The following is a 115,343-nucleotide window of genomic DNA, read 5'->3' as shown; positions in this document are numbered from 1 at the left end:
TTGTATCTTTAGAATCTTCTTTTACTTCATCAGATATTACTATATAACCCATGTAAATTTTATCGAGTGCAACATGAATTACAGTTCCAATAACTTCTGATATATCATAATTTATTTTTTCTTTTTCCATAAGTCTGGAATTTCCTGCAATAATTTCTCTTCCATCTACTTTTGCTTTAATACCCTCACCTGAAATCTCAGCATAATCCTTTATTAAATCTCTATCTATATCTTGATTATACTGTTTCACTATAGACAGAGCTATAGGATGATTAGAATAAGATTCTACAAAAGCTGCATACTTTAAAACATCTTCATCTGTAAAACCATTAAAAGCTTTTACTTCCGTAACTTTAAATATTCCTTTAGTAAGTGTTCCTGTCTTATCAAAGACTACTGTATCTATGCTATTTAAGGCTTCCAGGTAATTCCCGCCTTTTACAAGAATTCCATTTTTAGAAGCTGCTCCTATTCCTCCAAAAAATCCAAGAGGTACTGAAATAACCAGTGCACAAGGACAGGAAACTACTAAAAATACAAGAGCTCTATAAATCCATTTAGAAAAACTTTCCCCTCCTATTAAAAATGGAGGTAATAAAGCTAGTCCTACAGCAAATGCTACAACTACAGGTGTATAATATCTAGCAAACTTTGTAATAAAATTTTCTGTAGGGGCTTTTTTACTGCTGGCATTTTCAACCAAATCCAATATTTTAGCTACAGTAGATTCTTTAAACCTTTTAGTTACCTTTAAAGTTAAAACTCCATTTTTATTTATATATCCACCAAGCACTATATCCTTGCATCCTACTTCTTTTGGAAGAGATTCTCCAGTTAACGCAGAGGTATCTACCATAGATTTACCTTCTACAATTTCTCCATCCAAAGGTATTTTTTCACCTGGTTTTACTAAAATAAGCTCACCTATATTTACCTCTTCAGGATTCATCTTTTTTAATCCTGATTCAGTCTTTACATTTGCAAATTCAGGTTTTATATCCATAAGGCCCGCTATAGACTTTCTTGAATTATTTACTGCCTTATCTTGAAAATATTCACCTATTTTATAAAAAAGCATAACAGCAACTGCTTCAGGAAATTGTCCAATTGTAAAAGCTCCTATACTTGCAATACACATTAAAAAATTTTCATCAAATACCTGTCCCCGGAAAATATTTTTAACCGCTTTCAAAAGTATATCCTTTCCAATAGCAATATAACTTATAAGAAAAAGTATAAATTCAACTTCAAATGAAAATTTAAGCATTATTCCAGTAATATAAATCAAAACCCCAGCTACTGAGATTACATCTTCAATTTTTTTATTTTTTCCTTTAGGTAAATTCTCAATTTCCCTTGATTTTTTATTAACTTCATATATAACTTTTACATCTGGTTCTAATCTTTTAATTATGGACTTCATATTTTTCACAGCGTCATTAAATTTTTCTTCATCGTACAACTCGAATTTAAGCTTTTTAGACAAAAAATCCACAGAAGCATTCTTTATTTCAGGCATTTCATTAATTTTGTTTTCTATTTTTGCAGCACAGTGTGCGCAATCAAGTCCTTCGAGAATAAATTCTTTTTTAGTATAATTATTTTTTAATTTTCCATTATCTTGTAATTCTACTTCCATAGTATTGTTCATGATAATCCACCTCCCAGTTTTTAATAACATGTGTTCATATGTTTTAAGTATAATTTAATTCCCTCTTCTTGTCAACAAAATTTATTCGATGGCTACCCAACGTAATCTGCTGATTCATTTAATAATCAATGCAAATAAGGCATATGAAAAAATAAACTAGTTATTTTTTCATATGCCTAAGATTTTTAAACGCAAGTTTAATTATATATTTTTGTAGGTTTATCATCCAAATCTACTTTTTCAATATTTTCTGTATTGGGATTTACAAGAGCCACAGCTTTTTCCCTGCTTAAAGTTACCATAATATTTCCATTAGCTTTATCTATAGTAACATCAGTAGGATATCTACCTACTCTTATTTTTTTTACACTTTTAAAACTTCTCATATCCACTACACTTAAAGTATCCTCTCCTGTATTTGCCACATAACAGTATCTTCCATCATAAGATATACAAAAGTTCTTAGGTTTCCTCCCCACAGCTATAGATTGAAGTACGGTGTAATTTTCAAAATCTATTAAAGATATATCATTGCTCTCTTTATTTGCTACAAGTGCATATTTTTTGTCTGGAGTAAATGAAATTTTTGAAGGATGTTTACCTACCTCTAATTTTTTTAAAAGCTTATCATCCTTAATCTGATAAAATAACAAAAATCCTGTACCATCCTCATCTTTAGAATCTGAGGCAACTACTACTAGGACTTTACCATCCGGTGAAATTTGAATATCCTCTGGTTTACCCTCCACATTAATTTTACTTATAATTTGATTTGTAACCGTGTCAATCTTACATATGGTTTTATCTCCTGTAATTACAAAATAATAGGATCTGTATTCTTCCAAATCTTTAGCCATAGAATTTGATTTATACTGCATTATTATAAATCCGCTGCTTAAAAAAAGTACTACTAAAAATAAAATAAAAAAAACTTTAAACCATCTCTGATGAGTCATAGGCACCACCTCATATATATTTTCTCTATTTTATTTTGCACCTTTTTTACCATATATATTCTTATTTATAACAAATTCTCAATTTTTAATATATTTATTTATATATTTCTACCGTAGTTTTAAGTCCAACATATTCTTTTAGTATATCCATATCTTTATTAGATAGAGCAATGCATCCATAAGTCCAATCGTATTTAGAGCCACCACCATGTATTCCTATTTCTCCTCCAAGTGGAGTGTGCCAAGGCGGCTGTTCTTTATTATTTATAGCCCATTCTATTCTGTCATAATTAATTTGACCTATGATCTTCTTATTTAACGCTTCTTTAGCATCATCTATATTTGGATAACTTATTCCAAAAAAATAATCATATTTACTTTTAGGATTTATATAGCATATGTAATAGCTTCCTTCTGGAGTTTTTAAATCTCCTTCTTTTTCTTTTTTACCTGAGGGAATTTTTCCAAGCCCAATTTTAAACCTTCCAATCAATTCATTGTCTCCATAGAGTTCCATTGCTCTTTTTCCCTTATAAATTTTTATTGAAGTTTTTTCTGGTTTTTGCTTCGGAGCTTGAAAAAACAATTTTCCTTTCTCCGCCTGTACATCTTTTTCGGTTATGTTATTTTTAGCTGAAATATTTTTAAATTCATTTTGCTTAATATATTTTTTTATAGATAACCCAGAAATAGTTGCTATTATAACTGTGCCAAAAACCAGAAATACCAATGGGAAAATTATGTACTTTTTTTTCATAATCATCACTTACCTTTTGTAGTATTTTTATTATATTTTACATTAATTTATCAATCTATGCCAATTATACTCTTAATCCATTCTATTATATTTTTATTTTTCTTGTCCACTTTTTTATATTGCTCCACTCTTTGATTATATACTTTAGACTTATCGTTATAATTTTTCACGTCTGTATTATATTGCTCAAGTTGAGTATTATATGCTATAACTGCATTATTCCACTTACTGGTTTCTCCTTGAGACTTTGTAGAATCTACCTGACTCTTCAATTTCTCTAAACTATTTTGCTCTTTTTGGAGGTTATTTTTTAAATCTTGAATTTCATTTTGGCTTTTCTGAATACTTAAATACATTTCTTTAGTTGTACTATTACTCGCAGAATACTCCCTGCTAGACCTTATGTCTACAAATGCTGCTACACAAACAATTAAAAGTATTATAATTATGATAGAAATTTCAAGCAAAATAGATTTCAACTTTGATTTTAGTTTTTCCACAGCCATCCTCTCCTACCTTAAAATAGAAAAATACCATTAAGTATATAATACACCGTACATATTATAATATTATTGGCAAGACAGAGAATATGCTAAAAAGCTGACGACAAAATCTATTTGCCTTCAGCTTTTTACTACAAAATCATATATAAACACCAAATATTTGTTTTAATGTTATTAAATGTACTCAATGAAAGATTTAACTATATCCTCTACTATTGCTTCAAGATTCAGTATATTGTAAACTGAAAAATCACAATATGATTTATAGATATCATATCTTTCATTATAAATTTTTTCTATTTCATTAATTCCTTTTTTTAAAAGAGGTCTCCCTGATATATCAACATCAGAAATTATATTTTCTAAAGGTCTATCTATAAAAACTACAATTCCGTTCTTTTTCAAATTTTCTATATTACACTTCTTTTTTATTACCCCACCTCCTGTAGCTATTATAATATTTTTTTCTGCACTTACTTTCTCTACTGCCTTTGATTCTAATTTTCTAAAACATTCTTCGCCGTTTTTAAAGATGTCTGGAATACTACATCCGTTTTCCAATTCTATATAATCATCTAAATCTATACATTTTCTATTTAATCTAGAGGCTAAAAGATTACCTAAAGTAGTTTTTCCTGATCCAGGCATACCTATAAGAACTATGTTTTTAGTCTCTGTCTCCATAATTATATCCCTCCCTATTTGTTGTACTCTATTTTAATTAATTCATCATATATTTCATTTATAGTTTGTAAAGATATATTCTTTTTGTGCCAAATTTCTTCTGCTGCCACAGCCTGTGCTACAAGCATATATAACCCATTTGCAATTTTAAGCCCCATTTCTTTCCCCATCTTTAAAAAAAGTGTATATTCAGGATTATATATTAAATCCACAGCTGTATTAAACTTGGCCAATATCTTTTTATTTACAGGACAATTATTTAAATTAGGGTACATACCACAGGGAGTACAGTTCACTATTATATCTCCACTTTCTATTTTTCTGAGTTTTTCATAAGAAATAACTTTAAAATCACCTTTCTTAATTTTTTCAGGATATCTGCTCACATAGGTAATATTTGAGGCACCTTCATCTAAAACATATCTAACTACAGCTTTAGATGCTCCTCCTGTACCAAGTATCACTACATTTTTATTTAATACATCTATATAATTCCTTTTTAAAGTAAGACCAAAGCCATAGTAATCTGTATTATATCCTTTTAAGCTATGTTCCTTAAATTCTATAGTATTTATGGCACCTATATTCTTTGCTTCTTCTGATATATCATCCATATAGTTCATAACGGCAATTTTATAAGGTATGGTTACATTTATTCCCTTGCATCCTAAAACTTTAAAAGCTTCCATACTTTTACCTAAGTTTTGAGGTTCTATTTCAAATAAATTATATTCTCCATTTACACCCAGCTTTTCTAAAATCAATTTGTGTATTACAGCCGAAAAACTGTGTGATAACTTTTCCCCTATAAGTCCCTGCAAGTTGCTCATATGAATCGCCTCCTATTTATTTAATATCTAAAAACAATCTCCTTTGTAATTCCCCAAAAGTTTAAAATATACGCTTTCTTCTTCTATACCCTTTAAAGCATATCTAGTATCTTTATTCATAATATTTCCATCAAAATCAATGTAAAAGAAATACTGCCAGGATTTATTTATTATAGGCCTTGACTCTATTTTAGTCATATTCAAATTATTTTCATGAAAATACTTCAAAATATTACAAAGAGTTCCTGGTTTATGAGGCAGAGTAATCAATATACTTATCTTGTCACATTGTTTATCACTTTTTATGTCTTTTCCCATTATTATAAATCTAGTGTAATTATTGCTGTTATAATTTATATTTTCTTCTATTATGTCAAGTCCATAAAGCTTTGCTGCATTTTTACTTGCTATAGCAGCTTTACTTTTAACATTTTGCTCACTTACATATTGGGCACTTCTAGCTGTATTAAAATAAGGAATTAGTCTCCAATTTTTATGTTTTTCGAAAAATTTACTGCTCTGCATAAATGCTTGGCTGTGAGAATAAACTTCTTCTATATCGCAAACAGACGCTCCCTTTACTCCCAATAAATTATGATTTACTTCAATGCATTTTTCTCCAACTATATAAAAATCATATTCTCCTATAAGATCATAAACTTGTGGAATGCCTCCTGTAGAGGAATTCTCAATAGGAAGGACACCATACTTTATAGTCCCATTTTTTAGAGCTTCAAACACATCTTTAAAGCTTTCAAAGTTTAACGCTTCTGATTTATTTCCAAAATACTCTATCAGTGCTTCATGACTGAAAGATGCAGGTACTCCTTGAAATCCAACTTTAAATGCATCACTATTCTGCCCTTTAGCTTTAATTTCACTATTTTTAGAAGATTGTTTGAATTCTCTTTTTTGTATGTTTCTACTTATTTCCATAACATTCTTCAAAAAGGTTTTAGCTTCATCTTTTATAGATTTATCTTTAAGATTTTTCAAGTTAGCCTTTATTACCTCTTCTTCTCTTGACTTATCAAGTATATTCATTGAATTTTCCATTTTATATTCTGCTACTTTGCGAGATATCTTTGCCCTCTTTTCAAAAAGTTCAATCATTTCTTTATCTATCTTATTTATTTCATCTCTTAAATACTCCAAATCTTCCAAAACATCACCTCCATAAGTAATTTAATCTTCCATCAAATTGAGCAGTGAAAGCGCTGCAACTGCTTCTATTACTGGAACTGCCCTAGGTACAATGCAGGGATCATGTCTTCCTTTTATCTCTAAAAGTGCATCTTCTCTTTTCTCAATATCTACAGTTTTTTGAGTTTTTGATATAGATGGAGTAGGTTTTATACAAGTTCTAAATATAAGCGGCATTCCATCTGTAATTCCTCCTAAAATTCCTCCATTATTATTAGTGTAGGTTTTTATAGCATTATTGTCTGATATAAAATATTCATCATTTGCTTCAGAGCCCTTCATTTTTGATATATCAAAACCTTCTCCAAATTCTACCCCTTTTACTGCTGGTATAGAAAATAAAAGCCCCGAAATAGTACTTTCTACGGAATCAAAGAAAGGATCTCCTATGCCCGGTGGCAAATTTATAACTCCAGTTTCTACAATTCCTCCTAATGAGTCTCCTTCTTCTTTTACCTTTAAAATATACTGCTGCATTTTTTCACCACAGTTTTCATCTAAAACTGGAAATTTACTTTCAGAAAGTTTTTCTAAACTACTTTTTTCTATAGAAGTGAACTTAAAGGATTTTGGGTCTTCAATCGTACCTATACTCTTTATATGGCTTCCTATAAATACACCTTTTTCCTCTAATATTTTTCTACATAAAGCTCCTGCAAAAACTATAGGTGCTGTAAGTCTGCCTGAAAAGTGTCCACCACCTCTATAATCATTAAATCCCCTATATTTTATTCTCCCCGTAAAATCAGCATGACCAGGTCTTAAAAGAGATGCTGTTTTTTCATAATCTTTAGAATGAGTATTGCTGTTTTGTATCACTGCACAGAGAGGAGTTCCCGTTGCTCTTCCATTAAAATATCCACTTAAAATTTCAAATTCATCCTGCTCTTTTCTAGGAGTAGAAAGTTTACTAAAGCCTGGTGCTCTCCTTTTCATCTGCTTTCTTATGTATTCTAAATCAATTTCAGTTCCAGCCTTTAGTCCATCTATTACAATGCCTATGGCTTTTCCATGAGACTCTCCAAAAATTGATAACTTTATCTTATTCCCCCACATTCCACTCATCTATATTCCCTCCCAATTGTCTAAAATCTTGCCAGAAAGCAGGATATGATTTTTTAACATACTCAGCTTCTTCCATTATTATAGGATTTACACATTTTGAAGATATAACAGCTAGTGCCATTGCTATTCTGTGATCTCTCCAGCTTGTAACTTTTCCTCCCTTGAGTCTATCCTTACCATTTATAATAAGCCCATCATCTCTTTCTTTTACATCTGCTCCAAGTTTATTTAATTCCGTAGATATAGCCTTGAGTCTATCCGACTCTTTAATCCTAAGTCTAGCTGCATTTGTAATTTCAGTGGTACCACTGCTTACAGATGCCAGTGCTGCAAGTACTGGTACTAAATCAGGACACTGGGAGGCATCTATGTACGTTCCATGAGTTTTAGAAGGATTAACTTTTAAAGTATCACCTTTTTCTTCAATTTCAACTCCCATATCTTTTAATATCCTTATTACAGCCTTATCTCCCTGGAGAGAATTCATATTGAGCTCAGAGCACATAATTCCATCTCCAAGGGCTCCTGCAGTCATCCAGAAAGCGGCCTGAGAAAAGTCTCCTTCTATACTACAGTTATTTTTTTTATAGGTCTGATTTCCCTTAATTGAAAATTCTTTATAATCTTTTTTATCCACATAAACTCCAAACCTTTCTAGCATATTCAGTGTGATATCTACATAAGATTTAGATTCAAGTTCTGTGGTAACTACTATTTTTGAATCCCCATCTAAAATGGGTAGAGCAAACAAAAGGCCACTTATAAATTGAGAACTTATATTTCCCTTTACTCTGTATTCCCCAGGCTTTAACTTTCCATTTATAGTTAAAGGTAATTTACCTTTAAAATTTCTATAAAAAATTTTTTGCTTGTCAAATATATCATAGTAAACATCTAGAGGCCTTTCTATTAATTTATCTTCTCCCGTAAAAGTTACCTTTTCTCCTAAAGTGGCAGCTATAGGTATTAAAAATCTAATAGTAGAACCAGATTTAAAGCAGTGTATATTTGAATTTTTCATTCTAATAACAGAGCTACCTGTTACATTTAAAGTATGTTCATTTCTTTTAATATCTACTCCCAAAGCTTCCAAAGCACTACAAGTAGCTTCTATATCTTCTGAAAAATCTACATTTTTTATATTGCTTTCCCCTTGGGCTAAAGCGGAACATATGAGTGCCCTATGACATACACTTTTAGAAGGAGGAACTTGTATTTGCCCTTTAAGTTTAGTAGGCTTTATAGATACATATTTCATAAACTGCTTCCTTTCCATTTATTTGATTAGATTTTCAGGAAATAAAAAATTAGCTGCTTCAGATAATTTAGTATTTCTTATCTTGCTCTTTCCTGCTTCTTCGATCATTATTAAATTAATTTCATTTTTATCTGAAGATTTTTTATCCAGTGCTATGGTGTCTACTAAAACATTTTTATCCACACCCTGTATATAAACTGGAAGCCCATACTTTTTTAAAATATTTACCATATAAGAATAAGTACCCTCTTTAGTAATAGAAAGCTCTTCCGTTCTTCCTGTTATATATGCCATACCAATAGAAACTGCTTCTCCATGACTATATTTACTGTAATTATAATATCTTTCAACTGCATGCCCCAAGGTGTGTCCAAAATTCAACAGCATCCTATTTCCTAAATCTTTTTCATCTTCTTCTACCAATTTCTTTTTTATACTGCAGCATTTATATATTACATTTTCTATATTGTTCAAAGCTTCCTCTTTACTTTTATAGGAATTTAGATCTTCTAAAATAGTTTTATCTTTTATAAAACCATACTTTATAACTTCAGCCATTCCATCGCTAAAAAATCTATCACTTAAAGTTTTAAGTACCTCCGGATCTATAAATACAGCATCTGGATGATAAAAATTCCCCACTAGATTTTTTCCCCAAGGAAGATCCACAGCTACCTTCCCACCTATACTGCTGTCTACTTGTGCCAAAAGTGATGTTGGTATTTGAACATAACTTATCCCTCTCAAATAAGTAGCTGCTGCAAAACCTGATAAATCTCCAACTACCCCTCCTCCAAAAGAAACTATTACATCCTTTCTCTTTATCTTCAATTCACACAAATTTTCATATATTTTCTTTAACATATCTAAACTTTTGCTTTTTTCTCCAGGTTCTATAGATATGACATTTACTTTAAACCCGTTATCCAAAAAAGATTGCTTCAATTCTTTCATATATAATCTTTCAATATTTTTATCCGTAATTACAACTAAAGTTCTCCCCTCATAAACTTCCCGCAGCTTTTTTCCTATAGAAGTTAAAATTCCTCTTTCCATATAAATTTTATATTGTTTCTTTTTAAGATTTATATTTATAGAAATTGTATTCACCAAAATCACTGTCCTTATCTTTTAACTAATTTTCTTCTACTTGAGGATGCCTTTTCAAAAATATTTCTTATGGAATCTACATCTTTAGATATTATAGCTTTTTTTAATAAATTAATACTTTCTTCAAACTTCTCTATTTCTTCCACTAATATATCTGAATTTATAGTAAATAGTTCAGTCCACAGTGAAGTGTTAATTTGGGCTACTCTAGTTGCGTCCTTAAAACTTCCACCTATAAACATTTTTATGTCTTCTTCATTTTCTTCCTGTGAATTCATAAGAGATACTGCTATTACATGGGGAAGCTGACTTGTAAAAGTAATTATTCTGTCATGTTCTTCTGGACTTATACAAGTTACATTGCTGCATCCTATTTTTCTAGCCATTTTATCTATTAAATCAATACCCCTAGAGGTATTTTTAGCTGTAGGGGTTATTATGTAATTTGCACTTTTAAAAATATCTTTAGAAGCTCCACCTATGCCTTTAAATTCATTACCTGCCATAGGGTGTCCCGGCACAAACTCTAAACACTCTGGTAAAAATGAATTTATTTCACCTACTACACATTGTTTTATACCTGATGTATCCGTTATAATAGCACCGCTTTTTAAATACTTAAAATTATCTTCTACAAATTTAACTGTATCCTTAGGATAAAGAGCAATTATTATAAGATCAATTTTCTCTAAAAAGCTTCCACCATTTTCATAGGCTCTATCTATAATCCCCATATTTAATGCACTTTCAAGTGCATTTTTATCATTATCTATTCCAATAATTTGCTTAGTAGTCAAAGGCCTTAGGGCCATGGCATAAGACCCGCCAATAAGCCCCATTCCCACAATTGCTATATTAAGTTTAAAATCAGAATCGTCCAATCCATATTCCCCCTGCCTTAAAATTTTTACGCATTTACAGTATCATATGCTTTATGAATTGTTTTTCCTGGGATTTTGCTTATATCCTTCATAAGCTGTTCAAATACTTTTGGTTTTATGGATTGCTGTCCATCACATTTTGCATTAGCAGGATCATTGTGTACTTCTATCATAAGTCCATCAGCCCCTACTGCCACTGCTGCCTTAGCTAATGGCTCCACCATCCACCAAAGTCCTGCAGCATGACTTGGATCCACTATTACAGGAAGATGACTCAATCTTTTTATGGCAGGAATAGCACTTAAGTCTAAAGTATTTCTTGTATAAGTTTCAAAAGTCCTTATTCCTCTTTCACAAAGTATTACATTTTCATTTCCTTCAGACATTATATATTCTGCGGACATCAAAAGCTCCTGAATAGTAGCACAAAGTCCTCTCTTTAAAAGAATTGGCTTATTTGTTTTGCCCAGCTGTTTTAAAAGTTCGAAATTTTGCATATTTCTTGCTCCTACCTGTATCACATCCACATCCTCTACAAATTTGTCTATCATATCCGCAGACATAATTTCAGTTACTATAGGCAGCCCTGTTTCCTGCCTTGCTATTTTTAAAAGATCTAATCCTCTAGCTCTGAGACCTTGGAAGCTGTAAGGTGATGTTCTTGGTTTAAATGCCCCACCTCTTAAAAATTTAGCACCGCTTTTTTTTACATCTTGTGCAATTTTTACAATTTGATCTTCACTTTCAACAGAACACGGTCCTGCTATAACAGCCAGCTCATCCCCACCTATAGAAGCATTTTTTACTTTTATTACAGTGTCATCCGGATGAAATAACCTATTGGACAATTTGTAAGGCTGCTGTACTTTCTCAACATTTTCCACAAATTCATTAGCTCTTATTTTATCTGCATCCACTTTTGTGGTATCTCCAACAAGTCCTAATATAGAACATTCTTTTCCGTTTATTACATTCACTGTTACCTCGTTCTCCCTTTCAATTTTTTGTTTAAGCATATTTATCTCTTCCTGTGTGGTTTGTGGTCTCATAATAACTATCAATTTTTAGTACCTCCTAAAATTTTATATTTTAAAAAATTTATATTATTAACTTCTATGCTAGCTCTAGAAGTTATTTACCTTGAAATTTTAATTAATGATATAAAAAAGGCAGGGCTCCTAATGAGCTCTGCCTAAATTAATCAAATACATTTTGTGTACGTAAAATTATTCAATCATGTATCTACAATTATATTACTCATTAGAAAAGGATTCAATTTTTTTGGGAAGCAAAAGTAACTAGCGCTAAAATAAAAATAGCCCCAGCTAAAAGTAAAGTTAAAATAATATTTTTCACTTATTGCTCCTATTTCCTTTCTAATGATGTTTTTTATTGAATTTACCCTCCATTGCAAATAATGCCACTAATTTTATAAATTAATTCTTAATCTATTTGTTCTCAATTATAACATGTTTATTCTTTATGTCAACAGTAAGTTTCCAATTTTATTTATTTTTTATAGTATAAAATATGAAAACTTTTCTAAAACTAATGGAAAATTTTTTTAAACCATAGTATAATTAAATTAAACATTTTTTTAATATTATTAAAAATAAGTATATTATATAAAATTTATGTGAATGTAAAATGTTATTTTTAAATATACTATAATTTCAGGAGGAAAGAGCATGAACACGTCCAAAAAACTGATCTTTGCTTTTTTTATGTCAGCATCTCTTATGAATAGTAAGGGCTTGGTAAGTACTGTATATGCTGCTGATGTGCCAAATATGAGCAGTAGCGCTTATACTGCTGTTGGAAATATATTTGCAAAATCAGGATACACCGGGCAATGTACCTGGTTTACTTATGGAAGAGTACTTGAAAAATTAGGAATTGCACTGCCATCACAATTTTACGGTAATGCAGTGGACTGGTGGTATGCAAATGCCAGTTCAAACGTATACACTTACGGCTCGGAACCTAAAGCAAATTCTATAATTGTATGGGGTGGCGGTCCACATGGATACGGTCACGTTGGTTTTGTAGAAGAAGTAAGTGGAGATATTGTATACTTTAACGAAGGCAACTTCAATGTAAGAGGTAATTATGACGGAAGTGAAAAAACGCTTTCAAAAGAAGCTATAAAAAATAGAGGAAATTTATATCTTAAAGGATACATATATGTAGGAGATGGCAGGAAATCCATTCCAGCTAGTAATCCTTCGCCTAGCAGTAACAGTAATTCAGATTCAACTCCTGTTACTAGTATTTCTAAAACAGGAATTGTTAACATTTCAAATAGCAGTTCAACATTGAATGTAAGAAATGGGGCAGCTACGTCCTTTGGCGTTATAGGAGGATTAAAAAAAGGCCAATCCGTTTCTATAGTAGGATCAGTTGGAAGTTGGTACAAAATTAAATATAATTCTTCTTACGGATATGTGAGCTCTTCTTTTATAAATACGAGTTCGCAAGCTAGTCCTAGTAGTCAGCCTTCTTCTAACTCGGAAGCGCAATATTTATCTCAAGCTTCTGCGAAATCAGGTTATGTTAAACTTAGTGACAGTTCATCATCTTTAAACTTAAGAACATCTCCAGGAGGTTCTGTGATAGGCTCTCTTGCTAATGGTACCGCTGTAAATATATTAGGAACTAGTGGCAGTTGGTATAAGGTAACTGCAAACGGGAAGTCAGGATATGTTTCTTCTAGCTACATAAGTAATTCACAGTCCATAGTAGCAACTGCTGCAAGCGTTCAGTCTACAGCTTTGAAAACTGGTACTGTAACATTAAGTAGTAAATCTTCAGTATTAAACTTACGAAGTAATCCTTGGACTGGCCGTATTGTATCCACTCTATCTTCTGGAACCAAAGTAACCATAACAGGCACGGATGGACGTTGGTATAAAGTAACCGTTGGTTCCTTAACAGGGTATGTTCATTCAGATTACATCAAGTGATTCTTAGGTTCAGGTGGAGTTTGCTTATAAGGAATACCTTTTCTCCATCTGAACCTTATTAACAGTATTCTTAGTGTCTTCAGCACTTAGAATACGTTATCCTTTAGGGGAAGAACTTATCCAGGCGCGTAGCAGTGCTTATCCCCACTTTGAAGAAGATGGGGGGTATTAGCAATGGTAGTGATCGGATAAAATAAAAAAATAATATTGTGTAGAACTATCTACACAATATTATTTTTTTATTGCCAGAAAAACATTACTTTTCTTTATTTATCTTCACTTTCATTTTAATATTTAATTTATTCATTAAATAATTTTTATCTGTTCCATCATCAGGAAAAATAACGTAACTGCATTTAAGATCATACTCACTATACTTTTCATTCATGATTTTTATTCCACTGTAAACATATTCCATCTGATGAACAACTGAAACAACTTTTCTGTAATTACAATCTGGGACTACACTTATAAAAGTAGATAATCCGTATTTTTCAAATAAATCCGGTACCTTAAAAAGACTTCTCAACTTTTCATAAACCAAATCAAGTAAAATAAGATAACTGTCTTTTACTTCTATTTTCTCATCTTGTTCTGTATAGTATTTTTTTACCAAGCTTACCATGATAATTGAAAGCTTTTTATTTTGTGCCCCACATTTCACTATTTGTCTGGCAATGTACTCTTGAAAATTCAAATATACTATTTCTTCTGGCTTATCTGAATTTCTAGTAGATTTTATGAGTTTCGTTATTCTTTTAACTAAATTTTTACTATTGAAAGGTTTTAATATATACTCTGAAGTACCTTCTTTTATACCTTTTATAAATGCTTCTCTAGAATTTAATTTTGTAAGTATCATTACAGGAATGTTTAATTTTTTAGCCTTTATCTTTTTAAGTACTTCAAATCCATCTTCAGTGCTTAATCCCACCTCAAGTATTATCAAATTTATTTCTTCTTTTTTATCATATAACCTATTAAAGAACTCAAAGGAATTTCCACATTCATATACCCCAATTCCAGCATCTTCTAATACGCGTCTCACCCTATATCTTACATATATCATATCATCTAATATTATAACTTTGTTCATAATTATTCATCCTATAACATCAATATTTTAACCATCCCTTTTATTAAAATTAATTTTTTTCATATTCTATTTATCGTCCACTACTACTATTATTTTATATGTATATTACACTAAAGGTTCATTTCTCATATCATTCCACCGTCTACAGTTATTATCTGTCCTGTTATATATGCGGATGAATCACCTGCCAAAAAGCATACAGCTTTTGCTATATCCTCACATTGTCCAAATTTGCCCATAGGTATATCTTCCATTAAGTTTTTCTTCTCATCCTCTTTTAACCAGGAGTTCATTTCCGTATCAATTACCCCTGGTGCAACTGCGTTTACCCTTATATTCGAAGGTGCCATTTCCTTCGCAATAGATTTTGTAAAGAGATTTATTCCTCCTTTAGATGCAGAATAAATGGATTCACAGGCAGCACCTACGTTTCCCCACATAGAAGAAATATTTATTATAGATCCTGATTTTTTAGAAATCATATGTTTCAATACAGAGTGAGTACAATTAAGTACCCCCTTTAAATTCACATCTATAATAGAGTTCCACTCATCTTCTCTCATATCTATAAAAAGTCCTATTTTAGAAATTCCTGCATTATTAACAAGTATATCTATTTTTCCCATTTTACTTAAGGTATCCTGTACCATTTTTTCAGCATTACTATATAAACTAACATCTCCTTGTACTACCATTCCTACGGAACCAGCTTGTTTTATCATATCAAGAGTTTTATAAGCTTCTTTCTCATCTTTTTTATAATTTATTACTACATTCGCACCGCATTTTGCTAAATTTATAGCAATACTTCTTCCTATTCCTCTGGAAGCTCCCGTTACTATTGCTACTTTTCCACCTAAATTTTCCATATAAATTTCACACTTCCTACATTAACATAAAATTTACTTTTCAATTAATATTATACATTAAATTTACTTAAAATGTGAAGAAGTTCCTCAGACCCACTGGCATTTCTCATAGTATACAAGGATATGGTCCTATTTTCACTTGCTATTTCATCTATATTATCTGATATATCTATGGATGCTTTAGTTCCGTCATTTGACGAATCCACTATAATACACATTATTTTAGTTATTACTAAAAAAGACTCATCTATATTTTCCATAAGCCCACAAAACTTTTTTAATACAGATTCAAATCTCATTCCGTCCTTTTCATAATCTTTACTTATGTCCACCATTTTTCTGTAATCCGATAGAATATTTTCTTCTAAAATTTTCAATATACTTTCAGCTGATTTGGAGAGTTTATCTACCGATTTTAAAGCATTTTTTACATTTAATTGTATGTTACTTACCATATCAGAAGATTGCATAGCTAATTTTCTTACCTCTTCTGCCACCACCATAAATCCCCTGCCATATTCGCCGGCTCTTGCGGCTTCTATATTGGCATTTAACGCTAATATATTTGTTCTATCTGATATAGTTTTTATTTCTTCAGCCATTATAGAAATATTTTTTACTACTTTCACATTTTCCAGTGCATGTCTTAATCCATCACTGTACTGTGTATAATAATTTTCAAAGTCATGTTTTGAGCTTTCCGTATCTCTTTTAATATTTAAAGTCCTTTCCCTTATGCTTTTTGCAAGAGCCAAGCCTTGGTTTGCCTCTTTTACTGAATTTTGTATTCCATGCTTTACATTTGATATCTTTTGGTTCACTTCTTCTATAGAAGATAAGTTCTCCTGCATATCAGAACATATTTGTGAAGATTTATCTGAAACCAACTTTATTTCCGAATGCGATTTTTCAAACATTTTATTTACATTATCCGCATGTTCCAAAGTTTCTCCACTTTTTAGTTTTACTTGTTCTATAATATACTCTATTTCATTCATTGCATAGTTTAATGCTGAAGCCGTATCTCCAAATTCATCTCTTTTATCAATTTGTATTCTATAATTTAAATTAAACTTTGATAATTCCAGGGCATACTTTCTTATTTTATGCAGTGGTTTTTTTATAGCTCCGGCTATAAATAACCCTATAAAGAATCCTATTAAAATAAATAGAACAGTTATCATAATTATTTTGTATTTTAACATATTTACTTCACTAAATATTTCACTTTTATCTATAGTAAGTCCCAGCGACCAATTTAAGTCAGCTATTGGAGCATAGGCCATAAACATATCTTCATTATCTTTTTTATAGTATCCCGAGCCACTTTTACCCATTATCATATTTTTTTCTAAACTTGCCAGTTCATTTAAAGAATGATCTTTATTTTCGTCTTCTATAGTATTATCTTTATTTAACACCAGTTTCAAATCCTTATGTGCTACCTTAACCCCTTCCTTATTTATTATAAAGCAGTATCCGCTTTTACCCAGCTTTTCACTTTGAACTAATTTATTTAAGCTTTCCATACTTATATTTGAAAATAATACTCCTACAATTTTTTCATCAGAATCTTTTATTGGAACTGCCACCGCCATTATCTGCTGCCCGTCCGTATTCATCACTGGATCTGAAATAGATATTTTTCCATTTAATGCACTTTTGAGATAATAATTCTTGGTGTCATCTAAATTAGCTTTTGTCTTTTCACCAGTTTGCATATAAATCATACCACTTGAATCCATAACATTTAAGTTCACATATTCTAATTGTTTTGCTCTCATCTTAAGAAGAGGTATCTGCATTGAAGTATTCATGGATTTTATAATATCATTTGATGCTAACTCTTCAATTGCTTTAACATCCTGTTTTAAAGTTGCATCTATGAGTTTAGAAGATTCTACTGCCCTACTTTCAAGTGAAGATTTTATACTATCTTCCATGGCTCTATAAGCACTGTAATAAGCTGTCACTCCTAATATACTGCATATAAATATTATAAGTATTCCAATCTCACAAACTATTTTCACTCCCACACTGTTTAAAAAAGATAGATTAAACTTTTTCTCCTTACCAAAAGATAACTTTAAGACGCTTAAAAATAATTTTTTTAACATAAAATTCCTCCAGTATATAAATTTACATTAATCATATCTTTTATTTTAATGTGGTATTTTTAAGCTGCTGTTAAATAGAACTTTTTTTAACGTAAATTTAACCTGTGATAACCAACATGTATATTCCAATGAAATTTGCAATAATATATTTGAATTGGTTTTTTTAATATGATATAATTGTGATAATTTAAAAGGGTCGGATGAAAATAATGGAATTGAATTTTTAAACCGTTATTAGACGAACCTCTGGAGAGACTCTTATGAGCACCGAAGGGGAAAGCCAAAGTTGGGTGAAACTCTCAGGTACAAGGGACAGAGGATTTTATACAAAATGATAATTATTGAGTTAATTAATAGTTATTGTTTAAAATCTTATTTTCCAGAGACTAATTTAATTTGGTCTTTTTTTTTATCTGATGGCTACCTACTGTAACACTCCACTTCTATCAAAGTGGGAGATAACAGTAGCTACGCCTCTAGATAATTCATCTAAACTTAGTGGTAGAACAAAACTCTAAAGAGAAAGCGATTCACTTTAAATCAAAGATTTAAGTTCTCTGCTTTTCCCACTAAGTAAGATTCATCGATAATTGCTAATAATATAATTAATCAATACAAAATATTTTAAAGGAGATGGATTATAAAATGAAATCATTTATAACCGTACTTGGAGAAGACAAAACTGGTATTATTTACAAGGTAACTTCCGTACTATTTGAAAATAACATAAATATTTTAGACATAAACCAAACTCTCATAGAAGGCTATTTTACAATGGTAATGCTAGTGGATTTATCAAAAATGAAAACAGATTTTGTAGGACTAAAGAATGACCTTGAAAATAAAGCTAAAGAAATAGGAGTTGTCATTAAGCTTCAACGAGAAGACATATTCACTTCTATGCACCAAATTTAAACTAAGGAGTTGAGTTAAATGATAAATACTAAAGACATTATAGAAACCATAAACATGATTGACAAAGAAAACCTAGACATAAGAACCATAACTATGGGTATCTCTCTTTTAGATTGTATAGATAGTGATGGCAAAAAAGCAAGAACTAAAATTTACGATAAAATAACTAAACAAGCTGAAAACCTAGTAAAAACTGCCAAGGAGATTGAAACGGAATATGGTATACCCATAATACATAAAAGAGTATCCGTTACACCTATTTCACTCATAGCCCAGTCAAGTTCTGATAAAAGCTATGTAGAATATGCCAAAATTTTAGATAAAGCTACCCAAACTTTAGGTATTGACTTTATTGGAGGTTTTTCAGCACTTGTACATAAAGGTTATACTAAAGGTGATAAGATACTTATAGAATCCATTCCAGAATCTCTAGCTGTCACTGAAAAAGTCTGTTCTTCTGTAAATGTAGGAACTACAAAAGCAGGAATAAACATGGATGCAGTAAAAGATATGGGAAGAATAGTAAAGGAAACTGCCTATCTCACTAGAGAAAATGAGAGTATAGGTTGTGCAAAGTTAGTAATATTTTCAAACGCGGTAGAAGATAATCCTTTCATGGCAGGAGCCTTTCATGGAGTTGGAGAAGCTGATTCCATAATAAATGTAGGTGTTAGTGGTCCTGGCGTTGTAAAATGTGCTCTAGAAGAAGTCAAGGGGCAAAATTTCAATGTAGTTGCAGAAACAATAAAAAAGACAGCTTTTAAAATAACAAGAATGGGTCAATTAGTTGCTGGAGAGGCTTCAAAAAGATTAAACGTTCCTTTTGGTATAGTAGATTTATCACTTGCACCTACACCTGCTGTAGGAGACAGTGTTGCAAGAGTTCTTGAAGAAATGGGCCTTGAAAGCTGTGGATGCCCAGGTACTACTGCTGCTTTAGCATTATTAAATGATGCAGTCAAAAAAGGAGGCATAATGGCAGCATCTCAAGTTGGAGGATTAAGTGGTGCTTTCATACCTGTAAGTGAAGATGAAGGTATGATAAGTGCAGTAAATTCAGGGTCCCTTAACCTTGAAAAATTAGAAGCAATGACTTGTGTATGTTCTGTAGGTCTTGATATGATAGGTATACCTGGTGATACTCCTGAATCCACTATATCTGCCATAATAGCAGATGAATCTGCTATTGGAATGATTAATAATAAAACAACTGCCGTAAGGGTAATCCCTGTTTATGGAAAAAGTGTCGGAGATGAAGCAAATTTTGGAGGACTTCTCGGAAAAGCACCTATAATGCCTGTAAGTAAATTTTCAAGTGAAACTTTTATAGCTAGAGGTGGAAGAATTCCTGCTCCAATTCACAGCTTTAAGAATTAATTTTTCCACTATGGGATTTACAAACAAAATCAACTTATACTCCGGATATTTTTTACAACCTTCAGTTCGTTAAATATTTTGATAAGACTAAGCAAAAATATTTAAAAGAACTTCATCATTATAAAAATATACTCGCGTATAAGTTGATTTTTTGCTTGAGGAAATTCCATAATTAGAAAATTCAAAATAGAAACACAATATCTTAAAAGTTTTCCCTTATAAAAACGAATATAAAGTTTTTCCACTTAAAAACTCCATATATTCTTAATGTTGAATATAAACTTGAATATAAGTATAAATAAAATTTAATTTTACTGTAAACATGTTTAGAAATAAAATAATATTACGATAACATATACATAGTTACTATATATTGCTATTCTAATGATTTATATGAGGTGAAATAGTATGTTGTCAAAAAAGAAATTAGTTCGAATAAACGAATTAGAACCAGGAATGATATCAGCAAGTGATATAACCTTTGAAAATAAAATGCTGTTAGCTAAAGATATTGCCATTACGGAATCGGCTATAGAAAAGCTAAAACAAAATATTATTGTGGACGAAGTAGAAATCTACGTAGAAGATACTTCCGAAGATCCTTTAACTGCTAAGATCGAAACGGTAGAAGAACTTGAGAATACTTTTAATGAATTTTCTTACAACTTGGAAAATATATTTGATACCATATCTAATTTAAAAGCTCCTGAAATAAAGGAAGTAAGAACTTTTTCGGAAAAAATACAGGAAGAGTTTAATTCTACAGGACTAGTTATTAAAAATATAGTATTCCATGGAAGTGGCAATGACACCATTTACAGACACAGTGTAAACGTAGCAGCTGTAAGTTTTATACTTGGAAAATGGTTGGGGTTTAGCAAAAGGGATATAAACTTATTAACTTACTCAGCTGTATTACATGATTTTGGGAAAATCAAGATAAGTACAGATATTATAAATAAAGAGGGAAATCTCACCCCAGAAGAATACAAAATTTTCAAAACTCACCCTGCCATAGGTTACAATTTTGTAAAAGAAATCCCTTATTTAGATTCTTCCGTAAGTTATGGTGTATTGATGCATCATGAGAAAATGGATGGCTCTGGATATCCACTAGGTATTAAAGAAGATAAAATTCATAAATTTGCTAGAGTAATAGCTATTGCAGATTTATTTGATGATTTGAGTTCCAACAGATATTGTAAAGAACTAAGCGGACCTTTTGAAGCTTTAGAAATTATTCAACAGCAAAGCCTTGGAAAACTGGATTGCCAATATTGCACTATGTTTTTAAATCACATAGTAAACTACTACATGGGTGAAAATGTACTTTTAAATAATGAGCAATGTTGTAAAGTTATCCAAGTTGACATGAATGATCTGAGAAATCCCCTTTTACTTGATGACAACGGGTTTCTTGACTTAAAAAAGGAAAAAGATTTATATGTTAAAAAGCTGGTTATTTAATAACCAGCTTTTTGTTCACTTTTTATAACATTTTGTTTTACAGTTGTATACATTTACTAATAATTAGCGTCAGTTCCATATAATAATTACTAAATCCTTGCTTTTTATATACGATATAGTATTATAGACTATGGTTTAATTAATTTTTAACAAACTATTATTACATTATATAACATAGGAGGATACTATTCATGATAAAATTTACCGATAATGATAAAATTGACTTAGACTTATTAGAAATACAGGATGTTTTGGATATTAATACACTTCAAAAATTTCAGGATAACTTTGCTGATAGTATGAATATTGCAAGTGTTACAGTTGACAAAAACGGACAGCCTGTAACAAGACCGAGCTCTTATACTGACTTTTGTTTAAATCTCACCCAGTCAACTTCCAAAGGAACTTCCCGCTGTGCAGAGTCACACAGTAGAGGAGGTGCGGAAGCAACAAGGCTTGGTAAACCATATATTTATACTTGTCATGCAGGTTTGATTGATTTTGCCGCTCCTATAATAATAGAAGGTAAATCAATAGGAACAATACTTGGTGGACAAGTTGCTTATTCTAAAGTAGATGAATCAATCGTTAGAAAAAATGCAGCAGAAATGGGTATAAATGCTGATAAATATGTAGATGCATCAAACAAAGTCTACATGGTAAGTGAAAAAAGCGTAAGAGCTGCTGCTGAAGTTTTATTTGTCGTGGCAAATGCACTTTCTAAAATAGGTTACGAGACACTTTTACTTGGTATATCTACTAAAAATTTATCTGAAAATTTTGGTCAAATTTCAGCAACTATGGAAGAATTAGCTGCTTCAGCTGTAAATGTAAGCAACAATCAACATCTTTTAAATGAGGAAATAAGCAGAGTCAAAAATATATCTATGGATATAAATTCTATATTAAACTCCATAAAAAGTATTGCAGATCAAACAAAAATGCTTGGTTTAAATGCTTCTATAGAAGCAGCTAGAGCCGGAGAAGCTGGAAAAGGATTCAGTGTAGTAGCTGCAGAGATAAGAAAACTATCTCAGGATTCTAAAGAAACTGCTTCTAAAATAACAGATCTTACTAAAAAAATACAGGAATCTGTAGATAAGGCACTAGAAACTTCTAACTCCACTTTTGAAACTACAGAACAACAGACATCTGCAATAGAAGAAGTATCTGCTAATGTCCAGGAAGTTTCCGTAGTAGCAGATACCTTAAGTAACATGGCAAACAAGAAATAATTAGGAATTAATAGTTAAGAATTAATAGTTATGGATGATTTTCTTCCGTTTTTCACTATTAATTCTTAACTAAATTTTTGTACATATAAAATTTTTTTAGTTGAAAGCTGAGTTTTTTACTCAAATATAATTTTTAATTATTGATGTGTATAAGTTTATAGGTCCTATAAATTACTGATTTTTTATTTTAAATCATATCTTTTTAATAACATCCACGTATTTTTATTCCACATGTAAAGGGATATATTATCAAAGTACTCGTCAAAATCACAGGGATATTTGTTCACATAATCCCACATTTCTTTAAATTTATCCTGTATCCTCTTTGACACTATAGTACAATGAAATACTTTATTTTTACCCTCGTTGGATTTGAAATTTATCCATGGAATTTTACTAAGTTCATCTATAAGTGTATCATGTGTTTTCTTTGCCTCAGGTGACACCTTCACATCCATATAAATTACATCTTCTCTAAACTTACCATATCCCTGGATTTTTATTTGAGTCTTATGATTGCTTTTCTGAAACTTTTCTAAAACCTTCAACATATCCTCAATTTTATCCGTTTCAAAAGGTGCTTTTATTGTAAAATGTGCCGATAATTTAGCTTTTCTCTTTTTAAATCTATAGCATACATCATTTCTCAACTTTTCATGAAATTTTAGTGCATTACCACCTATAGTACATACAAGAACATAGCGTTCCAATTTTATGCCTCCTTTCAATGCAAATATTCCGTATATATTTTCACCATATTTAAAATTGAAATACCTAATTTTATTTTTTGTCCGATGACTACCTGCTCTAATACTCCCACTTCTCCAAGTGGTAGTAAAGAGCAGCTACGTCCCTGGATAACGATTTCTAAGCATCAGGTGGAGTCAAAACTCCATCTGATGCCAAGAACTCTGTTTATCAATGCTTTATTATAGTTAAAACTAAACTTATTAAAAATGTTATTGCAGAAAGCAGTACAGCCAAAATCAAAAAAGCCGTTATGAGAACATTATATTTAGTTATATTTTCAATGGATAAATATTTTGTCCATCCAACAACATTAAGAATTAACAATACTAAAAATATAGTAATTAATCCTCCTGTAGCTCCTCTAATATCCGCATAGCTCAATGATATATGGGAACATATGCAGATTGCTATAAATAAAAATATATAAAAATATATATTATGAAAATTGGCAGTAGAAAATATAGTTTTTACTAGGACTTTATACATACTGAATATATGTACAGCTGCAGCTTTGTTTATAACAGTTACATGCGAATTTACCTTTAAAATACTTATAAATTCATCATAAGCTCTAGGTATCATAAAATGCATTAGCCCAACTACAGATAAGATACCTCCAAATATAGGTGCAGTTCCAATAAAAAAGTTTCCTATCTGCTGGTAGATACTATTTTGATTATAACTATGCTCTACATATCCCATTACCCCATTTTCATCAGGTCTTTGCAGAAGCTTTACAGCAGTTATTTTATGTCCAAAAATAGCTGCAAATATTGCATGGCTCATTTCATGTACCGGAACTCCTATAAAACCCGTTATCATTATGGATTTCATGCCAAAGCTTCTAGCAAAATTTTTTATAGTGTAGTTTCTCATAATTCCAAGTAACATTCCAACTAGTATTATTATACCTGTCAAATACACTGTTTCTATACAGGCCCTAATTAACATTTGTATTAAAAATTCCATATTTATCTCCTTTAATAACTTTACTTTTTATATTATTTCATAAACTTAAAGGTCTATTAAACATATATTTATAACAATCTTCTTCCTTAAAGCCGCATTTCAAATATAATTTTTCAGCATACTTTGTCCAGAGAAATTTACTTGTATCTTTTATAGCCGGATAATTATTTATAAATTCAATTAGCTTTTTTCCCAATCCCCTTCTTCTATACTCTTCATCAATAATTACATCTAATATTAAACTGTAAACAGCATAATCACTTACAACTCTTGCAAATCCAATCTGTTTACCTTTATGATAAATTGCAAAACAAAGGGAGTGCTCAATTGTCTTAGCAATAACTTCAACAGGTCGGTTTTTAGCCCAGTGAGATTGTCTTAGTAAATTACAAACTCCTTCTAGTTTCATTTTGTCAACATCATCTGTAAGTATGTATTCACCATCTACTATTTCCATTGCAAAAGCTCCCTTCTAAAGTTTCATTTTAATTTACTGCTTTTTTAAATACTATAAGATATGTTCTTTAATATATATTCCCATATTGCAAGAGCAGAATTTTTCTTGCCATCTACCCTATCTAAAATTTTTTTCAACTCTTTTATACTTTCTGTATAAGATGAATTTTCTGCTGCAATTTTTACTGCAGATTGTATGTTACTTGCATTCCATTTGTGTATAGGAATTCTTATTGCCCCACCTCTAGCTGCTACATTATCAAGATTTATCTGCTGCTCCGGCTGTATAGCAAATCCAACAATAGGTGTCCCACTTGCAATAGCAGTTTGTATTGTACCCTGTCCACCATGAGATATAACCACATCTGCAAGTGAATTAACTAGGGGCGCTGGTACAAATGCATCTGTTATATAAATATTTGAGCTATCTTTTGCACAGGCAATTGCTTCATCAATTGGACATACTGCCTTAGGAGCTAAAATTACTGCACTCCATTTCTTACCTATACCTTGGGTTAACGCCTTTATAGCCTCAAACAGGTATTCCTTTTTTCCTGAACTTCCAAGGGTACAAAAAATTTTAAAATTGTTGTTATCAGGGTTAAAAACTTTTAAAATATTTTTATCTACTACCCTATCATTTAAAGAAGATGCATACAATGGTCCTACAATTTTAAAAGTATCTGGAAGCTTGATATCCTTATAAAATTCCTCAAAGTCATTTACAATTGTAAAGTCAGCTCTCAGCATATCAAATAAATTATTTATAGCTTGTCCTTCGTAATTAAACTTTCTAAAAGCCTCTATAATATTAGTCTGTATAAATGATGGATTTTTTAGCATTAAAGATTTGGGTATAGATCTTATTATTTTTTTACGAAGCTTTAATGGCAGATAGGTTAGGGGCTTTACCATGTCCGGAATATCTTTCATTAATTTATTAAGAGTGTCTTCATGTAAAGGTATGGGAAGATAGCAAATACCAGGCACTGGTTTATTAAGCATTCTACGTGCAATACCTGCTATTGGGTAAAAGCCATGTATAACTACATCAGGCTTTAATTCATTAAGTGCATCAATTTCTCCCTTAATCAATTCAAAAGCAAGTTTTTTATCACCAATTAAATTAAAACTAGTTGGTTTAAAATCCTGATTAAATCCTATTCCAGGAAGTTTAGGATCACATTTATAAATTTTAAATCCATTATGAATTACTTTTCCTTCAAACTTACTCCCTGTAGATAAAAAAACTATATCTATTTCATAGTTCTCAGGACAAAATTTTCTAATTCCATCTGCTATCTCCAGAGCACGCGTTGCTTCTCCAGCATCTGAAAGTATAACTGAAAAAACAATATTTAAGTGCTTTTTCATGCTTATATGTCTCCTTCCAATACAATTTTTACCAGATATATCGTTTATAAAACTTTAAATTTACCTCTGCAATTTCCTTTTTCAACTAATCCAATAGAGACTTCATCATGAAAATGTTCTTTGCATGAATGTATTGAGTTTTCACATTTTTTTATTTCTACATTTCCATTATAATCACTGAAATAATATCTTATTCCCTGCATTTTTCCTCCACATTACTTTTGTATATACTATTTATAAGAATATCAATAAATAGTTGCCTTTAATTGAATACTAGTATATTTTATAGTATAGGTTACTTTTTTTAAGATTTCAATTATGTATACATAAAACTTATTGACAAAATTTATGGAGGCGATAAATATATGATAACTATTCAAGAAAAAGCCCTTAAATATGCTAAAAAAATTCAAGGCTGTTTTCTAATTAGGACTCGCTCTAACTGCATAAGCTGCTGAACAGGTGAAATGACGAAAGTCACAAATCTCAGTGTTGAGGTTTTAAAATATTTTAGTAAAGAAGAAATTTATGATGAATATGAATACTGTGGAATTAAAATTTATATATTGAGTAGTTTAATTTTAGAAGAAAACGTTAATATATTCATGCTCCCTAAAATTCCATTCATGAAACCTGCTTTCAGTGCAAATGGGATAAAGTATAATTAAAAATTAAGAGTTAAGAATTAATAGTTAAGGATTTAACCTAAATTTATGAATTCAATAGGCATACTTTGTAAATACTAAATATGTTAAAAATTATTTATAGAGGAGGAAGCATAATATGACAAAGAAATTAAAGACCATGGATGGGAATCAAGCTGCTGCTGAAGCTTCCTATGCTTTTACAGATGTTGCAGCTGTTTATCCCATAACACCATCTACTCCGATGGCTGAACTTGTAGATGATCTATCCTCCCATGGTAAAAAAAATATATTCGGTCAGCCAGTTAAACTTGTTGAAATGCAATCCGAAGCTGGTGCTGCTGGAGCTGTTCACGGATCATTGGCTGCTGGTGCACTGACAACTACATACACTGCTTCACAAGGATTACTTCTCATGATACCTAATATGTATAAGATTGCAGGTGAACTGCTGCCTGGAGTATTTCATGTAACTGCCCGTGCAATTGCAGCTCATGCACTGTCAATTTTTGGTGATCATCAGGATGTTATGGCAACAAGGCAAACTGGATTTGCGCTTTTAGCATCATCAAATGTTCAAGAAGTTATGGATTTAGCAAATATTGCCCACCTTTCTGCAATTAAAGCAAGCATTCCTTTTTTACATTTTTTCGATGGTTTCAGAACATCTCATGAATATCAAAAAATTGAAGTAATTGACCATGATGATGTGGCAAAATTAGTTGATTATAATGCAATCCAAAGATTTAGAGACAAATCCTTAAATCCAGAACATCCTTCAGTTAGAGGGACTGCTCAAAATCCCGATATTTATTTTCAGCAAAGAGAATCTTCAAATAAGTTCTTTGATGCTGTCCCAGATATTGTTGAAGGCTATATGAGAGAAATAGAAAAACTTACTGGAAGGGTATATCATCCATTTGATTACTATGGAGATCCAAATGCGGAATATATAATTGTTGCTATGGGATCAGTTTGTGATACTATAGAAGAAACCGTAGATTATTTAAGACAAAATAATGAAAAAGTAGGACTCATAAAAGTACACTTATACAGACCATTTTCTTCTTCTTACTTCTTTAAATATTTGCCTAAAACAGTTAAAAAAATTGCTGTTTTAGATAGAACAAAAGAACCTGGTTCTACAGGAGAACCTCTTTATTTAGATGTAGTAAATTTATTCTATAATAATGCAGATAAACCTGTAATTGTTGGTGGAAGATATGGATTGGGTTCAAAAGATACAACACCTTCTCAAATTTTAGCTGTATTTAAAAATCTTAAAAATCCTAATTCAAAAAATAGATTTACAATTGGAATAGTTGATGATGTTACAAATACATCTCTGGCTGAGGAAGAAATAATAGATACAACACCAGAAGGAACTATAAGATGCAAATTCTATGGTTTGGGATCAGATGGTACTGTAGGTGCAAATAAAACAGCAGTTAAGATCATAGGCGATAAAACAAATTTATATTGTCAGGCTTATTTCTCCTACGACAGTAAAAAATCAGGTGGAAGTACAGTTTCTCATTTGAGATTTGGCAATAAACCAATAAAATCACCTTATCTAGTTTATGAATCAAATTATACTGCTTGTCACAACAAATCCTTTATTTACAATATAAATGTATTAAAAGGATTGAAGAAAAATGGCACATTCGTTTTAAACTGCCCTTGGAGCAAAAACGAATTAGATGAACATCTACCGGCTTCAATGAGACGATATATTGCTGAAAATAACATACAATTTTATATAGTAGACGCAATTTCAATAGCACAAAAAGTTGGATTAGGTTCTAGAATAAATATGGTAATGCAGGCTGTATTCTTTAAATTAGCTAATATAATTCCTGTCGATCAAGCAATCCAGTACTTAAAAGACTCTGTAGAATACGCCTATGGTAAAAAAGGCGAAAATATAGTTAATGCAAACAAAGCAGCAATAGATGCAGGAGCAAATGCTGCCCATAAAGTTACTGTACCAGAATCCTGGAAAAATGCTAAAGATCCAGATATGCCAAAAAAAGAATTTCCTGATTTTATAAATAGAATTGAGAAACCTATGGCAAGGCACGAAGGAGATGAACTTCCAGTCAGTGCTTTTAATGGAATGGAAGATGGTTCTTACCCACTTGGCGTAACGGCCTACGAAAAGCGTGGAATTGCAGTTTTCGTACCTGAATGGCAAATTGATAAATGTATTCAGTGCAATCAATGCTCCTATATTTGCCCTCACAGTGTTATAAGGGCCTGCTTACTAGATGATAAAGAAAAAGAAAATGCTCCTAAAAGTTTTCTAACTAAAAAAACTGTTGGTAAAGACCTTGAAAACTTACATTATCGTATTCAAATAAGTCCACTTGATTGTACCGGATGTGGAAATTGTGCAGATATATGTCCTGCTCCAGGAAAAGCTTTGATAATGAAACCTGCACAAGAAGAAATAGAAGAACAGTCTGATAACTTTGAATATGCACTAAAAATTACTCCTAAAGAAGGATTAATGGATTTGCATACAGTAAAAGGAAGTCAATTTGCAAAACCACTCCTGGAATTTAACGGTGCTTGTCCTGGCTGTGGGGAAACTCCTTATATTAAACTCTTAACTCAACTTTATGGAGATAGAATGATGATAGCAAATGCAACAGGCTGCTCATCAATCTGGGGAGCAAGTGCACCTGCAATAGCCTACACTACAAACAATTTTGGCAAAGGGCCTTCCTGGGGTAATTCATTATTTGAAGATAACGCAGAATATGGATATGGAATGTTCCTTGGTGTAAAACAAATGAGAGAACGATTAGCTGATTTGATGGAAACAGCCATGACAATGGACATTAGTTCTGAACTGAAAGAAGCCTTTAAAGAATGGCTCAGCGGATTCAATGATGCAGACACTTCAAAAAGAGCTTCTGCAAAAATACTAAAAATCCTGAACAATGGAAGTTTAAAAAATAATAATATTTTAAATGAAATATTTATGAAAAAAGATTATTTAATCAAAAAATCTCATTGGCTAATCGGCGGTGATGGATGGGCCTATGACATTGGATTTGGCGGTGTAGATCAAGTACTTGCCTTAGGCGATGATGTAAATATATTTGTTATGGACACAGAAGTCTACTCAAACACTGGTGGTCAATCATCAAAATCAACTCCTACGGGAGCAGTTGCGAAGCTCGCTGCCAGCGGTAAAAAGATAAGGAAAAAGGATCTTGGTTTGATGGCCATGACTTATGGATACGTATATGTAACTCAAATAGCCATGGGGGCAAATATGAATCATACCATTAAAGCAATTACAGAAGCTGAAGCTTATAAAGGTCCTTCTCTAATCATAGCCTATGCACCTTGTATAAACCATGGTATTAAAACTGGAATGGGTACTAGTATAGCAGAAGAGAAAAAGGCAGTTGAATCCGGTTACTGGCACCTATACAGGTATAATCCTCTATTAAAACAGGAAGGTAAAAATCCATTTATATTAGACTCCAAAGAACCTACAAAATCATATATAGATTTTATTAATGGGGAACTCCGTTATTCTTCATTAAAAACTATCTTCCCTGGTGCAGTTGGAAAAGCATTTAAAGAATCTGAAAACAATGCCCGTGAAAGATATGATATTTACAAAAAATTATCATCAATAAAATATTGATTACAATAAAAGACCTAACAGTCAGTTAGGTCTTTTATAATAGGAATTATTTTTCATTAGAATCTACATATTCTTTAGCATTTTTAACATCAAATTCACTTGGCACCGATACTTTTGAAACTGATTTTTCCTTATGGATATTTGCCCATGCTGCAGTATCGTGTTTTTCAATTGGCAGTTCCATGGAATCATCTTTAGTTCTATCTCCTTCCATAATAATTCCTCCTCTCATACATATTATCTTCAATTTTAAAAAATGTATGAAAAAATATAACATTTGATGCTAATATAAAAAATCCTTGGATTACAAGTAACTTTAAAAATAAATCACTTGAGGCAATAAGAATTTTTTATCTATTCTACTGCCCAAGTGATTTTTATTATAGCCACTTTACCTCACTTGCCATTTATAAGTATGTCCATCATTTTATCAGTATTATTTAAAAAACTCTTCATCACTTGATAGTTTTCTGTTTCTTCATATATAACTTTTTTAATAGAGTCCTTTATCTCATATATGACTGCATCAGGATATGCCATTATAATTGGAGAATGAGTTGCTATGATAAACTGTGAATCTTTTTCTATAAGTTCATGCATTTTTGAAATCATAGCCATCTGCCTGGATGGAGATAGTGCTGCTTCTGGTTCATCTAATATGTACAGTCCCTTTCCACTAAATCTATTTATAAATACTGAAAAGAAAGACTCTCCATGAGACTGCTTATGTAATGAACGTCCACCATAATAGGATAAGAGTCCCGGAGTTTGTTTTTCAAGATCATCAATATTTGTTGCAAGATTATAAAAGCTTTCTGCCCTTAAAAAGAATCCATCCTTCGGAGTTCTAATGCCCTTAATCAATCTAATATAATTATATAACTCTGAATGAGTATCACAGGTTGCAAAATTAAAATTTTTAGTTCCCCCTTCAGCATTAAATCCAGATAAAACAGCAACTGCCTCAAGGATTGTAGATTTGCCAGTTCCATTTTCTCCTACAATAAATGTAACCTTAGGATGGAACTTTAAACTGGATAAATTTTTTATAACCGGTAAACAAAATGGGTATGTTGAAAAAGATTTTATCTTATCTCTCCTAAGCTCTATACTTCTTAAATACTGATTAATATCCGTTTTTTCCATAACTACTTCACAACCACCCTAATATGTAATATTATCTACTTCCAACGTATATCTGCTTTTCTCCTTGGTACAGTTCTTAAATATTTCACATTAGGATATCCAACTATCATGAAAGTTACAACCTTTCTTCCTTTCTTAACTCCAAGAAACTTACTTATTTTTTCATCCATTTGGGCAGCCGCAACAGAAAAACCACTAAACAGCGTTCCAAGTCCTAAAGAATTAATCATAAGTTCCATATTTGAAGATGCTAAAGCTCCATTTACTTCCTGTCTTGCCGTAACAACTATTACTACTGGAGCATTAAAAAACAATCTATCATTTTTAGGGTTTTCTTTATATTCCTTATACATATCAATCCATATTTTAGCATATCTTTGGTAAAGTATATTTTTCTCATTCGTATCTTTAAGTATTTTTTCTCCAATTTGATTTAAACTTTCAATTATTAATTTTCTTAAATCCTGTATTCCATCTCTCACAACTATGTAAGATACATCCTGCATATTACTTGCTGTTTGAGTAAACCTTCCAGCTTCTATAATTTTAAGCAGTTTTTCCTCTTCTACTTCTTTGTCTTTAAACTGCCTTATAGTTCTTCTAAACTTAATGGAATTTAATAAAGTATCAGCATCTATAAAAAAATCTTCTTTATTATATTCTTTTACATCTTCCATGTTATATTCGTCTGTTGATACTGCATTTTTAGGACACACTGCAATACAATGCCCGCACTTTATACAAGTAATATTATTGATTTTAGCCTTACCATCTATTATCTCTATGTCTCTTGCAAAACAATCTTTAACACATTGTCCGCATCCTATACACTTTTCACTATTTACATTCATCATAAAGTTTTTACTCCTTTCTCAATGTAGTTTTATACTTTTCTCATTTATATTTTAAAGCAGGGTTACTTTAAAGCATAATATACCATTACTAAAACCTTTAATGAGATTTCCCTCATATTTTATATAAATCGGTTCACCACCATAAACAGGATAAACATACTTTACTTCTATTTCATTAGTTTGAATTGTATCACATAGTTCTTTCAGTATAAGCAATCCTTGTACAACGGGATTTTCCGTGAGATGAATTGAATTTGTATCCCCTGTAAGATGACTAAAATCTGCAATTTCTTCTATTGAAAAATTACGCCATAAAGTACCCACATCTTTGATAGGTTCTAATTGAGTAGCTTCTTTAACTGCTGCATTCATCATTAAATAAACTGTTAATGTTTCTACAATTTCATTATTAACATATCCACTACAATTGATTATACAAAGTCGTCTATTGCTTTTCATAATCTCATTTTTGTAAGTTTCATTTTCTAATTTTGATTGAAATCGTTGATATTTTACCTTGGCAATAAATGCACCATCATAAAAAAAATCATCCTTTGTAGCAAATGCTCTAAATAAATCTATCATTTTATTTTCCACCTTATAAATACTTTATACAATATATGTAAGCTATTTTTTATAGTTTCTATTTGTGACTTATGTTTAAGATACAGCCGATAATTTCACTTAGTGTATTCTATAAGTAATCTTTTAAATCCATCATAATTGTATTTAAACGCAAATCTTACTACATTTCTTCGTTCATCCCCATTCATATCACCTTCTAGGGAATCCAGCAGCATATTAAGCATATTATAAAACACCATTTTTATTACTTTATAATTTTGAGTTGTCCTACAGTTATCTGCGAAATTATATTTTTGCAAATAGCTACATTCCCGCTGTATTACATTTTCTAATATCTCTTCTTTCAAATTTTCATATTTTGTGCCCTTGCTGCACCTTAACAATATTAATAATCTTTTACGATTTGCTATTAGATCCTCTACCTGTTTATGATTTGGAATATACCTTTCTAAATTTTGTTCATTATTAAAAAAGGCTTTTGTTAATAATGGGAATATATTGTAATTATATTTCCTAAAAGCATCTACAAAAGATTGTGGTAAAACATTATAAAATAAATTCTCCTTATTCCTAAAATAAATATAAATATTTCCTACTGATATATTTGCCTTTTCAGAAATATCCTTCATTTTTGTGTTCAGATACCCTTTTTCTAAAAATATATCTACCGCCGAACCTTCAATTGCCTGCCTGATTTTGTCTTTTTTTATTTGAGCCATTTTATCCCCGCCAATATAAAACTGAATATATAATTCATTTTATAATATGATAGTTTATTTGTCAATGAAGTCTGGATGGTACCAGAGATTTAACACCTAAATCTCTGTAATAATAACAAAAGACTTCAAATTTGCCAAAATTAATGGTATAATTAGGTAAAAGTTAATAAAAAGTGCTAGGGGTGCCTTAGGCTGAGAAATGAAGTTTATTATTCTTCATAAACCCTTATACCTGATCTGGATAATACCAGCGTAGGAAAAGCGATTTATATGCAATTAAAACCGCATTTCGGATATCTGGAGTCGGTTTTTTGTATTAAACCTAGACTTCCTGAGCACTAATTCGAGGAGGTTTTTTTATGACCGTTATTTTAAAAGACTTAAAAGTTTTTTTATCTATTCCACAAAACCTAACTGAAATCTTAAAACATCCAATATCTTTGTTTGCACTACTTGCTGTAATACTTTTAATTCTTGCTGCAATAAAGATAAAAAAAATAAAATTCAACACTTCCATGGTCGTTCAAATTGGAGTGGCCCTTGCACTTGCAACTGTACTTAAAATTTTTAGAATTTATCATTTTCCACAAGGTGGAAGTGTAACTCTAGGAAGTATGATACCCCTTTTAATCCTGGCATTCTTTTATGGCCCTGAAGTTGGATTCTTAACTGGCTTTTTATATGGGATAATATCATTAATACTTGGACCTTATATTCTCCATCCTGTACAAGTATTGTTTGATTATCCACTGCCTTTTATGGCAATTGGACTCGCAGGCTATTTTAGAGATAAAAAGATACTAGGAACCTTTGTTGCCGTATTTGCCCGGTTCATATGTCACTTCATTTCTGGTGTAGTATTCTTTGGAAGTTTTGCTCCTAAAGGAATGTCTACATACTTATATTCACTTATGATCAATGGACCTTTTATGGCAGTAGAAGGTTGTATATGTATTGTTATAATGGCGCTTCTTCCTATGAAACAACTATACTCTATTTTTAACAAGCATAGACAAATGACATAGTTATCTATGTCAAAAAATTTTCAAAACACGAGAAATAATAAATTGACAATTTAAATCATATTTTTTCTCATAAGTTAAGTATAATAATAGATTAGCCTTAATATAAAGCTAATCTATTATTAATAAAATTTAAGATATCCATGACAGCAATATCAAAGTTTTCTTAGATAATGGTGATATAACTATATCCGGCAACTAATTTGTTTTAACTGCAGCATTCCCACATGATGCTGCAGACTTTCCACGCACAAATGACAATACTATTGCTGTTATAACACATATTGCTGCCACAATACATGTAACCTTAGTTGAAAAGCTAAATTCTGCCTGCCATAATAATGTACTTTTCAACCCCTTTGATATAAATGTAGATTCTGACTTGTTCATGCTAAAGGCAATAAGTGCTGCAGAAATTGCCTCCCCTGACATCATTCCAAAAGTTCTCATTGTACCAAGAGCTGCTGAGGCAACTCCCCTTCTATCTGCAGTTACACTGCCCATTACTGCACTAGTATTGGGAGTTTGAAAAAATCCTCCTCCTAACCCATATATAAAGAAAACTACAGTTAACATCCAAATTGGTGTTGAAGCATTAAATCCTCCAACGAATAAAGTAGCTAATGCCATTACTGCAAGTCCAGCACACCCTATATATCGGCTGTCAAAATTATCTGAGATTGTACCACTTAACGGAGCTGCTATAATCATAGCTATTGACATAGGCAGCATCATTACTCCAGACATAAAAGGAGTGAGCATTCTCATCTTTTGCAAATAATAAGGAGCTAGAAAGACTAAAATAAATTCTCCCATGTAAAAAAACATAGCTGCAAAAGTACTTCCTGTAAAAACTCTATTTTTAAAAAGCTCCATATTAAGTATTGGATGCTTAGATTTCTTTTCAAATACAATAAACAACAGGAGTACAAAAATGCCTCCTAAAAAAGAAACAATACTTCCAATATTAAAATAAGATTTACTTAAAAGATTTAATGGAAGTAATATTAAGAATATCGCAGCAATAATTAATGTACTTCCTGCAAAATCAAACTGAACTTCATTTCTTCTTTTATCATCTTTTTTAATAACTTTAATAGCTAATATAGAAACAGCTATACCAATTGGAACATTTATAAAAAATATACTGCTCCAGCCTGCCCTAGAAGCCAAAAGTCCTCCTAATGCCGGACCTGTACAAACAGCTACAGCTACAGAAATAGCTATCATTCCTAAGGATTTCCCCCTATTTTTAGTGTCTACTGCATCAATTATAATTGGACTTCCGCTGGAAGAAATCATCGAAGCTCCAATTGCTTGAGTGATTCTAAAAACAATCAACATGACAATAGACGTTGATAGTGCACAAAAAAAAGAACTTATTGTAAATAAGATTAAACCAGCTACATAAATTTTCTTATGACCAAACATATCAGAAAGTCTTCCAAATGTAAGCTGTGTTGCACCAAGCACCATTAAATAACCTACTATTATCCATTCTATAGATGACATACTTGCATGAAAATACGACTGCATAATTGGCAGAGCAGTATTTACAACATTTATATCAAAACTAGATATAAATGTACCAAGCATAATTATAATTACTGTACTTATTCCTGTTTTACTTTTCACTGAATTCATATTTATAACCCCCAAATTAGAATGTGAATGTTTATTCTTGTTCATGTTGATTATATTACGCCAAGTTTATCCACAAGTCAATATATAAATAAGAACTTTTATTCATATTTTTTATTGACAACCTATTACTATTTCTTTAAAATGTTGATATAAGGGATGTGATAACATGATAAATGAACGTAAAATAAGAGAACCAAAACAAAAAAGAAGTATAGAAAAAAAGGATAAAATACTTAAGGCCGGCTATAAACTAATTTGTAAAAATGGTTATTATAAAACGACAACCTCAGAAATAGCAGCAGAAGCTGGTGTTTCAATAGGATGTCTTTATTCTTACTTTAAAGATAAACATACAATTTTTTTAGATATTCTTAAAAAATATCAGGCACAATTTGATAAACTTCGAGATGAATTTATGAATAAAATGCTGCTTTTTAAATCACCAGAAGAATGTTTCCGTGAATTCATGTTAATACTTGTAGATATTCATGATAAGTCTGTGGATTTTCAAAGAGAAGTAAAAACACTTTACTTCTACGATGCAGAAGTTGCAGCACTTTCAGATGAACAAAGAAAAAAAATACAAGATGCCGCTCTCTATTCTATAAAATTATATAAGGAATACATTGATATAGACGATTATGAAGCTGCCGCCATAGTTACATCACTTATTATAAATTCTGTAGTAGATGATATTTCTCTTTATAAAAGCTCAATTGACAGAAATCGTATTTTAGATGAAGCTGTTAAAGCTTTATGTAGATATTTAAAAATGAAACCAATAAATCACTTGAATAAGCACTAATACCTGCCATTATAACTAAAATGGCAGGTATTAACAAATTTAAAGTCTTGCTTCCTTAACTTTTTGTACGAACTTCTTAGCAGTTTCAGTTACTTTATCGTAGTCCCCAGTTTTTGCTCCAGCAGTAAGTTTTCCACCTACTCCAACAGCAACACAACCATTTTTTATCCATTGTTCTACATTATCCAGACTTACTCCACCAGTAGGCATAATAGGTACCTGTGGAAGAGGTGATTTTATGTCCTTTACTATGCTTGGACCATAAGCACTTCCTGGAAATAATTTTATTACGGACACACCAGCTTCCATTGCTGTTATCATTTCAGTTACAGTCATACAACCTGCCATATAAGGTATTTGATATCTATTGCATAGTTTAGCAGCTTCTAAATTAAAATCAGGGCTTACAATGTATTTTGCTCCTGCAAGTATTGCTATTCTTGCAGTTTCACTATCTAAAACTGTTCCAGCACCTAATATTAATTCATCTTTTGAAAATTTATTTTTTAAAGAAGTTATTACTTTATCTGCATCAGGCACTGTAAAAGTAAGTTCAATTGCAGGTATACCTCCATCTATGCATGCTTTAGAAATTTTTTCGGCGGACTCTGCAGTTTCAGCCCTTACAACAGCTACTACACCTACTTCTTCAATTCTTCTTAAAGTTTCAATTTTTTCAATCATTATGCATATCTCCTTACTTAAAATTATTTTTCACAGTAATTTCATAAACATCTTTACATGTTTAATTATGTAGAACGTAGTTTCATATATCAATATATAAAGCCAAGTAACTTACTAATCAGGAAAAACTAGGAAAATAAATTTGTATAAACTGATTTTTTTCCTAGCTTAATAGTTATCCTTTTTCTTGCTTATTTATGCTAGACTCACTCGCAAAATCTTTGATTTCATACTATTTCATTAATATTAGCATATATAAGTCAAGTAGAACTAAATTTACATTGCATCATCTAAATCATTTAAATCTCTTCCAGTGACATCTTCAGAAACATAAGAACTAAAGAATGTACTTAAAGAAAAAACAATAAGCATTATAGCAACTGGAACCCAACTGCCTGAAACTGCTGATACCCAGCTAGCTGCAATTAAAGGGCCAAAACCAGTAGCTATAAGACCTGCTATTTCTTTAGCAAGAGAAACCAGAGTAACTCTATTTTTTGATCCAAATAATTCACTTAACGTTACATTTTCCAAAGCAAACATTCCTTGACAACCAATATTTAAACCAATTACTAGTCCAATAGTTAGTAAAACAACATTTTTTGAATTAATCATCATCATCATTGGAATTGCATAAACTGCCATAGCAAGTGATAAAGTCATATATACTTTTCTTCTTCCAAATTTGTCACCAAGATATCCGACCACAGGAATAGTTATAAAAGATATTAAGGATGAAATAATATTGGCATTTGTTGCAACAGTTTTTTGCATCAAAAGAACAGTAACAACAAAACCAGCTAGGTATGTTTGTAGAACACCACTATTACCGGCTTGTCCAAAACGTAATCCCAAAGCAACTACAAAACTCTTCTTTCCCTTTCTCTTAGCTATAACTGGTTTACTATCTTTTTCTATTTCTTCTCTTTCTTTTAAAAGCAACTTTTTCTTCTCTGCCATAACTGGACTTTCTTTAACAAAAATTCTAATTAAAATTGCTGCAATCATGACGACAAAGGAGGCGAAAAATGGAATTCTCCATCCCCATGTAAGTAAATCGTTTCCACTAATATTTGTTAAAATAATAGTCCAAATTAGATTCGCTAGTAATGTCCCAGATGAAGTTCCTAAACAAACTAAACTACCAATCAAACCTCTATTTTTCACTTTTGAAAACTCAGCAACCATAACACCGGCTCCACTTATTTCTGCTCCAGCACCTAAACCCTGAAAAATTCGTAGTACAACTAATCCTATTGGAGCTAATATGCCAACTTTTGCATAAGTAGGCAAGAAACCTATAAGTGTTGATGCAAGTCCCATAAGAGTTATAGTGGCAAAAAGAACTGTTCTACGTCCCATTTTGTCACCAATTCTTCCAAACATATATGCTCCAACTAACCTAGCAACATATCCAGCTCCATATGTTCCCATGGACATTATTAAACCCATAGCAGGACTTGCATTTGGAAAAAATATTTTATTAAAAACAATAGCTGCTGCAAGAGAGTATAACTGAAAATCCATAAATTCCATTGCAGTTCCAAGCCAGCCACTTGCAGCAACTTTAACTAATTCTTTTGTTTCAATCTGATAAGTATTATTATCATTTTTCTGCATTTTTACTACACCTTCCTTACTATTTATAAAAAATTTAACTTTATTTTCTAACATCTAGTCCTAATTTTCAAACTGCATTAACTTTAGATGATTTAAAAAAACAAAGAGTAATTTTAACTAATCATCGAAAGTAAGAATCATTTTTTTAACCTTCTCAGGATGTTCATCAATAAAATCAAGAGCTTCCTGAATTTGATCAAATTTAAATTTATGTGTAATTAATCCATCACTTTTTAACATTCCAGATTCCATTAAACGAATGACATTAGCAAATTGATATGCTTGTAGTCTAGTACCAACAACAGTTAATTGATTTTTAGTAATAGGTAATTGTGGAATTTGTGATGCTTTTTCAGAAAACCCTAAAACAACAACAGTACCTGCTGGTGATGCCAAATTAAATCCAAGTTCAAATGTCTTCGGAGACCCAACTGCATCAATAACCTTATTTACACCTTCTCCATCTGTCCAATCTTTAACTGCCTCTTCAATATCTTCCCTAGCAACATTAACAACTCTATCCGCTCCATTTTCCTTTGCAAATTTTAATTTATCTTCAACAACATCTGTTACCATTACTGTTGCACCTTTGATCTTAGCCAATTTAAGTATACATATTCCTATAGGACCTGCTCCTTGAATAAGTACAGTATCTCCAACACCAACATTACCACGAGCTGTTGAATTAGCACCAATAGTATATGGTTCAGTTAATACTGCAGTATCCCAATCCAAATCCTTATTCATTACATGACATTGTTTTTCAGGTACTGTGAAATACTCTCTCATACCACCATCTTCATGAACACCAAATACGGATAGATCTTTACATACATTAGGCATACCATGACGACATGCATAGCATTTTCCGCAATAGTTAATTGGCTCAATTACAATATGATCACCAATATTAAGATTTTTTACACCGGCTCCAATTTCAACAACTTCACCAACAACTTCATGTCCCATAACCCTTGGTAATGTAGCCAATGGATTTTCACCATGATATAAATGGACATCAGATCCACAAATGCCAATTCTCTTTGTTTTTATCAAAACATCATCTGATTTTATAATCTTAGGAATTTCAGCTTCTTCCACTCTAAGATCATCTTTTCCATATACTCTTGCAATTTTCATAACTTTTTCCTCCTATTTTTATACAAACTTTATTTATCAATAAAACTAAATTAATAACTTCTAATTAGAAGCTTTATTAAAAACTTGTTGTAATAAAAACGCTTAATACCTAGTAAATATTTAACATTTTGCATATATCCTTAAATCTCCATACTAGAAAACGTTTTTATACGTACTAAAAAGCAATAAATTGTTTCAACCACATTTGTTAGTTAATTTAATTTGTGTTATACTAAATTCTGTAAATAATTCTTAGACATTGTATAAAAAGTTTTATTTTCTAGACATTTTATATCATAAATTGTCATATTAAGATGGCCGTCTTTTTGATGACAATTTACGAATTATAAAATGCCTATTTTTTACATAAATTTAATCTTATTTACTCATTTTTTTAATTGCTTCCCACAATCCATTTAGATAAGTTACTCCAAGTGCCCTGTCATACAGTCCATATCCAGGCCTTGCCTTTTCATCCCATATCATTCTTCCATGATCAGGTCTCATATAACCTTCAAACCCAACATCATGATACGCTTTCATTATTTCAAACATATCAAATGATCCATCACTTGACAAATGTGATACCTCATGGAAATGTTTTTCAGATAATATTTTTATATTTCTAACATGAGCAAAATGTATTCTTCCCATAGCTCCAAAATATCTTATTAGTTCAGGTATATTGTTTTTAGTACTTGATCCTAAGGCTCCACTACATAAAGTTATGCCATTATAAGTACTATCTACCATTTTTACTATTCTCTCTAAATTTTCTTTTGAATTCACTATTCTAGGAAGTCCAAATACACCCCATGCAGGATCATCTGGATGTACTGCCATCTTAACATCATATTTTTCACACGTTGGTATTATTGCTTTAAGGAAATACTCATAGTTTTCAAATAATTTTTCCTCATCCACATTTTCATATAATTTTAATACATTTTTCAATTCTTTAAGTCTATCTGGTTCCCAACCTGGAAGTGAAAAACCATTAGAATTTTTTTCAGTACTTTTAACAAGATCAATTGGATCTAATCCTTTTAATTTATCATCATCATAAAGCATTGTTTTTGATCCATCTGGAAGCTTATAGGCAAGATCTGTTCTAAGCCAATCAAATACTGGCATAAAATTATAACATATTACTTTTATACCTGCTTGTCCCAAATTCTTTATTGTCTCCTTATAATTTTTTATGTACTTATCCCTAGATGGTAATCCAAGTTTTATATCTTCATGGACATTTACACTTTCAATAACTTCAAGTTCCAAGCCATGGGCTTCTATATTTTTTTTATATTTAAGTATTTGCTCCATAGGCCATACCTCTCCAGCTGGAATATCAGGTAAAAATCCTACAACTCCTTTAACTGCTGGTATTTGACGTATTTGATCAAGTGTAACACTATCATCATTTTTGCCAAACCATCTAAATGTCATCTTCATAAAAAACATTCCTTTCTCTAATTAGCAATTTAAATATTTTTTGAGTGTGTTTCTAACTGCACCCTCTCCTGTAATCATTTCAGTAAAATAATTTTCAACTTTTTCTCCAAGTCCAACTTTATAAAGATCTGATCCAAATATATCTTCATTTGAAAGTATTGGCTTCAACGTTCCATCTACATACTTTTCTCCAAGTTTTACACCTGACAAATATTTTTTCAGTGTTTCTAAAAGTGGATCTGAACTAATTTCAAAATTTTTACCTTTATCATCTATGCCAAGCATATATCTACACCACCCTGCAATAACAAGAGGTATATATTTTAAAGATTTTGGATCTAAATCATCTCTTTTTACATATTCCTTAATTGTCTCTCCAAATCTTATTCCAACTTTTTGTGATGTATCAGTTGCAATTCTCTGTGGAGTATCTGGTATATATGGATTTGGTAGTCTTATTTTGATAACTTCTCCTATAAAATCCTCTGGAGCAATTATTCCAGGATTTGTAACAACAGGCATTCCTTCATCATATCCTATTTTCTTTATAAGTTTTATAATGCAATCATCTTTCATTTCATCTGCAATCAAAGTATACCCAAGCAAACATCCAAATACAGCCATAGATGTATGAAGCGGATTAAGGCATGTACATACTTTCATTCTCTCAACTTTTTCTACTGTTTCTCTATTTGTAAAATACACTCCTGCATCTTCAAGAGGCATACGTCCATTTGGGAAACTATCTTCAATAACAAGATACTGTGGCCCTTCGGTATTTATGAACGGTGCTATATAAGTATTTTTGCTTGTTATAATAGGCTCAATATTATTTAGTCCAATTGAATTAAGTAGTTTTTTAACTTTATCAGAAGGTCTTGGTGTAATTTTATCTATCATACTCCAAGGAAATGTAACCTTTTCTTTATTGTTTATATAGTCAATAAATTCCTTTTCAACTAATTTATTTTTAACCCATTCATTTGCAATTGTATTAATGGAGTTATATAATTTTTCTCCATTATGGGAGCAGTTATCCATACTAACTACTGCAATTGGAAGCTCTCCTGATTTAAATCTCGTATATAAAAGTGCTGTAACTTTAGACATTACATTACTAGGTTTAAATGGCCCACTTTTTATATCTTTTATTACTTCATCTGTAAAATTTCCAGTTAAATTTTTTAATTTATATCCCTTTTCAGTTATAGTAAAGCTTATCATTTGAAGGGAAGGATTTGAGAACATTTCATTGAGCCTTTTCCAATTTTCTTCTCTTTTACTATCTGCAGCAATACTTTCTCCAATACTTGCAATTACAGTATTACTTAGCTTTCCCTCTGGATTCATAATTACTTGAAGACTCAAATTGTCATAGGGTGTATATATTTTATCTATGATTTCATAATCATAAGTTTCCACTGCAACAATTCCAGTATCAGCCTTTTTTAAATTTAAAAGTTTTTGCTGAAGTGCAGCTATAAATCCCCTAAAAATATTGCCTGATCCAAAGTGAACCCATTTGGGATTTTCTATGGTTTTTTTGCACATTTCATCATAATCAAACTCAGGTAATTTTATGTCTACTTTATTCCAATCATCTTTTTTCTGTATACCTTCCTTATTTAAATCCACATTGCTACCTTCTTTCTAAGATATTTGCTTTGCAAAATTAAAAAATTTTGTATAACTTATTTTTATCATACCCCCTTAAATAAACATTTAACATTTAATAATGTCCAAAAAAATATATATTCTTTTATAATTGTGATATAATATATTTTGTATAATTTTTTACTTTGAGATTTTGTCAAGAATACTCATATCCCATTTTAGAATATTGTTGGCAAGTCTCTTTTTAATAATAACGTTTGCATGTAACCTAAATATATAAGCTTACAAGTTTATATATTTATTTAAAATATTCCTGATACTTTTCTTTTAATTTAACTGAATCAAAATTAACCATAGTCAGGTGCTCTCTCATAGCTTTATCAGCTATGTCTGGCTTTTTATCTCTTATTGCATCTGTAATTACCAGATGTTGTGAATATACATTATCTATTTTTAACTTCAAAGACAATGATAATACACGAATACGTTGAAAATCTGCTTCAACTTGACAAATTGTATCCCAAGTTCTTTTTTTATTGCATCCTTCAAAAATTGTCCTATGAAATTCTTCATCTGCTTGAAAAAAACCTGTGTAGTCATTTTTATCCATACACATTTTTTCAACTTTTAAATTCATTTCAAGGAAAAACATTTTTTCTTCTGGAAACTCATTACATGCAAGTTTAACTACTGCTCTCTCAACATGCTCACGCAAAAATCTTGCTTCTTCTACAGCATCCAAATCAATAAGTGACACAAAAGTTCCTTTTTGTGGATATACATCCAATAGTCCTTCTTGAGATAAAAGTAAAAATGCTTCCCTAACCGGAGTTCTACTTACATCAAACTTTTCTGAAATACCTTTCTCAGAAATACTAAGTCCTGGCCTTAAATGCAATTTTATAATCTCTTCTTTTAAAATTTGATACAGTCTTTTACTTGTTAACTTTTTTCCTGTCTCAAGAATCATTTACTAATTCTCCTTTTTTATTACCATACAAGCATGCTACCATGCTTGTATGGTAGTTATGTTTTTATTATAGCATACACTTTCATAAATTCAATACATTTTACTAAAATAATACAAAAAAATGTTCATCTGATTCCAGGAACTATGCTTATTTTAAAATAAACATAGTTTTTATATTCTACTTATTTTTACTTATAAATTCATCAAGATGAGCTTTGTCTGGATAACCATCATTATCACCTACAGACATTACAGCAAGTGCTCCTATAGCATTTCCTCTCTGCACTGCCTCTTTAATATCTAAACCTTCCAACAATCCACTTATGAGACCAACTGCAAAGCCATCTCCTGCCCCTACTGTGTCTACAACTTTTTCTACCTTAAAACCATTTACTGTATAGGAATCATCTTTAGACTTTACATAAGCACCCTTACTGCCAAGTTTTATAATAACAATCTTAACTCCCTTATCTAAATAAAAATCTGCAATATCATCTGGATTATCGCTTCCTGTCAATATTAATCCTTCACTTATTCCTGGAAGCACAATATCGCTCTTAAATGCTATATCATTTATTACATGTTTCATTTCTTCTTTATCTTTCCATAGAGGTAATCTTAAATTTGGATCAAATGTAATTGTAACATTATTTTCCTTAGCCATTTTTAACAATTTATAAACAGATTCTCTACAACTTTTAGAAAGTGATGGAAATATACCCGTTAAATGCATGTGCTTTAATCCATTTACATCAACATTTTTCAAATCTTCTGTTGAAAAATGAGATGCTGCAGAATTCTTCCTAAAATAAAATATCTTGGGATCTCCATGACTAACTTTTGATTTCAATTGATATCCAGTAAAATATTCATCAGTTTCTCCTATAAAGTCTGTTCCTATTTTTTCTTTTTTTAAGCTTTCTTTTATAAAATACCCAAAAGGGTCTTGTCCTATTTTAGTAATATATTGTGTAGAATGTCCAAGTCTTGAGAGCCCAACACATACATTAACTTCTGCTCCTGCTAAAAATTTTTCATAAAATTTCACATCTTTTAGTTCTTTATCAATTTCACTTTCTCCAGTGGCAGCAAACAATGTCAATGGCTCTCCAATAGTTAAAAATTCGCTCATTATATATACCCTCCATTTTTATCAATGAATTTTACTTAGTGGGAGTTTTTTTCTCCCACTAAGTTTAAATGAATTATCTAAGGGCGTAGCTACTGTTATGCACAGCATAAGAACTCTAAATCGCTGAAGCTCAAGAGTTCTAATATCTCCCACTTTGATAGAAGTGGGAGTGTTACAGTAGGTAGCCATCAGATAAATTAATTTATGTACTTTAATGTATTTTATAGAAACCGGTTTACATTTGTTGTACACAAGTTTATTTCAGTACAGTAGATCCTCTTATTTCAAGCTTAGAATTTAAATAAATACATGTATTTTTCTCGCCTTTACCATGCTTTATTCTATCTAAAAGTATCTTTGCTGATCTCATTCCAATATCATAAGATGGCTGTGATATAGTTGTAATTCCAGGTGATATTAAAGATGCCCATCCCCAATTATCATACCCGCAAATTCCTACATCCTCAGGTATTTTTAAATTAAATTTATTTATAAGCTGCAGTACATTTAAAAGCACTACTCCATTAATAGCAAATATTGCCTTACTTTCCTTATAATTATTCAAGAAATCAAACAAACTAAGTTCCACACTTCCTGTATCATGTCTATCTATAGTATAAACATTAAAATTGGAACTATTTAATCTGTTATTACAAGCATCCAAAAATGCTTTTTCTCTCTCAATTCTCACACTTATCTTATCTACATGCTGGGTAAATAATGCTATATTTTTAAATCCAGAATCAATTAAATAATTTATAGTTTTAAATGTCATATCGTAGTTATTACTTGTAACAGAATCAAATACCTTATCATCTATAATTCTGTCCATAGTTACAACTGGAATGCCTTGATCTAATACATCTTTTAGTAATTTTCTATTATATCCAGTACTGTTTATTATCAATCCATCTACATTCTGGGATGTAAGAGAAAGAATATATTCTCTTTCCTTATCCTTATCATTATCCGTATTAGCTATTATAACATTATATCCATATTTTCCACATTCATCACCTACACCTTTTATTAACAAAGAGGAAAATGGATTGGTCAAATCTGCAATTATAACTTGTATAAGCATACTCCTCTTAAGTTTTAAACTTCTGGCTATACTATTTGGTCTATAATCTAATTCATCAATTACCTTTTCGATATTTTTTCTAGTCTTTTGTGACATATATTCAAATTTCCCATTTAAATATCTTGATATTGTTGACTTAGAGACTCCTGCCTTTTTAGCCACATCGTCAATTACAATTTTTTTCTCAGGCTTTATGTATCTCACCTCTTCTTTTAGAAACCGGTTTATTAATATTATAGTATCATTTAAAGTTAACACTTTCAATAACTAATTAAACATTTCTCTCTTTCATAAAACATTTATTAAATTAACCTTTATTTACCAAAAATCAATTTAACAGCTATTAGCATCATTAAAATGCCAAATAATTTTCTCATAATATCTACTGGTAAGACATGAGACATTTTAGCTCCCAAAACTGAGCCTATAACTAAAAATATACATATTAATATTCCTGCTTTAACATCAACATGACCTTCTTTGTAATAGTCTATAAATGCAAGTATACCTACTGGTGGTAACAAAATTGCAAGTGATGTGCCCTGGGCTTTTAATTGAGTAAATCCACATAAGTAAATTAATGCAGGTACTATTATGATTCCACCACCTATACCAAATAACCCACTCAAAATACCTGCAATACAACCTATAACAATAAATAAAATAATATTATTCACTATTTTTAGCCTCCTCATTTTGTTATATAATATTCTAATACCATTATGTCCCACACCTATTGCAATCTATAACTAACTTTCAATTCTACTTTAATATTTTATCCCATAACTAGTCATTTTAATACTTCCACTCACCCTGTGAAAGCGACTGTCACCAAATCAAAGATTTGGGATATCTGCTTGCACACAGCGAAAGCGACTATCACCAAATCAAAGATTTGGGATATCTGCTTTTCTTCAAGTGTACGCCGTGGGCGGTTACGTCACTAGATAATAATTTTTCATAAAGGATAACACCTTCCTAAGTGATGAAACACTAAGAAGTCTGTTAATAAGCATCAGATAGAGTTAAAACTCCATCTGATGCTTAGAAATCTGATTATAAGTATATTAGCAGATTATTTGAAGTATCGCTCACTTCAATCTGACAAATATATTATTGGTATATTTTACTTTATATAAATAGATTAACATTCGAATCTTCTGCTTCTCCTAGATAATATCCTACACCACCTACTTTAACTCCATCTATTAGTTCTTCTTGTTTAAGTCCCATTACATCCATACTCATCTGACATGCAACTATTTCTATTCCACTGTCAATAGCTGCTTTAATTAGCTCATCCAGTGAAGAAACATTTTTATTTCTCATTACCATTTTCATCATTTTTGTACCCATTCCAAGCATATTCATTTTGGAAAGTTTTAATCTTTTAGCCCCTCTAGGCATCATAAATCCAAACATCCTATCCATAAATCCCTTTGAAACACTAACTTTTTCATGCTTTCTTAAAATATTAAGTCCCCAGAAGGTAAAAAACATTGTAACTTTTTTACCCATAGCAGCTGCTCCGTTAGCTATTATAAAGGACGCTAAAGCTTTATCCAAATCTCCACTAAACACAACTAATGTTTTATTGTCTTTCTGTGCAATGGTGCCATTATTAACTGGTTCACTATTTCGAGCTGCTTGTTTTTTATTACCTTTTCTTATAAAAGCTATTATATTACCTTTATCTTTTTCCCTGCTAAGGAGTTCATTATTAGTTCTTTCACACCAAGATTTTATATCCTCATAAAATCCCTGATCTGATGCCATTACCTTTAATACTTCTCCTTCTTTCATATCCTCTATATTACTATTAACACGCATTAAAGGTCCTGGGCAGCATATTCCACAAGCATCAAGATTTTTGTCAAAGTATCCTTTTTTATATGCTTCATCAGCTTCTTTATATTCATTTAAATTGCTCTCTAAACTTACATTAGATTTTTTTCCTCTTAAATCCATAGAGCCACCTTCACCACTATTATTCATTACAACATCTCCTGGTTTAAACTTACTCATAGTATAGGTTTTATATCCACCTGTTAAGTTCTTGACTTTAAATCCATTTGCCCTTAAAATTCTTGCAGCTATATACCCTCTAAGTCCTACTTGACAATAAACTAATATTTCTTTGCTTTTATCCAGTTCATTCATTCTAGCTCTTATATCTTCTGAAGGTATATTTATAGATCCTTCTATGCTGCCGTTACTGCATTCTAATTCAGTCCTTACATCAACAAGCTGTGTTTTATCCTTATCTCTATTATCTATATTATCTGGAAATATTATTTCATCTTTGCCACTTAAAACGTTTTCTGCAATAAATCCAGCCATATTTACAGGATCTTTAGCTGAAGAATAAGGCGGCGCATATGCAAGTTCCAATTCTGTTAAATCGTAAACCGTTCCACCAAGCCTCATAGTAACGGCTATATCATCTATTCTCTTATCTACTCCAGCATATCCAAAAGCTTGAGCTCCTAGTATCTTTCCCACCTTATTAAAAATAAGCTTTATTGTCATTGGTACTGCACCTGGATAGTAGCCAGCGCTTGAATTAGGATGAAGATATATAGCCTTATATGGTATGTTCTTTGCTTTTAATGTTCTCTCGTTATTTCCTGTGCTTGAACCTGTCAATCCAAATACTTTAATAATTGATGTGCCCATAGTTCCTTTATAAATTGAATTTAAACCACATACATTATCTGCTGCAATTCTTCCCTGCTTATTTGCTGGCCCAGCGAGTGCAATAGCAGTTTTACTTCTATTTACAAAATCAACTACTTCAATAGCATCTCCTACTGCATATACCCCTTTCACGCTGGTTTCCATTTTATTATTTACTATTATATGACCTTTAGGTCCGAACTCTATTCCTGACTCTTTTAAAAATGCTGTGTCTGGTTTTACACCTATTGCAAGTATAACTATATCTGAATACAAAGTTTTTCCACTGTTTAGAATTACATTTACTCCTGCTCCATCTTCTTTAAATTCTTTAACCCCATCGTTTAATACAATTCCTACACCGTTATCCTCTAATTCTTTCTCTGCAAAAGTTACCATCTCTGAATCAAAAGGCGCTAATATATGTGGTGCCCCTTCAACTAAAGCTACATTTAAGCCTCTCTCTTTGAGGTTTTCTGCCATTTCAACACCAATAAATCCTCCACCAATAACAACTGCATTTTTTACACTCTCTTTATCTACATAAGCTTTTATTCTATCGGTATCAGGTACATTTCTTAGTGTAAATATCTTATCACTTTTTATTCCAGGAATAGGAGGCTTAACTGGAGTTGCTCCTGGTGATAAAATTAAATAATCGTAGTTTTCTTCATACTCTCCCTTGTCTTTACTACTAACCTTTACTTTTTTACTTTTAGTATCTACTGTTATTACTTCACTATTTACTCTAACATCAATATTGAAACTTGCCTTCATGGCCTCAGGAGTTTGCACTAACAGCTTTTCTCTTTCCTTTATAGTTTCTCCAATATAGTAAGGTAATCCACAATTTGCAAAAGATATATACTCTCCTTTTTCAAATAATATTATTTCTGCATTTTCATCAAGTCTTCTAAGTCTAGCAGCAGCGGATGCTCCTCCAGCCACTCCACCAACTATCACTATTTTTTTCATATATATTTCCTCCAATCATTACATTCTACGTTATCTAAAAGACCTTTTTCTATACAACCGGATGTGCTAATAATTTAAGTATCTCAGCAGTTGCATTATATCTATTAAAATTCTTATCTATAATTTTTCCCTTCTCTTCAAATATCATGTATGATATTGTATTTATATATTGAGATATAACGATATAAATATCATAATTTTTACTAAAACAGATCTTTTTCATTATACTTTAAATTTTAGTCCATAATGTTCAGTATTAACATTTACTTCTTCTAAAAATGTAAAATCTAAATTTTCAACTATATTCCTTAATTCTTCCTTTGATATTCTTTCATTTACAGGTGGTCCATCTTTCATATCTCTTTTATCCCAATCAATTATATAAACATATCCTTTATTTTTTAGTACTCTTTTTGCTTCAGTGAAAAATCTTACCTTATCCTCTATTTCATGAACAACATTACATACAAAAACATAATCAATAGAACTATCTTCTACCGGGAAAGAATATTCTTCACTCTTTTTAAATTCTATATTAGATATATCTCCTGCTTTTTCTCGCGCAATATCAAGAATTTCTGTCATTATATCTACACCAATTACATTTCCATTAGTAATAATTTTTGATGCTGATATAGTAAAATAACCTATGCCGCAACCTATATCAATTAATGTACCTTTATCCCCTATCTTGAACTTTTTTAAAGTTTCTTCAGGAGGCATACTCTCTCTTCTTTTTGGATTATCCAATTTCTCTAACTTTTTAATATCAAATTTATGCATTTAACCACTCCCTTCATTCAACAGTTGTTTATATTTTTAACATGAAGAAGAATTTGGACTACTTATAGTGAATCCTGGGCTAAACCAATTATTTGAATAATCAATAACTGATCCATTTACATATGTTTCAAGATCCAAATTATAAACAATACTCATCCCTTCTACTTTAACAAGTATATCGTCATTATTTTTTAACTCATCCAGAGCTAATTGTAATTTTGGGCCACCTCAGCCATAACCTCCAAAGCTAATCCTTAACATTGCATTTACCATACTCTCATCTTTTTGCTTAATTTTATTAAACTTTTCAACTGCCCGCTTAGTAACCTTAACCATAGTAAATTCACCTTCTTTAATATTTTTATCTTAACCTATATTTACATATAACAAATTGTTTTTTAAGTTAAACTTATATTGCTATATTTAAATATAGCAATATAATAATTAAAAAATTTTCACTATTATTTATTTAAAATATGATTTAAGCCTTCAAAAGTATGTTCTATAATTTCTGCACACGCTATACCATTCCTCTTTAAATTTTTACATGTTTCTGCACCATATTTTTGTTTTACATCTTGCATTAATTCTTTTGTAAGCACTCTCGCTTCATTTTTTTCTGTACCATTCTTTCTTCCCTTTATAAACCCAATGATTACAGCTGCAGCTCCAACAGCTCCACATGTACTTCCAACAGTAAATCCTGTACCCATACCACTGCCAAGGCTTATTGGAATGTTAGTACCATTTTTTTCATTATACGCCTTGATCACAGCTTCTCCACAAGTATATCCTTGCTTATGATATTCTGATGCCTTTGCCATAATGTTACCTCCTAATAAATATATAATGACTTTCTTATATACTTATATTAAGATGTTATCTTATTTTTGTCAATATGCAAACTACATTTAGCATAAATTTTATTTACAATAGTTTTCCTTCAATACTTGAATTACATTAACTATCCTTTCGTCTCTAATAAAATAAGTTATTGTCAATCCACTTTTATTTGAATCCAATATTCTGTTAGCTTTAAGTATTGATAAATGTTGGGACAAAGCTGGTTGAGTCAAATAACTCATTTTTTCATGAAGTTCACTTACTGTCATAGGTTTTTCTATTAAATAGCACACTATCACCAATCTATTTTCATTAGACAATACTCTTAGTAGTTTTGATATTATTTTAGCCTTTTCTATTTCTCGCATTTATATCCTCCCATATTTTTGTGTATAACTATTTCAACTTTTGAACATATAAAATTTTAACTTAATATAAAAATATTGCGACACAACTTTTTAGAGGACAATTGACAGAGGACATAGGACAGTGAAGGTAAGTTTTCTTCCTTATGTCAGAAAACTAATTTATTTTTAAGCTTGTTTTGCTAAAGCAAAACATCGCTTAAGTAGATATCTAAAATCTATGATTTTCAAATAATTACTTACTAAAAGAGTACCTATGAAAAACAAAAGAACATAAGTTTCTTTTAAATTGAAGATTTTTCGTAGCATAGCGGAGAAAAATCATCCTTCACTGTCCTCTTAAAAAAATTACGTCGTAATTTTTTTAGACTGCGGAAAGTTACGTAACTATATAAGTACTTTATTATATTATTGTTTTATTTAAATTTTGTCAATATGTGCATAGCATAATTCAGATCTATTTCTTTGTTTTTACTGAAACATATAAAATTTCTGAAGCATTTAACCCAGCATAAAATACGTTCTCAACATTAGAAATATTATAACTTTTAAGCTGTTTCTTAACCCATTTTTCATCATGATTAGCCAATTTTAAATTATCGTACATTATCTTACCATCAACAATTATATCACTCATTAATCCAGTATAGTTTGTTGAAATATTTAAATCACCGGTTGTCACTGGCTGTTTATTTACTTTAGGGAGTACAGTTAATTCTCCATCACTCTCCATAACTGCAAGTGCCACATCATCTATATTAAATATATTTTTTTCTCTTAATTGCATCATTAATTTATCTATGGTAATCTTTACTTTGTTTAAATTGTAATCTAATAGCTTGCCATTATTTATTAGTATAATCGGCTCCCCATCTACTAATTTTCTAAACTTAATACTTTTAATATCTAAATAATCTGAAATTACCACCATCATAGTAATAACAACTGCTGAAATTGAAGCTAATATTGGCGATTCTTGTGAACCCAATGCTATCCTTACTGCAATAGACCCCAGTGTAATTCCAACTATAAAATCAAAAAATGTTATTCTAGATATCATTTTTCTTCCAATAATTCTTCCCAGAACCAACAAAATAATGTAAGTACAAATGCTTCTAAAAACTATTTCTATAACTTTTACTGTCATAACACACTCCTATATAAATATTTTCATATTTATATATTCACTTCCTCATAATAAAATATTCATAAAAAAATCCGTAAGAATGTGTTTTCCTACGAATCTCTTTATCCTTTTTTTATTACTCAACCACTATAATATCTTTGCTGTATTTATTTAAAACCTCACAGCCATCTTTCGTAACAAGTACCAAATCCTCTATTCTTACTCCTACTTCACCTGGTATATAAATACCTGGTTCAATTGAAAATATCATACCAGGTTGTACCTTATCGCTATTTGCAGAAGAAACATCACCTAAATCATGACATTCTATTCCTATAGAGTGCCCAGTTCTATGTGTAAAGTACTTACCATAACCTTTTCCATTTATATAATCTCTTGCAGCTTTATCTATATCGCAAAATCTTACCCCAGGTTTAACCGCTTCAATTCCCCTTTTATTGGCCTCTAAAACTGTATTATATACCTTTTTACTATTTTCAGGAACATATTTATAAAATACGGTTCTCGTCATGTCAGAACAATAGGAATCTTTAACACATCCAATATCTATAGTTACAGCTTCTCCTTCTTTAAGTATGGAATTATCTATCTCATGATGAGGATCAGCTGCATTTATTCCATACGCCACAATAGGATCAAAAGAAAAACCTTCTGCTCCTAAACTTTCATATATATTTTCTAAAGCTTTTCCCATCTTCTTTTCTGTATAACCTTCAGGAATCAGTTTTATTAACTTGTCTATAGCCTCATCATTCAGCCTGGATGCTTCTCTCATTAAATTTCTTTCATCATTATCTTTACACATTCTTATTCGATCAATTATTTCAGAACCATTTACAAAATTGCTGCCAGCTTTCAATTCCATTAATCTCAAAAGAAACCTTGCAGGCCAATTCTTGTCTATACCTATAGGTAATTTTTTATCTGTATATTTTGAGATTATCTCCACAGCATCATCTGTATCTTTAAACCAAATCTTATCTACCCCTATGTCTTTTTCTAGCGGAAATAATTCATTTATAAATAATTTCTTATCCCCATTTATATTTAAATAAAGTACAAGTAATCTTTCCCCTGGATGTATCCACTTTCCAGTTAAATAAAATATGGATGCTGGATCTGATACAATAAGCTGCGGTACATTTTGAGATTTCATTTTTTCTAATACCTTGCTCAGTCTATCTATTTTCATGTCGATTTCATCCCCTATAATTTTAATTAAAATTATATATCCTATAGGGTTTGCAGCTTGAAAGTTGTCTTGCACTCCAGATATTTTTTACAACCTTCAGCTCGTTAAATATTTTGACAAGGCTAAGTAAAAAATTGTAGAAATATGCCTGTGTATAAGTTCAAATTTCAATTGAAACCCTTATATACTATATAATTATAGATTTATTTTATTCTAAAAACAATAAAATCACAATTTAATTATACTGTACTACATTCGAATTAACTATTATTTTAGCTATTTCATTATGGATCTCTTTTGACACATGTATCCCATCATCTAAGAAATATTCTTTTATTTTTCCATTTACAGCTAAAATAGTTCCTACATCTATAACTGCAATATTTTTCTTTTTGCCATATTCAACTAACAGTTCCCGTAATTTGTCCAAACCTTGGTCAACTTCCCTATAATCCCTATCTTTAAACCATGTCTTTTCTACAATATCATCTTTAACCGGCAGAGGTGTTAAAACTATAGGAATAAATTTATTTTTTTCACACATTTGAACCATCATATCTATATTTTCTAAAATATCATTCATACTGGTATTTAAAAATACATCATTAGTTCCCCCCATAATTAAAACTTTAGATGGTTTAAATTCTACAACATCTTTTTCAAATCTTTCTTTCATTTCACCTGTTGTATTACCTGGTATACCTTTATTAATAATCTTTTCTCTTATTTTTTCAGATAACACACTAACCCAGCTCTCCGTTTTACGAACCCTAAAACCAAAAGTTATGCTGTCTCCAATACATACAATGCTCATTTGATTTTCACCTTCCTCTTACAACATCTTTGCTATTAAAAACATAGTTTTCATTCCAAGAGAAGTGAATTTTTCCTCATATTCTGTAACTACATTTTTAGTAAAATCACTGCTGTGAAGATCATAAGTAAGATACTTTACTTCAAAATCATTTTCCTTGAAATATTCCTGGGATTCTTCAAAAAGCTCTGTGTCATCCGTTTTAAACCATATTTCACTACCCAGTTTTAAAAATTTTCTATACCTATTCAAAAATACAGTATGGGTAAGTCTTCTTTTCTTTTGTCTTCTCTTAGGCCAAGGATTACAAAAATTTATGTATATCCTGCTTATCTCGTCTTTATCGAAAACTTCCTCAATTTGAGATATGTTCATAGGCATTATCCTTGCATTTGTAACTTCATCTTCTTGAAGCTTTTTAAGTGCATATATTAAAACTTCATCTTTTAAATCAATGCCTATATAATTTATATTAGTATTGTTTAACGCCTGAGTGCACAAGAATTTTCCCCTTCCGCAGCCTAGCTCCAAATATATATCATTCTGATTTTTAAACTCTTCTTTCCATTTTCCCTTATACTTTTGTGGTTCTGTTATAGTTAAAGAACTAGCTTCCATTTCAGGTCTAGCCCACCATTTTTTTCTAAGTCTCATACTCTAAATTCCTTTCCAAATTTTTAATCACAAAATAAATTATCTATTTAAATTACAAAACTGTCAATGCTATTATATAAATATTGTTTTTTCTATACTATTAAAGTTTTTTCTACAATATACGATAATAATAAGTAAAATATTATACTATTCAGGTTGTGAAAATTATGGATTACTTTATAGAAGAACTAAAAAACAAAAAGATAATTAACACTGATGATATAAAAACAATGCAAGAATACATTAATAAAAAATATTTTAAAATTTCATCCAGCGAAAAAGCAAAAATGCTTTCCAACACAATACACCATATTTTAGATACAAATCTAAAGGAACTTCCAGAAAGTTATAGACAAGCTGTAAAAATAAACACTTTGAAAAATGCCTTCTCTAAAAATAAAGCCTCAATTTTCATGTATGATGTATTTCTCTGCTGTATTAAAATCGAACCTTTAAGGAAAAATTTTATAAAAGAAATTACCAGTTGGATAAATGCAAACATAGAAAATGCAGTTGAAGAAAAAGATTTAAACAACTATTTAGGGATAACAAATCCAAAAATGAATCCTGTTACAGATGAAAACCTAAACAATAAAATAACTGAGCTTGTTAGTCCTAATAAACCTATTGAAACTACAACCGCTCCCACTATACCTTTTAAGTTAAAACTTAACAAAAAACTTCTAATACTTTCTGCAATTATATTTTTTATTTTAATTTCTCAGGTATTAGGACAAGTTTTTTTTCAAAAAAGCCTATTTAAAACTCCTTTTTATATAGCCAGTACTTCTGAAAGTGAAAATAGCTATTTAAAAGATTTAGTTAACCAAATAACTTTAAAAAATGCTAAAAAAAATTTTCCAAATGTATATCTTCCTGAATATTTGAAATATCAAACAATAGATGAAGATAAATTGAAATCCTACTTAAGCAGCCGCAATTCACTCCTAGGCAAAGATCCATATTTCTCTACTATAATGAGTACTGCAAGAGAATTCAATTTAAACCCAATTTTATTATTTGCTATAACAGGACAAGAACAGGACTTCGTACCTGTAAATACTCCAAGTGCCTCTAAAATAGCTAATAACCCTTTTAACGTATATCACAGTTGGCAGGAATATAATACTGATATAAAAGATTCTTCAAGAATAGCTGCACGAACCATTATAAACCTATCGGAAAATAGGCCAAATGAAAACAACCCTTTTATGTGGATAGGTAAAAAATATGCAGAAGATTCAAATTGGGGTAATGGAGTCCAAGCCATATTTGAGGAAATAAACAATTACTTTGCACTTCACAGCAAAAAATAATAGAAAGATTGTAAATAAAAAACAAATTTACAATCTTCCTCTGTTTATCTGATGATACTATTTGCAATGGTCATAAGTTTGGAGTATATAGCCATTGATGGAATACCTACCACATAGTTTGCAATTGGTGTAGCTACAAATATAAGAAGTATAATAAGCTGATACCTATATAAAGTATCTGATATATTATAGTAAAAGGAAGGAAACAAATCCCTTAGTATATGAAATCCATCTAATCCAGGTATAGGTATTAAATTGAACACAAACAGCATACAATTTATATTTACTACATACAATACAATTTTAACTACTATATTTGAAACTAAATTGTAATTACTAGATGAAAATATAAATTTGTACAAAAACACTGTCAAAAGTGCAGCTAAAAATGCTATTACTAAATTGGCCAAAGGACCTGCCGCAGAAACTTTTAAATCATCTTTATTTCTATTTTTAAAGGCATTTGGATTGATTTCAACTGGCTTTGCCCATCCAAACCCTACAAGTAATATCATTATAAAACCTATAATGTCTATATGTGCAAATGGATTTAAAGTAAGTCTTCCTTGAAATTTAGCTGTTTTATCTCCTAATCTATCTGCCACAAAGGCGTGAGCAACTTCATGAAATGTAAGCCCTATAAGTATTCCTGGTATAATAAGTATCTTATTCAATATCATTTCATTCAAATAATTTCATCCCCTCTTTTTACTAATTTAGCGTTACCTTTTGTAACTTTCCATCATTTATTGATGCAATTCCACCTTCATATATTTGCACAAAATTTCCTTTGTATACATATTGTTTTCCACTTGTAACTTCTGTAACAATTCCTTTTAAATTGTCATTTATGTATATTTTGCCTGAAGGCATAACAAACACATCATCCTTACTTACAGATTGGCCCAAATTTATGTTTTGATAATTACTTCCGCTATCATTTATAGTTCCACAGTAGATGTTTGATATTTTATTATCCTTTTCATCAGCTATGTATATTTTATCATTTTCATCTACTCCTATCCAAACAGGATTTTCTACCCCATTTATCATAAGTGACCTATCATCACCTGTAACATATATCTTACTGTATACTTTATCTTCATATATAAGTTTATCATCTAAAGATAATATTCCCATATTACCTACCATATAAGATCTCGTAGCTACTTTCTGCATTTCATTCATTATGTCAATTCTATATATATTTGTTCTTTTTCCACTATTTTCCATCTTAACGTATATGACATTAGTAAAAGGAGATTCTTCTATATCATCAATTTTAGCTTTTTCATCTGTCCAATCCAGTGCTTTTATATTTTCTTTTATATCCTTACCAGCTTCATAATATGACAATTCAAATTTTGAACCATCATCAGAACTTTCTTTTTCTGCTATAAGTATTCTATTCCTATCTTTTTGCCATTTATAAAAAGATACCTTGACTCCATCTTTAAATTCTATATTTTTTTCATTTCCGTCCTTTGTATCCACTACTTTCAAAACATTTGATTCACAATATGCCAGATACCTACCATCAAAGGAAACACTAATATTATTAGCATCTGCTGGTACCTTTATAACAACATCTGCTTTTTTTGGCTCACTCTTTACAATTTTTTTGGTTTTTATCTCTGTTTGAGAGGATAAAAAATAATTATTTATATAAAATAATCCTGCAAACTGTACTATAAGAGATATAATCATCCAAACAGTAATTTTCTTGAAAATTTTCATCCTTTACTCCCCTTTAATATTGTCTAATAATCTTCTATGGCTTTACATAAATAGCTGATGGCACTGATCTCTCACCTAGAGGATCACAAGTGTTGTTTATTACATCTCCTTCATAATACATAGTTGAAGAAGAACCTCCATCTAAATTTGTAGCATTTACTGCACCATATTGAAGCATTATATTTTGAACATCCTTTAGGGAAGCACCAATACTTTTAGTTTGTCGTCCATCTATAACAAGAAATAAAATAGCACCATCTGACCTTTGTCCTATTGCAGTCCTAGGAGCTATTCCCCAACCGCCGTCACCAGATTTTATGGTACCTTCTCCACCCACTACTAAGGCAGGTTCAAAAGATATGGCTTCTGTAACATTCCTCTCTTTCAGTTCGTTTAAGCTGTGATGTCCTACTATAAGTTCCCCTTTATTTGTAAGTGCCATTACACCTCTTGATTTATCATCAGGATCAGTTATATCATTGGCAACAATATTGCCATCACTCATAAGTACACCTGTAGGTTTTCCTCCTGTACCAGTCCACTTACTGTCACTAGAAGAACTATCTGTAAAACCTCCTCCATTTATAGCAGCTACAGCATTATGGTCTTTTGCTATTTGACTTGTAAGTTCTCCAGCTACGCCTAATTTTTTACTATATCCTACCTTGACTCTAGTCGGATCGTGTATTATAAGCATATATCCTTTAAACTTTTTTCCATCACTTATTTCTTCCCTTTCTATACTACTATCATGCTTATTTTCAAATTTTAAAGGTGAATTATCTTTTTCTATATTTTTAGGTTTGTTTTCACTTAGTATTTTTTGTATTTCACTATCTGATAAAAATATCTTTGCTATGTACTGATGGCTCAAAGTAGTCATGGCTGCACCCACCACTGTTTTCTTCACATTTTCAAAAGGACCATAAAATACTAAAAATGGAGCAGTCATCCCGGTAAATACAAACTCAAATAATATGAAACACAGTATGAGTTTCCAAACTGGCCGTTTCTTTTTGCCTTCAATTTTCCCCTTCTTCATATGTTGAAACCTTTCCTTTCTAAAAATTATATCCTTCAATATTGTACAATAAATGATAAAAATTTTAAATAGAAATAATTATAAACATACTAAAAATTTTATATAATATAAAGGTCTAAATAAAAAAATCACTCTGGTGTTCAGTATACAACCCATTTCCTAACACCAAAGTGCTCCTACATAAAGTTTTAAATTATAAATATATTTTTACAATTTTCGTTCTATTTCAAAAATTAAATTCCCTATTTACAGTCTTTTTGATGCCTCATATGCAAGAGGAGATCTCTCACATTCATCATGTTTCAAAGTTATTTGATAACATAACTTGCTTCCCTTCATCTTTTCCGAAGCGTAACACAAGCCATTAGACCTCGAATCTAAAAAAGCTTGATCTATTTGCTCTGGATCCCCTACTAAAAGCAGCTTTGTACCCACTCCAACTCTCGTTATAATTGCTTTCACCTGTTTTGGAGTTAGATTCTGAGCTTCGTCAATTACAAGCCAATTTTTCACAATAGATCTTCCTCTTAAATAACCTACTGCCTCTGTAGTTATAATTCCCCTGTCAAATAATTCCCTTATTTTATCAGCTAATTCCTTTTCATTTTTATATCTTTCTTTTTCATCAGAATCCACTAATATTTCTAGATTGTCTAATATCGGTCTCATAAAAGGCGATATTTTTTCCTGTTCTGTACCTGGAAGAAATCCTATATCTTCATCCATAGTAACATTAGGTCTACATACAAGCATCTTTCTATACTTTCCTTTGTCTTCCTCCATTATACTGTGGAGACCTACTGCCAGTGAAAATAAAGTTTTTGCAGTTCCTGCAGGGCCTTTTATTATCACAAGCGGCGCCTTTTCTGCATTTGTTAAAAGTGCCTCTAACATAAATTTTTGTCCTACATTTCTTGGAACTATTCCAAGAGGTGTACTATCCTTAAAACAAAGTGAAACTATTTCTTTACCATCAAATCTTCCAAGGGCAGTCTGTTTAGGATTACTTAAACAATGTATTATAATAAACTCGTTTACATAAAGAGGTGGTTCAAAGTATTCTGCATTATCCTCATTATAACAAGTTATTTTATCGACTTTTATATATTTGTTACTATAAAAGTCTGATATATCCTTTTCAGAAGCATATACATCTATCCTTCCTGTATACTGACTTTCATCTTCGGGAACAACTTTTTCATAAAAATCTTCTACCTCTATATTTATTATATCAGCCTTAATTCTTTCAAATATGTCCTTTGTTATCAAACATACATTTTCACCACTTTCTTTAAGGCCTTTACACACCTGTATTATTCTGTTATCCGGTTTGCTTTTGTCCCAAGCTGGAGGCAGCTGTACATCATAGTGGTTCATTTCAACCCTTAGTTTTCCACCACCTGGTAAGTCCACTCCTTGGTTAAGTTTACCTCTTTTCCTAAAGTCATCTATAAGCCTAGCTGCATACCTAGCATTGGCACCAAGATCATTTTTATTCTTTTTAAATCCATCTAGTTCTTCCAGCACTACTTCAGGTATAACCACGTCCCCATCATCAAATGTCAATATAGCTCCTGGTGAATACAAAATAACATTGGTGTCTAAAACATAAGTTTTTTTCAAAGCCATTCCTCCCCTCTACCATTATTATAATATATTCATTTAAATATATAAATGAATTAAATTTCATAAACTTTCAAAATATATTTTGAATTATCTACATAAACAGAGTTCTTGGCATCAGATGGAGTTTTGACTCCACCTGATGCTTATTAACAGGATTCTTAGTGCTTCAGCACTTAGAAGGCGTTATCCTTTAGGGGAAATCGTTATCCAGGGACGTAACTGCTCTTTACTCACACTTGGAGAAGTGGGAGTATTAGAGCAGGTAGTCATCGGACAAAAAATAAGCACTAGTGCTTACCAGTGCTTACCTTTTCATAATATAATAATTGGGGATCAAAATATTACGCTATCTTTGTTTCATCGGTATATTGTTAATATTAACTAATATATGTGACAATATGGTGTCAGATATATTAAATATTTATTTACTTTTTTAATACTTTATGAATTAAAATGTTGTCAACTTAAGTATATGAAACAAAATAACAAGTCAAAGATGCAAAATAGGCTAGCATACTGACTAGTTATTTTTTCAATATGTCTTGATTCTAATAAAAAATCTGTACCCTAATTTAGAGTACAGATTTTTTATCATATATTTACTTTAAATTTTGTTCATAAGCCTGAACCATTTTTTTAACCATATTTCCACCTACAGAGCCTGCTTCTCTTGAAGTTAAGTCTCCATTATAACCATTCTTTAAATTTACTCCAACTTCTTTAGCTGACTCCATTTTGAATTGATCTAATGCTGCTTTAGCTTGTGGAACTACTGGATTATTACTATTTGTCATAGTACTCACTCCTTTTTATAGTAAACTTTACTGCTTACATTTAAAGTTTCTACATTTTTAAAAAAATTACTCCAGGTAATTGAATGAATATTTAGTACTTGTTGTAATATGAGCTAATAAGTATAAATATTTTTAAACTTTTTACTTATTTGTAATAATAAAGTAAGCACTGTTAGCTACCAGCACTTACCTCTTTCAATAGATACATATAATTATACTATCCTCATTTTCGCTAAGGTCATTTCCCTAGGACACTATTATATTACCCAATATCTCTAACAATATGACACCATATACATTATGTAAATATTCATAAAAGACAATCTGGATAAAAAATAATCATTTTCATAATAGTAGATTTTATGCTAAATTTTATAAGTTGTGAAGATACTAGATTACAATTACAATTAAATTAGTTACACTATTTAGAATCAATTAGGCATTTGAAAGAAAATAACAAGTCAAAAATAGTCTAGCATACTGACTAGTTATTTCTTTGAAAATGCCTTATAAGGAGCATTGTAAAATGTGGAAAACTTATGAAAGATTTATAATAAATAGCATATTTTTATTTCTAATTTGTTTCTTAATCTTAATACCAGAATCAGTTCACGCTGCTTCTGGACAGGTTTCTAGGATTGGAGAAATTAATAGATATGCAACTGCTGCTAAAAGCGCAACTACAAATTGGACTAGCAGTAAAAATGTAGTGTTGGTGTGTAGTGAAATATATGCAGATGCAGTAAGTGGGGTAACCCTTGCAAGAAAGTTAGATGCTCCTATACTTTTAACTACTTCTAACTTGCTTAATTTATATACTAAATCTGCATTAGACACCTTAAAACCACAAAACATATATATTATAGGAGGAACCTCCTGTGTATCACAAAATATAAGAAATGAACTTAAAAGTTATGGTTACAATTTAATAGAATTAAGTGGAAATAATAGATATGAAACCAATATATCTGTTGCTAATGAATTGGTCAAATTGGGTGTGAATGCCCTAAATGTAATGCTTGTTTCAGGGACAGGATTTTCAGATGCCCTATCAGCTGCACCTATAGCAGCAGCTAAAGGACAAATTCTTTTACTTGGAAGTAATGATGACGACTCAATGGCACCAGTTTTAAACTTTATTAAAAGTAACAATTCAAATGCTACAGTTATTGGTACACAAAACGTATTAAATGAAAATATGTATAATAAAATAGGTGCTGTAAAAAGAGTAAATGGTGGAGCTAACAGATTTGAAACCAATTTAAATATGTTAAATGAATACCAGGATATATTAAAAAATGATAAGCTGTTTATAGCAAATGCAGCCGGAGAAGATTTTCCAGATCCTCTTATAGCCTCTTCCTTAGCCGGTAAATGGTCATCACCATTGGTGCTTGTAGATGGTGATAACTCCCCATCTACAGAGGAAGCATTAAACTACATAAAGAATAAAGTAACTAATTTAACAGACTTAAATGCCATAGGTGGAAAAAACGTTATTTCTGATAATATTATCTCAAAGATAAATAACGCAATCTCCAATGACATAGTTTCAGTAACTACAAATGGACTAAATCAAATTAAAATTACATTCAACACTGAAGTCAACAAAGAAACAGCCGAATCTGTAGGAAACTACCAAATTGATGGAATTGATCTTACTCCCAATATATCTTCAGCTTCGCTGCAGGATGATAATAAAACTGTACTGGTTACCCTGGCAAATCCATATTCACAATATAGAAATGCAATTTTTACTGTAAAAAGCACTGTGCTAGATAAGAATTTAAATGTAATAACATCTAATGTAGAAAAGGAAATTACCTTTTTAGATACAACTACTCCTAAAGTGCAATCATTTACGCTATATGGCAATAATAAACTAATACTTGAATTTTCTGAACCAATAAGAATAAGTACAGATAATCTATCTTCTATGAAAATCAATGGTCAAAGTATAATGGGGCTTGGATTAAATACATCCTTAAGTACTTTTTATGAAAAATCAGAAGTATGGTCAATGGGAGTAGTACTTTATTTTGATATCCCCCTTAAAGAAGGTGTCAATACTTTTAAAATTTCCCGGGGAATTTCAGGTGAAGAGTTTGATAATGCTGCAGGATTTCCTATAGAAGAAACCTCCATAAATTTTGATGTCAATTCGCTAGATGGCAATCCTCAAATTGCAGAAGCTAATTATACTACAGATGGAATTATTTATATAACTTACAATAGATCCATGGATACTAAAACCGCACTTAACATAAACAATTACAAAATAAATGGGAATGCCTTAACTTCCTCTTTCATAAATTTTTGTCAAGGATCAAATGATAAAACAGTTGAAATAAAAGTTCTAAATTCTTTACTAAATATAGGAAGTAACATTTTAAGTATTTCAGATAATGTGAAAGATGCCTATGGAAATAATATTTGTAACGGTTCTAATGCAAGCTTTCAGATTGAAGATAGTACAGTGAAGCCACAAATTACACAATTTGAAATACTCGACAGTCAAACAATAAACATAAAATTCAACCAATATGTAATGAATATATATGCAACCAATAAATCAAATTATAAATTGCTTGATTCTGATGGAACAGACATAAGCTATAAAATTGATGAAATATTACCTGCTACCGGAGTTAACAATGACAATACAAACACCTATACTATGAAATTTACAAAAGATAACGCCCTAACAGGTCTAAACTATACTTTATCCATTAAAAATATTATTGACACTAATTTGAAACCTAATGTGATGGATGATTATACTGTAACTTTCAATGGAATAGATAACATAGATCCCAAAGTTACAGCTATAGTTCAAAAATCAGATAATCCTCAAGAAATAGTTATTTTTTTCAATGAACCCATGGATATAGATTCACTAAAAAATTCTTTAAATTATTATTTTGTAGATGGTACAGGTGATACTGAAGCGTTGCCTTATAATACAGTGATTACTCCTGGTGAAGATAATACTTATGTACTCATTAAATTTCCATCTAATTATATATTAAGCTATGGAACTTCAGAAAATAATGTACTCAAAGTAGGTGTGGAATATGTTAAGGATAAATCTCTAAATACTTTATCAGGAATAGCCTATGTTGATAACATAAGTAGAGATTATAGTACAGGGCCATCCCTTGTTTTAAACACTGTAAAAATTTTTTACGATGGTGATGACCTAAAAGTACAGTTTATTCTAACTTCTGACCTAGACAATTTAAACCTAAATGACTTTAAAATTGCAGGGATGACTCCTGATGGTGGTACTATATCCGGAAGGAAAGTAATTCTTACTTTTGCTAGTGGAATTCAAGATAATGTAAAAATCAACACGGTTAAGTCAGCTGGAGTTAATGCATTACTTACAATTGAAAATCCAATTTCTAAAGATATAGCAGGACGTACACTAAAAGAAGGATCGGACAATGTATATAGCATGCAACTTCCTCCAAGAACTGATTCCAGTTTGTGGTTTGCAAGTAGTGCCAAAGGAACTAACTCTGTAACAATAGCCTTTGATGAAGATATAGATGATAGTATTTATGGATTGTACTATGATGATTTTATATTTACAAATGAGAGCACCGGTGGAAAACTGAATCCTACATCTGTATCCGTAAATGGCAAAAATGTAACTTATAAATTTGAAGACGGCTCTATAAAGTCTGGAGATAAAATTGACATTCATGCTGCATTGTCTCCTGCAGATGTTAACATAAGGAGCAAAAAAGATGCCAGTGGAGAAAATTCTGTGTACATTCCATCAGAATATGATTTGCGAATAAGGACAGTAATTTCAAAGTAAAATTACTTCAATAATTATTTTTTATTTATATTACATTTTTTATTAACAAATTTGCAATTTAAACATAGTATATAATATAAATATTTTTACGGAGGTATTACATGAATATCAATTCTACTAGTGACAGCAGTAGCAAAGAAAATGCTGAAAGCTTCGATGCTCCTCAAAATATATGTCCATATTACTCAATGCCTTATTATGATGAACCAATAGATGACGATTATGAGGACGATTATGAGGACGAAGATCCTGATGAATATGACTTCGATCCTGAAGATGGATATAGACAAGGAGGACGTAGAAAAAGACGTAGACGTAGAAGACGTAGACGTAGAAGAAGACGTAGAATGATGCATAGACCTTTCATGCCGTTCGTATTCCCTGTAATTATGTATGACGATTATGACGACTGGTATTAATATTAAAGGGTAATCTTAGATAGGTACTAGCAAATTGCTAGTACCTATTATTATATATTTTTTAGCAAATCTATATTTCATATAATTGAAACTTATCTCTAACAAGTAAAAGAAATACTCATGCCAAGATTTTCAGCTTTTTCTAAAGCATTAGTATTAGCGATATCACCCTTATCTGCCACTCCCGGAACAGTAATTATTCCTAGGTTGTTCCACTTCAGATAATCAATAATACCTTTATAAGTTTCAATTACTCCATTAAACATACCATCTTCGTTACCTTCTCCACAAACCATAAATACACTTTCCTTTATTTTAAGTGGACGTTTGCAATTAGGTGATACATAAGCATATAGTCTATCTATTGCTGCTTTTATTTGTGATGACATACCAGACCAATATAAAGGTGTTACAAATGCAACCACATCTGCGCTTTCAAGTAGCGGCTCTAATTCACTAAAATCGTCCTGAAATGAACAGGCAGTACCCTTACTCCAGCAGGTATTACAAGCCTTACAACCATTAATATTTTTCATTGCCGTTTCAAATTTTGTTACAATGTGACCTTTGGCCCTAGCACCTTTAATAAATGCATCTGCCATCATTTCACTGTTACCATTTTTTCTTGGGCTTCCTGTAAGTACTAAAATATTTTTAACCATTTTTATCACTCCTTGTAAACATTAACAACTGGTTTTATCTTCTTCTTTATCCAATTATATAGTCAGATTAAATGGCTGTAAAGCATTAAAATTATTGTAAGTTACCATAAATAACATCTCCAATATATCTATAGCCCTTGTCACTAGGATGTGCTGTATTTGTTCCACTTCCGCCTGAATAATCGTTTTTAGCCATTCCAAACAAACCTTCTTTTTGTGCAGCAGTATAATCCTTATAATAAGCTTTATAAATGTCTATAACACCTGTATTATAAGCATCTGCTATTTCATATAAGGACATCACATAAGCAGACCAGTTTGCCGTCCATGTCTCAGCAGGCATTTGATTTGACACCAAGCATACATCACTGCCTCTTTCTTTCCAGTAACTCACTAAATTAATCATACTTTCCTTATAATCTTGAACAGAAATACCTCGTCCTGCTTCATTAAGTCCAAAAGACAGCAGAACTAAATCAGGTTTGGGTGATACATTCCAAATTTTCTTTGTGGTATCTGTGGTAAAATAACTTGCCATTTTACTAGAAATTGCTATCTTGTCTACCTCAATTCCTGCAGTGCTTGATGAAGCAATTGCACCTTCTACAAAAATGTTGGATGTTTTATTTGGAGTTATTACTAATGTATGCCTTGTATTTGCTAAACCTGAATAAGAAACTTTGTGCGAAAAGCTTTCTGTTTCTCCTAAACAATCTATAGAGCCTACCTTTTTCCCATCTATGGTTACAACAGCTGTGCCTCCATCCTTTGCTTTAGAATACAGCAAATCCAAATTTGTTCCATTAAAAGTTAAAGCTGCTGGTGAAGTGCTTTTATTAGAAATTCCAAAACAACCACCAAAACCACCTACATTGGAAGTAACCTCTCTAGAAGCACCAGAAACACTCCAACCTGTTCCTAGTTTCCATCTAGGTTTAGTACCAGAAGGAAGAGCACCTTCGTATATACTAATAAAGCCTTCCCCTGCATTTCCAAATTGATTTTGCAGCGATGACTTCATTACACCAACCCAAGATTTATTTATTTCATCACTGGAATATTCTCCTCTTGTATTGGATTCACCTATACAATATATTCTCACCTTTTGAGTACTTGTATTTTTTAATTTATTTTTATATCTTAATAAACCTGCATTTATGTTATATCCGTATTTTTCATAAGGTGATTCTTTATGAATTACTTTTTGGGGTGTTGGTTTAGTTTTCTTTATTATATTAATTTTTGCTGAACTTACAAAAAGCATGACACAATATGCAAATACAGCAGAAATAATGATTAATATCTTTTGACGCATATTATTACTCCTTTAACTATTTTTAATGTTTCTCCTTAATATATGTAGAAATCATACACCAAATGCATTGTAAAATACGTAATTGTGAATATATTTATACTTTTGTAAAATAATAAATATATGATATCACAAAAGTAGGTGAAATAATTATGATAGTCATATATCATGACGTGGGAGGTGCCCACTCTACTGCCGTAGCAGCCAATATACATATTGGGAACCTGCCAATGGATAGAATACCAAGTAAAAAAGAATTACTTGATTTACCGACCTTCGATAAAATGGAAAAAAAGGATCTTGGACGGCTAATTTATATTGGCAAAGATGAATTTAATACAGACGTATACACTTTAGCTAGGAAGTATGCTCCAGACATAGTAATACCTGCTATTATGGATATGTATTCTATTTTTAACAAAAATACTGATGAACTTATTATTGTAGACACCAAACCAACTGTCAATTTACTTATGAATATAGGAGGATATACTTCAAGAAAATTACACTGGGTAAGTGTTGGAAGACCAATCGTAACAAAGGGCACACAACAAGCTTACATGGATATAGTCAACATGGTTACAGGCGTTAAAAATAATTTAAAAAATAGATAATATGTTAAAAGAGGGATATTTCATATGTAAACTTTTTACACAAAGAAAAGATCCCTCTATCCTTCTAGCAGCATTCTTTTAATTACATCATTGCCTTAATAACACCACAGGCTAGCATTTTACCAGATGCTCCAGCAGGCTGAGTTCTATAATCATCTGGGCTTTCATGTATTATTACCGATTTTCCAATAATCTGAGCAACATTAAACTTATTTGTAAAGAAGGTCATTCCGCAATAACCATTATTTGAAAAGAGAACTGGAAAATCTCCCGCATGATTGCCATGTGGCTGATTGGTTGGATTCCAGTGTCCTCCAGCAGCTTTAAATGGTTCTTCAGGATTACCTACAGCACATGTACCATTTTGGTGTATATGAAATCCATGAGGTCCAATTTGTGGATTTCCATTCATAGCTGGTCTATAAGGAGGTAATCCATTTACTTCTACAGAAACCTCAGTTCCTCCACGTACCTGAGTAAAAGTTACAGTACCTCTTATATTAGGAGCTAAAGGTCCTCCAGTTATATGAGCTACAGCTTTTCTGGCATGCATATTCATATCGCCCCTATATCCACAATAATTGTGATTTATAAAGGGACATTCATATTCGTCAAAATGCATAATATCCTCCAAATTAAATACTTCAATTTATGTTATGTAAAACTTTAAAAATAGTTACAATAGAGTATTCCTCTTCTGGAAAATAGTCATTAATATTCTATAGTATATATTAATGCCATAAGGACAAAATATTAAGGTAACATAATTGAATATGAATTAAACCTAAAATCTTTATATAAGTCCATTAATCCAAAGGAGGATACTATTATGAATAAAAATGATAAAAACCTTCAAGAAGCAAAAAAATTAAATCAACAATCCAGACAGGGAGCTACGTCAAGTGCTGCTAGCACTACCGGTTATAATAGTCCAGATGTTCAAGAAGCTAGACAGTTAAACTCACAGATTTCAGGCAAAAGTTCATCTTCTTTTTCAAATGTTTCAAATAACAGTGATTTAGATGAAGCTAAGAAATTAAATCAACAATCTAGACAGAAAAAGAGTAAGTAACTAAAAAATGAAGGAGAAATCTTAGGATTCCTCCTTCATTTTTATTATGCTTTACCTAGTACATTCTAGAATAAGCTCATTCATTCAAATCTGCAATATCTACGTTAAAATGTTTATTTGTATTTAAATTTTTCACTTGTATTTTGCCGTCTTCATCTGTATTTATACTTTCAAGCCATACGGGATTATCTTTATATTTTACATCTATAACTCCTTTAGATTCAATTATTTCTTTTACTCTTTTCTTATCCAAGCTTACCACCTCCTATATATATAGGTTCTTATATAGTAAGCTTTTTATACCTTCTAAAACAAAAGGATGTTTCTCCTCAAATTACCAGCATAATATTTTAGGTTCTGCACATTCTATTAGCATAAGGATATTAATGTGTTAAAGTTATTAAATATCTAAGTTTCACGCAAACTATAATATTCTTTCTCTAACATATTGGTATTACTTTATGCTGGAGATGATGAATCTCCAGCATTTAATTCTTTATTTTTAACCCCTATACTACACAATACAGCTTACTTTGTATAACTCGAATTTCCTAAACATCTTATGCCAGGGATAATTAAATCCCTGGTTTTCATTATCCCTTATTTTGTTCTACATCAACGATAATTTTATTGCATGTCTTACACATATATGCCTTAATTTTCGGTCTTCCTATCCAACCGGATTCTCCTAGTTCAATACCACCTTTGGCCCATATTCCAAGAAACAATTTTTTATCTTCAGGCAGCCATTTCATTTTATAGTTATCCCCATATATATGACCTTTAACCATTTCTCCATTACAATAAGGACATTCCATATAAAATTCCTCCAAACGAACTACAAACTCTATATATGATTCGCAACTTCATATGCATCCCAAATAGCATACATAATATTAGAAACCTTTCGTGCGTCTCCTAAAAGATAAATTTCTGGAATCTCAAATTCTAATTCATTATATAATGAATTTTCTTCTTTATATCCAACAGAAAGTATTACTGAATCGCATTTTATTTTCTCTGTTCCCTTTTCTGTCTCTACTTCAAGATTTCCATCCTTATATGCTTTAACTTTAGAACTTGTTTTCACGTCAATACCATTAAATGGGATAAGTCTTTCAAGCATTTCACTGTTTGCAGAACACAGCGGTCCATTTAATGCAAGTATTTTATTTAATGCTTCTACTATAGTTACTTTTTTGCCTTTTTTAGCAAGATGAAGTGCAGTTTCACATCCAACTAGTCCACCACCAACTACAACTGTAGTGTCTCCACAATCTTTCTTTTCTGTAAGTACATCTGCTGCTGTAAATACTTTATCATCGTCTCCGAGTGAGAATACTTTTGGTGTAGACCCTGTAGCAATTATTACACTATCAAAATTAGCTTTTAAAATTTGTTCTTTAGTAATTTCACTATTTAAATTTACTTCTACATTTAATTCGTTTAATGTATGTGCATACCAATCAGCTAAGGCAATATCATCTTCCTTAAAATCTGGTGCTCCACCTGGAATAAGGTTGCCACCTAGTCTAGCATTCTTTTCATAAACTACTGGTTCATGGCCTCTAAGTGCTAAAACTCTTGCAGCTTCGCATCCTGCTACTCCACCACCAACTATTAAAACTTTTTTCTTCTTTAATATAGGAAGAAGGGCATTGTCCTTTTCCTTACATGCTTGTGGATTTACTGCACAATTTATCATTGAATAATGTTGAATTCGTCCCATACAACCTTCTTGACAGGATATACAAGGCCTAATTGATTGACATCTATTTGCCCTCAACTTATTTACATAATCAGGGTCTGCAAGTAATGGTCTTCCAAGACTTATCATATCACAAGTGCCATTTTCAATGGCTTCAAGTGCCATATCTGGATCATCCATTCTTCCTGCACATATAATAGGAACATCTACAGTTTCTTTCATTAATTTAGCATATGGTCTATATAGTCCCTTCTTTTGGTACATTGGCGGATGACTCCACCACCATGAATCATATGATCCAACATCAGTATCCAATGAATCATATCCATAAGATACAAGTAATTTAGCGGCTTCAATTCCTTCGTCTAGATCTCTTCCTTTTTCAACAAATTCTTCTCCTGGAAGTGCTCCGTCTCTTAAATCTTTGATAAAGCTCTTTGGTGAATATCTAAGCACTACTGGGAAATCTTCTCCACATCTATTTTTAATTTCTTCAACTATTTCACGTGCAAAACGAAGTCTGTTTTCCAAACTTCCCCCATATTCATCTGTTCTGTGATTAAATAATGAAATAGCAAATTGATCTATAAGATATCCTTCATGAACAGCATGAATTTCAATTCCATCAAAACCAGCTCTCTTTGCATTGTAAGCTCCATCTCCAAATTTCTTCACTATGGATTTAATTTCATCTATTGTAAGTTCACGGCAGATTTTGTCAAGCCATCTATGTTGAATTGGTGATGGTGCAACAGGTGGAAATTCACCAAGATTAGTAGGTATGGTAACTCTACCAAATCCAGCTGACATTTGTAAAAATACTTTTGCATTGTATGCATGTATCCTCTCCGTCATTTCCCTTGCAGTTCTGACAAATTGAACGGGATTATGTGTAGGACAAGGGCAATTTGGCATACCATGTTCTTCAACTTCATTATCTACAAAAGTAACTCCTGTAATAATTAAGCCAGTGCCACCTTTTGCTCTTTCAGTGTAGTAATCAATTCCCCTTTGGTTGAATCCTCCCTCACTGTCAGCTAGTCCTAGTGGCCCCATAGGTGCTAGTGCAAAACGATTTTTTATTTCGCACTTTCCAATTTTAACTGGTTCAAATAATTTTTTATACTTATTCATAAAACCACTCCCAAATTTAAATAATATAGGTATTAAAATGCTGAATTCCGCTGTAAATATTAATAAATACGATTACATATTTATCTTTACCTATATTATATATATTACTATAAATCATGTCAATGTTTACATGTCTAATTTTTCACGTTTTACTTTACTTTATATTCATGCATGATAAAATGATTATATGGAAAGAACGAGGTGCTAACATATATGAGGACTTTAAAATACGCAATCTTAGGACTTATTAATAGAAAACCGTCAACTGGATATGATATAACTAAAGAATTTAATGATGCATTAGTAGAATTCTGGTATGCTAAGCATAGTCAAATATACCCTGAATTAAAGAAATTGACAGATGAAGGTCTTATTTCATATGAAACGGTAATACAAGGAGAAAAATTAGAAAAAAAATTATATTCTATAACTGAAAAAGGAAAAGAATCTTTACAAAAATGGCTTGCAAAAGATGAACCTTTGGAGCCAACCCCCAAAGATGTCTTTAGACTTAAAGCTTATTTTTGTGATGAGATGGACACTGATATTTTATTAAAACAATTTAAAAGTCAATTAGATAAACATACTAGAAGATTAAATTATCTTAAAAATTCTATGGAAGAGCTTTTAAAGGGAAAGGATATATCTAAAGTGCCTTCTTCTGGTTTTGGTGACTATATTGTTTTAAAAGGAGCCATCATGAGAGAAAATGCTTATGTAGATTGGCTTTGTGACTGTATAAAAAAAATTACAGAAGGATTATAGAGTTTCTAAACACACATCAACCTTAATTCTTCATTTTTAATTAATAGTTAAGAATGAAGAATTAATAGTTTATGTGGATTTTTTTCGTTACACTACAAAAAATCTTTGATTAAATTTTTGATTGTTCGTTTCGCTAAAGCGAGACATTACTGGTTCGTATAAATTAAAAGATTTTTTGCGACAGCTAAAAATCATCCTTCACTATTAATTTTTCATTATTATTCTTAACTCAAAAATATACCTGCGTATAAGTTGATTTTTAAGTTAGAAAACCTATAAATGTTAAATAACCTAACTTTCACAGTTTAAAATAATGATGTCCAAATTAATTTTACTTCATGCGTATACTATCTGATATTTGAAAGCCCATCCTATATCCTTTTAAAGAAGATGTATTATTATTTAATTTGCTTGATATAAATAAGGAATACTTTTGTCCCAGCTTATAAGATTTATATGGAATAACTTTTACAGATTTGTTATCATCTTGTAAAGATACTGCTGTTGGAATTACATTTCCAGAACTATCTACTACATATATATTTGAGCTATTTACATTCTGTTCATTAAGCTGATCTTTAAACTTTATCGTCCATTGTTTATCTCGCAGTACATTCAAATAGTCTTTTGAATTTAAATTCTCCCATCCTTTATCTGTAAACATGCTCTTATCTACTGGCATTTTTACATCTATTAAAGGAAATGCAGCTTCCCCATTGTACTTTTCTGGAGTTCCAAGTGCATATCTTATACTTACGGTACTGTTTACTTTTAAATCTTTTATTTGATTTTTTCCTTCATCATTATTTTTTACATAGAAAAGCTCCGTATCCCCATTTTCATATTTAACCTTTATAAATATATAATTTTTATCAGTATATATATTTTCTAAATTACCAATTACCCAGGAAGCACCTATTATATTGCTTTCTCCTTCACCTAAATAATCATATACCTTACCTGAAGAATTTTTTACGCTTATACTAAAATCAGGCAATTTAACCTTTATTATAGTATATGGATAAGTTACAACTTGAGGTACTATGGTACCTTTGTCCGGATTTGTTTCCTTTACAATTATATTTTCTCTTCCTTCTACATCTTCTACAAAATTTACTTTAATATCGTAACCTCCTGTAGGCTTTTGCCCTCTCATTACAGCTGCATACAGATAATTTGTGCTGCTATCCAAATAGTACAAAAATCCTTCACTGGATTTACAGGAATCTATGCCGTTAGTTAAAGCTTTTGGTGCATTATCATAGGATATAGTCTCAAAATCAATTTTATTGCAAATTATAGGCTCAGGTTTATTGATATTAGCTGCTGCAGTTTGAACCTGACCTAACCCCTGAGCTTTTACTGAAGCTGGCATATATACAGTTCCCAAAGTTAGTACAAAACACATAGGTATAAATAACTTTTTAAACATATATAGTTTCCTCCTCCTTTAAATATCTTTTTCAATTATTAGACGTATAGATTCTAAACTTCGCTCCATAATTTATTTAATTGAATTTGCTATGCCAATTAGGGAATTTTCTTGTATATTTCCATATAAAGAGTATTCCACATTATTCATTATCCATGATACACTTGTTGCTTGTTCATCTTTAAAGTAATTTACATAAGCCTTACCAGCACCAATATATAAAGTTTTATCACCTTTTAATACTGACAATTTCTTGCTTTCCTGTATTGTAAAATATTTAGAATTTAAACTGTACTTTATGCTTATGCTTTTAACTCCTTCACAGGGAATAGATATATTTGAAAGTTCAAATCCTTCTGGAACATATGATGGAAGCAGTACCTTACTTTCAAAATATTTTTCAGCATCTTCCATACTTAGGGATTCTTCTGAAGAAGCTAATCCACTAGGTCTTACTGCGCTTAAATCTCCACTATGATTTTTATCACCTTCTTTTTCATTTTCCTGACTAGTACCAGAAGATTCAACTTTGTAATCATCTGTATTTTGCGGCAAAATATTTTTATTTTGAACTGCTGTATCCTTATTTGAGCTTACATTCTTGGTTGAATTTTTTGCATTTGATTTATCCTGTACTATTGGATTTTCTGTTTCCTTAGCTTTTGATATTTCCTTTAACGTTTCATTATCTTTAGTCCCTTTATGATCGTTATTTATCGATTTGTCTACATATTTTTGAACTGGTTTTACATAACTGCGTGCAATATCAGTTTTATGAGAAAGGTTGTATAACTTAAATGTAAAAATTAAAATGACAAAAACAGCTGATGCAATTAAAACCGGCTTTAATTTTAATGACCTTCCATTACTACACCTTTTATTACTACATCTTTCTAGGGTCTTTCTTTTCAATTCATCTGTAACACAAATATTTTTTAGAATTTCATTTGATTCATCCCTAAAATTTTTCATATTATCTCCCATATTCAATCTTCCCATCTATATTGGATTTCAATACTGCCCTTGCTCTAAAAAGCCGGCTGCGCACAGTACCTTCTGGTATTTTCAGTACTTTACTTATGTCCCTTGTAGATAGTTCTTCATAATAGTAAAGAATTATGATTTCCTTATATTTGCGCGGCATATCCATGACCTGTTTTAATAATTCTTCATGTTGAATTTTATTTATAACTTTGTCATCTACATTTTCACAAATATCTACAAAGGAATTATCATACACATCCTTTGACAGAATAACTTTCTTGAACCAGGAAATTCTTAATATATCTCTGCAAGTATTTATTGTAATAGTCATAATCCAGTTTTTTTCGCTGCTGCTTTTTTTGAGTTTACTAAAATTTTTATACACTTTTATAAAAACCTCTTGAAAAACATCTTCAGCCAAATACTTGTCCTTTAAATACAGATAGGCCATTCTAAGTACGTCATTTCCATAGCTGTTCATTAACTCTTCTATTTTCTCATCCATATATCAATAACATCTCTTCCAAGACATTTCCTCCTGCTACACAATTTTTAAGAATTAAACTTAAGTATACTTAATAATACCATTAAAATCTCCCTTACCTTATAAGACGTATAAAGTTTTGGTTTTGCTCCATAAATTTGAAAATTAAAAAATGACCATATATCAGTAATATTCTACTGCATTAATGGTCATTTTTATTGTTTCAAATCTTATAATATGTTACTATATACTTGTATTACCACAATATAACAAATGTATAATAAATAAGGGGACTTAAAATATGTATAAAAAAAATATAAAAAAGTTTGGTATTATAATGTTTCTACCTTTCATTTTAAATATAGCATTTGCCTACAATTCTGTTAAAGCATATTATGAACCGCCAATATCAAGAATAAGCGGCAATAATAGATATGGAACAGCTGCTAGAGTTGCTACAATAAATTGGACAACTTCAGACAATGTTGTATTAGTATCAGGTGAAGGATATGCCGATGCAGTAAGTGCTTCATCATTAGCTAAGAAATTAGATGCACCTATACTTTTAACTTCATCAAATGCACTCAGCCCAGAAGCTGAAGATGCACTAAACATATTAAGGGCAAAAAATGTATATGTTATTGGAGGAAATGCTTCTATTTCACAGAGCATAAGAGATGGACTTAAATCCAAATACACTTTAACAGAATTAGGTGGACAAAACAGATATGAAACTAACGTAGCAGTAGCTAAAGAATTAATTACATTAGGAGTTAGTGCTAGTAATGTTATTGTAGTTGGTGGACAAGGATTTGCAGATGCACTTTCCGTAGCACCAGTAGCAGCAGCAAAGGGACAAATTCTGTTATTAGCAAACAATGACCAGGATTCAGTTCAATCAGTAATTAACTTTGCAAAAAACAACAATTCTAAGGTTACAATTGTTGGAACTTCAAACGTTATAAGCGATGCAATAAAGAGTGCTTTTGGCTCAGATGCTGTTAGAGTAGACGGTGGATCAAACAGGTTTGATACTAACCTTGCTGTATTAAAAGCATTCAAGAGTAATTTGAAAAATGATAATTTATATGTAGCAAATGCAAGTGCAGCCATACCGGATAACCTTTACGCAGACGCATTAGTTGCTTCCGCATTAGCTGGAAAATATAGTGCCCCATTAGTATTAGTTGACAAAGATGGTACAGATGCAACAAATAATGCTATGTACTATATTAGATATACAGTTTCCAAAAATACTCATGCGCAAATAATCGGGGGAACTGGGGTTATTTCAGATTCTATATATGATTCTATAGAGTTAATAGTAACTCCAGTATATATTCATCAAAACTAATCATATTAAATAAATTCCTATTAGTAGATAGTCAAAATACTGAAGCTAAGCTTCAGTATTTTGACTATCTACTCCTATCCTTCTTATTTATCACTCTTAATTTCCGTAGAAATTATTTCATGTTTAAGTACGTCAATGAGTCCAATGTCCGTAAGCCCAAGTTCCGGCACAGTAGGCAGGGAAATAAATGACAATGTCATAAAAGGTGCAGCTAAAGTACAGCCTATCTCATGTGTAAGATTATTTAAACTAGTAATTTCCTCTATAACAGAATCTGCATCATGGTCACTCATAAGTCCACCAATAGGTAAAGCCATCTTTCCAATAACTTTACCCTGCTTTACTAATACAAAGCCTCCCTGTATATCCTTAATTTCATTAACTGCTATAGACATATTATAATCATCAGTTCCAACACAAACTATATTGTGGTGATCATGAGATACAGAAGAAGCCAGTGCACCATCTTTAATATTAAATCCCTTTACAAATCCAATTCCAACTCCGCCTGTTTTTCCGTATCTTTCAACTACTGCAAGTTTTAAAATGTCCTCTCCTACATCATTTTGAATTAGTCCTTCCTTTACCGGAAGTTTTGCTTTTATCCACCTGTTTATTATCTGATCTTTAATAAGTTCTATAACATTTACACAGGTTGTATCATTACATTTGGAATTTATCTTAAAAGATTCCGATGTTATCGGGGTTTTAAATTTTACAGTATTTTTTATCCAGCCGGGATATTCTGAACTTACTTTATTTGAAATTAAATTTCCCTGCTCAGCTACAAGCTTGCCTTCAAAAAATACCATGGATGGTTCTATATTTTCTAAGCTTTCTACTACTAGAATGTCTGCTTTTCTTCCTGGAGTAATACTTCCTATTTCATCTTCTACTCTAAAATGCTTTGCTGCATTCATAGTTGCCATCTGAATTGCATTTATAGGAGAAACCCCAAGAGAAATGGCCTTGTTCACATTATAATTTATATGTCCTTCATTTTTTATATCACTAGCATGTTTATCATCTGTACAAAACATAAGATGTTCAAAAGAAAGTTTCTTATCTACAACTCCCTTTATGAGCTTTTCTACATTTCTCTCAGAACTTCCTTCTCTTATAAATACATCCATACCAAGTCTTATTCTCTCAAGAAGTTCTTCAAATGATACACATTCATGATCATCACTCATACCAGAAGCAGCATAAACATTAAGATCCTTTCCTGTTATTCCAATAGCATGACCATTAATTATTTTTCTTCTACCAAGCGAAGCCTCAATTTTCTTTAAATATTCTTCCTTTTTAAACAGTATTTTTGAAGGGTCAAGTTCTCCTAAGCTCAACGTCTCCTCCCAACTAAGTGCCTCTATGACTTCTTCTAATTCCACTACCCCTCCTGTAGTTTCAAGTCCCGGAGCTGTAGGCACTCTTGATGGTATTTCAATATAAGTTCTATAAGGTAGTTTTTCTATGGAATTAAGCAGAGCTTTTATTCCATCTATTCCACATACATTTGCAATTTCCATAAGATCTGCACATAAAGTTGTAGTTCCCTTAGGTACTATTACATCTGAAAGTGCTTCAGGAGAAAGCAATGTAGTTTCAATATGCAAATGGGAATCAATAAATCCTGGAATAGCATACTTTCCACTGCAATCTATAGATTTTTCAGTTTCAAGCTCAACATCAGGATCAATGCACACAACCCTACCATCTTTTATATAGATGTTTGTACCATATATTTCTTCAGAATAGACATTTACAAGATTAACATTTGAAAGTTTTAAATCACAGGATACTTGACCTAGTCCACATTCTATAAGTTTTTTTATTTCCAAATAACTTTTCAATCACTTTTCCCCCAGTACCCCTCATGAGTTTTTAATATTTCATCTTTTAATTCATTAAAAGGCCCTATTACAGTAATGCCTTTCTGTCCTTTCTTAAATACTTCCCTACAAGAAAGGTCAAAAGTTGGATTTTGCTTGTCATTTCCCGTTTGATTTAGAAGTTCTTTTTCAGTGAGTCCATATACAACTGTCCTTACATTGCCCCAGTAAATGGCACCAGAACACATGACACATGGTTCAAAAGTAGTATATAGTGTACATTCTGCTAAAAATTCTTTAGAATATTTTTGAGATGCCCTTCTCATAAGTGAAGCCTCAGCATGTCCCGTACAATCTCCTGTGCTTATCTCTATATTTTCCTGTTCTAAAAGTATATTACCATCCTTATCTACAAGCAGTGCTCCAAATGGAGTATTTCCATGTTCTCTTGAATTTCTAGCAATTTCATTTGCCCTTCTTAAATAATATAAGTGATCCTTTTTACTCATTACACTTTTCCTCTACTTTCTTCATAAAATCTTTAAGCAAATTTATTGAAACTTTTTTCTAACGTTCCTCTCTAAAATAAGCATTACCTAGTGCCTTAGGCGGAGCATTTTTATTTGATTTTTTCATATATACAAGTACCAGTATTATAATAGTTACTAGATATGGGAGCATATCAATAAAATATTGGGAAATAAACATGTTCTTCATTCTAAAACTAATGATATCAAGCCCGCCAAAAAGATAAGATGCAAAAATAGCTTTATAAGGATTCCATGATGCAAATACAACCAGTGCTACTGCAATCCAACCTCTACCTGCTGTAACATTATCCTGCCAGCTAGGAACATATGCTAGTGATAAATAAGCTCCACCAAGTCCGCAAAGTGCACCACCAATAAGTATATGAATATATTTATAGAGATTTACATTTATACTAGCGGCATCCGCTGCTGCCGGATTTTCTCCTACTGCTTTAAGATTTAATCCCTTATAAGTTCTGTAAAAATAAATTCCCATAATAATTGCAGCTGCATATCCAAGATAAACTAAAATATCCTGATGGAAAAAAATTGGTCCAATAAAAGGTATGTGGGAAAGTATTGGTATACTTACAGGTTCAAAAAAACTTTTAACTCCTCCTGGTATATTCTTGCCAACTATACTTTTACCTACAAAATTAGAAAATCCAGTTCCAAATATGGATATAGCTAGCCCTGAAACTGTTTGATTAGCTTTTAAGTTAACCGTTAAAATCGTATATATGAGGACACCAAAGGCTCCTGCTGCCATAGCTGCCATAATCGCCATAATTGGATTCCCAGTATTATATCCTATACTAAATCCCATAACCGCACCCATAAGCATTAATCCTTCAACGCCAAGATTTAAATTTCCAGCTTTTTCAGTTAAAATTTCTCCTAGTGTTGCAAAAAGAAGGGGAGTTCCTGCAACTACTGCTGCTGCTAAAAAACTAATTACTCCATTCATCATTTACACCTCATTTACAACTTTTTTGTTTTCTTCATCATTTTTATCTGTATCACCTTTTGACAGCTTAAACCTAATAAAAAATTCACTACCAAGCACAAAGAAAAGAATTACTGATTGAAGAATTGATGCTACTGAATTTGGTATGCCAAAAGCCGTTTGAATAAATGATCCTCCTTGTAAAAGACCTGCAAATAAAATTGATACTAAAATACTTATAGCAGGATTTAAATTTGATATCCAGGCTATTATTATTCCAGTATAACCAACCCCTCCTGTTATTTCAGTAGAAAGAGTCTGTTCTATAGCAGAAGCCTGTATTACTCCTGTTATTCCACAAAATACAGCACTAAGCACTATTGCAATTAAAGTAGTTTTCTTTATATTTATTCCAGCATATTTGGCAGTATTTTCACTTTCACCAATTACAGAAATTTCATATCCAGTTTTAGTATGGTCTAAAAAAATGTATACAAAAAAAGCAAGTACTATAGCTATTATCCATCCGATGTGAACACCAAAAACACTTGGAAGTATTGCGTTAGAAGAGAAATTAGGCATTTTAGGAAATCCAAGAGAACTAGGATCTTTCCACGGTCCATATTGCAGATATGTTATAAACTTAAGCGCAATATAGTTCATCATAAGGGTAGTTATAGTTTCATTAGCTTTCCACTTTACTCTAAAAAATCCCGGTATAAATCCCCATATTCCACTAAACAAGATTCCACTTGCAAACATTAAAATAATGAGGATAGGAGCTGGCATATTAGGAAAATGAAATGCAACAAGAGCAGCTCCAAAAGCTCCCATTATTATCTGACCTTCTCCACCTATGTTATAATATTTTAATTTAAGACCTATTGCAATTCCAAGGGCAGTAATTACAAGTGGTATAGCCGAATTTATTGTCTGTTTAATTGGGTTGGCCCCTCCAAAGGCTCCTTTAAACATCGAAATATAAACTGATATAGGATTGCACTTAAGTGCTGCAAAAAGAATTCCCATTACAACAAAAGCTAATAATATGGCAGTTATTCTAATAACTACTTCTTTATTTTTACTTATGTTCTCTCTCTTAACAAATTTCATTTTCATAAATCTCATCACCCTTACGCTTATTGCCAAGCATTTTATATCCTATTGTTTCCTTTGTAACATTTTTACTTTCAAAATTTCCCGTTATCTCCCCTGAATACATAACTATAATTCTGTCACAAATGCTTAAAAGTATATCCAAATCTTCACCAACAAACAATATACCTGTACCTTTTTTCTTCTCTTCATTTACCAAATTATAAATAGTATAACAAGTATTTATATCAAGCCCTCTTACTGGATAACCCATTAAAATCAACTTAGGATTTAATCCTAATTCTCTTCCCAAAAGTATTTTTTGTATGTTTCCTCCAGAAAGATTTCTAATTGGATAATGTATACTTGGAGTCTTTACTTCTAAATCCTCTTTGATTTTCTCTGCCCTTTTTTCTGCATCATCTTTTTTGAGCAGCACTCCCTTTTGCTTTTTATAATATTTTAAAAATACGTTGTCTACCATATCCATAGATCCTACAAGTCCCATACCAAGTCTGTCTTCAGGTATAAAACTTATTCCTAAATTTTCTTTTGAAAGTTTTGAAGCATCCTTATCAGTTATATCTTGTCCTTCAAGTTCTATTCTTCCACTAGATATCTTAGTAATTCCAGCTATGACTTCACAAAGTTCTTTTTGACCACATCCTGAAATTCCTGCAACTCCAACCACTTCTCCTCCATGTATCTCAAAATTTATATTTTTAAGTATAGGAATGTTCAAATCATTTATTAAATTTAAATCTGAAACTTTTAATATGGATTTGCCAATAGTCGTATTTGATCTTTCTATAGCTAAATCTACATGATAACCTATCATCTTATCTACTAACTCCTTAGGTGATGTATTATCCTTTGTAACAGTTTCTACAGATTCACCTTTTCTAAGTATAGTAATTGTGTCCGCTACTTCCATAACCTCATCTAATTTATGAGTTATAAATATAACAGAACATCCTTCTTTTTTCATTTTTTTCATTAAGTTAAATAATTTCTTGGTTTCTTGAGGGGTAAATACTGCTGTGGGTTCATCTAAAATAAGAATATCAGCTCCCCTATACAGTACTTTCAATATTTCAAGATTTTCTCTTTCTCCTACAGACATATCATAAACATATTTATTTAGATCTACATCAAAGCCATATTTGTCTTTTATTTGTTGAACTTTTTTTACCTCTTTATCATAATTTAGAAATAACTTTTTTTTCTTTCCTAAAATAATATTTTGTATTGCAGTCATGGATTCTATAAGTTTGAAATGCTGATATATCATACCTATTCCTGATTTTATAGCATCCGTTGGCGATTTAAATCTTGTTTCTCTTCCGTGTATAAAAATTGAACCGCCATCAGGAATATATATTCCTGACAGCATATTCATAAGTGTACTTTTGCCTGCACCATTTTCACCTAACAGTGCATGAATTTCTCCACCTTTAACATTAAAATTAACATCGTTATTAGCAACTACGTCACCAAATTTTTTAGTTATATTTTTCATAGTTAAATAATATTCTTCATTCAAAAGGATACACTTCCTTCCTATTTTTCATTTGCACCATTTATACCTTGTACAAACCAATCTATTTTTTCAAGATAATTGTCATCTAAAACCTGACCCTCTTTAACTTTTAATTCACCTTTTTGATCTTTAATTGGCCCAGCAAATATCTTCAATTTACCTGAAATTATATCAGCTTTAGCTTTTTCCACAGCTTCTTTTCCACCTGCTGGTGCGCTCTCTGCTCTAATTGGAGCAAGATCATTAACTCCTGATTCAAGGCCTTTTAACCATTTCTCAGATTTCCACTTTCCAGCTATTAAATCATTAATTTGCTGTTTATAATATACATCCCAATGATAAACAGGTGCTGTCATGTACATTTTAGGATCTTCATTCTTCTTGTCTCTATCAAATCCTATACCTGCAAGTCCCTTCTCTTCAGCAGGATCTAAAGCAGATGTAGTATTTTGTTCTTCACTTATAACATCATTTCCCTGATCAACAAGTGCCTTACCTGCTTCTTTTTCTTTTGCAGGATCATACCAAGTATGAGTCCACTTTACATTTACTACAGCATTTTTGTTAACAGACTGTACTCCTAATGCAAAAGCATCAATTTGCCTATACAATTCTGGTATCGGCATAGATCCTACTACACCTATTTTGTTTGTCTTAGTTTTCATACCAGCCAATATACCAGTTAAATATGTTGATTGATAGTATTTAGCAAAATATGCCCCCATATTATCTGCTGTTTTATATCCTGCATTATGTAGGAATATAACATCCTTATGTTTTTGTGCTTCCGTATAAACATAATCCATGTATCCGAAGCTAGCTGCTACAATTACATTACATCCCTGGCTAATCATATCTTCTATAACAGGTTCAACTTTCTGAGATTCTGGAACATTTTCTTTATATATAGTCTTGATTCCCATCTTATCAAGTGCCAATCTTCCATCGTTGTGGGCATCAACCCAGCCACCATCGCCTAAACTACCATCATAAATAAAACCAACTTTTATTTTGTCTTTATCTATTTTCTTTCCTCCAGAAGTAGTACTTACTCCAGTAGAGCTTGTGTCAGATGACGAACATCCTGCAAATAATCCTGTAATAACAACAAGTGCAAGTAAAAAGATAAGTATTTTTTTCTTCTTCATTATTAGTTCCCCCTTATTATTTAGAATAATATTGTTAAAAAATATATGAATAATTTTTTAATTATATATTCATTTACTTTTTAAATATATCTAGAAATAAAATATAGCAGTTAGTAGTTAAAAAAGTATTTTTATAATTTTGTTATTTTATACGAAGTGTTTTTGATTATTTATCATTTTTATCGTGATAATATTTTATAATAGTAATAATATATTATTATATTAAGTATTATAGTTACATATTTTAAATAATACAATAGTAAAATTATAAATTTATTAATATTTTTTCGTTTTTATGGCAAAAATAGCGCTGTATCGTATACATTTTATGATTTTGGTAATTTTCTTACAGGATTTTGTATTCATTTAATTAAATATAATTTATTATTTTCTAAAAAAAGCATTTTTATATGTTTATATATCTCATTATAGGCATTATATTTATAAAAAATTTAAAAAATATGTATTTCAATATGTGAGTTTAATGTTATAATCTAAATAAGTATTTTTATACATTTTAATAATTTTATCATTAAGTGGTATATTGTTATTTTTATTTATTATCTTTATTGTTATAAGTTAAATAATAATTGGGGTGAAAAATTTGAATAACAGAGAATTATTAAAAAAATACATACCTGTAGCTGAATTTATTTCTGAAATTCTAGGAAATAACTGCGAGGTAGTAATACAAGATATAACTACTCCTAACAATTCTATAATTTTTATAAAAAATGGTCATTTAACAGGAAGAAATATAGGTAGTCCCCTTACTAACTTAGTTTTTAATATAATTCAAAATAAAACTTATACTAATAAAAATTACGCAGCTAACTACAAAGCAGAGGGTAATTTTAAGACTTTCAAATCTTCAAGCTATTTTATTAAAAATGATGATAACAAGATAATAGGATTACTTTGTGTAAATATAGATATTGAACCTTATAATAAAGTTAAGGATTTAATGGACAAATTAAGTTTTGTATCAAATACCGACGTGAGCGAAAATGAAAACATAAAAACACAAGAGCAATTTTATGATAATGTGGACGATCTCTTATGTACCATGATCAATGAGGCTATATCTGAAATAAATATTCTTCCAGAACGCATGTCTGCTAATGAAAAGATTTGTGTAGTAAAATATTTATATGATAAAGGAGCTTTTAATTTGAAAGGGGCTGTAGTTAAAGTAGCCAAGGCTCTCCTGGTTTCTGAGCCTACTATATACAGGTATTTAAACAAATACATGTAATAAAAGTGCACCCCAAATGTTAGATACGTATAAAACATTTGAGGTACACCTCTTTTCACAGTTTCTTTAATTTAATTATTCAAAAATATACTCCATGTGTCTGGACCTAAAATACCATCTGTAGCTTTTCTCCAATTCTTCTGGAGATTAGTTACAGCTTGAAAAGTCACTTCATCATAAACCATAGGAGTATAGGAATTTTTCTTTAAATAGCCATATTGTTCAAGTTTCTGTTGTATCCACAACACTACATGAGATTTATGACCCTTAGCAATGATATTTTGTATTCCCTTTAATGCCGCAATAGTGGCAGGTCCTGCAATCCCATCTACAGCTAATTTTGCACTATAATCTAAATTCAGGTTATACTGGAGAGCTTTTATCTGCTGCACAAGAGTATTAGGCTTAACAGGTGATACATTTCCAGTAAATATATCTTCTATAAAATAATTTAAATCCACATACCCCACAGCTCCATTTAACTTCCCGGTTTCTGAATACTGCCATGAAGCATCATCTGGATATAAGGAAGGTTGTTTGCCATAACTTGCAATCCAAAGTGGAACATCTAAAATGTTACCTGCCAGATAATCTTTATAAAATGCATATCCAGAATATACTCCTATTTTATGACCCTGTGACTGTACATATTTGATAAAAGCATTTGCAAAATTAATAGCATTATCTTTACTCCAATTTTCCTCTCCCTCTATATCCAGCCACAGAACAGTATCACTTTCCAATCCTGAGATAGTTTCTAAAAAGTGCTTTGCTTCCGCTGTTGGATCATTGCCATTTGCGTAATGATAAAATCCAATCTTAAGTCCTGCCTGTTTAATTCTTGTATATCTATAATTTAATAGGCTATCTACATGAGATAGCCCTTGTGTTGCTTTTTGAATTACTACAGAAATACCATCTGTATTTTTAATAACATTCCAGTCTGAAATATTATCTCCTTCATATACGTCTATTCCATTCATTATCTTCATAAATCATTCCTCCTATTGTATTTCTATTAAATACTTAGGACAAAAGAAGTCTAGTAACTGTTATGCCAATGTCTCCATTTTAGTATATTCATGAAGCTTTTAATTTGTTCAAAATAAAAAGAGTTCTATCCCCTTGGAGCATATCATTTCTCCAATACGATCACTATGTATTCATTAAGTTTATTTATATTCTTCTAATGTCTTCAATAAAGTTTCAGTATGAAAAGGCTTCCTAATATAGCCGCTAGCTCCTAGTTTTATACATTCATCTTTTACTTCTTCATGTCCTACTGCTGACATGATAAGTACAACTGCTTTAGGGTCAATTTTCATTATATCAGTTAGCACTTCAACACCATCCATCCTAGCCTCAGACATATTCAAATCCAAAAGCACAATGTCTGGTTTTTCAAGCTTGAACATCTCTACTGCTTCCTGTTTATTTGATGCACCAAATATACTTTGGAAACCTCCCTTTTCAACAATCTTTTTTACAAATATCCTCATATACGATGAATTATCAACTATTAATATCTTTTTCACATTAAAAACTCCTTTATATCCCTAATTTTTAAAGATCCTCTTTAGTGAAGCAAATCTTTTATTTTAGCAAAAAATCTAACACATTCATCTATTTCATGTTTTAAAACTGCCTGCTCTAATTTTATTGCTAATTCATGAATGGGAATTATCCCTAATGTTCCAGAAGAACCCTTTAGCTCGTGAGTTGCCAAGGCCAATTTATCAAAATCATTACCATCAATAGCCTTGCTAATACCTGACAATAAATCAGGTAAACATCTTACATATTCTTCAAGTATTTCTTTTGCATCATCTTTTTCAAGTCCTGTAGTTTTAACAAAGTAGTCGATATTATCATCTATTATTTTATTACAATCACCCACACATTCTCTCGTTTTAGTATTGGCTTCTATCATCTTAAACATCTTATCAAAATTAATAGGCTTACTAATATAATCATCCATTCCAGCTTTAATGCACTTTTCTGAGTCACCATCCATGGCATTAGCAGTCATTGCTATAATTGTAGTATGCTTTTTGTCTCCTTCTAACATCCTTATCTTAGATGTACACTCATACCCATCCATTACCGGCATCTGGCAGTCCATAAAAACAACATCATAATCTTTTTGTGACACTGCTTTTAATGCTTCACTACCATCCACCGCCACATCACAAGTCATATCATGTGATTTGAGCATAGTTATAACAATTTTACGATTCATTTTATTATCTTCAACCAATAAAATTCTTGGTTCTAATGCATTTTTTACTTCTTTAGCTATATGTTTCGTTATAACCTTATGTCCTTCTCCATCTTCTTTTTTAAGCCCCAATACTATAGCAATACAAGCAAGTAAGTCATCTCTTCTGACAGGTTTACTCAAATATGATGAAAAACCATATTCTTTCGCAGCCTCAGCATCTCCCTTTTGATTTATACGAGTTAGAAGTATTAATTTAATATCCTTTGCAAAAGGTATTGTTTTTAACGTATTGGCAAGTTCATAACCACTCATATCATTCATTTGATAATCTATGATGGCAATATTTATTTTGTTTTTTGTATTTGCATTTGAAAGAATTGCGGTAATTGCACTACTGCCGTCTTCAGCTTCAAACACTTTAAGACCAGTCTCTTGAAGATATGAATTAATAATTTTCCTGTTATTTACATCATCATTAGCAATTAAAATATTCATACCATCAAGTTTTTCAAACGCAAATTTATGCTCTGAGGCTCCTTTTACAATTTTCAATCTCACATCAAACTTAAATATAGACCCTTCTCCAAATATACTTTCAACGTGAATTTCACCGTCCATCACTTTTACCAATTCACTAGATATTGCAAGCCCCAGCCCTGTTCCACCATACTTCCTAGTTGTAGAAGTATCTGCTTGACTAAAAGATTTAAATATCTTATCAATATGATCCTTACGAATTCCGATTCCAGTATCTTTTACTTCAAAGTTAAGTACAGCTATTTCATTTTCTTCCTTTAAACAATCAACTGTAACAGAAATTTCACCCTTGTTAGTAAATTTTACTGCATTACTTATAAGATTATTTAATATCTGCCTAAGCCTTGATGGATCACCAACAACTTCTTCAGGAACATCTGCTCTAATCATGGTATAAAGTTCAAGTCCTTTTTCTACTGCCTTAGGTACAAGTAGTGAAACCGCATCTTCAATAGTATTTCTTAAATTAAATCTAATCTTTTCCATGGTTAGTTTTTTAGCTTCAATCTTTGAAAAATCCAGTATATCATTAATAATATGCAATAATACCTCTGAAGCAGATTTTGCTTCACGTATAAAGTCTTTTTGCTCTAAAGACAAATTAGTTGATTGAAGCAAATCGAGGAATCCAAATATTCCGTTCATTGGAGTTCTTATTTCATGAGACATATTTGCAAGAAACTGACTCTTTGCAATATTTGCTGCTTCCGCTTGTTCTTTTGCCTTGTATAACTCTCTTTCTGCTAATCTCTGCTCTGTGATATCCTCAGCAGTGCAAATAAGATACTTGATATTACCTGTCTTATCCTTCTGGGGCTTACTTTTAATTTGAAGCAGTCTATTTTCACCTTTGAAGTTTCTAACCTCAATTTCTTTTTTTGCCGGCTCATTCTTTTGAAACAGCTCCCAATTACTTGCAGAAAGTTTATTTGCAGTATCTATATCAAATATATCGTATAAATCCTGATATTCTAAATCACTTTTCTTCTTTCCAAAAAACTTCGCATGGGCTTCATTAACAGCTGCGTAAGAAGTAACATTACTTAACGCCCAGATTTGTGATTCAGAATTATTAAGTAAAATTGCCTGCCCACTAAGAGCTTTTTTATATGTTTTTTCCTTTACAATTCTTGCTCTTGTATTTGAAAAAGCCTTTGAAATGTCTATTAATATTTTAATTTGCTCCTCTTTCCATGTCACAGGCTTTGATAAACTCTCATAACCTATAAATCCAATTAACTTGTTTTCGCTTTTTAATGAAATTATAAGAGAAGTTTTGATTTCCTCCTTTAAAAAAGCCTCTTTTTCAAATACTGCTTCATCAGAAAATTCCTCCACATTATTTACCACAACAAAATCCTTATTTCTAATCTGGCGAATCAGCCATGGAAAAGCATAAACTACCTCTTCCTCCTCAATTTCCCTTTTTGGTTTTATACCTTTCTTATTCCATTGGCATTCTATTTGCATAAAAGTAGGGTCTTTAGAAAAGTAATAGATAAAAATTCTATCCAAATCAAAAAATAAGCCTATTTCCTCCAATGATTTTTTTAACTCAATCTGATAATTATTACTATTTACATCTAAAAATTTCTGAAAAGTATTATGAATCAACTTCAGGAAACCATCGGAATAGATAACATCTGGGTAATTGCCTTCACCATTCATAAAATCCCCCCCTAAATTTAAAGCTCACAGGTTTTCGTAATAAAAAGAGTTAATTCTTTTAATAAATCAATTTCATAAGGTTCTAAAAGTAAATTTCCAGCTTTATCATATATAACTTTTACCACAGGTCTCATTGGCATTGAATTGTTTTGCTTTACTACTAAGCCCTTTTCATTTGAACTTAAAATAACTCCACTTCCTGTTGGGAAAGCAGCTATATTCATAGTGAACTTCCTTACCATTTCTGCATCAAAATAAGTACTACTCATACCAACAAGATATTCAATAACCTCGTTGACACTTTTACTTTTCAACCCATTTCTACCTGATATCATATTATCAAATACGTCACATATGGACACCATCTTTGCAATTTTGTTTATTTCATCACCTTGTAATTTTAAAGGGTATCCGCTGCCATCACTTCTTTCATGATGCATTAATGCAACTACCTTGATGGATGCATTCCAAATATACTGTGATCCTAAAAAATCATAGCCGACCTTTGGATGCATTAATGTAATATATTTGTCTAATTCTTCCTTAGTCTTAAAATTATCCAAAAGTTTCCTGTCATTCATAATTTTTATTTTACCTATATCATGAAGCAGAGCACCTGTAGCTATGTCTTTAAGCTTCGTTACAGTGTATCCCATATGAGTTCCTATTATTGTAGCTAATACACAAACATTTACTGAATGGGAATATATATTGTTATCACTTGCACTTATTTCTGCAACATTTATCAAAACATCTTTATTCGATACCACATCCTCAATTACTGAATCTACTGAATTCATAATACTACTATTATCAGTTTTTCCTTCTCGACAGTATGTTCCAATCATTTCCCTAACAGCATGTTTACTCATTTGCCTTGTCTTTTGAGAAACACTTTCCTCAATAATCACATTTTTCGATATATCATCATTAATATATACACAATTAATTCCAATTTCTTTAATCCTCTTAATATAATAAGGTTTTAATCTTACTCCTATGTTAAGCAAAACTCTACCGAATTCATCATAAATTTGCCTTCCAAGGATTTCATCCCCCTTCAGGTTGGAGACACTAATAACTCTCATATATACCTCCAAATAAAATAGTTGATTTTTTAATTGCAAAAACTTTTATAAAATATAATAGGATTTGTAAATTGAAAACCCTATATTTACTTTAAATACTGGAAAATAGTTAGACTAGCATATGCTCATGTTACTATATTATAACATTAGTGCATGAAAGTAAACGTGGAAAAAACTGCTGAATGAAACAATTCAATATATGAACCTTAATACTATAATGGAAATATTCTTACAATTTAAAACTATTTTTTTAATTCCCTATTTGTTCTGTAACCAGTTTTAAAATCAATTATATTTTTTAACTGATCTCCTTTTTTAAAATGCTCAAGATTTTCAATACTTATATTAGCAATTCTCCTCAATGTTTCTGGAAGGTGAAAAAATCCTGATATATGAGGAGTAATAACAACTCCAGGTGCATCCCATAATCTATGATCAGATGGCAATGGTTCTGGTTCTGTTACATCAAGACCTGCTCCGCTAATAATCCTATTTTCAAGTGCATAACATAAATCTTCAGTACATATGCAGCTTCCTCTTCCTACATTAAGAATAATGGCATCTTTCCTCATTAAATTGAACTTATCCTTATTAAACAGATGATAAGTATCTTTTGTTCCCGGGAGACTTAAAGCCACTATATCAGCTTTAGGTAAAAGTTCATCCAAAGCTTCCATTTTATATAATTCATCAATATATTCCGGTTTTTGTCCTTTGGTTCTTTTTATACCTATAGTATAACTTCCAAGTGCTTTCATCTTTCTTGCAAAATCTCCTCCAATATTGCCAAGCCCTACAACTAATGTAGTACTTCCCTCTATTGAAGTAACATTTCCTTCATCCTTCCACAGATGTTTTTTCTGGTTTATATAATATAAATTCAGCTTCTTTTTAATTTCAAGCAGCATGCCCAGCATATGTTCAGATATTGCAAGACCATAGGCACCGGTGGCATTTGTAAGATATGCTCCTTCAGGAATTACTCCTGGTTCACAGTATCCATCCGTACCTGCACTGTTTAACTGCAGCCATTTAAGTTTGTTACTTTCTTTTACATACTCTGATGGAACATTTCCAATAATTATATCAGCACTTTTTACAAGTTGGCAGGTAACTTCTTCAGAAGATATATAAATATACTCTGCCTCTGGCATTTTTGCTTGAAGTCTTTCTTTTTCATTTTCATTTAGTGGAATCACTACTAAAATCCTCATATGGTATCACTTCCTTCCAGCATTTATTATACCACGTAATTATTTATTTTCTTCCATTGAATTTGTATAGATTTTTCAACGAGTCATGACTTACTTCGCAGCCGCCAATAAAAATAGAAATGCAGTCTATTTTCATAGCAAGAATAAATAACCTATGACTCAATATTTAAAAAAAGTAGTCATTTTATCATATTATGTCCACCCTCTCTTTTGAGAATTCTATATATATGCTTGTACCAACATTCAACTTACTTTTTACATTAATTTTCCCACCGTGTGCTTCTATTATTTGCTTTGCAATTACCATTCCAAGTCCTGAACCTTTAACACTTACTGAACTACTAGTTCCCCTATAGTATCTTTCAAAAAGCTTTTTCACTTCCTCTTCTGACATACCCTTTCCATTATCCTCAATATTTATATATATTTTATCTTCCTTTTTTATAGAAACTCTTATTTCAGTATCGGGACTATTGTGAATTACTGAATTATAAATTAAATTAGTAAAAGCTCTCTTAAAAAGTGTATTGTCAAAATTAAAATCTATAATATCTTCTACACAGTTAAAAATAATGTTTCTTTTTTCATATTTAGGATTATTCAATATACTTATAATTACTTCCTTGAGCAAACGGACTAAATTTTCATTTTCACGATTTATAGGAAACATTCCATTTTTCAATTGATAGGTAAAATTCAAATTTTCAACTATGCTCTCTAAATTTTCTGCATTTCTAAGTATTGTTTTTCCATACTTTTTTGCATCCTGAGATGTAACATCATACTTAGGATCACTCAATATTTCCGCATAACCTTTTATTGGAGATAGTGGAGTTTTTAAATCATGTGAAATATTGGCTATCCATTCCTCCCTTAAAGTTTGATTCTTTTTTCTTTCATCTTCGCTGGCTTTAAGCTTGCTATCTAAAATATTAAGGCTGCATTTTATATCCTTATACCTTCCTTTTTCCTTCATGGGAATATAATCATTTGAAGCAAGTCTTTTTATGCCTGATGTTATATTTAACAATGTACTATTCATCCATATACCATAAATTGCAGCAATAAATATAAGTAATATAAATAATGCCAATATAACAAACTTAATCTTTAAAACCTTATTATAATTCATGTATAAGGTTATTTTTGATATTTTCACAGGAAACCCTATGATATATGTCCACTTTTCTCCGCTGTTATTAACACTTCCAACAAACATAGTATGTTTTCCTGCACTATCTCCATTTTTATATAACTGAACAATATCTATTGGAGAATAATGTTTTGTAGCACTTTTAGGTTCATTATATTCTAAAGTCACATCTCCATTTTTATCAACAATTTGAAAAGAGAGCTTGTACTTTTTTAATTCACCTACTGCTGAATCTGTGAGCTTTGGTTTGCCTTTATCAAAACTAATTTCTTTGTAAAAATGGGATGTAAAATATGCAGGCCAGCTGCTCCAGTTAGCATAACTATTCTCACTGCTTATATTAACATTTAATAAATAAAGCCCTATCCCTAAAAAAATTGAAATTAAAATTAGAAAGGCAATAAAAAATTTAAAATATAAATTAAATATTACCTTGTATCCTGATTTTTTCATCCTATTCATTCCTCTTTACAAGCTTGTATCCAAGTCCTATTACAGTAACTATAATTTCCGGTTTAGAAGGATTTTTCTCAAGCTTTTCTCTTAAATGTCTTATATGAACAGAGATTGTATTATCATATCCAAAATAATCATCTCCCCACACTACCTCACATAATCTTTCCTTATTGACTATTTTATTTGAGTTTTCTGCCAGATATAAAAGAAGCTTATACTCCTTTGCTGTAAGTTTTACCTCTGAACCATCCTTATATACCTGACTATGCAGTTTATCAATAGTAACGCTGCCAATGTTTATATTCTCATTTTTACTACTTTTAACTTCCTTTATACCGTCATACTGCTGTCTTCTAAGCTGTGCCTTAATGCGAAAGGCAATTTCTCTTGGACTAAAGGGTTTTGTAATGTAGTCATCTCCTCCCATACTCAGTCCAACGATTTTATCAACATCACTATTTTTTTGCAGATAAAAATAAAATGGGACAGTAAGAAAATTGTCTTATCCTTTTACAAACCTCTATTCCATCAATATCTGGAAGCATTATATCAAGCACTACTATATCAGGCTTTTCACTCTCACATATTTTTATGCCATCTAATCCGCAGTGAGCTTTTCTAATATTTTTAAAGCCTTCTTTTAATAGAATATCCTCTATTAAATCGGTTATATCTTCTTCATCATCTATAAGTAATATTTTTTTATCTGCATTACTTATTAAATCCACCCCAAAACACCCCTTTTATTATTGCAGATAAAAAGCTCAAGTCTAAAATTGAATACGACTTGAGCTTTTTTAACTTTACCAAACTGGATAAATTTATTTAAACCTATGACCTCTAATTATTACTCATGTCTTCCTTTAGCTTTTTAACTTCATCAATGCTTAGTCCAGTTTTTTTTGATATCATCTCTATTGAAAGTACATCCATTAAATTTTTGGCAATCTCTATTGCTTTACTCTTTTCAGCTTGATCTCTAGTTTCTTTCATAGCCTCTTCTTTTTCTTTTTCAAATATTTTTTCTACCTTAGTCATTTTTAACCAACTCCTTACCACATTAGCATATTCTTCATCAATAAACTTATCTGTAGAAGTTAGCACTTTGGAAGCATCTCAACTATCTTAGGATAATCCAATCCATACATAATTAATGCTTTATCTTTAAACATTTCACTTAAAGTTTTGAAAAGTACATCCTTTGCTTGATATGTTATTCCTTTTGCGGACAAAGCATCATCTCCTTTCACGTTAATTATACAAAATAAATTTTAAATTTTCTATAATTTTTTTATATGAGCTCTATATATTCATACTACAGCACTTTTGCTTATAATCTTCATATAAGATTTAACAGAAAGAAGATAAAAGCATAAATAAATTACTACATATACTCCCATGGTCATGCCCATCCATTTCAGCTGTGTTATTGAAAAACCACAGAGATATTTCATATAGGCCATAAGTGGAAATACACTATGAAGAATACCAAATAGAAGCGGCATTAAAAAAATAAATCCCAATTGCTTTGATATAATTCTTAAAGTCTCTTTCTTAGTTAAACCTATTTTTGAAAGTACTGAGTACCTATTCTTATCTTCATAAGCTTCTGTTAACTGTTTATAATACATTATACTTCCAGTGGAAACAACAAAGAGAATACCTAGGAATGCACCTATAAACACATAACTTCCATACAAAGTATGAACCTCAGTATACATGTCATAGTAAGAAGAAAAAGTTTTGTCCTTTGGCATCATTTGGGAAGCCGCTGTAACAACGCTTCCACTTTTTAATGCATTGTCAAAATTATATGCTCTTATAACAGTTGTATTATTTCTATTATCATTTAAAAGCTTATTAAAAAATGTATCTGGTACTACTATAGTTGTTTTTTGAAATTTAACTCCTAAAACACATTTTTTACTTGAGTCGGAGATATCAAGTTTATAAGCTTTTCCTCCAATAGTTGCATTAAGCTCATCACCTGCAAGTCTCCCTCTTGCTTCAGCTGAATTACTTACTTCAATGAAAAAGCATTGATTTTCTTTATTAATTTTAATGTCCTTAGCTCTATCGACAACATCTGTACCATCATTAAAACCTGAATTATTTACAATATCCTTATATTCAGATGCTGACATTATAAACATATCAAAAGGAGCCTTTAAATCTCTCTCAAAGGGACTCTTATATTTTGGTGTAAGCCCGCTTCCATTTATCATTACAATATCTGTTTTATAAGTTGTTTTAACTTCTTTATGATTATTAATAACCGCTTCAACTTTTTTATTTAATTCCTTGCTGCCGCTTTGATACATTATTGAAAACGGACATCCACTTGGTGCAACTTTATTAAGTGTCAAATTAAGACTAAAAGTAAAACATAATGCTGTAATGGCAACAGCAGATACAACAGCTATGGTTGCTAAAAGATTAGAATTTCCTTTAATTCTGTAGATTATTTGAGATACTCCTATTAGATTTTCTCCTTTATAATAAGCTTTTTTATTTTTCTCAAATAGCTTAAAGATATAAATTATTAAATTGTTGAACAATATATAAGTTCCTGCAACAACAAGCAGCATTATAAGAAGGCCTTTGTACAGCATTTGGGCTCCACCAGACTCCAAATTCATTTTTAATACACCAATATATCCGCTAATCACCATTATTAATGATAATAATGCTAAAACTCTAGAAAATTTAGGTTTCTTCTCTCCTTCCTTAGCCGCATGTATGAGCTCTATAAGCCTGAACTTATATATTATTCCGTAAGCTTTTATGGAGTTTAACAAAAATATAATCATAAAAACAAAAATCGTCATTACTATAGATCTAATATCAAAGGTATATTGTATAGGCTTGTTTGATTTCATACATACATTAAGTATTTTTAAGAAGAACCTGGAGGTAATTGCTCCTAATGGTACACCAGCAATTAAGGCTAATATCCCTAGAAAGATATTTTCAAAGAACATCAGTGTGCCTATTTCTTTCTTCTTCATACCAAGTAGTGAATATATAGCAACTTCTTTCTTTTTATTTTTTATAAAAAAACTGTTGGCATAACCTATGAAAACAGCTGAAAATATTATAACTACAAAAGCTGCGGCTTTAAAAATAGCTCCAACTTTAACCTTGCTTGAGCTAAGTAATTGTATTTCGTGATTATAGTATATGGAATAAAATATCATAAGAATGAAAATTGAGGTTAATGTACTTATAAAATAAGAAACATAATTTTTAAAATTGTGTTTTACATTGTTTATTCCAAGATTAAATAGTGTCACTTTCAGCACCTCCTACTTTAGCAAGAGTGCCTAGTATTTTATTATAGAAATCTTTTCTACTGCCTGTTTTCTCAATCTCAGTATCAAGTATTCCATCCTTTATAAATATAATTCTGTCACAGTAGCTTGCTGCAAATGCATCATGAGTTACCATAACAATTGTGGCTCCATTATCCTTATTTAATAAAGAAAGATTATTTAAAAGTTCTGTTGAAGATTTTGAATCCAGTGCTCCTGTAGGCTCATCTGCAAAGACTATTTCTGGATCAGTTATTATAGCTCTTGCAGCTGCAGCCCTTTGCTTTTGACCTCCTGAAACTTCATAAGGGTATTTTCCTAGTATATCTTCAATATTCAAGATGCTGCTTATCTTTTTTAATTTCTCTTCCATAGATTCTACATCTACCTTAGATAAGGAAAGTGGTAAAATAATATTTTCTTTTAAGGTTAAAGTATCAAGAAGATTGTAGTCCTGAAAAATAAATCCAAGCTGCTTTCTTCTAAACATTGATAGCTCATCTTCATTAAGATTTAAAAAACTTTTTCCATTAAGTTCAATTGTACCTGAGGTTGGAGTATCAATAGTTGATATTACATTTAATAATGTAGATTTGCCTGCTCCTGAAGGTCCCATAATTCCAAGAAATTCACCCTTTTGAACAGAAAAGCTCACCCCATTTAATGCATTTGATTTGCTTCCTCCATGTTTTGAACCATACACCTTTTTTACATCTCTAACTTCCATTATATTCATTGAAATTTCCTCCTGTATTTGACTTCAGTTAGATTGTATATGTATGAGTTTAAGGTGGATTTAAAATAGTCTTAATTTCATCTTAAGTTTGTTTGATTTACTCAGTTTTAATCATTGGCATAAGAAAAAGATAGCAAAACCTTGGCATGAGGTCTTTACTACCTTTTCAGTTATACCACTTATATTTTTTTCTTGTTAGTAGTGGAGATTTCTTCATATGTGAGGCATGTGGAAATATTACTTAATACAATTTTGCCTTTTTTAGTTATCCACATATAAAGTTTAGCATATCATGTTCTAAATTTATTATAATCATCGAAGAATGCACCTTGCTATACTTTCAACTTATAATCTTCCCCGAATGATTGTATATGCCATTGGCAAAGCCTTTTTAAGCATCTTATCAGATATTCTTATGCTTCCATCTGGTATTTGAGGATTATCAGAGTTCCACATTGCCGGATATACATAAATTTCTTTCTTTGCTCCATTTTTGATAGCAAAAATTTTATTGTTCTCAAAATTTATATCGAATTCTGAATCAATTAATGCAGTTTCTTTTAATCCCATAAGTAAAGTCTTCTGATTTTCATAATTAATTATATTAGCTAATTTATTATACTTACACCAATCTAATAGTTGTTTTGCAGCAAACCTATCCAATAAATCTTGAACTCTTTGATTCCAAAAATGCTTCAGGCAATCATGACATGCTGTTTCACAATTGCTCTTACAATCCAGAACCTCATAAGTTCTATCGATTAATTCCACTATTCTTCCAGCTAAAAGCGAACTATATCCAGCACCACTGGATAGACTATCAAATAAGAATATATCAACACAAACTTTTTCCTTAGAATATCTTAATCTGTAGCTACCCTTCAAATCATTAAATTCAACATCTAATAGTTGACCTGCTGCTAGTATCATTGCTTCAGATAATGTCTGCGCCGCACTTCTAATCCATAATCCATCGGTATACGTATTCACCTTTGTAGGATCTATACTAATTTCCATAAGCACCATATCAGTAAGAAATTGGTGACCCAAAAAAGTGTTGGTAATTTTATCTGATGGATGAGAACAAGTTTCTCTAACATAAGGATGTCTATATGGTTGTCCTATATGTTTTAATGCATTCTTATCATCTCCAGGTACAGCTGCACCACAAGCTTCACAAATTGTAAAGCCTTCACCATCAGGACCTTGATTAAGGATAGTTAATGGTTGACTTGTCAATCTAGCAAATCTCAATGATGGATATTTATCTGATTTTATCATATCCTGATCACTAATAGGTGCTGCATAGCTAGGTAATTCTGCATATGACATTTCTGCCTCAGCTTCAGCTTCTCGTATACTCTGTCCGTTAACTGGTGCAAACCCCCAAGGCTTCAATAAATGTTGAAACTTAATACTTTCATTTCCACAAAACGGGCATTTCTTTCCTTTGGGCTCCTGGAATCCTACCCAATTACAAGATTGATTATTGCAGTAAAATAACGGCTTATAATAGTCTTTGCTTTCAAAATACCTTCTTGCTGGATGGTATTTTTCTTCATCATTAAATTTAGAATGGAAATTGTAAATTCCCCCTGATTTGTATGTCCTTTTATTAACAACAATCAATCTTCCAGGAGCATATTCATTTATAGCTATGTCTAAAGCTCTATCTGGCTCCTGCTCAACCTTATTTCCATAATTATTTTCTATACTGAATCCAACCACACTTCTAGGAAATGAATATGTTGGGAATATACCTTCTTCCAATAAAACATCAAGCAATTTTTTCTCTTTCTTTTCAGAATCAATATAGTTATCTTCAAATGCTTGTATTTTTTCTTTTAGTTTATCTAAAGCAGTTTTAAATTTCATTAACAAGTTATCTATCTCATTTCTTTTTTCTTCGGGAACTAATCTTGCTATTTCATCTTCTTTCAAAGGATTTACTTTAAGAAAATTTAAGAACTCCCTATAATAATTATGAATAAAGCTGATAACACCAATTTCATTTGCTCCTAAATTTATTCTGGATAGGAACTTAGATACATATATAACATTTAAATGCCTGTATATTAATTTTGAATTATTAATATCTATGCCCGGTATTCTTGGTTCACCAGCTATAATTTTATCTGGATTATTGAAGTAATAACTGTCATGCGGGCCATTATCCGTATATGTCACTATCGTAGATATGGCAGAACTTCTTCTACCTGCACGTCCAGCACGCTGCTGATAATTTTCTCTCATTGGTGGTATATTTCTAAGTCCTACTGCGGTTAATGAACCAATATCAATGCCCACTTCCATTGTTGTTGTACAACTCAAGATATCTACTGGACCTTTATCATCAATATATACATTTTGAAATCTCATTTCATATTCTTCTGTGGTAGACCACATATCCAGTCGCTGATCTTTATGTGATAATTGAGCTGTATGTTCCTCAGTATTGATACGTGTCATTAAGGCATTCTTCTTACCCATAATTGCATCTAGTACAGGCTTTCTCCAAAAGTCAATCCCCTGAAATTCTTTTTCTGTCATTTCTCTTGGCTCACCTTTACAACACAAAGCACATTTATTCCACAATTTGAACGGAAATATTCTTCCACAACTTGGACATTTATACCATTTATGGTTTACACCATATTTCAGCGTTATTACCTCCGGATTTAAATAGTTAAATTCATTGTTATCTTCACCTTTTTGAGTAAAACGCATAAACTGTTGAAAAATCGTTTTAACTTGTTTTTCGCTATATCCCTGTTCAATCAATAACTTCTCATATCGTTTTGGAAATTTTCCGTCCTTATCCACTCCAAAACGTTTTATATTTGTAATGTTTTTTCTAATTTTATGTTTAATTCTATGATCATAAGCATAACTATCTGTCATTATCTCTGCTGCCCATGCTGAAAACAGTGATATAAGTTTGTCATATTCTACTTCTATGCCACTATCTTCCAAATCATTTAATACTCTATCAATCAAATCTTCATCACATGGTTCAACCCAGCATAGTCCCAAATCAGTGAGGGAGCGAAAATTGCTGCATAAATGTTTTAACAGATATTTTGAATATAATTCAGGTATAGTACCAAATGTATTCTTCCTTAAGTTCGCATAATTTATTTGCTTTCCTCTTCTTTGAACACTTTTTATAGCCTTTTCCATCTCTTTTAAATGATCATGTAAATCTATCTCATTCTCTCCATAGAAGAATCTCAACTTATTTTCATATGCCACTTTCAAAAAAGCTACATATAATAAATCCATTGTAGGCTCAACATTACGTTCTTTAGCCCAATCCTGCAATAATAGTGCCGCAACTGTTACTGCCTTCTTTATAGCTTCTTCATCAGCAACTGCTGTTAATTCCTTTGCCAAAGTAGCTGCTTTTTGTCTACTATCAGAAAATAATAGAACTTTTCTACCTGCATTAGGTGTTAGTTCCAACTTTTCTGGGTCATGAATTACTGGTGGCTGAAGCATTAGCTGTTCTGAAACTAAATGGAAAAATGGTTCATTACCCTTTGTTGAAAAATCTGTTATATTTAAATGCCTTTTTTCACATTTAGGACAAGTAGCAAAGGTCAAAGCTTCTGGATGATCCTTGGGGGATTTTTCACTATATGCCACATGTACATAATGGTGCTTTCCCGCATGTGTATCATCATTTTCAATTCTTCCAGCTACACCATTAAACCATGCTGTTCTAATTGCCGTATTACCTTTAGGCGGCGTATATTGTACATTTTTAGGTATTATATAATAATGTACTTCCTTAAAAGTCTGATTTACGAAATCACCATTTTTATTCCATACAAATTTATTTTCAGGTTCTGTTTCATCTATATATCCTTTATAAAATAATGCCCCACAAGTTCTATCATTCACCAATTCATATATTTTTCCTCCACACTTACATACATCTTCATGCATACCTAAGTATATCTTCCCTATAGGTAAATCTGATTCACCTTGTTTTTCAGTACAATTAGGATTTGCACATGCATATACACCTTGTAACCCCCTAAACATCATATGAAGTCTGGATGGGAATAAAACCTGTCCATCTTTGTTCTTTGCTAATGGTGCAATTGAAAGTACAACGCTTGTTGCCTTTTGAGCTATTTCTACTGGTTCATCTGGAAAGACCTTATTAGCGAGTTCGCTAAATTTAATAGCCTTCCCCCTACAGCATTCCATCACTCTTAATAATGGTGCAAACTTATTTAATTCTTTAAAAAGCCACTGCTCCACATCAGCATCAGAAGAAAAATTACATGATGAAGTATTAAGTCCCGCAATATTTCCAAAGTTCTTTATTGCTTGTAACTTCCTTTCTCCACCAGCATGTAACAAATCAATTTCAAATTTTGCTAATACCTGAGCTTTAACTTCTTTTGCCCCATCAAATATTATTTTATTCCGTTCACCAGTAATTATTTTAAATCTGTTATTTCCATAATTTTCTGCTGTTAGATCACATGCAAATTCTGTAACTTTTTTATTTCCATTACCAGGAATACTGGCACTAGTTAAGATAAACTGCATTTGTTCTCTTTTTATTCCAAGCTTATGCATAAATCGTCTTATCAGTAATGCTACCTCACCACCTGCTGCTCCACGATACATATGTGCCTCATCAATAATAAATAACAATTTATTAGATGGTGACATTTCAAGCCACTTTTTTGTATCTTCCCATATTCCCTGTTCACTTTGACGCATTAACATATATTCCAGCATAGAATAGTTTGTAATTAAAATATCAGGCGTTTTTTTCTGAATTTCAAATCTTGATATCATTTCTGCATCACGACTATTAGTTACATGATTTCCTTCACTTAAAGCATCAATATAAGATTCCAAATCATACTTTGCAGGATATTTTCCCATATCAACAAGCTGCTTTTTTGTCACAGCATCTCTCTCCACCAGATCTTTTCTTAATGTCTTCGCTAATATCATATCTTGAGATTTTTTCTGTTCCCCTGCATAAGGAGTTCTCCCTGTATACATACCAAATTGAGGTATTCTAGCATCTCCTGCAATGCTCACAAACATATTATAAAATTTATTATCACCTATCATTTTCCTTAGTCTGCTAAGCTGATCAGCAACAAGTGCATTCATTGGATAGAGCATCATAGCTCTAACACCTCTTTGTTGCCATGTCTTTGGCGATTCTTTTGCCTCTAATACTAACTTGCTAACCATAGGCCACATAAAACATTCTGTTTTTCCTGAACCAGTACCAGTTGCAACAAATAAATCATTACCTTTATAAAAGTTTTTTATAGATTGAATCTGATGTACATATGGATTTGCATAAACACCCAATTTGTTCTCATACATTTTTATTAATATGTTTTTTACCTGTTCATCTATATCTTTACCATTTTTAATGCCATTTTGTGACACTTTATATGCTGGATTGGCTTCAATATATGGTTCTTGCCATAAGACACCTTTTCTTTCTAATTCATCATCACATAATTCTCTTAACTCATCATTTTTACCAAAATATGCTGTTTTTATATAATCCAGCAGTCTACCCTTCAAAGATTCATGTGTATTCTGAATACTATATTCATCCATTAGCTTACTCCTTTACTTCTATTTGCAGTGATTCCAGTATCATTCTGAAGTAACACCATAATGCAATAGGCACCACATAATTAATCTTGTCATTAATACATTTTTGAGGCCAACAATATGTTTCAAATATTCTTTCTTCTACCAATGGCAACCTACAAAAAAACTTTAATATTACTACTTCTTTTTTTACTTCTGCCTTTGCCTTCATGGCATTACCAGATATTTTTCGTAATGCCAGTGAAATTCTACGTTCTTCTTTAAACTCATTTAGTACTGATGATAATTTATGTATATAAATTTGATTATCTTCTTTTTTCAATAAATAATATTCATATAAATCATTAAAAAGCCTTATCCTACCTAGTACAATATCACCTGATTCCATACATAGAAATATATTAGTCCATGATTTATACGGAGCGGCTTTACTTAATGGCTGAAAAAATTCATATCCTGACAGATCATTGATTGTTTCCCACTTTGCTGTCTTCTTTAACCAATTAAGAAATTTACATGAATTCACTATAGCATTTTCTTCACATTGGGTTGTTGAACTTTTTTTCATTCTGGTTACTCCAATATAGAACTCATCACTATTGATTGTACTTCCTAATCCCAAAACTCTTTCATAATTTTCTATGAATGGTTTTCTATACTCTCTAGGCACTCCAATATTATTTTTTAAATCTGTTTCTATTAGCTCACCTGCATTTAACATTCTTTCACGTAAAATTCTAACTGGATGTTCTTCTTTACGCTGTAATTCATTATAAGAATTCCAAAACCATTTTCTACATTCTGGCACAGCTAAAATCATATTATTTAAAATCTCTGTTCCTCGAGAAAACACATAACTTTTACTTTTTGTACGCGAAGCCCCATCTTGATTACCTGTATCCAAAGTTATAACTTTGAGCCAATGTCCCATAGCAGAATATACTAACCGCCCTAAATATTCTTCTTGTGATTCACCATCATAAGGCTTTATTTTAGTATCCTTAGCAATTGTAAACACTAAACTATCTTCCATCATATACCTTCTAACGATTTTTTAATTTTTCTATATCACTTTCATTAATTTTACAAGATTTGAGCTTTTCTTCATACTCATCACTATCTGAGTCATTGCCTTTACAGCACAAGTATATGGAATATAATAACGGAATTCCCATCCTGTCACCTGCTATAATCTGATGATAAGAACTCAACAAATAAGCATAATCAACTCCGATTTTATTTGTCATTAATCCTTGTCTTACAAATAATTTCATCTGCTTATAATATTTTAGAACTTCCTTCTCCTCTGACTGAATATTTATCTGTAACAAATCATAGTTTCCTATTCTTAAATTTTCTTTTGTTGGTACACATACATAGTTTTCTGTTTCCAAGTATATTGCATAATTCCAAATATTTTTTGATAACATATTTACTATATCTTTTGTTCCTGAGCCAAAGAAAAGGTGCTTATTTTTACAATTTTTACAAATTCCAATAAATATAGATTCATTAAATGCATTAACAACTCCATCTATATACACTGTTTTCATTTCAGATTCATTAATCAAATTAATAATCTCCGATAAATCTTCCTGAATTGAGGAAATAAATACATAATCAGCAGTAGAAGCATCAACTAAGGCAGATACATCATTAGCAATAATTTCTCCAACACTATCAGACAAAATTATAGCTTTATCGTTTACTAGAGCAGATATCACCGTAGCTGATAACTCAAATTCTTCTTCAAAATGTTGGGAAATATTATCAGATAATTCCTCACAGAACTCCACTATATCACTAATATCATCTACTTCAGTTGATCTATCAACTGGAATCCGTTCAGCATGGCGAATATATAACTTTATATTAGTATTTTCCCTTCCACCTTTACTTCCTACTGCTCCTGCAACTCCTATTAATTCTGTAGCATAAACAATATCATTTCGAAATCTATCTATATGCTGCTTAATATCAGTTTCTATTTTAGCTTTTTTATCTACAAGACTTTGTAGTTTTCCTTCAGCTTCATCAACTTTAACCTGTGTTGTATCCAGCTTTTTTTCATTTTCCTTTATTTTTTCTTTTACATTTTCAAGTTCATCTGAACATTTTTTTGCTTCACTTGCTATTTTCTGTATTTCCTGTTGCTTTTCTTCTCTATCCTTATCACTTTCTTTAAACCATTGTTCTTTTACCGTTTCTATGCACTGATTATAAATATTCTCATCATTTAGCAAACACCGTTCTATAATGACATCTAGTTCTGATGGTTTAGAAAAAGCTTGGATGATATGATCAGCATATTGATTTATAGCATCTTTAGCAATTTCATAATCATAGCCAGTTTGCACAAAAAATTCATTTATTTCAGCTTCACTGTTTTTTACCTGCTTCATTATATCTAATAATTTTCTAATTTCATTCTTTGTTAACTGATATTTTTCCTTATGCTGTTTAAAATATTTGGTAAGGAAGGTATTTGTATAGCTTTCTACACTTCTAATATAAAATTTGCCAAATGTATTCTCCAATTCCGTCCTGTAATAAAAACACCTTACATTTTTAATATTGCTTGCATACAGTGTATCTATAAGCAACTGAGTTGACACTACATCCTGTTTTTCTATTTGGTACTTTTGAAAATAATGTTTTGTATGCAACATATCTTTTACATTTTCTGAAATATAATAAAGATTGGCATCCTGAATAAAATCACTCTTACTACATCTAATCACTACAAAACTATCTCCAACAGAATCTATAACCATTAAAAATTTTTTATCAATCTCTTCATTGATAATTATTCCACGTTGTAATACTTCCCGTATCTTATTATCTGTCACTACATCAATTTTATTAAACTCTTGCGGTTTTATTACCTCATAAATTTCTCCTTCATATTCTTTAAAAGGATACGACCATTGCTTAGTATTGTCATATTCTGTTGGCACCCATTTTCGAATTTCTGCCTGATACATGGTAAGTTCTTCTGGATTGGCACCAATAATAACTGGATTAAAGACTCCATGATATCCAATATTATCTTTTTGTGTATAATAAGCTTTTTCAAAGCAATCTTTTTCTGTATTAAAGTCTGCAACCCTATATGACAATGGTTGTCCTGCCTTTCCTAGATATGATACACATAATGAATATCTATAACCTCCATCTAGCATTTTTATTTCCTCCCAACAAATTTGCAAGTGTAACTGGAATCGTATTTTTTTCTAAGTAATCATATAAATATTTTTTCGAGGCACTATATGAAATTAACATCTTAATAATTATCTTCCGCACACCTACTGGCATTACTACCCTTACATCTTTATTATGAGCTTTCAAAAGATCATATAGTTTAATGTCATCATAACTACTAATCTTCTCTCTTTCAATATTAGCTGAATAGATCAGACGATTATGTGATAAAATATAAATTCTGTCCTGATACATCAATTCCTTTATTTCTAATGTGCCATCAGTACTTTTAGATTTACTAATGTTGCCTCTTCTGTCAACTCTTATTACTTCTACATCAGTAAGAGTCTGAAATTTTAATTCTTTATCTGTACGAATCTGGTGTAATGAATTTACATCACAATATTCGTTATTTTCTATCTCAACAATTTCACTTTCCAGTTCTTCTAATTCCGTTTTCGTATATTTAAAGTAAGTTCCTGTCGAAATCATCTTTCTATCAACGTTTACTAATATTGATTCACTAGATATTCTAAATGAAATTATTCTATTTTCTGCACTTGTCTTTTTTATCAAAGGTTCTCTTGGATAAATTTTGCTGCTTTGATATATAAATACCTTAGGAGTTTCGTTACCAGAAACAACATTACAAAATATATCTTTTCCAACATCAGATACATCATAACCATCACATACTCTGACACATGGCGGCCATAATGGTATTATCTCAGGCTGCTTTTCAAGTAAAAATACTTTCATATATTTCTTTAGGTAACCTGCCAATTGTCTAAACTGACGTTGATTCGACAAGCTAGCAATAAAACTTCCCTTAAAAACATAATATTTCTCATCTTTCAAAACTAAATTTCCACATAACTTCATTTCTATACCAGAAATATACTTTGGTATCTCAGTATCTTTTCGCACCCAATAGTAATCTTTATTGGAAGATATTGAATCTCCATGCCTAATCTTCTTTCCTCCACACTCATTTGACGTGAATAATGCCCCTGCATTAGAAAATCCATCTGCATAATCCGACCATATTTTTTTCAGAGAATACCCACTATCACCTTTTGAAAATGAAATACTATATTGATGCTCATGTCTTGGTATAAAATCAATTGGTATAAAAGTCGTCGCATCTGAATAAAACCTTTCCTGATTTATAAAATACTTATATTTATTTAAACTATTTCTTACGTTTTCAGAAATTTCTATGTAGGCTCCTTCTCTACTGGCTGTCTGCAAAATATCAAAAGAAATGGGCCTAAACCCCATACTTAGATAAAAATTACCATTGTTAATCCGCAAATACAATGGTAATCCAATTCTCTCATATATTGTTAATGACGACTTTCCATCAACCCTTCTATCACATTCAGGCGATGTTTCTTTCTTCTCATAATGACTAAAAAGAATTGAATACTTTCTCGATGTTAAGAATACGTTCTCTCCGCATTCTGGACAAGTAAATTTCCCAGGTGGAAAACTACTGCCACGTATGAAATCACTTGCTTGAACCTCCTTTTGTTTTCCTAATGAATAATGATATATTGCAGTTTTCATTAGAAACCCCCTCATTTAAACTAAATACAAATAATAATGTCTGTCAAATAGACAAAAGCACCTTCGAGTTTTATTACAAACTTTTTCATATACATACAATTCCAATATAACATAAAATTTTTAAAATATATTTGCAATAAATATATATCATAATTATACATAAAAATACAACATTTTTCCATGTTTTTTATAAAACTACCATTAAATCATCATACATGAATTCATAATATATTGTTTACAAACAAAAATAGCCAGTTAAGAATAGCTCTATCATCCTCCAACTAGTTATACTTACAAACTTTTACTTTCAATTACAACTTCTATCTCAATCCTATTAAACAAGCTTACAATAATTTTTTCCAGCAAATACAGCCATGTTTTCTGTAATCCTAAAAAAACAAATATATATCAAATTCTTTTATAATTTTTATTATTATAAACTGTTTTACCTTATACCTTACTAAAAGATTCTTACTCTTAAGTCCTTCTTTCTATTTCTCCAGAAAACAATTCTTGTTTTCAATCTTGGAGCTAAAAGTGTTTATAAAAATCTGGTGGAAAAACGCATAAAAGACTTCAAATTAAATTCTGCTAAACACTACATATCTCAAGCAAAAAATACACACCCCATAATTCAAAATCTATTGGGTATATTAATGCTAAAATAGCATTAAATCTTGACATTAATAGCAAAAAATTTTTCAAAACATCCTTCAAAAAGCTAGCATCTTGCTTTTGAATAGAATATTTCAACTGTATATGAGTGATTGTCTTACAAGTTACCTCACACTTATAGTGATCTATATCCTCAATACCTGCAAGATAAAATTACATAACAGGAACATAAAAATTGATAAGTAAATCCAGTGAGCACAATTTGCCCTCCATCACGAGAATCTTACAATTCTTGTATTGTTGTTTTAAGAGTTTTTGTGTTTATCTTTATCTTTTTTCTTGATTTGTTTTTCGTCATATATTTACTGACTTACCATTATTGCTATAACTACAAAAATTCCAAATTTCCTATTACGTGGATAATAGGAAATTTATTGTTTATTAGTATTTATATCAAAACTAGCACTTCATCTAAATCTTTTCACACTAAATCCTACTGCTTTTGTACAGTTTTTTGTATTAGTTACAAGTAATATTCTAACATTTAAACTATCATACTTACCAAACCTCACAGCATTAATTTTACTCACATTATAATTCAAGTTAATCTTTTCTATTCTAATAACTTTGTAACATTTTATTTAGCTCTACTCGCCATAAAGTGTTTACTTGTTGCTGGCTCCTAGTTCCCTTACTAATTCCTTATAAAAATAAGAATCATACTCATCAAATATATTTGTAAAATTATTATTTAAAACTATATTAATATTCATACCCATTTGGGGATAAAAATTGTAATTAGGGGAAATCCAATAACCAAACTGTGCTAATTCATCACAATGTATTGACTCTATACCTAAATTATTTTGTGTTCTATATTCTAAATACTCTAAGAAAGTACTTATTCCGTTGATTCTATTGGAAGTCCATAATATTTTATTCAATGCAAAGATATTAACTATCCATGTATCTTTATATTTTTCCTCTAAATATCTGTTAGATAACTCTGCTAAATCTAAATATTCATCCAACACAACTATAATTTTAAATATTTTTTTATTGTTTGCATTATTAACTTCCAATACTTTTTTTCTTCCCTTTTTCTTATTAGAATTATAATAAATAGCAACCTTATTATTTAGCAAATATTCTTTTCCCCTTTGACACTGATCACAAGCTTTCACAATAACCTCTTCAAAGTGCTCCTCTCTTATTAGAGTTGCATCTTTTCCTTCTATAAATATATTTTTAAAATTCTGCGATTTACATTCTACAAATAAAATTTTATCTTCAAATTCTATTATTAAGTCTTGTTCATTTCGCTTATTATCATATGAAGTACGATGTATATCTTTGAAAAATTCCCCAATAATATCTTTTGAATACGCCTCCAAAATGTCTCCTTTTTTATCCTTAGATTTCTCACTTTCTATAATTCCTCTAAAAATATTTTCTAATATATTATAAGCCCGTGGTACATATAATCCATCAGAAAATTTTATTCCTAATTTTCCTTTGAATGCTGTTCTTAAATTATCTTCAATAAATAAATTGTCTTTTATCTTGTAACCATCTAAAAATAAATTCTCTAAATTTTTTATATTTCCAAATTCCTTTTCTAAGATGCTATTTTCAATATATAAATTTTCTTTTGATGCTACTAAAATAATCATGAATATTATGATGAATTAGAACCACGTGTGTACTGATAGAGAGCCATCATGTTTATCTGATAGAGCCAGCGTGTTCATTAGAGAGCCACCAATGAAAGTGGCTCAGCAATATTAATAGTTAGTAGTTATTCTCCATGTAGTCCATGGCGTTCTCTCATTGAGATTTTACCGTCAATAAATATAGTGTATGAATCATGAACTATACGATCAAGAATTGCATCAGCTAATGTATCTTCTCCAATCTTTTCATGCCAACCTCCGGGTGAAAACTGTGAGCAAAATATAGTTGATCCAGTTTGGTGCCTTGCTTCCACTATTTCAAGCAAGTCTCTTGCTTCTGTACCTTTTAAAGGTACAAGCAACCATTCATCTAGGATTAGAAGATTAACATTTTTGTACTGCTTCATGACCTTTTTAAATATGCCTTCTCCTCGTGCTACAGTTAGTTCATCAAGTAGATCAGGGAGACGTATATATTTAACTGTATAATAATTACGGCAGGCTGCCATACCTAAGGCACAACCAATGTATGATTTACCGTTGCCAGATGCACCCATAATTATTATGTTATGTTTTTCTTGAACATAGTTACAGGTAGCTAATCGGGTTATTTGTGCTTTATCTAGTTTTCTATCTGCATGATACTCAATATCCTCTACACACGCCTGGTTAAAACGGAAGTCTGCCTTTTTAATTAATCTGGATAGTTTATTATTTTTACGCCTTGACCATTCTAAGTCTACAATGAGGCCAAAACGTTCCTCAAAACTTAAATCTTGATAGGAAGTGTCCTGTAATTGTTCTCTATAAGAATCAGCCATTGATGTAAGACGCATTTCGTTTAGTTTAGTTATTGTAGTTTCATTTACCATTATTTTTTCCTCCCATAGTAGTCTGCACCCCTGGTAAAGCCAAAGCTTGCAGAATTCGTGTTTTTAGTTGGTTTAAGGTTCTCCTTACATACTTTATCTTGACCTGTTTTTAGTATAGTTTGGACACTCTTATAGCTGGGACTTGGTGTGTAGGATAAAGCTTTTTTACATGCAGCTTCTACCCGGATGACAGAATACTTATCTGCTAGTTTTAGAAGTGCTGTGCAGGCTTTATAGCCCTGTTGTTCCACCCTGTGTGAGGATAGAATTGCTTTGACAACTATTACTGTATTAGGTCCGATACCTTCTGCCCATGAGATAAATTTTTCTGAGTTCCAGGCAGTATATTTCTGGTGATCTTCTGGCATGTGTTCTACTATGGTGCTATATTGGCCTTCACGACCATGGAGTCTTACATGTGAGGCAATACGGTGGTTATTAAAGAATACTTCTACAATATTTCGGGTAATACGGACATCCACTTTATGTTTTATATATTCATATGGAACTGAGTAATGCATTTTTTCAACAGATATGTGATAATTAAATTGTACGGTCGCTGTCTTCCAGGCAGCTAATTCATATAAGGTTGCAGGCAGTGGCATGAGTGCTGATTTTTCTTCTTCGAGAAACACACTCAGCCTACTTCCAGATTTTTTTTGAAAAGGTTTGCTATTAAATTCATATAACTTTACACGAATAGATTCATTTAATTCCCGCAATGAAAAGAATTTCTGATTACGAAGTGCAGCGATAATCCATGTTGATATTATACCTACACAACCTTCTGCATTGGGTTTATCTTTTGGTTTTCTAACACGGGCAGGAATTACTTGCTGTGCCATAATGCTCAGCCATTTCATGGTAGGTCTTATTAATTATAGGAGTATACCAAGAAACACGTTCTACCCCGGTCTTAAGATTGTCTGGAACAAGGATTCTAGTAACACCACCGAAGAATTTATATGCATTTGTATGGGCTGTAATCCAACACTCTTGGTTCTGAGATAAAAACGCTTCTACATAAGCATATTGGCTGCAGGATAAAGCTGCCACAAAGACATAAGCATCAATAATCTCACCTGTATTAGGATCAACTATCGCAGCAGTTTGACCAGCCCAATCAACTTCTAGCTGTTCACCTGGTTTGCGAACTATATGCATTGTCGCTTTTGTTGTATTGGCATATTTACGATAATACCTGCAGAATTGACTATACATTAGAGGTATTTCATTACCAAGCCTGCATTGTTCACAGTATTCATTCCATAAAAGACTAAGAGTTACGCCACTTTTAGCCATTTCTTTGTGAATGTATTCGCAGTCAGGTATTTTTCTGGAAGTGGTAATATTCTTTTCTGGAAATAGGATGTCTTGCAGCTCACCATCAGACATATCTTTCTGTAATGGCCATGAGATACTACATTCATCAGCACGTTTTAACACAGCTGATATGGTATTGCGTGAGCATTGGCAACTTGAAGCAATACCACGCTGACTTATACCTTGGCTATGCAGCCTAAGGATTTCACGATATTTGGTCATGTTATGACCTCCCTTGAATTTATTTACACTGTAAAACAGTGCATAGATTCATTATACAGGGAACTTTTATAAGTGGCTCTAATGATGAACATAGTGGCTCTAAATCATGCACATGATGGCTCTCATATATCGGAATGATGGCTCTAAACCAAAATATTATTCAAATCAACTCATAAAAATTTTTATATATTGATAAATCGTATATATCTTCAGATAATTCATCAAAATATTTGAATAATTTAAAATACTCATATATATTGATAGACGGATGATCATACTTATAACTTAAATATCTTCTAAAATCATTTTTTTCAAACTCATTGTTATCTAATTTTTTTGGTTCAACCTCGACTTTTGTGAAACAACCTAATAACTGTAAAAATATATTGCAAGATAATACAATCATATCCCAATGATATGGAATCATGTTTTTTGTAAAACAGTATTTATTTTTATAATATTCAAGGATGAGTATTTGAAGGTCGTTATTTCCAAATGAAATAATTATAGTATCCTTGAGTTAAGAGCTATGAGTT

99 protein-coding genes, 2 pseudogenes and 2 riboswitches (1 of these 103 running past the window's edge) are annotated in these 115,343 nt (G+C 31.1%); of the genes and pseudogenes, 17 read left to right on the top strand and 84 right to left on the bottom strand.

What is annotated here, in order from left to right; genetic code table 11:
• The 12 genes from WY13_RS01830 to aroF form a co-directional block, all read right to left on the bottom strand.
• Nucleotides 1–1,651: the 5' portion of a heavy metal translocating P-type ATPase gene (locus WY13_RS01830; RefSeq protein WP_063554010.1), read on the bottom strand. The gene continues 521 nt to the left of window position 1, outside the view; only the first 1,651 of its 2,172 coding nucleotides appear in the window; its start codon is at nt 1,649–1,651; the stop codon falls past the left edge of the window.
• 197 nt (nt 1,652–1,848) lie between these two features.
• Nucleotides 1,849–2,607, bottom strand: a complete 759-nt coding sequence (locus WY13_RS01825) for a YncE family protein (RefSeq protein ID WP_063554009.1) — start codon at nt 2,605–2,607, stop codon at nt 1,849–1,851.
• A gap of 94 nt (nt 2,608–2,701) precedes the next feature.
• Nucleotides 2,702–3,364, bottom strand: a complete 663-nt coding sequence (locus WY13_RS01820; RefSeq protein ID WP_063554030.1) for a L,D-transpeptidase family protein — start codon at nt 3,362–3,364, stop codon at nt 2,702–2,704.
• Nucleotides 3,365–3,414: 50 nt separating this feature from the next.
• A complete protein-coding gene (locus WY13_RS01815; protein WP_082848346.1) occupies nt 3,415–3,864 on the bottom strand; it encodes a hypothetical protein in 450 nt (149 codons plus the stop codon).
• Between the two features lie 177 nt (nt 3,865–4,041).
• Nucleotides 4,042–4,551, bottom strand: a complete 510-nt coding sequence (locus tag WY13_RS01810) for a shikimate kinase (protein WP_063554007.1) — start codon at nt 4,549–4,551, stop codon at nt 4,042–4,044.
• A gap of 14 nt (nt 4,552–4,565) precedes the next feature.
• The gene (gene aroE / locus WY13_RS01805; RefSeq protein ID WP_063554006.1) at nt 4,566–5,381 is read right to left on the bottom strand and encodes a shikimate dehydrogenase; all 816 of its coding nucleotides are present in this window, start codon (nt 5,379–5,381) and stop codon (nt 4,566–4,568) included.
• Between the two features lie 27 nt (nt 5,382–5,408).
• Nucleotides 5,409–6,545, bottom strand: coding sequence for a prephenate dehydratase (gene pheA / locus WY13_RS01800; protein ID WP_063554005.1), 1,137 nt, complete (start codon nt 6,543–6,545; stop codon nt 5,409–5,411).
• 21 nt (nt 6,546–6,566) lie between these two features.
• Complete coding sequence (gene aroC / locus WY13_RS01795; protein WP_063554004.1) at nt 6,567–7,649, bottom strand: chorismate synthase; 1,083 nt, start codon at nt 7,647–7,649, stop codon at nt 6,567–6,569.
• Nucleotides 7,627–8,907: a 3-phosphoshikimate 1-carboxyvinyltransferase gene (aroA, locus tag WY13_RS01790; RefSeq protein WP_063554003.1), complete on the bottom strand. Its 1,281-nt coding sequence runs from the start codon at nt 8,905–8,907 to the stop codon at nt 7,627–7,629. The genes aroC and aroA overlap by 23 nt, the downstream gene beginning before the upstream one ends.
• Before the next feature lie 18 nt (nt 8,908–8,925).
• Nucleotides 8,926–10,017, bottom strand: coding sequence for a 3-dehydroquinate synthase (aroB, locus tag WY13_RS01785; protein WP_082848345.1), 1,092 nt, complete (start codon nt 10,015–10,017; stop codon nt 8,926–8,928).
• Between the two features lie 14 nt (nt 10,018–10,031).
• Nucleotides 10,032–10,898, bottom strand: a complete 867-nt coding sequence (locus tag WY13_RS01780; protein ID WP_063554002.1) for a prephenate dehydrogenase — start codon at nt 10,896–10,898, stop codon at nt 10,032–10,034.
• 26 nt (nt 10,899–10,924) lie between these two features.
• Nucleotides 10,925–11,959, bottom strand: a complete 1,035-nt coding sequence (aroF, locus tag WY13_RS01775) for a 3-deoxy-7-phosphoheptulonate synthase (RefSeq protein ID WP_063554001.1) — start codon at nt 11,957–11,959, stop codon at nt 10,925–10,927.
• Between the two features lie 627 nt (nt 11,960–12,586).
• Here aroF and WY13_RS01770 point away from each other — a divergent pair.
• Nucleotides 12,587–13,861 (top strand): SH3 domain-containing protein, encoded by a 1,275-nt coding sequence (locus WY13_RS01770; RefSeq protein ID WP_063554000.1) that lies wholly within the window; start codon nt 12,587–12,589, stop codon nt 13,859–13,861.
• 256 nt (nt 13,862–14,117) lie between these two features.
• On the opposite strand, the gene WY13_RS01765 is transcribed toward WY13_RS01770, so the two are convergent.
• The 3 genes from WY13_RS01765 to WY13_RS01755 form a co-directional block, all read right to left on the bottom strand.
• Nucleotides 14,118–14,957: a response regulator transcription factor gene (locus tag WY13_RS01765; protein ID WP_063553999.1), complete on the bottom strand. Its 840-nt coding sequence runs from the start codon at nt 14,955–14,957 to the stop codon at nt 14,118–14,120.
• Between the two features lie 125 nt (nt 14,958–15,082).
• A complete protein-coding gene (gene ymfI / locus WY13_RS01760) occupies nt 15,083–15,826 on the bottom strand; it encodes an elongation factor P 5-aminopentanone reductase (protein WP_063553998.1) in 744 nt (247 codons plus the stop codon).
• Nucleotides 15,827–15,876: 50 nt separating this feature from the next.
• The gene (locus WY13_RS01755) at nt 15,877–17,943 is read right to left on the bottom strand and encodes a methyl-accepting chemotaxis protein (protein ID WP_063553997.1); all 2,067 of its coding nucleotides are present in this window, start codon (nt 17,941–17,943) and stop codon (nt 15,877–15,879) included.
• Nucleotides 17,944–18,179: 236 nt separating this feature from the next.
• Nucleotides 18,180–18,269, top strand: a riboswitch (glycine riboswitch).
• A 319-nt stretch (nt 18,270–18,588) separates the two neighbouring features.
• Between WY13_RS01755 and WY13_RS01750 the strand changes: the two genes are divergently transcribed.
• The 4 genes from WY13_RS01750 (at nt 18,589) to WY13_RS01735 (ending at nt 22,937) form a co-directional block, all read left to right on the top strand.
• Nucleotides 18,589–18,858 carry an ACT domain-containing protein gene (locus tag WY13_RS01750; RefSeq protein ID WP_063553996.1) on the top strand — a complete coding sequence of 90 codons (270 nt, stop codon included), beginning with the start codon at nt 18,589–18,591 and terminating at the stop codon, nt 18,856–18,858.
• An 18-nt stretch (nt 18,859–18,876) separates the two neighbouring features.
• Nucleotides 18,877–20,235 (top strand): PFL family protein, encoded by a 1,359-nt coding sequence (locus tag WY13_RS01745; RefSeq protein WP_063553995.1) that lies wholly within the window; start codon nt 18,877–18,879, stop codon nt 20,233–20,235.
• A 408-nt stretch (nt 20,236–20,643) separates the two neighbouring features.
• Complete coding sequence (locus WY13_RS01740; RefSeq protein ID WP_063553994.1) at nt 20,644–21,702, top strand: HD-GYP domain-containing protein; 1,059 nt, start codon at nt 20,644–20,646, stop codon at nt 21,700–21,702.
• Between the two features lie 191 nt (nt 21,703–21,893).
• The gene (locus WY13_RS01735) at nt 21,894–22,937 is read left to right on the top strand and encodes a PocR ligand-binding domain-containing protein (RefSeq protein WP_063553993.1); all 1,044 of its coding nucleotides are present in this window, start codon (nt 21,894–21,896) and stop codon (nt 22,935–22,937) included.
• 182 nt (nt 22,938–23,119) lie between these two features.
• Here the strand turns inward: WY13_RS01735 and WY13_RS01730 are convergent, their stop codons facing one another.
• The 5 genes from WY13_RS01730 to WY13_RS20770 form a co-directional block, all read right to left on the bottom strand.
• Entirely contained in the window at nt 23,120–23,647 is a 528-nt protein-coding gene (locus WY13_RS01730) for a 2'-5' RNA ligase family protein (RefSeq protein WP_063553992.1), read from the bottom strand.
• A gap of 208 nt (nt 23,648–23,855) precedes the next feature.
• On the bottom strand, nt 23,856–24,656 hold the full coding sequence (locus tag WY13_RS01725) for a hypothetical protein (RefSeq protein ID WP_063553991.1): 801 nt from the start codon (nt 24,654–24,656) through the stop codon (nt 23,856–23,858).
• Between the two features lie 37 nt (nt 24,657–24,693).
• Nucleotides 24,694–25,113 (bottom strand): GNAT family N-acetyltransferase, encoded by a 420-nt coding sequence (locus WY13_RS01720; protein ID WP_063553990.1) that lies wholly within the window; start codon nt 25,111–25,113, stop codon nt 24,694–24,696.
• A 44-nt stretch (nt 25,114–25,157) separates the two neighbouring features.
• Nucleotides 25,158–26,486, bottom strand: coding sequence for a nucleotide disphospho-sugar-binding domain-containing protein (locus WY13_RS01715; protein WP_063553989.1), 1,329 nt, complete (start codon nt 26,484–26,486; stop codon nt 25,158–25,160).
• A gap of 44 nt (nt 26,487–26,530) precedes the next feature.
• Nucleotides 26,531–26,689, bottom strand: a complete 159-nt coding sequence (locus WY13_RS20770) for a hypothetical protein (RefSeq protein ID WP_156498941.1) — start codon at nt 26,687–26,689, stop codon at nt 26,531–26,533.
• A 264-nt stretch (nt 26,690–26,953) separates the two neighbouring features.
• Here WY13_RS20770 and WY13_RS21460 point away from each other — a divergent pair, with 264 nt between their 5' ends.
• Both WY13_RS21460 and nifJ read left to right on the top strand, forming a co-directional pair.
• Nucleotides 26,954–27,154: a hypothetical protein gene (locus tag WY13_RS21460; RefSeq protein ID WP_063553988.1), complete on the top strand. Its 201-nt coding sequence runs from the start codon at nt 26,954–26,956 to the stop codon at nt 27,152–27,154.
• Between the two features lie 115 nt (nt 27,155–27,269).
• Nucleotides 27,270–30,794 carry a pyruvate:ferredoxin (flavodoxin) oxidoreductase gene (nifJ, locus tag WY13_RS01705; RefSeq protein ID WP_063553987.1) on the top strand — a complete coding sequence of 1,175 codons (3,525 nt, stop codon included), beginning with the start codon at nt 27,270–27,272 and terminating at the stop codon, nt 30,792–30,794.
• A 46-nt stretch (nt 30,795–30,840) separates the two neighbouring features.
• On the opposite strand, the gene WY13_RS20275 is transcribed toward nifJ, so the two are convergent.
• The 5 genes from WY13_RS20275 to WY13_RS01685 form a co-directional block, all read right to left on the bottom strand.
• Nucleotides 30,841–31,008, bottom strand: a complete 168-nt coding sequence (locus WY13_RS20275; RefSeq protein ID WP_082848343.1) for a CDIF630_02480 family spore surface protein — start codon at nt 31,006–31,008, stop codon at nt 30,841–30,843.
• A 182-nt stretch (nt 31,009–31,190) separates the two neighbouring features.
• Entirely contained in the window at nt 31,191–31,940 is a 750-nt protein-coding gene (locus WY13_RS01700) for an AAA family ATPase (RefSeq protein WP_063553986.1), read from the bottom strand.
• Between the two features lie 35 nt (nt 31,941–31,975).
• Nucleotides 31,976–32,794: a nitroreductase family protein gene (locus WY13_RS01695; RefSeq protein ID WP_063553985.1), complete on the bottom strand. Its 819-nt coding sequence runs from the start codon at nt 32,792–32,794 to the stop codon at nt 31,976–31,978.
• A gap of 51 nt (nt 32,795–32,845) precedes the next feature.
• Complete coding sequence (locus WY13_RS01690; protein WP_063553984.1) at nt 32,846–33,379, bottom strand: MaoC family dehydratase; 534 nt, start codon at nt 33,377–33,379, stop codon at nt 32,846–32,848.
• Between the two features lie 95 nt (nt 33,380–33,474).
• The gene (locus tag WY13_RS01685) at nt 33,475–34,098 is read right to left on the bottom strand and encodes a TetR/AcrR family transcriptional regulator (RefSeq protein ID WP_063553983.1); all 624 of its coding nucleotides are present in this window, start codon (nt 34,096–34,098) and stop codon (nt 33,475–33,477) included.
• Nucleotides 34,099–34,266: 168 nt separating this feature from the next.
• Nucleotides 34,267–34,375: riboswitch (TPP riboswitch) on the top strand.
• Nucleotides 34,376–34,457: 82 nt separating this feature from the next.
• Between WY13_RS01685 and thiT the strand changes: the two genes are divergently transcribed.
• Complete coding sequence (thiT, locus tag WY13_RS01680; RefSeq protein WP_063553982.1) at nt 34,458–35,123, top strand: energy-coupled thiamine transporter ThiT; 666 nt, start codon at nt 34,458–34,460, stop codon at nt 35,121–35,123.
• Nucleotides 35,124–35,318: 195 nt separating this feature from the next.
• Here thiT and WY13_RS01675 read toward each other — a convergent pair whose 3' ends face one another.
• Nucleotides 35,319–36,764, bottom strand: a complete 1,446-nt coding sequence (locus WY13_RS01675; RefSeq protein ID WP_063553981.1) for an MFS transporter — start codon at nt 36,762–36,764, stop codon at nt 35,319–35,321.
• A 166-nt stretch (nt 36,765–36,930) separates the two neighbouring features.
• On the opposite strand from WY13_RS01675, the gene WY13_RS01670 reads away from it, so the two are divergent.
• A complete protein-coding gene (locus tag WY13_RS01670; protein ID WP_063553980.1) occupies nt 36,931–37,569 on the top strand; it encodes a TetR/AcrR family transcriptional regulator in 639 nt (212 codons plus the stop codon).
• A gap of 39 nt (nt 37,570–37,608) precedes the next feature.
• Here the strand turns inward: WY13_RS01670 and WY13_RS01665 are convergent, their stop codons facing one another.
• The 19 genes from WY13_RS01665 to trmB all read right to left on the bottom strand — a co-directional run bounded on the left by WY13_RS01665 (nt 37,609) and on the right by trmB (nt 56,714).
• Entirely contained in the window at nt 37,609–38,253 is a 645-nt protein-coding gene (locus WY13_RS01665; protein ID WP_063553979.1) for a bifunctional 4-hydroxy-2-oxoglutarate aldolase/2-dehydro-3-deoxy-phosphogluconate aldolase, read from the bottom strand.
• Between the two features lie 276 nt (nt 38,254–38,529).
• On the bottom strand, nt 38,530–39,873 hold the full coding sequence (locus tag WY13_RS01660) for an MFS transporter (RefSeq protein WP_063554028.1): 1,344 nt from the start codon (nt 39,871–39,873) through the stop codon (nt 38,530–38,532).
• A 117-nt stretch (nt 39,874–39,990) separates the two neighbouring features.
• Nucleotides 39,991–41,013, bottom strand: a complete 1,023-nt coding sequence (locus WY13_RS01655; RefSeq protein WP_063553978.1) for a zinc-binding alcohol dehydrogenase family protein — start codon at nt 41,011–41,013, stop codon at nt 39,991–39,993.
• Nucleotides 41,014–41,391: 378 nt separating this feature from the next.
• A complete protein-coding gene (uxuA, locus tag WY13_RS01650) occupies nt 41,392–42,465 on the bottom strand; it encodes a mannonate dehydratase (protein ID WP_063553977.1) in 1,074 nt (357 codons plus the stop codon).
• Nucleotides 42,466–42,486: 21 nt separating this feature from the next.
• Nucleotides 42,487–44,100, bottom strand: coding sequence for a mannitol dehydrogenase family protein (locus tag WY13_RS01645; protein ID WP_063553976.1), 1,614 nt, complete (start codon nt 44,098–44,100; stop codon nt 42,487–42,489).
• Between the two features lie 277 nt (nt 44,101–44,377).
• Complete coding sequence (locus WY13_RS01640; protein WP_063553975.1) at nt 44,378–45,049, bottom strand: GntR family transcriptional regulator; 672 nt, start codon at nt 45,047–45,049, stop codon at nt 44,378–44,380.
• A gap of 178 nt (nt 45,050–45,227) precedes the next feature.
• Nucleotides 45,228–46,181, bottom strand: a complete 954-nt coding sequence (locus WY13_RS01635; protein WP_063553974.1) for a sugar kinase — start codon at nt 46,179–46,181, stop codon at nt 45,228–45,230.
• A gap of 256 nt (nt 46,182–46,437) precedes the next feature.
• Nucleotides 46,438–47,469, bottom strand: coding sequence for a LacI family DNA-binding transcriptional regulator (locus WY13_RS01630; RefSeq protein ID WP_242866301.1), 1,032 nt, complete (start codon nt 47,467–47,469; stop codon nt 46,438–46,440).
• A 110-nt stretch (nt 47,470–47,579) separates the two neighbouring features.
• Complete coding sequence (locus WY13_RS01625; protein WP_063553973.1) at nt 47,580–47,942, bottom strand: sulfite exporter TauE/SafE family protein; 363 nt, start codon at nt 47,940–47,942, stop codon at nt 47,580–47,582.
• Nucleotides 47,943–48,396: 454 nt separating this feature from the next.
• Entirely contained in the window at nt 48,397–50,916 is a 2,520-nt protein-coding gene (locus tag WY13_RS01620) for an FAD-dependent oxidoreductase (protein ID WP_063553972.1), read from the bottom strand.
• A gap of 49 nt (nt 50,917–50,965) precedes the next feature.
• Nucleotides 50,966–51,139 (bottom strand): hypothetical protein, encoded by a 174-nt coding sequence (locus tag WY13_RS21455; RefSeq protein WP_204377940.1) that lies wholly within the window; start codon nt 51,137–51,139, stop codon nt 50,966–50,968.
• The gene (locus WY13_RS01615) at nt 51,139–51,699 is read right to left on the bottom strand and encodes a class I SAM-dependent methyltransferase (protein WP_063553971.1); all 561 of its coding nucleotides are present in this window, start codon (nt 51,697–51,699) and stop codon (nt 51,139–51,141) included. Before WY13_RS01615 ends, WY13_RS21455 begins: the two co-directional genes overlap by 1 nt.
• A gap of 36 nt (nt 51,700–51,735) precedes the next feature.
• A complete protein-coding gene (locus tag WY13_RS22155) occupies nt 51,736–52,035 on the bottom strand; it encodes a HesB/IscA family protein (protein WP_347459129.1) in 300 nt (99 codons plus the stop codon).
• A gap of 125 nt (nt 52,036–52,160) precedes the next feature.
• Entirely contained in the window at nt 52,161–52,523 is a 363-nt protein-coding gene (locus tag WY13_RS01610; RefSeq protein ID WP_063553970.1) for a C-GCAxxG-C-C family (seleno)protein, read from the bottom strand.
• A 99-nt stretch (nt 52,524–52,622) separates the two neighbouring features.
• Entirely contained in the window at nt 52,623–52,910 is a 288-nt protein-coding gene (locus WY13_RS01605) for an ArsR/SmtB family transcription factor (RefSeq protein WP_063553969.1), read from the bottom strand.
• 454 nt (nt 52,911–53,364) lie between these two features.
• Nucleotides 53,365–54,054: a DUF421 domain-containing protein gene (locus WY13_RS01600; protein ID WP_063553968.1), complete on the bottom strand. Its 690-nt coding sequence runs from the start codon at nt 54,052–54,054 to the stop codon at nt 53,365–53,367.
• Between the two features lie 115 nt (nt 54,055–54,169).
• On the bottom strand, nt 54,170–55,246 hold the full coding sequence (locus tag WY13_RS01595; RefSeq protein ID WP_063553967.1) for a M24 family metallopeptidase: 1,077 nt from the start codon (nt 55,244–55,246) through the stop codon (nt 54,170–54,172).
• A 235-nt stretch (nt 55,247–55,481) separates the two neighbouring features.
• Nucleotides 55,482–56,060, bottom strand: coding sequence for a GDSL-type esterase/lipase family protein (locus WY13_RS01590; protein WP_063553966.1), 579 nt, complete (start codon nt 56,058–56,060; stop codon nt 55,482–55,484).
• A gap of 18 nt (nt 56,061–56,078) precedes the next feature.
• A complete protein-coding gene (gene trmB, locus WY13_RS01585; protein ID WP_063553965.1) occupies nt 56,079–56,714 on the bottom strand; it encodes a tRNA (guanosine(46)-N7)-methyltransferase TrmB in 636 nt (211 codons plus the stop codon).
• 167 nt (nt 56,715–56,881) lie between these two features.
• Here trmB and WY13_RS01580 point away from each other — a divergent pair, with 167 nt between their 5' ends.
• A complete protein-coding gene (locus tag WY13_RS01580) occupies nt 56,882–58,030 on the top strand; it encodes a hypothetical protein (RefSeq protein WP_063553964.1) in 1,149 nt (382 codons plus the stop codon).
• Between the two features lie 44 nt (nt 58,031–58,074).
• On the opposite strand, the gene WY13_RS01575 is transcribed toward WY13_RS01580, so the two are convergent.
• The 5 genes from WY13_RS01575 to WY13_RS01555 all read right to left on the bottom strand — a co-directional run bounded on the left by WY13_RS01575 (nt 58,075) and on the right by WY13_RS01555 (nt 63,229).
• On the bottom strand, nt 58,075–58,710 hold the full coding sequence (locus WY13_RS01575; RefSeq protein ID WP_192844971.1) for a site-2 protease family protein: 636 nt from the start codon (nt 58,708–58,710) through the stop codon (nt 58,075–58,077).
• Between the two features lie 31 nt (nt 58,711–58,741).
• Nucleotides 58,742–59,767, bottom strand: coding sequence for a hypothetical protein (locus WY13_RS01570; protein ID WP_063553962.1), 1,026 nt, complete (start codon nt 59,765–59,767; stop codon nt 58,742–58,744).
• Nucleotides 59,768–59,801: 34 nt separating this feature from the next.
• The gene (locus WY13_RS01565; protein WP_063553961.1) at nt 59,802–60,809 is read right to left on the bottom strand and encodes a phosphodiester glycosidase family protein; all 1,008 of its coding nucleotides are present in this window, start codon (nt 60,807–60,809) and stop codon (nt 59,802–59,804) included.
• Between the two features lie 246 nt (nt 60,810–61,055).
• Nucleotides 61,056–62,432 (bottom strand): PhoH family protein, encoded by a 1,377-nt coding sequence (locus WY13_RS01560; protein ID WP_063553960.1) that lies wholly within the window; start codon nt 62,430–62,432, stop codon nt 61,056–61,058.
• A gap of 602 nt (nt 62,433–63,034) precedes the next feature.
• Nucleotides 63,035–63,229, bottom strand: a complete 195-nt coding sequence (locus WY13_RS01555; RefSeq protein ID WP_063553959.1) for an alpha/beta-type small acid-soluble spore protein — start codon at nt 63,227–63,229, stop codon at nt 63,035–63,037.
• 526 nt (nt 63,230–63,755) lie between these two features.
• Here WY13_RS01555 and WY13_RS01550 point away from each other — a divergent pair.
• On the top strand, nt 63,756–67,055 hold the full coding sequence (locus WY13_RS01550; RefSeq protein WP_063553958.1) for a cell wall-binding repeat-containing protein: 3,300 nt from the start codon (nt 63,756–63,758) through the stop codon (nt 67,053–67,055).
• A gap of 101 nt (nt 67,056–67,156) precedes the next feature.
• Nucleotides 67,157–67,474: a hypothetical protein gene (locus WY13_RS01545; protein ID WP_063553957.1), complete on the top strand. Its 318-nt coding sequence runs from the start codon at nt 67,157–67,159 to the stop codon at nt 67,472–67,474.
• A 98-nt stretch (nt 67,475–67,572) separates the two neighbouring features.
• On the opposite strand, the gene WY13_RS01540 is transcribed toward WY13_RS01545, so the two are convergent.
• The gene (locus WY13_RS01540; protein WP_063553956.1) at nt 67,573–68,136 is read right to left on the bottom strand and encodes a flavodoxin family protein; all 564 of its coding nucleotides are present in this window, start codon (nt 68,134–68,136) and stop codon (nt 67,573–67,575) included.
• 91 nt (nt 68,137–68,227) lie between these two features.
• Nucleotides 68,228–69,451: an SGNH/GDSL hydrolase family protein gene (locus tag WY13_RS01535; RefSeq protein ID WP_063553955.1), complete on the bottom strand. Its 1,224-nt coding sequence runs from the start codon at nt 69,449–69,451 to the stop codon at nt 68,228–68,230.
• Nucleotides 69,452–69,600: 149 nt separating this feature from the next.
• On the opposite strand from WY13_RS01535, the gene WY13_RS01530 reads away from it, so the two are divergent.
• Nucleotides 69,601–70,062, top strand: coding sequence for a DUF3189 family protein (locus WY13_RS01530; protein WP_063553954.1), 462 nt, complete (start codon nt 69,601–69,603; stop codon nt 70,060–70,062).
• Between the two features lie 82 nt (nt 70,063–70,144).
• On the opposite strand, the gene WY13_RS01525 is transcribed toward WY13_RS01530, so the two are convergent.
• A complete protein-coding gene (locus WY13_RS01525; protein ID WP_063553953.1) occupies nt 70,145–70,684 on the bottom strand; it encodes a superoxide dismutase family protein in 540 nt (179 codons plus the stop codon).
• A 207-nt stretch (nt 70,685–70,891) separates the two neighbouring features.
• On the opposite strand from WY13_RS01525, the gene WY13_RS01520 reads away from it, so the two are divergent.
• The gene (locus WY13_RS01520; RefSeq protein ID WP_063553952.1) at nt 70,892–71,134 is read left to right on the top strand and encodes a hypothetical protein; all 243 of its coding nucleotides are present in this window, start codon (nt 70,892–70,894) and stop codon (nt 71,132–71,134) included.
• A gap of 76 nt (nt 71,135–71,210) precedes the next feature.
• Here WY13_RS01520 and WY13_RS01515 read toward each other — a convergent pair whose 3' ends face one another.
• The 3 genes from WY13_RS01515 to WY13_RS01505 form a co-directional block, all read right to left on the bottom strand.
• Nucleotides 71,211–71,387 (bottom strand): H-type small acid-soluble spore protein, encoded by a 177-nt coding sequence (locus WY13_RS01515; protein ID WP_063553951.1) that lies wholly within the window; start codon nt 71,385–71,387, stop codon nt 71,211–71,213.
• Between the two features lie 340 nt (nt 71,388–71,727).
• Nucleotides 71,728–71,952, bottom strand: coding sequence for a PF20097 family protein (locus WY13_RS01510; RefSeq protein ID WP_063553950.1), 225 nt, complete (start codon nt 71,950–71,952; stop codon nt 71,728–71,730).
• Nucleotides 71,953–71,981: 29 nt separating this feature from the next.
• Nucleotides 71,982–73,976, bottom strand: a complete 1,995-nt coding sequence (locus tag WY13_RS01505; RefSeq protein ID WP_063553949.1) for an FAD-dependent oxidoreductase — start codon at nt 73,974–73,976, stop codon at nt 71,982–71,984.
• 213 nt (nt 73,977–74,189) lie between these two features.
• On the opposite strand from WY13_RS01505, the gene WY13_RS01500 reads away from it, so the two are divergent.
• Nucleotides 74,190–74,741 (top strand): PadR family transcriptional regulator, encoded by a 552-nt coding sequence (locus WY13_RS01500; protein ID WP_063553948.1) that lies wholly within the window; start codon nt 74,190–74,192, stop codon nt 74,739–74,741.
• A gap of 331 nt (nt 74,742–75,072) precedes the next feature.
• Here the strand turns inward: WY13_RS01500 and WY13_RS01495 are convergent, their stop codons facing one another.
• The 3 genes from WY13_RS01495 to WY13_RS01485 form a co-directional block, all read right to left on the bottom strand.
• Nucleotides 75,073–76,173 carry a protease complex subunit PrcB family protein gene (locus WY13_RS01495; protein WP_063553947.1) on the bottom strand — a complete coding sequence of 367 codons (1,101 nt, stop codon included), beginning with the start codon at nt 76,171–76,173 and terminating at the stop codon, nt 75,073–75,075.
• A gap of 72 nt (nt 76,174–76,245) precedes the next feature.
• Complete coding sequence (locus WY13_RS01490) at nt 76,246–77,157, bottom strand: DUF4367 domain-containing protein (protein WP_063553946.1); 912 nt, start codon at nt 77,155–77,157, stop codon at nt 76,246–76,248.
• A complete protein-coding gene (locus tag WY13_RS01485; protein ID WP_063553945.1) occupies nt 77,147–77,662 on the bottom strand; it encodes a sigma-70 family RNA polymerase sigma factor in 516 nt (171 codons plus the stop codon). The genes WY13_RS01490 and WY13_RS01485 overlap by 11 nt, the downstream gene beginning before the upstream one ends.
• 280 nt (nt 77,663–77,942) lie before the next feature.
• Between WY13_RS01485 and WY13_RS01480 the strand changes: the two genes are divergently transcribed.
• Complete coding sequence (locus tag WY13_RS01480) at nt 77,943–78,995, top strand: cell wall-binding repeat-containing protein (protein ID WP_063553944.1); 1,053 nt, start codon at nt 77,943–77,945, stop codon at nt 78,993–78,995.
• Between the two features lie 83 nt (nt 78,996–79,078).
• Here WY13_RS01480 and ade read toward each other — a convergent pair whose 3' ends face one another.
• From ade to WY13_RS01450, 6 genes are read right to left on the bottom strand one after another with little or no spacing between them, the layout of a single operon-like run.
• Nucleotides 79,079–80,848 carry an adenine deaminase gene (ade, locus tag WY13_RS01475; RefSeq protein WP_063553943.1) on the bottom strand — a complete coding sequence of 590 codons (1,770 nt, stop codon included), beginning with the start codon at nt 80,846–80,848 and terminating at the stop codon, nt 79,079–79,081.
• The gene (locus tag WY13_RS01470; protein WP_063553942.1) at nt 80,845–81,336 is read right to left on the bottom strand and encodes a nucleoside deaminase; all 492 of its coding nucleotides are present in this window, start codon (nt 81,334–81,336) and stop codon (nt 80,845–80,847) included. Before WY13_RS01470 ends, ade begins: the two co-directional genes overlap by 4 nt.
• 58 nt (nt 81,337–81,394) lie before the next feature.
• Nucleotides 81,395–82,324, bottom strand: a complete 930-nt coding sequence (locus tag WY13_RS01465; protein ID WP_063554025.1) for an ABC transporter permease — start codon at nt 82,322–82,324, stop codon at nt 81,395–81,397.
• A gap of 3 nt (nt 82,325–82,327) precedes the next feature.
• Nucleotides 82,328–83,422 carry an ABC transporter permease gene (locus tag WY13_RS01460; RefSeq protein WP_063553941.1) on the bottom strand — a complete coding sequence of 365 codons (1,095 nt, stop codon included), beginning with the start codon at nt 83,420–83,422 and terminating at the stop codon, nt 82,328–82,330.
• Nucleotides 83,403–84,941 carry an ABC transporter ATP-binding protein gene (locus tag WY13_RS01455; protein WP_192844969.1) on the bottom strand — a complete coding sequence of 513 codons (1,539 nt, stop codon included), beginning with the start codon at nt 84,939–84,941 and terminating at the stop codon, nt 83,403–83,405. Before WY13_RS01455 ends, WY13_RS01460 begins: the two co-directional genes overlap by 20 nt.
• 17 nt (nt 84,942–84,958) lie before the next feature.
• Nucleotides 84,959–86,086 (bottom strand): BMP family ABC transporter substrate-binding protein, encoded by a 1,128-nt coding sequence (locus tag WY13_RS01450; protein ID WP_063553940.1) that lies wholly within the window; start codon nt 86,084–86,086, stop codon nt 84,959–84,961.
• Nucleotides 86,087–86,690: 604 nt separating this feature from the next.
• Here WY13_RS01450 and WY13_RS01445 point away from each other — a divergent pair.
• The gene (locus tag WY13_RS01445) at nt 86,691–87,341 is read left to right on the top strand and encodes a helix-turn-helix transcriptional regulator (protein ID WP_063553939.1); all 651 of its coding nucleotides are present in this window, start codon (nt 86,691–86,693) and stop codon (nt 87,339–87,341) included.
• A 71-nt stretch (nt 87,342–87,412) separates the two neighbouring features.
• On the opposite strand, the gene WY13_RS01440 is transcribed toward WY13_RS01445, so the two are convergent.
• The 19 genes and pseudogenes from WY13_RS01440 to istA form a co-directional block, all read right to left on the bottom strand.
• Nucleotides 87,413–88,333 (bottom strand): GH25 family lysozyme, encoded by a 921-nt coding sequence (locus WY13_RS01440; RefSeq protein ID WP_192844968.1) that lies wholly within the window; start codon nt 88,331–88,333, stop codon nt 87,413–87,415.
• 180 nt (nt 88,334–88,513) lie between these two features.
• Nucleotides 88,514–88,876 carry a response regulator gene (locus WY13_RS01435; protein ID WP_063553938.1) on the bottom strand — a complete coding sequence of 121 codons (363 nt, stop codon included), beginning with the start codon at nt 88,874–88,876 and terminating at the stop codon, nt 88,514–88,516.
• A 41-nt stretch (nt 88,877–88,917) separates the two neighbouring features.
• Nucleotides 88,918–91,767, bottom strand: coding sequence for a PAS domain-containing hybrid sensor histidine kinase/response regulator (locus WY13_RS01430; RefSeq protein WP_063553937.1), 2,850 nt, complete (start codon nt 91,765–91,767; stop codon nt 88,918–88,920).
• 17 nt (nt 91,768–91,784) lie between these two features.
• Nucleotides 91,785–92,855 carry an HD-GYP domain-containing protein gene (locus WY13_RS01425; protein WP_063553936.1) on the bottom strand — a complete coding sequence of 357 codons (1,071 nt, stop codon included), beginning with the start codon at nt 92,853–92,855 and terminating at the stop codon, nt 91,785–91,787.
• A gap of 242 nt (nt 92,856–93,097) precedes the next feature.
• Entirely contained in the window at nt 93,098–94,069 is a 972-nt protein-coding gene (locus WY13_RS01420; RefSeq protein WP_063553935.1) for a D-2-hydroxyacid dehydrogenase, read from the bottom strand.
• Nucleotides 94,070–94,256: 187 nt separating this feature from the next.
• Complete coding sequence (locus tag WY13_RS01415; protein WP_063553934.1) at nt 94,257–95,675, bottom strand: sensor histidine kinase; 1,419 nt, start codon at nt 95,673–95,675, stop codon at nt 94,257–94,259.
• Between the two features lies 1 nt (nt 95,676).
• Nucleotides 95,677–96,406 (bottom strand): annotated as a pseudogene (locus tag WY13_RS01410) (response regulator transcription factor).
• Between the two features lie 112 nt (nt 96,407–96,518).
• Nucleotides 96,519–96,716, bottom strand: a complete 198-nt coding sequence (locus tag WY13_RS21630; protein ID WP_242866300.1) for a hypothetical protein — start codon at nt 96,714–96,716, stop codon at nt 96,519–96,521.
• A 59-nt stretch (nt 96,717–96,775) separates the two neighbouring features.
• Nucleotides 96,776–96,910: a hypothetical protein gene (locus tag WY13_RS22010; RefSeq protein ID WP_278321760.1), complete on the bottom strand. Its 135-nt coding sequence runs from the start codon at nt 96,908–96,910 to the stop codon at nt 96,776–96,778.
• Nucleotides 96,911–96,988: 78 nt separating this feature from the next.
• Nucleotides 96,989–98,971: an FtsX-like permease family protein gene (locus WY13_RS01400; RefSeq protein ID WP_063553932.1), complete on the bottom strand. Its 1,983-nt coding sequence runs from the start codon at nt 98,969–98,971 to the stop codon at nt 96,989–96,991.
• Nucleotides 98,958–99,725 carry an ABC transporter ATP-binding protein gene (locus tag WY13_RS01395; protein WP_063553931.1) on the bottom strand — a complete coding sequence of 256 codons (768 nt, stop codon included), beginning with the start codon at nt 99,723–99,725 and terminating at the stop codon, nt 98,958–98,960. The genes WY13_RS01400 and WY13_RS01395 overlap by 14 nt, the downstream gene beginning before the upstream one ends.
• Nucleotides 99,726–100,070: 345 nt before the next feature.
• On the bottom strand, nt 100,071–105,335 hold the full coding sequence (locus tag WY13_RS01390) for a DEAD/DEAH box helicase (RefSeq protein ID WP_063553930.1): 5,265 nt from the start codon (nt 105,333–105,335) through the stop codon (nt 100,071–100,073).
• A gap of 4 nt (nt 105,336–105,339) precedes the next feature.
• Nucleotides 105,340–106,365, bottom strand: coding sequence for a hypothetical protein (locus WY13_RS01385; RefSeq protein WP_063553929.1), 1,026 nt, complete (start codon nt 106,363–106,365; stop codon nt 105,340–105,342).
• 10 nt (nt 106,366–106,375) lie between these two features.
• Complete coding sequence (locus WY13_RS01380) at nt 106,376–108,514, bottom strand: hypothetical protein (protein ID WP_063553928.1); 2,139 nt, start codon at nt 108,512–108,514, stop codon at nt 106,376–106,378.
• Nucleotides 108,495–110,102: a hypothetical protein gene (locus WY13_RS01375; RefSeq protein WP_063553927.1), complete on the bottom strand. Its 1,608-nt coding sequence runs from the start codon at nt 110,100–110,102 to the stop codon at nt 108,495–108,497. The genes WY13_RS01380 and WY13_RS01375 overlap by 20 nt, the downstream gene beginning before the upstream one ends.
• A gap of 1,082 nt (nt 110,103–111,184) precedes the next feature.
• Complete coding sequence (locus tag WY13_RS22005) at nt 111,185–111,307, bottom strand: hypothetical protein (protein WP_278321759.1); 123 nt, start codon at nt 111,305–111,307, stop codon at nt 111,185–111,187.
• 75 nt (nt 111,308–111,382) lie between these two features.
• Entirely contained in the window at nt 111,383–112,390 is a 1,008-nt protein-coding gene (locus tag WY13_RS01370; protein WP_204377939.1) for a hypothetical protein, read from the bottom strand.
• Between the two features lie 125 nt (nt 112,391–112,515).
• Nucleotides 112,516–113,262, bottom strand: a complete 747-nt coding sequence (gene istB / locus WY13_RS01365; RefSeq protein WP_063553926.1) for an IS21-like element helper ATPase IstB — start codon at nt 113,260–113,262, stop codon at nt 112,516–112,518.
• Nucleotides 113,262–114,807 (bottom strand): annotated as a pseudogene (gene istA / locus WY13_RS01360) (IS21 family transposase). Before istA ends, istB begins: the two are co-directional and overlap by 1 nt.
• Nucleotides 114,808–115,343: the final 536 nt, after the last annotated feature.

The organism is Clostridium ljungdahlii (assembly GCF_001636845.1).
GTDB classification, from domain to species: Bacteria; Bacillota; Clostridia; order Clostridiales; family Clostridiaceae; genus Clostridium_B; species Clostridium_B ljungdahlii_A.
This window is presented reverse-complemented; position numbering and strand designations above follow the sequence as displayed.

What these genes read in the sequence shown, in the direction of transcription:
- WY13_RS01825 (WP_063554009.1), bottom strand. Translation starts at nt 2,607, where the DNA reads ATGACTCATCAGAGATGGTTTAAAGTTTTTTTTATTTTATTTTTAGTA.
- WY13_RS01820 (WP_063554030.1), bottom strand. Translation starts at nt 3,364, where the DNA reads ATGAAAAAAAAGTACATAATTTTCCCATTGGTATTTCTGGTTTTTGGC.
- WY13_RS01810 (WP_063554007.1), bottom strand. Translation starts at nt 4,551, where the DNA reads ATGGAGACAGAGACTAAAAACATAGTTCTTATAGGTATGCCTGGATCA.
- aroE (WP_063554006.1), bottom strand. Translation starts at nt 5,381, where the DNA reads ATGAGCAACTTGCAGGGACTTATAGGGGAAAAGTTATCACACAGTTTT.
- aroC (WP_063554004.1), bottom strand. Translation starts at nt 7,649, where the DNA reads ATGAGTGGAATGTGGGGGAATAAGATAAAGTTATCAATTTTTGGAGAG.
- aroA (WP_063554003.1), bottom strand. Translation starts at nt 8,907, where the DNA reads ATGAAATATGTATCTATAAAGCCTACTAAACTTAAAGGGCAAATACAA.
- WY13_RS01770 (WP_063554000.1), top strand. Translation starts at nt 12,587, where the DNA reads ATGAACACGTCCAAAAAACTGATCTTTGCTTTTTTTATGTCAGCATCT.
- WY13_RS01765 (WP_063553999.1), bottom strand. Translation starts at nt 14,957, where the DNA reads ATGAACAAAGTTATAATATTAGATGATATGATATATGTAAGATATAGG.
- ymfI (WP_063553998.1), bottom strand. Translation starts at nt 15,826, where the DNA reads ATGGAAAATTTAGGTGGAAAAGTAGCAATAGTAACGGGAGCTTCCAGA.
- WY13_RS01755 (WP_063553997.1), bottom strand. Translation starts at nt 17,943, where the DNA reads ATGTTAAAAAAATTATTTTTAAGCGTCTTAAAGTTATCTTTTGGTAAG.
- WY13_RS01750 (WP_063553996.1), top strand. Translation starts at nt 18,589, where the DNA reads ATGAAATCATTTATAACCGTACTTGGAGAAGACAAAACTGGTATTATT.
- WY13_RS01745 (WP_063553995.1), top strand. Translation starts at nt 18,877, where the DNA reads ATGATAAATACTAAAGACATTATAGAAACCATAAACATGATTGACAAA.
- WY13_RS01740 (WP_063553994.1), top strand. Translation starts at nt 20,644, where the DNA reads ATGTTGTCAAAAAAGAAATTAGTTCGAATAAACGAATTAGAACCAGGA.
- WY13_RS01735 (WP_063553993.1), top strand. Translation starts at nt 21,894, where the DNA reads ATGATAAAATTTACCGATAATGATAAAATTGACTTAGACTTATTAGAA.
- WY13_RS01725 (WP_063553991.1), bottom strand. Translation starts at nt 24,656, where the DNA reads ATGGAATTTTTAATACAAATGTTAATTAGGGCCTGTATAGAAACAGTG.
- WY13_RS01720 (WP_063553990.1), bottom strand. Translation starts at nt 25,113, where the DNA reads ATGGAAATAGTAGATGGTGAATACATACTTACAGATGATGTTGACAAA.
- WY13_RS01715 (WP_063553989.1), bottom strand. Translation starts at nt 26,486, where the DNA reads ATGAAAAAGCACTTAAATATTGTTTTTTCAGTTATACTTTCAGATGCT.
- WY13_RS20770 (WP_156498941.1), bottom strand. Translation starts at nt 26,689, where the DNA reads ATGCAGGGAATAAGATATTATTTCAGTGATTATAATGGAAATGTAGAA.
- WY13_RS21460 (WP_063553988.1), top strand. Translation starts at nt 26,954, where the DNA reads ATGACGAAAGTCACAAATCTCAGTGTTGAGGTTTTAAAATATTTTAGT.
- nifJ (WP_063553987.1), top strand. Translation starts at nt 27,270, where the DNA reads ATGACAAAGAAATTAAAGACCATGGATGGGAATCAAGCTGCTGCTGAA.
- WY13_RS20275 (WP_082848343.1), bottom strand. Translation starts at nt 31,008, where the DNA reads ATGGAAGGAGATAGAACTAAAGATGATTCCATGGAACTGCCAATTGAA.
- WY13_RS01700 (WP_063553986.1), bottom strand. Translation starts at nt 31,940, where the DNA reads ATGGAAAAAACGGATATTAATCAGTATTTAAGAAGTATAGAGCTTAGG.
- WY13_RS01695 (WP_063553985.1), bottom strand. Translation starts at nt 32,794, where the DNA reads ATGATGAATGTAAATAGTGAAAAGTGTATAGGATGCGGACAATGTGTT.
- WY13_RS01690 (WP_063553984.1), bottom strand. Translation starts at nt 33,379, where the DNA reads ATGATAGATTTATTTAGAGCATTTGCTACAAAGGATGATTTTTTTTAT.
- WY13_RS01685 (WP_063553983.1), bottom strand. Translation starts at nt 34,098, where the DNA reads ATGGCTCAAATAAAAAAAGACAAAATCAGGCAGGCAATTGAAGGTTCG.
- thiT (WP_063553982.1), top strand. Translation starts at nt 34,458, where the DNA reads ATGACCGTTATTTTAAAAGACTTAAAAGTTTTTTTATCTATTCCACAA.
- WY13_RS01675 (WP_063553981.1), bottom strand. Translation starts at nt 36,764, where the DNA reads ATGAATTCAGTGAAAAGTAAAACAGGAATAAGTACAGTAATTATAATT.
- WY13_RS01670 (WP_063553980.1), top strand. Translation starts at nt 36,931, where the DNA reads ATGATAAATGAACGTAAAATAAGAGAACCAAAACAAAAAAGAAGTATA.
- WY13_RS01665 (WP_063553979.1), bottom strand. Translation starts at nt 38,253, where the DNA reads ATGATTGAAAAAATTGAAACTTTAAGAAGAATTGAAGAAGTAGGTGTA.
- WY13_RS01660 (WP_063554028.1), bottom strand. Translation starts at nt 39,873, where the DNA reads ATGCAGAAAAATGATAATAATACTTATCAGATTGAAACAAAAGAATTA.
- WY13_RS01655 (WP_063553978.1), bottom strand. Translation starts at nt 41,013, where the DNA reads ATGAAAATTGCAAGAGTATATGGAAAAGATGATCTTAGAGTGGAAGAA.
- uxuA (WP_063553977.1), bottom strand. Translation starts at nt 42,465, where the DNA reads ATGAAGATGACATTTAGATGGTTTGGCAAAAATGATGATAGTGTTACA.
- WY13_RS01640 (WP_063553975.1), bottom strand. Translation starts at nt 45,049, where the DNA reads ATGATTCTTGAGACAGGAAAAAAGTTAACAAGTAAAAGACTGTATCAA.
- WY13_RS01635 (WP_063553974.1), bottom strand. Translation starts at nt 46,181, where the DNA reads ATGAGCGAATTTTTAACTATTGGAGAGCCATTGACATTGTTTGCTGCC.
- WY13_RS01620 (WP_063553972.1), bottom strand. Translation starts at nt 50,916, where the DNA reads ATGAAAAAAATAGTGATAGTTGGTGGAGTGGCTGGAGGAGCATCCGCT.
- WY13_RS21455 (WP_204377940.1), bottom strand. Translation starts at nt 51,139, where the DNA reads ATGAAAAAGATCTGTTTTAGTAAAAATTATGATATTTATATCGTTATA.
- WY13_RS01615 (WP_063553971.1), bottom strand. Translation starts at nt 51,699, where the DNA reads ATGCATAAATTTGATATTAAAAAGTTAGAGAAATTGGATAATCCAAAA.
- WY13_RS01610 (WP_063553970.1), bottom strand. Translation starts at nt 52,523, where the DNA reads ATGGCAAAGGCATCAGAATATCATAAGCAAGGATATACTTGTGGAGAA.
- WY13_RS01605 (WP_063553969.1), bottom strand. Translation starts at nt 52,910, where the DNA reads ATGCGAGAAATAGAAAAGGCTAAAATAATATCAAAACTACTAAGAGTA.
- WY13_RS01600 (WP_063553968.1), bottom strand. Translation starts at nt 54,054, where the DNA reads ATGACAGTAAAAGTTATAGAAATAGTTTTTAGAAGCATTTGTACTTAC.
- WY13_RS01595 (WP_063553967.1), bottom strand. Translation starts at nt 55,246, where the DNA reads ATGAAAATAGATAGACTGAGCAAGGTATTAGAAAAAATGAAATCTCAA.
- WY13_RS01590 (WP_063553966.1), bottom strand. Translation starts at nt 56,060, where the DNA reads ATGAGCATTGTATGTATTGGAGACAGCATAACTTTTGGTTTTAGGGTT.
- trmB (WP_063553965.1), bottom strand. Translation starts at nt 56,714, where the DNA reads ATGAGACTTAGAAAAAAATGGTGGGCTAGACCTGAAATGGAAGCTAGT.
- WY13_RS01580 (WP_063553964.1), top strand. Translation starts at nt 56,882, where the DNA reads ATGGATTACTTTATAGAAGAACTAAAAAACAAAAAGATAATTAACACT.
- WY13_RS01575 (WP_192844971.1), bottom strand. Translation starts at nt 58,710, where the DNA reads ATGATATTGAATAAGATACTTATTATACCAGGAATACTTATAGGGCTT.
- WY13_RS01570 (WP_063553962.1), bottom strand. Translation starts at nt 59,767, where the DNA reads ATGAAAATTTTCAAGAAAATTACTGTTTGGATGATTATATCTCTTATA.
- WY13_RS01565 (WP_063553961.1), bottom strand. Translation starts at nt 60,809, where the DNA reads ATGAAGAAGGGGAAAATTGAAGGCAAAAAGAAACGGCCAGTTTGGAAA.
- WY13_RS01555 (WP_063553959.1), bottom strand. Translation starts at nt 63,229, where the DNA reads ATGACAAATAGTAATAATCCAGTAGTTCCACAAGCTAAAGCAGCATTA.
- WY13_RS01550 (WP_063553958.1), top strand. Translation starts at nt 63,756, where the DNA reads ATGTGGAAAACTTATGAAAGATTTATAATAAATAGCATATTTTTATTT.
- WY13_RS01545 (WP_063553957.1), top strand. Translation starts at nt 67,157, where the DNA reads ATGAATATCAATTCTACTAGTGACAGCAGTAGCAAAGAAAATGCTGAA.
- WY13_RS01540 (WP_063553956.1), bottom strand. Translation starts at nt 68,136, where the DNA reads ATGGTTAAAAATATTTTAGTACTTACAGGAAGCCCAAGAAAAAATGGT.
- WY13_RS01535 (WP_063553955.1), bottom strand. Translation starts at nt 69,451, where the DNA reads ATGCGTCAAAAGATATTAATCATTATTTCTGCTGTATTTGCATATTGT.
- WY13_RS01530 (WP_063553954.1), top strand. Translation starts at nt 69,601, where the DNA reads ATGATAGTCATATATCATGACGTGGGAGGTGCCCACTCTACTGCCGTA.
- WY13_RS01525 (WP_063553953.1), bottom strand. Translation starts at nt 70,684, where the DNA reads ATGCATTTTGACGAATATGAATGTCCCTTTATAAATCACAATTATTGT.
- WY13_RS01520 (WP_063553952.1), top strand. Translation starts at nt 70,892, where the DNA reads ATGAATAAAAATGATAAAAACCTTCAAGAAGCAAAAAAATTAAATCAA.
- WY13_RS01510 (WP_063553950.1), bottom strand. Translation starts at nt 71,952, where the DNA reads ATGGAATGTCCTTATTGTAATGGAGAAATGGTTAAAGGTCATATATAT.
- WY13_RS01505 (WP_063553949.1), bottom strand. Translation starts at nt 73,976, where the DNA reads ATGAATAAGTATAAAAAATTATTTGAACCAGTTAAAATTGGAAAGTGC.
- WY13_RS01500 (WP_063553948.1), top strand. Translation starts at nt 74,190, where the DNA reads ATGAGGACTTTAAAATACGCAATCTTAGGACTTATTAATAGAAAACCG.
- WY13_RS01495 (WP_063553947.1), bottom strand. Translation starts at nt 76,173, where the DNA reads ATGTTTAAAAAGTTATTTATACCTATGTGTTTTGTACTAACTTTGGGA.
- WY13_RS01490 (WP_063553946.1), bottom strand. Translation starts at nt 77,157, where the DNA reads ATGGGAGATAATATGAAAAATTTTAGGGATGAATCAAATGAAATTCTA.
- WY13_RS01485 (WP_063553945.1), bottom strand. Translation starts at nt 77,662, where the DNA reads ATGGATGAGAAAATAGAAGAGTTAATGAACAGCTATGGAAATGACGTA.
- WY13_RS01480 (WP_063553944.1), top strand. Translation starts at nt 77,943, where the DNA reads ATGTATAAAAAAAATATAAAAAAGTTTGGTATTATAATGTTTCTACCT.
- WY13_RS01470 (WP_063553942.1), bottom strand. Translation starts at nt 81,336, where the DNA reads ATGAGTAAAAAGGATCACTTATATTATTTAAGAAGGGCAAATGAAATT.
- WY13_RS01465 (WP_063554025.1), bottom strand. Translation starts at nt 82,324, where the DNA reads ATGAATGGAGTAATTAGTTTTTTAGCAGCAGCAGTAGTTGCAGGAACT.
- WY13_RS01460 (WP_063553941.1), bottom strand. Translation starts at nt 83,422, where the DNA reads ATGAAAATGAAATTTGTTAAGAGAGAGAACATAAGTAAAAATAAAGAA.
- WY13_RS01450 (WP_063553940.1), bottom strand. Translation starts at nt 86,086, where the DNA reads ATGAAGAAGAAAAAAATACTTATCTTTTTACTTGCACTTGTTGTTATT.
- WY13_RS01440 (WP_192844968.1), bottom strand. Translation starts at nt 88,333, where the DNA reads ATGAAGATAATGAATGGAATAGACGTATATGAAGGAGATAATATTTCA.
- WY13_RS01430 (WP_063553937.1), bottom strand. Translation starts at nt 91,767, where the DNA reads ATGAATGGTGAAGGCAATTACCCAGATGTTATCTATTCCGATGGTTTC.
- WY13_RS01425 (WP_063553936.1), bottom strand. Translation starts at nt 92,855, where the DNA reads ATGAGAGTTATTAGTGTCTCCAACCTGAAGGGGGATGAAATCCTTGGA.
- WY13_RS01420 (WP_063553935.1), bottom strand. Translation starts at nt 94,069, where the DNA reads ATGAGGATTTTAGTAGTGATTCCACTAAATGAAAATGAAAAAGAAAGA.
- WY13_RS01415 (WP_063553934.1), bottom strand. Translation starts at nt 95,675, where the DNA reads ATGAAAAAATCAGGATACAAGGTAATATTTAATTTATATTTTAAATTT.
- WY13_RS21630 (WP_242866300.1), bottom strand. Translation starts at nt 96,716, where the DNA reads ATGACTAAGGTAGAAAAAATATTTGAAAAAGAAAAAGAAGAGGCTATG.
- WY13_RS01395 (WP_063553931.1), bottom strand. Translation starts at nt 99,725, where the DNA reads ATGAATATAATGGAAGTTAGAGATGTAAAAAAGGTGTATGGTTCAAAA.
- WY13_RS01390 (WP_063553930.1), bottom strand. Translation starts at nt 105,335, where the DNA reads ATGGATGAATATAGTATTCAGAATACACATGAATCTTTGAAGGGTAGA.
- WY13_RS01385 (WP_063553929.1), bottom strand. Translation starts at nt 106,365, where the DNA reads ATGGAAGATAGTTTAGTGTTTACAATTGCTAAGGATACTAAAATAAAG.
- WY13_RS01380 (WP_063553928.1), bottom strand. Translation starts at nt 108,514, where the DNA reads ATGCTAGATGGAGGTTATAGATATTCATTATGTGTATCATATCTAGGA.
- WY13_RS01375 (WP_063553927.1), bottom strand. Translation starts at nt 110,102, where the DNA reads ATGAAAACTGCAATATATCATTATTCATTAGGAAAACAAAAGGAGGTT.
- WY13_RS01370 (WP_204377939.1), bottom strand. Translation starts at nt 112,390, where the DNA reads ATGATTATTTTAGTAGCATCAAAAGAAAATTTATATATTGAAAATAGC.
- istB (WP_063553926.1), bottom strand. Translation starts at nt 113,262, where the DNA reads ATGGTAAATGAAACTACAATAACTAAACTAAACGAAATGCGTCTTACA.